This window comes from Streptomyces sp. NPDC001544 (assembly GCF_042894285.1).
Classification (GTDB): domain Bacteria; phylum Actinomycetota; class Actinomycetes; order Streptomycetales; family Streptomycetaceae; genus Streptomyces.
Window position 1 is genome coordinate 402,061 of the sequence record NZ_JBIAVN010000001.1, and the last position, 114,112, is coordinate 516,172.

A 114,112-nucleotide genomic window follows, 5' to 3' on the forward strand; every position below is an offset into this window, starting at 1 on the left:
GTGATCTCGTACCGGAAGCCGTCGGGCACCCCCGGCGGCGGATCGCCCTGGCCGGACGCGAGCACGCGCTCGGCCAGGGCCTGCCACTCGTCGGCGTCGGGCCGCCCCGAGGTGTCCACCTCGGCACAGCGCTCGATGCCCGCGAAACCTCCTGTGCGCCTCACCTGAATCCGCATGGGTCCCTGTCTAGTACGGGCCCGCCCGGAATCACAGCGTCCGCACCCCGACCTGTTCCCACGCCTTCTGCACGGCCGTGAGTTCGTCCCCGGCGCCGTACCGCTCGCGCGCGGCCTTGACGGTCAGCGTGGCGAAGTCCGCGAACAGGGCGTCCTGGCGCAGCTCGCCGCCGGTCAGCACGTCGTACCAGATCTGCCCGGCCTTCTCCCAGGCGTGCCCGGCGAGGGCCGTGGCGACCAGGTAGAAGGCGTGGTTGGGGATGCCGGAGTTGATGTGGACGCCACCGTTGTCGCGGCCGGTGCGGACGTAGTCGTCCATGGTCGCGGGCTGCGGGTCCTTACCGAGGACGTCGTCGTCGTACGCCGTGCCCGGGGCCTTCATCGAGCGCAGCGCGGTGCCGGTGACGCGCGGGGCGAGCAGTCCGGCGCCGATCAGCCAGTCCGCCTCGGCGGCGGTCTGTCCGAGGCTGTACTGCTTGATCAGCGAGCCGAAGACGTCGGAGAGCGACTCGTTGAGGGCGCCGGACTGGCCGTAGTACTCCAGGTTCGCCGTGTGCTGGGTGACGCCGTGGGTGAGCTCGTGGCCGATGACGTCGACCGGGATGGTGAAGTCGAGGAAGATCTCGTTGTCCCCGTCGCCGAAGACCATCTGCTCGCCGTTCCAGAAGGCGTTGTCGTAGCCCTCGCCGAAGTGCACGGTGGCGTCCAGCGGCAGCCCGGCGTCGTCGATGGAGTGGCGGCCGTACGCCTTCAGGTACAGCTCGAAGGTGGCGCCGAGGCCCGCGTAGGCGCGGTTCACGGTGGCGTCCTTGCCGGGGTCGGTGCCTTCCCCGCGGACCTTGTGGCCCGGCAGGTCCTGGGTGTGCCGGGCGTCGTAGACGGTGCGGTGCGGCTGGTCGGTGGCGGCCCCGGCGGGCGGGGCGACGGCCGGGGCGCCGATGACCGTGGTCAGCCGGCGGTGGGTGCGCTGGTAGGAGTCGTGCTCCAGGGACCGGCGGGCCGGTCCGGACAGCGCGGGGTCCTCGTGCCGGGCGAGCTTGTCGAGGACGTGCGGCGGCACGATCGTGCAGAAGACGGGCTGGAAGCCCCCGTTGGTCGTCATGCCGGGCACCCTTGCACTGGGTGACGCTCGTGTCACTACTCGCAACCATGATTGGTGAAATACGCGGACATTCGGCGTCGCTCAGCGTCACGGAGTGGTATGGCGCACTTTTTGTCCGGTTCGCCCCGCGGTCCCGCATACTGGAACGGTCCCGCGCGTCCGGCGGGCCTCGGCTAGGCTGCACAGCATCATGCGTTTCGGGCTGCTTCTCCTTAGCTGCCGCGGCGAGGGCCTGTAGCAAAGGCCGACTCCCTCCCCGCGGAGCTTGGTGTTGCGTCGTCGGCCGTCCTTCCGGACACCGGACACACCGGACTTCTCGAGGAGCCCACGCAATCATGGCGAACCGCCAGCAGCCCACCTCCATGCCCGTCCACAAGTACGGCCGGTACGAGCAGGTGGACATCCCCGACCGCACCTGGCCCGACCGGCGCATCACCGTCGCCCCCCGCTGGCTCTCCACCGACCTGCGCGACGGCAACCAGGCCCTGATCGACCCGATGTCGCCCGAGCGCAAGCGCCGGATGTTCGACCAACTGGTCAAGATGGGCTACAAGGAGATCGAGGTCGGCTTCCCGGCCTCCGGCCAGACCGACTTCGACTTCGTACGCTCGATCATCGAGGAAGAGGGCGCGATCCCCGAGGACGTGACGATCTCCGTCCTGACCCAGGCCCGTGAGGACCTGATCGAGCGGACCGTGGAGTCCCTCAAGGGCGCCCGCCGCGCCACCGTCCACCTGTACAACGCCACCGCCCCGGTCTTCCGCCGGGTCGTCTTCCGCGGCTCCAAGGACGACATCAAGCAGATCGCCGTCGACGGCACCCGCCTGGTGATGGAGTACGCCGAGAAACTGCTGGGCCCCGAGACCGAGTTCGGCTACCAGTACAGCCCGGAGATCTTCACCGACACCGAGCTGGACTTCGCCCTGGAGGTCTGCGAGGCGGTCATGGACGTCTACCAGCCGGGCCCGGGCCGCGAGATCATCCTCAACCTGCCCGCCACCGTGGAGCGTTCGACCCCGTCCACGCACGCCGACCGCTTCGAGTGGATGGGCCGCCACCTGTCCCGCCGCGAGTACGTCTGCCTGTCGGTCCACCCGCACAACGACCGCGGCACCGCCGTCGCCGCCGCCGAGCTGGCCCTGATGGCCGGCGCCGACCGCGTCGAGGGCTGCCTGTTCGGGCAGGGCGAGCGCACCGGCAACGTCGACCTGGTCACCCTGGGCATGAACCTGTTCTCGCAGGGCGTCGACCCGCAGATCGACTTCTCCGACATCGACGAGATCCGTCGTACGTGGGAGTACTGCAACCAGATGGAGGTCCACCCGCGCCACCCGTACGTGGGCGACCTGGTCTACACGTCCTTCTCCGGCTCCCACCAGGACGCCATCAAGAAGGGCTTCGACGCGATGGAGGCCGACGCGGCCGCCAAGGGCGTCACCGTCGACGACATCGAGTGGGCGGTCCCGTACCTGCCGATCGACCCCAAGGACGTCGGCCGTTCCTACGAGGCCGTCATCCGCGTCAACTCGCAGTCCGGCAAGGGCGGTATCTCCTACGTCCTGAAGAACGACCACAAGCTGGACCTGCCGCGCCGGATGCAGATCGAGTTCTCGAAGATCATCCAGGCGAAGACGGACGCCGAGGGCGGCGAGATCACCCCGAAGGACATCTGGGCGGTCTTCCAGGACGAGTACCTGCCGAACCCGGAGAACCCCTGGGGCCGTATCCAGGTCCGCACCGGCCAGTCGACCACCGACACCGACGGTGTGGACACCCTGACCGTCGAGGCCACGGTCGACGGCGAGGACACCGTCCTCACCGGCTCCGGAAACGGTCCGATCTCGGCCTTCTTCGACGCCCTGCAGTCCGTCGGCGTCGACGTACGCCTGCTGGACTACCAGGAGCACACGATGAGCGAGGGTGCCTCCGCACAGGCCGCCTCCTACATCGAATGCGCGATCGACGACAAGGTCCTGTGGGGAATCGGCATCGACGCGAACACGACTCGTGCGTCCCTCAAGGCGGTCGTGTCCGCGGTGAACCGCGCGGCCCGCTGACCCGCTCCGACCAGCGCTTTCGCGGCCCCGATCGCCTTTCTCGGCGGTCGGGGCCCGTCGTATATCGGCCATCTGTTCGTGGAGGTCACGGAAAGGTCTCGTACGGGGTACTGACTCCGCCTCTCCGATGTGGCTAACATCACGCCAGCGCGGCGATGTTGCCGCGTCGTCAAGGAGGTGCGACGGTGCTGCCAGTACGGGGACGAGACGGCCGTGACAGCGGGCTTGCGCGCATCCTGGGCACCCGCGTGGCGTGGACACCCGTCGGTGACGGGGAGTTCTTCTGCCCGGGCTGCGGAGGCGACCGCAACTACGAGCGCCTCACCGGCCGCCGCCGCTTCACCCTTCTCGGCGTGCCCGTGCTGCCCCGCGGGGCCACCGGACCGGTCGTGGAGTGCGCGTCCTGCCGCCGCCACTTCGGCACCGACGTCCTCGACCACCCCACCACCTCGCGTTTCTCCGCCATGCTGCGCGACGCCGTGCACACGGTGGCCCTCGCCGTCCTCGCGGCGGGCGGTACCTGCGCCCGTACGTCCCTGGAGACCGCGGCGAGCGCGGTACGCGCCGCCGGTCTGCAGGACTGCACCGAGGAGCAGCTCGCCGCACTCGTCGAGGCGCTCCACCTGGACACCGGCCGGGTGTTCGAGCAGCCGGGCGGCGCGAGCCTGGCCATAGAGCTGCACGAGTCCCTCGACCCGCTCGCCCCCCACCTCGCCCCGGCCGGCCGTGAGGCGATCCTCCTGCAGGCCGCCCGGATCGCCCTCGCCGACGGCCCCTACACCCCGGCGGAGCAGGACGCCCTGCTCACCGTGGGCGCCGCCCTCACCATCGGCGCCGACGACGTGACCCGGCTGCTGGCGGCGGCGCGGACGCCGTCCTGAGTCACGGAATCAGTCATATTCGCGGGGAACGCACTTTCGGTATTCCCTGCCGCTTCGCGGGCTGTGGATTCGGGTATACCGAGATGCGAAGCCACCGGTCTGGCGGAAGGGGGAGGGGAACGTTTGCGTCCGCTCAGATCCTGGCAAGATCGAATTCCGGGGTCGTTGCGTCATTCGATCAACTCTGCTGATCTTGGGGCGTCGAGACCATGAAAAGGGCGTAACTTCGGCCATGCAGCCCTGCTAGCCTCGGTCCCTCGATCGCGCAGTGGGAGGTGCATCATGACATGGGCCGAAGCGGTGGGAACTCTTCCTTGTTTCCTGCATTACGACGAGTTGGCCGAACTGGGAATGGGTGAGCGGGAGAACGACCTGTCCCAGCTCCTGGATTTTCTCGGCCGCATGGATGAACTGAAACACGTGCAGCGACAGAATCCGGTGTCCAACGGATCACGCCGTGAGAACACGGCCGAGCATTCCTGGCACGTCGCACTCGCCTGCCTGCTTTTCACCCGCTATGCGGCCGAACCGATCGATCCGATGCGGTGCGTGGGGCTCGCCGTTCTGCACGACGTGGTCGAAGTGGTCGCCGGAGACACCTTCGTCTACGGTCCCGCGGCCGCCGGTCGCCGCCGACGGGAGGAACGGGCGATCGGCGTCCTTCTCGGCTCACTGCCGGCGCACGAGCGGGAGGCCCTGGAGAGCGGCTGGCGCGAATACGAGTTCACCCAGACGGCCGAGGGCAAGTACGTCATGGCCCTGGACGTCCTGCTGCCGGTCTTCATGAACCTCATGGCCGGGGAGAAGTCGTCGTGGCGCCGGCACGGTGTCGCGGCCGCCGCCGTACGGCAACGGGTGAGGAGCGTCGAGCCCACCATTCCGGCACTGGCCAAGGTCGCGTACGAGGCCATCGACAAGGGGATCGAGCAGGGGCTGCTCACCGCGAGCTGACGGGGGAGTGAGGGGGAGATGCTGAGTGCGCTGCTGCCCACCGGCACGGCGATTCTGGGGCTGGCGGCGGGGCTGCTCGCCCCCATGGTCAGCAGTACGCTCGACGGCCGCAAACGGCGGGCCGACAACCAGCGCGTGCAGTGCGACGAGATACTCACCCTCTTCCAGGGGGTCGACGTGGTCCGTGCCCTGACCGAACCGAGCAGTGTCGTCAGACGCTCTCTGATGCTGCGCGCGGTCCGCATCCAGGACGACCGGGCCAGACAGGCGTGTCACGACCTCGTCGAGTACGCGGTCGGCCAGAACGTCAGGGACGACGAACTGCTGGACCGCTGGAGCACGATGATCCACGAAGTCGCCCGGGTGTACCGCTCCATATCGTGAGAACAATTCCGTGAACGCATCAGCGGCCTGAGAAAAGGCCCATCGGGGGATGGTGGTGACGGATGCCATCAGGGAGAGAGGCCGACCAGGCACTGGCGGCCAGGGGACTGCCCCGCACCGGCGGCGGTGCGAACCATTCAGGAGCGGGAGTCGCGCCCAACGCGGGGGCGGTGAGCATGACCGCGGCCTCGCTGCAGAGTGAGCTCGGTCAGGCGTTGCGCGAGGCCTCCGAAGTCACCGTGTGCGGTGTGGCGTCACGGGAATTCATCACCGCCATACAGGGCGTGGTGTCCTCCCAGGGCGCTCCCTCCGAATTGCCGTGGGACGTGTTCCGCTATGTGACACCGGCGCCCGCCCTTATTCTCGCCAACCGCTGGAACGTACGCCTCGGGCCGGTGGTCCAGCAATGGCAGTCGGCCGTCACCGCGCTGCGCAACTCGGTCCAGCAGTGGCAGAAGACACCGAACGAATCGGGAGCCCGTGACACCGGATTCCACTTGCTCTCGATGGACCTGCTGTATCTGCAGATGTCGCTGCTGGTGAAACAGCGGGAAACGGGCCGCCAACGGGTCTGGGCAGCCGTCGGACCCCCCTCCGCTTCGGGCGTCGAGGAATACGCGTCGTACGAGGAGGGAATGCCGGAGTTCGCGCAGATAGCGGCGAACATCCGCGAATGGGCCGACGGTGCCAGCGACTTCCTGACCCGGCAGGTCGACTGCACGCCGGTCGAACCCGATGTCGCCGAGGTGGGCAACGGTCTTCTGGCGGCGGGCACCCCGCCGACCGACCACAAGCTGTGGCAGCTCCCCATCCGGTCCCTGGAGCCCTACGGGTCGACGGCGCGGCACCATCGCACATGCCTTCCGGTGACCATCTGCGTGGTGCGGTCGAGGTCGGCGACCGGTCCGGTCGTGCTGCTGAAGCGGCGCAGCCATATGACCGCGAACGACGACTTCGGCAAGCTTTCGCTGCTGAGCGCCCGCGTCCTGGAGGAGGACGTCGCCGTGGCGCTGGGCGTCCTGCCCTATCTGGACCGGGAGTCGGCGCAGGCGATCGACGCCATGTGGATCGAGGCGAACGCCCCCAGCGCGGGGCTGACCCTGTCCCGGGAGGCGTTCATCCACGCCGGACAACGCGAGCTCTTCTACTCGACCGGTCTCGACATACCCGAGAACCGGTTCCGGCTGCGCGGCTTCCAGGTGATGGAACGCGAGAACACCGACGAGCAGCTGTTCTTCTGCATCTTCGAAGTCGTCCTGTACCGCCGCGACCCGGACGAACTCGGTCTCGCGATCCAATGGAACCTCGGGGACTCGCGCGTTCTGTCGCAGGTGGGCGAGTCCGCTCTCTACTCGGGCATGTACGACAGCGAGCTGAACAGGCTCCTGCTGCGTGGCCGGGAGTGGCTGAACGCCCATGTCTTCAACGAGCCCGTTCCGGTGGTGTCTGATGGATCATGAAGCAGTGGCCGCCTTCGTCTTCCTGTGCGAAGACCCCAAGCCCCAGGTGCTGGCGGCCATCCGCAGGCCGGAGTCCAACGACCGGCATCCGGGCGTGGTCAGCGTGCCGACGATCCGGATACCGCGCGAACTGGCCCTGCAGCTCGCATGCGTCGACCCGATGGGCATCCCCGAACTCGCCGGCGGCGCGGGCAGCGGGCTGCGGCGCGCGTTCGGGGTCTCCAGGGCGACGACGACCGTCGAGGGACTGCTGGTGGAGACCGTCCTGTCCAAGAAGTTACGCATGGGCGACGCCCTCGAAGCCGGACTGGTCACGGGGGAGTGCTACGTGGACGGCGTGCTCCGCGGCGACGTCGAGGACCCGACGGGACGCGACGGCAGCATCGAACCCACCTTGATGGTCGGACTGGTCGCGCGGGTCCTCTCCGGCGCGGACGCGTTCCCGGCCGGCACCGCCAGCTACTCGGCGCTCTCCTGGGTGGACCCGTACGAGTTCGTGATGGCCTGGCGCACCAGGGACGGGCAGCGGCTCTTCCCGGACGCCAGCCCACTGGAGGTGTGCATCCGAGGGCTGTGCGTCCAGGCCGCGGTACGTGTGCTGGACCGGCAGGACGCCGATGTGGCACACGGGCTGTCCGCGTAGCCCGACACCGGCGGCGCACGAGAGCATGGAACGGACACTTCCGACGAATCGCCAGGGAACGACATGACCACCCTGAGCCGTGCCCTGCTCGCCATGGCCGCAGCCCTCACCCCCCTCACCGCCACCGCCACCGCGCACGCCAGCGCCGGATGCGTGTCCTCCGTGCCGTACGTCTCGGGGCAGGGCTACTACGACACCTACCGTGTCCCCGCCACGGTCGCCACCGGCACCGGCACCCTCCTGGCCTTCGCCGAAGGACGGCACGACAGCGCGGACGACACCGGCGACATCGATGTCGTACTGCGCCGGTCCACCGACGGCGGCTGCACCTGGGGCCCGCCCCGGGTGGTCGCCGCCGGGCACGGGGACACCCGGGGCAACCCGGCACCGGTGGTGGACCCGCGCACCGGTGACGTCGTCCTGCTGACCTCGGGAAACAGCGGCGCCGTGAGCGAGGCGGAGATCATGCGCGGCGAGGTCGACGCCGAGCAGGGCCGCCGGGTGTTCGTGCAGCGCAGCCGGGACGACGGCCGGCACTTCACCCCTCCGCGGGACATCACCGCCCAGGTCAAGCCCCGGAACTGGCGCTGGTACGCCACGGGGCCCGGCCACGCGGTGGCGCTGACCCACGGCCGGTACAGGGGGCGGCTGGTCGTACCCGCCGACCACTCGGCGGCCCCGCCCGCCGGTTCCCCCGACACCGGGCAGGAGGCGAAGTACTACGGCGGACACGCGCTCTACAGCGACGACGGGGGGCGCAACTGGCGGCTGGGCTTCGTCGACGACACCTACGACGGCGTCACCAACTCCAACGAGTCCACCGCGGCCCAGCTCCCCGACGGCCGCCTGTACTTCAGCGCCCGCGACCAGAACGGCACCAGCCCCGGCAACCGCCTCGACAGCCACTCCAGCGACGGCGGGCACACCCTCGACCGGCCCTACGCCGTCCAGCCCACCCTCACCGACGTGCCGGTGGTCGAGGGCAGCGTCCTCCAACTCCCCGGCCGACGGGCCCCGTTGCTGTTCTCGGCCCCGTCCGTGCCCACCGCCCGCCGCGCCATGGCGATCTGGCGCAGCACGGACGGCGGAGCGACCTTCACCAAGGCGCTGACACTGTCCGAGCGACCGGCCGCCTACTCCGACCTGGTGCAGGTCGACCGCCACACCGTGGGCATCCTGTACGAGACCGGTACGACGGGGCCGTACGACATGATCGAGTTCCGCCGACTGAACCTCTCCCGGAAGGCCTAGAGCAGACCCGCCGCCGCCAGGAACTTCCCCACCCGCTCGACCTCCTCCGCCGACAAGGGGATCTGCGGCTCCGCGGTCAGCGGGCAGTCGATCACACCCCGCAGGTGCAGCGCCGCCTTGAAGGCGCCGATGGCCGAGGAGTTCCGGCCCATCCGTGCCGGGTCCCCGACGCCCACCATCCGGAACAGGGCGCACAGCCGCTCCTGTTCGGCACGGGCGGCGTCCCGGTCGCCCGCCCGGTACAGCCGGTCGAGGCGCACGTAGCCCTCCGGGTCGACGTTGGCGAGGCCGGGCACGGCACCGTCGGCCCCCAGGGCCAGGGCGGCGTCGACGACGACCTCGGAACCGGTGAGCACGCTGAAGCCGCCGAGGTCCGGACGGCCGCGGACACCGGTGACGACCTCCCGGAAACCGCCCAGGTCCCCGCTGGAGTCCTTCAGACCGGCCAGCACCCCGTCGGCGGCCAGCTCCAGGACGAGTTCGGGGGACAGCTTGGTGTGCACGGACACCGGGATGTCGTAGGCGAGCACCGGGACCGGGCAGACGGCGGCGACCCGGCGGTAGTGGCGGGCGATCTCCGCCGGGTGGGTGCGGGTGTAGAAGGGGGCGGTGACGACGACCGCCCGGGCGCCCGCCGTGGTGACCTCGCGGATGTTGTCCAGCACCCGGGGTGTGGTCATGTCGATCGCCCCGGCCAGCACCGGCAGCTGACCGCCCACATGGCCCACGACCGCCTCCACCACCAGCCGGCGCTGCAGGTCCGTGAGATACGCGGCCTCGGAGGTCGAGCCCAGCAGGAACAGCCCGTGCACCCCGCCCGTCACCAGGTGGTCGACCAGCCTGAGGAGCGAGGGGACGTCCACCTCGCCGTCCGGTGTCAGGGGTGTGCAGACGGGCGGTACGACACCGGACAGCGGGGCGGGCAAGGTCATGAAGGCTCCCTACGAGGTCGCGGGCCGGGTGGCCCTCCCCACAGGATGGCGGCAGTGGTGGCGGTGCCCGGGCTCCGACGCGGCCGAGAGGCCCGGCGGGACATCAGGGGCGGCGGCCGCGGAAACGGACGCTGCCGCCCTCCGGGTGCACGTCCACCGACACGTCCGCGAAGCCGGCTCGCTCCAGCCGGGCCGGGAGCCCCGCCGGATCCAGGGGGTTCATCGTGTCCCCGATGTGGATCACCCGGAAGCGCAACCCCGGCAGACTGTCACTGCCGGCGAAGGTGCCGCCGGGACGCAGCACCCTGAAGGCCTCGGCGAAGATACGGTCCTGGTGCTCGGCGGCGGGCACGTGGTGAAGCATCGTGAAGCAGACCACGGAGTCGAAGCCGGCGTCGGGCAGGGGCAGGTCACCGCCGTCGCCCTGCAGGACGCGGGCCCGTTCGCCCCAGGTGCGCCGCAGCAACCCCACCGTGTCGGCGTCGATCTCCACGGCGGTGAGCCGCGGCACCTCCTCGACGAGGACGCGGAGGTTGGCGCCGTACCCCGGCCCTATCTCCAGGACGTCGTCACCCAGGTCCACGTCCTCCAGCGCCCAGGGCAGCAGGCGGTCCCTGGTCTTCCGCGCCCACGAGTCGGAGCTGCAGATCCTGCGGTGTGCTCGGTTCATCGGCATGACCCAGACGCTAGGCGCGCCCCTCCGCCGTCCACCACGGGCTAGGCTGCCGTGCCATGTCGCGAAACGGCCGGTTGCGCCCGTACGACGCGGCGGCGCACGGTACGGCCATCCTGGTCGGCCACTTCGTGATGCCCCGGGGCACCGCCTACCTCGAACACCGGCACCAGGTGCACCAGCTCGCCTGCCCGACCCGGGGCCTGGTACGGGTGCGGACCGAGTGCGGAGTCTGGCTGCTGCCGCCGTCCCGGGCGCTGTGGATCCCCGCGCAGGTCCCGCACACCACCGAGTCGGCAGGCGACGCGGTGATGCGCAGCGCCTACGTCGACCCGGCCGGCTGCCCGGGCATCGCCTGGCGGGAACCGACGGTGGTGAGCGCCACCCCGCTGCTGCGCGCCCTGGTCGACCACCTGACCCGCGCGGACCTGACGGCGGACGCACGCTCCCGCGCGGAGCAGGTGCTCCTCGACGAACTGCGCCCCCTGCCGGTGACCAGCCTCCACGTCCCCCGGCCCCGCGACCCCCGCGCCCGTACGGTCGCCGACGCCCTGACGCGCGATCCCGCCGACCCGCGCCCGCTGGCCGCCTGGGGCACCGAGGCCGGCGCCGGCGCCCGGACCCTGGCCCGGCTGTTCACCGCCGAGACGGGCCTGACGTTCGGCCAGTGGCGGGAACGGTCGCGCATGCAGTCCGCCATGCCCCACCTCGCCGCCGGACTCCCCGTGGAGGCGGTGGCCCGCAGGGTGGGCTACGCCTCCGCCAGCTCCTTCACGGCGGCGTTCCGACGGGTGGTGGGGATCACCCCGCGGGCCTACTTCCCGGGACCCGACACCGCACCGCCGCGGTAGGCGAGAATGGACCCCATGAGTCTGTTCCGCGACGACGGCATCGTGCTGCGCACCCAGAAGCTCGGTGAGGCGGACCGGATCATCACGCTGCTCACCCGAGGGCACGGGCGGGTGCGGGCGGTGGCCCGGGGCGTGCGGCGGACGAAGTCGAAGTTCGGGGCCCGGCTCGAGCCCTTCTCGCACGTGGACGTGCAGTTCTTCGCGCGCGGGAGCGAGCTGGTCGGGCGCGGGCTGCCGCTGTGCACGCAGAGCGAGACCATCGCCCCCTACGGCGGCGGCATCGTCACGGACTACGCCCGCTACACCGCGGGGACCGCCATGCTGGAGACCGCCGAGCGGTTCACCGACCACGAGGGCGAGCCGGCGGTGCAGCAGTACCTGCTCCTCGTCGGCGGGCTGCGCACCCTCGCCCGCGGCGAGCACGCACCCCACCTCGTCCTCGACGCCTTCCTGCTGCGCTCCCTCGCCGTCAACGGATACGCCCCCAGCTTCAGCGACTGCGCGAAGTGCGGACTGCCCGGCCCGAACCGGTTCTTCTCCGTGGCGTCCGGCGGTTCCCTGTGCGTGGACTGCCGGGTGCCCGGCAGCGTCGTACCGTCGCCGGCGACCCTGGAACTGCTCGGCGCGCTGCTTACGGGAGACTGGGAGACCGCGGACGCGTGCGAGCCGCGGTACGTCCGGGAGGGCAGCGGACTGGTGTCCGCCTACCTGCACTGGCATCTGGAGCGCGGACTGCGCTCGCTCAGGTACGTAGAGAAGTAGAACCGGCACAACCCGACCGGAAACATCGAGGGAGACGAGAAGCACATGGTCGTACGCGGGATCCTGGGGCGCCAGCGCCGCGAGTACAGCAACCCGGAGCCGCACCCGTCCGGAGCCGTCGCGCCCAAGCTCCCCGGGGAGCTCGTCCCGAACCACGTGGCGATCGTCATGGACGGGAACGGCCGCTGGGCCAAGGAGCGCGGGCTGCCGAGGACGGAGGGGCACAAGGTCGGCGCCGAGCGCGTGCTGGACGTCCTCCAGGGCGCGATCGAGGTCGGCGTCGGCAGCATCTCCCTGTACGCCTTCTCCACCGAGAACTGGAAGCGCTCGCCCGACGAGGTCCGCTTCCTGATGAACTTCAACCGCGACTTCATCCGCAAGACCCGCGACCAGCTCGACGCACTGGGCATCCGGGTGCGCTGGGTGGGCCGGATGCCCAGGCTGTGGAAGTCGGTCGCCAAGGAACTCCAGGTCGCACAGGAGCAGACCAAGGGCAACGACCGGCTCACGCTGTACTTCTGCATGAACTACGGCGGCCGGGCCGAACTCGCCGACGCCGCGAAGGCCCTGGCCGAGGACGTGCGGGCGGGACGCCTCGACCCGGACAAGGTCACCGAGAAGACCGTCCAGAAGTACCTCTACTACCCGGACATGCCGGACGTGGACCTCTTCCTGCGGCCCAGCGGTGAGCAGCGCACCTCCAACTACCTGCTCTGGCAGAGCGCTTACGCCGAGATGGTCTTCCAGGACGTCCTGTGGCCGGACTTCGACCGCCGCGACCTGTGGCGCGCCTGCCTCGAGTTCGCCTCCCGCGACCGCCGCTTCGGCGGCGCCGTGCCCAACGAGCAACTCCTCGCGATGGAACGGGACATGCGGGGCCGCCCGGCCACCTCGTAGCACCAGGGCCCCGGAACACCCCGTGCGTGTGTGCGATTTAAGATCATGAGCGACTGCTCGATCGCAACGGGGGTTGGTTCCACTGTTCACTTTCGTGATTCCAGCACACGACGAAGAGGCCACGGTCGCCACCATGGTCGCCCAGGCCCTGGCGGCCGCGCGGCCCGGCGACCGGGTGCTGGTCGTCGACAGCGGGTCGACCGACGACACGGCCCGGCGGGCACGCGAGGCCGGTGCGGAGGTGCTCAGCGGACCGCTCGGCAAGGGCGCGGCCATGCAACTGGCCGTGTCGCGGGTGGACAGCGAGTGGACGTGCTTCCTCGACTCCGATGTCGTCACCTCGGAACGCAACATCCCCGCGCTGCTGCGCGAGACCGCGGCCGACGGCACGGCGGACCAGGTGGTCGGCGACTTCGAGTACGACCACCCGGGCACCATCCTGGCGTCCACCTTCACCATCTACGAGCCGCTGACCTCCCGGTTCTTCCCGGAGGTCGGCGACCACGGGGCGCACGCGCTCAGTGGCTTCCGTGCCGTGCGCACCCGTTACCTGCGCGGTGTCGAACTGCCGCCGGACTTCGGGGTGGAGACGTTCCTCAACATCTCCGTCGCCCTCGCCGGCGGGCGGGTGAACGTCTGTCACCTCGGTGTCATCGGCAGCCGCTACCGCTTCCACGGGGGCTCCATGGCGAGCGAGATAGGCACGAGGATCCTGGACCTGGCCGAGGCCCACGGGCGCCTGGACCCGGCCGACCGGCCGGAGTGGGATCAGTGGCTGAGGGAGGGGGTGGCCGCCATAGCGCCGAACACGGCGGACCAGGGCCGCTCCGCCGTCCTGGCCCGGCTGTTCAGCACCGTTCGCAGGCCGATGCCCAGCAGGTTCTGAGGAAGTCGTCGTTCGCGGCCGCGACGGCCGGGGGCCGGAGTCCGGCGGGGGTGGGCCCGGCCGCTCGGATCATCTCCCGGCGCACTCCGCGCAGGTGCCGAAGATCTCCACCGTGTGGTCCACGTCGACGTAGCCGTGTTCCGCCGCGATGGCGTCCGCCCACTTCTCCACGGCGGGGCCCTCGACCTCGACGGCCTTGCCGCAGACGCGGCAGACGAGGTGGTGGTGGTGTTCGCCGCTGGAGCAGCGGCGGTAGACGGACTCGCCGTCGGAGGTCCGCAGGACGTCGACCTCGCCGGCGTCGGCGAGGGACTGCAGGGTGCGGTACACGGTGGTCAGGCCGACCGAGTCGCCCTTGTGCTTGAGCATGTCGTGGAGTTCCTGCGCGCTGCGGAACTCGTCGACCTCGTCGAGGGCTGCCGCCACGGCGGCGCGCTGCCGGGTGGCGCGGCCCTTCACGGGCGGTCCAGCGGTCGTCACCGGTTCCTCCTCTGTCGGCACGCTGATCCGGCCATTGTGCCAGCCGGGGCTGTGCGCGGTCAGACGCCGATCTCGTCGGTGGCCCCCCGGGTGGCCGGAATCGAGCATTCCGCGGGGTCCGCGGCGGGTTGACCGGCGGTGGCCGCCCGGGCGCGGCGCCGGGCCAGCGGGGCGGCCAGCGCGGTCAGCGCGACGAACGCGGCGATGGTCAGCAGGACGATCGTCGCGCCGGGCGGGACGTCGTGGTAGTACGAGGTGACCGTCCCGCCGATGGTCACGGTCACGCCGATGGCGACGGCGATCGCGAAGGTGGCCGCGAAGCTCCGGGTGAGCTGCTGCGCGGCGGCGACCGGGACGACCATCAGCGCGGAGACCAGGATCAGCCCGACCACCCGCATGGCGACGGTGACCGTGACCGCCGCGGTGACCGCGGTGAGCAGGTTCAGGGCGCGGACGGGGAGTCCCGTGACCCGGGCGAACTCCTCGTCCTGGCTGACCGCGAAGAGCTGGCGGCGCAGTGCCAGGGTCACCAGGGCCACGAATCCGGCGAGCAGCGAGATGGCGGTCACGTCCGACGGGGAGACCGTGGACAGGGAGCCGAAGAGGTAGGAGTTCAGGTTGGCGTTGGAGCCGGTGGGGGCGAGGTTGACGAACATGACGCCGCCGGCCATGCCGCCGTAGAAGAGCATGGCGAGCGCGATGTCGCCGCGGGTCTTCCCGTACCAGCGGATCAGCTCCATCAGGACCGAGCCGAGCGCGGAGACGGCGGTCGCCATCCACACCGGTGAGGTGTTCAGCAGGAAGCCGAGGCCGACGCCGGTCATCGCCACGTGCCCGATGCCGTCGCCCATGAGGGGCTGGCGGCGCTGGACGAGGTAGATGCCGATGGCGGGGGCGGTGACGCCGACGAGGACGGCGGCGAGGAGCGCGCGCTGCATGAAGGCGTAGTCGAGGAGTTCCATCAGCCGAGCAGTCCCGTACGAATCGATGCGGTGTCCGCGGGTGCGTGCGGATCGAGGCAGTGGTGCGAAGCACCTCCACCAAGGGCGGTGGTGGGTGACGGGTGGGCGTGGTCGTGGCCGGGCTGGGGGTCCCCCCGCTCGGGCGAAGCCGAGAGTGGGGGAGTGCTGGCCGCGGCGCGCGGCGGCGGGCCGTCGTGGGTGACGCAGCCGTCGCGCAGGACGACCGCCCGGTCGATCAGGGGCTCGAGGGGTCCCAGTTCGTGCAGGACGAGCAGGACGGTCCTACCGGCCTCGACCTGCTGTCGCAGGGTCCGGGCGAGCACCTCCTGGCTGGCCAGGTCCACGCCGGCCATCGGCTCGTCCATGATCAGCAGCTCGGGTTCGGCGACCAGGGCGCGGGCGATCAGTACCCGCTGGTGCTGGCCGCCGGAGAGGGCGGTGACGTTGTCCCCGGCCCGGTCCGCCATGCCGACCAGGTCCAGGGCCCGGCGTACGGCCTCGCGGTCGGCCTTGCGGAAGGGGCCGAAGCGGGTGCGGGCGAGCCGGCCCGAGGAGACGATCTCGGTGACGGTGGCCGGGACGCCGCCCGCCGCCGTGGTGCGCTGCGGTACGTAGCCCACGCGCGCCCAGTCCCTGAAGGCCGGGCGCGGGGTGCCGAACAGCTCGATCTCACCGGCGGTGACCGGCACCTGGCCGATGATCGTGCGGATGGCGGTCGACTTGCCGGAGCCGTTGGCGCCGAGCAGCGCGACGACCTCCCCGCGGTGCACGGTGAGGTCGATGTCGCGCAGCACGGGGCGTGAGCCCAGCTCGGCGCGTACGTCGCGCAGGCGTATGACGGGGTCGGTCATGGCGTCGTCCTCCGTGTCCGTCACTTGGTTCCCAGGGCCTTCTGCAGGGCCTTGAGGTTGGCTTCCTGGACCGAGAAGTAGTCGGTGCCGCGGGACTTGTCGGTGATGCCCTCGATCGGGTCGAGGACGTCCGTCCTCAGTCCGGCGTCGGCGGCGACGGTCTTCGCGGTCTTGTCGCTGACCAGCGTTTCGTAGAACACGGTGGTGACCCCGTCCGCCTTGGCCATCTTCTCCAGGCTCCTGACGCGGGCGGCGCTGGGCTCGGAGTCGGGGTCGAGGCCGTTGATGGCCTCCTCGGTGAGGCCGTAGCGCTCGGCGAGGTAGCCGAAGGCGGCGTGGGTGGTGATGAAGACCTTGGTCCTGGTGTTCGCCAGGCCCTTCTTGAACTGTTCGTCGAGGGCGTCGAGCTTTCCGACCAGGGCCGCGGTGTTCTTCCTGTAGTCGGCGGCGTGGCCGGGGTCGGCCTTCTCGAAGGCCTTGCCGACTCCCTGGGCGACCTGGGCGTAGCGCACGGGGTCGAGCCAGATGTGGGGGTCGAGGCCGGCGAGTTCCTCGTTCTCGGAGGTGTCGTGCTCGGCCGCGTGGCCGCCGACCTCGTTGCCGTGCTTCTCCAGCGTGGTGAAGGAGGCGGCGTCGATCTTCGTCTTCACCTCGGACTGGGCGACCGCCTTGTCGACGGAGGGCTGGAGGTTCTTGAGGTAGAGGACCGCGTCGGACTCCTGGAGCCGCACGGTCTCCCGGGCGCTGATCTCCAGGTCGTGCGGCTCCTGGCCGGGCCGGGTGAGACTGGTGACGTGGACGTGGCTCCCGCCGATCCGCTCGGCGAGGAAGGCCATCGGGTAGAACGACGCGACGACGTCGAACTTGTCCGTGTTGCCCGCGGCGCTCGCGCCGGAGCAGGCGGAGAGGGTGGAGAGGGTGGAGAGGGCGGTGAGAGTGAGTGCGGTGACCGCGGGCACCGCCGAGTTCCGTATGAGGCGCCGTCTTACGTTCATGACAGTCATTTTCAACTACAATGGAAACCATTGTCAACAACGGGTTGAGGGGCCGTTGAGGGGCCACCGATTTGGTTGAGGGGGAGCCCCCGCCGGTACCCTGAAGCATTCGCTGGAAGCAACTCGCTTCGTCGCCCGTCGTCGTAATGAAGAGAGCACCGTGGCCGCCGACAAGATCGACACCATCGTCAACCTGAGCAAGCGCCGTGGCTTCGTATTCCCCTGTAGTGAGATCTACGGCGGACAGCGTGCCGCCTGGGACTACGGACCGCTGGGTGTCGAGCTCAAGGAGAACATCAAGCGCCACTGGTGGCGCTACATGGTGACGTCGCGCGAGGACGTGGTCGGTATCGACTCGTCCGTCATCCTGGCCCCCGAGGTCTGGGTCGCCTCCGGTCACGTCGCCACCTTTACGGACCCGCTGACCGAGTGCGTCTCGTGCCACAAGCGGTTCCGTGCCGACCACCTGGAAGAGGCGTACGAGGAGAAGAAGGGCCACGCCCCGGCCAACGGCCTGGCCGACATCAACTGCCCGAACTGCGGCAACAAGGGCCAGTTCACCGAGCCCAAGCAGTTCTCCGGCCTTCTCTCCACCCACCTCGGCCCGACCCAGGACTCCGGCTCCGTCGCCTACCTGCGCCCCGAGACCGCCCAGGGCATCTTCACCAACTTCGCCCAGGTGCAGACCACCTCGCGCCGCAAGCCGCCGTTCGGCATCGCGCAGATGGGCAAGTCCTTCCGCAACGAGATCACGCCCGGCAACTTCATCTTCCGCACCCGCGAGTTCGAGCAGATGGAGATGGAGTTCTTCGTCAAGCCGGGCGAGGACGAGAAGTGGCAGGAGTACTGGATGGAGCAGCGCTGGAACTGGTACACCGGCCTGGGCCTGCGCGAGGAGAACATGCGGTGGTACGAGCACCCGAAGGAGAAGCTCTCCCACTACTCCAAGCGCACCGCTGACATCGAGTACCGCTTCCAGTTCGGCGGCAGCGAGTGGGGCGAGCTCGAGGGCGTCGCCAACCGCACCGACTACGACCTCGGCGCCCACGCCAAGGCCTCCGGCCAGGACCTCTCCTACTTCGACCAGGAGGCCCAGGAGCGCTGGACGCCGTACGTCATCGAGCCCGCGGCCGGTGTCGGCCGCACCATGCTGGCCTTCCTCCTCGACGCCTACGTCGAGGACGAGGCGCCCAACGCCAAGGGCAAGATGGAGAAGCGCACGGTCCTGCGCCTGGACCACCGCCTGGCCCCGGTGAAGGTCGCGGTGCTGCCGCTGTCCCGCAACGCGGAGCTGTCGCCCAAGGCGAAGGGGCTCGCCCAGGCGCTGCGCCAGCACTGGAACATCGAGTTCGACGACGCCGGCGCCATCGGCCGCCGCTACCGCCGCCAGGACGAGATCGGCACCCCGTACTGCGTCACCGTCGACTTCGACACCCTCGAGGACAACGCGGTGACCGTCCGTGAGCGCGACTCGATGAAGCAGGAGCGCGTGTCGCTGGACCAGATCGAGGGCTACCTCGCGAGCCGTCTGATCGGCTGCTGACCTCCGTCGGCCTCATCCGGTGCCGGGTCCCCGTGCGGGGGCCCGGCACCGGTGCGTTCACGGCCCGGCACGCTTCCGGGCACCGCGGTCACCGGATCGCCAGGTTCTCCCGGTAGCCCCGCACGTTGCGGCGGGTCTCGGTCACACTGTCACCGCCGAACTTCTCGGCCACCGCGTCCGCCAGCACCAGGGCGACCATCGCCTCGGCGACGATCCCCGCCGCCGGGACCGCGCACACATCGGAACGCTGGTGATGCGCCTGCGCCGCCTCGCCGGTGGACACGTCCACGGTCCTCAGCGCCCGCGGCACCGTCGCGATCGGCTTCATCGCCGCCCGCACCCGCAACGGCTCACCCGTGGACAGACCGCCCTCCGTACCGCCCGAACGGCCCGTGGCCCGCCGGATGCCCTCGCCGGTGGCGACGATCTCGTCGTGTGCCTTCGAACCCGGCACCCGCGCCAGCTCGAACCCGTCGCCGACCTCGACGCCCTTGATCGCCTGGATGCCCATCAGCGCCGCGGCCAGTCGGGCGTCCAGCCGCCGGTCCCAGTGCACATGCGAGCCCAGCCCCACCGGGACCCCGTACGCCAGCACCTCCACCACACCACCCAGGGTGTCGCCGTCCCGGTGCGCCTGGTCGATCTCCGCGACCATCGCCTTCGACGCGTCCGCGTCCAGACACCGCACCGGATCCGCGTCCAGCCTCTCCGCGTCCGCCGGAACCGGGTACACCCCGTACGGCGCCTTCGCCGACGCCAGCTCCACCACATGCGAGACGATCTCGATCCCGGCCGTCACCTTCAGATACGACCGCGCCACCGCGCCCAGCGCCACCCGCGCCGCCGTCTCCCGCGCCGACGCCCGCTCCAGCACCGGACGCGCCTCGGCGAAGCCGTACTTCTGCATCCCCGCCAGATCCGCGTGCCCCGGACGCGGCCGGGTCAGCGCGGCGTTCCGCGCCAGCCCCGCCAGCACGTCCGGGTCGACGGGGTCGGCGGCCATCACCTGCTCCCACTTCGGCCACTCGGTGTTGCCGACCAGGACCGCCACCGGAGAGCCCAGGGTCAGCCCGTGCCGCACCCCGCCCAGGAACGTGACCTCGTCCCGCTCGAACTTCATCCGCGCACCGCGCCCATGACCGAGGCGCCGCCGCGCCAGGTGGTCCGCCACCAGTTCCGTGGTGACCGGAACGCCGGCCGGAAGGCCCTCCAGCGTCGCGACGAGTGCGGGACCGTGGGACTCCCCGGCGGTCAGCCAGCGCAGCCTGCTCAACGCTCCTCCTCGATGCTCGTGGGCTCGGTGTGGCACCCGGCCGACAGGTTCGCCGCGGTGCGGAGCGGACGGCAACGACCCGCGCGCCACTGTGTCACTTCGGCACGGAACCTGACACAGAGGTCCCCCGGACCATGGCCGCCCGTCAGGGCCCCGCCTAGCCTCCACAGGCCCCGGCACCTCTCGGAAGGAGTCGACCGTGCGGCCCCACGACCCCCGCGTCCACGACCCCCGCGTCCACGACCCCCGCGTCCACGACCCCCGCGTCCATGACCGTCAAGACGTCGCCGAACCCGCGCCGAGCACACGGAGCGACCTGCTCGCGCACGTTCCGCGCGCCACCCCCGAGGTGATGGAGAGCATCGCCGTCGCCCTGCTCTCCCTCACCGCGCCCGGTGTGTGCCTGCGCGCGGAAGCCGGCGGAGGCGGCCCTTCCGCGGAGCGGCCGCCGACCGCGACGTGACACAGTCTGGCTGCTTGAATCGGCCAAATCCCCCCTTGTGCCCCTTTGATGGGCGACAACCGGCCACGCACAACCAGGCGCGGCCAGGTGCGCATCCAGGGGGAAACCATGCAAACACGTCGTTCTTTTCTCGTGTCCGGCCTGATGTCCGGGGCCGTCGTCAGCGGTGGTCTCGGCCTCGCGGGGCTCGCGGCCCCCGCCCTGTGGCCGGCCGCCGCGGACGCGGCCGAGCGGGGCCGGACCGCCGTCGCCGACCTCGACCCGGGCAGCATTCCGAAGTTCGCGACCGCCATGCCGCTGCCGCGCGTCCTCGCGCCGCACGCGGTCTCCGGGACGACCAGTTACTACCGCGTGACCATGAAGGAGACCGCCGCGGCGATCCTGCCGGGGCTGCCGGACACCACCGTCCGCACCTACCAGGGGCAGTTCCCGGGGCCGGTCATCAAGGCGCGGTCCGGCCGGCGGGTCGTGGTCGAGCAGACCAACTCCCTGGGACTGCCCGTCTCGGTGCACCTGCACGGGGCGCACGTCCCGCCGTCCAGTGACGGCGGCCCGATGGACCTGATCCAGCCCGGCGCCTCGAAGACGTACACGTACCCGAACCAGCAGCCCCACGCCAACCTGTGGTTCCACGACCACGCCCACCACCAGGAGTCCGAGCACGTCTACCGCGGACTGTCCGGCTTCTACCTGCTCACCGACGAGACCGAGGAACGGCTTCCGCTGCCCGCGGGCGAGTTCGACGTACCGATCGCGCTGCGGGAGGCGCGCTTCGACACGGCGGGCCAGTTGGTGTACGCCATGGACGACTGGCCGAACCGCAACGTCATCCTCGTCAACGGCAGGCCCTGGCCCTACTTCGAGGTGGCGGCACGCAGATACCGGCTGCGGCTGTTCAACCAGAGCAACGGGCGCTTCTTCGACCTGAAGCTGTCCGACGGCTCGGAGTTCACCGTCGTCGGCGGCGACGGGGGACTGCTGGCCCGGCCCGCCCGGGCGACCGTGGTGCGGCTGTCGCCGGGCGAGCGGGCCGACATCGTCGTCGACTTCTCGCGGTATCCGGTCGGCGGCAAGGTGGTCCTGGAGAACGCGCTCGGGCCCGGGCCGGTGGAGCACGTCGGCCAGGTCATGCGCTTCGACATCACCCGGACGGCGCCCGACGACAGCAGCGTGCCCGACACCCTGCGCACCCTGCCGGAGCCCCGCGCCGCGACCGTGAACCGCCGCTTCGAGTTGAGCATGGACGAGGACGGCCGGCCGGACCCGCGAGGCTACATCAACGGCAGGACGTACGACCCCGAGCGCATCGACACCGAGATCGCGTACGGCACCACCGAGATATGGACGGTCACCAACACCAACCGGCTCGCCCCGCACAACTTCCACACGCATCTGGTGATGTTCCGCGTGCTGGAACGCAACGGCACACCCGTCACCGACGGTTTCGAGTCGGGGCTGAAGGACACCGTCAGCGTTCTGGCCGGGGAAACGGTGAAACTCCAGGCGACCTTCACCGGATATCGCGGTACGTACGTCTACCACTGCCATCTCTTCGACCATTCGGCGATGGGAATGATGGGCACGTTCCGGGTGGCCTGACACCTGACGAAGTCGCCGCGCATCTGACGAAGTCCTCCGACCGCGATTGTCGGCCGCCGCCGCCTTACGGAAAGGTCGTCGGCGGTCACCGGACCACCGGACACGCTGAAAGGAAAGGGACGCTCGACATGACGAACGTCGCCGTCATCTACTACTCCTCCACCGGCCATGTGCACACCCTCGCCACGACCGCCGCGGAGGCCGCGCTGAAGGCCGATGCCGAGGTCCGGCTGCGCAAGGTGGCCGAGCTGGCGCCGCAGGCCGCCATCGACTCCAACCCGGCCTGGGCCGCGCACCACGCGGAGACCAAGGACAACCCGGTCGCCGCCGTGGACGACCTGGAGTGGGCCGACGTCATCCTGTTCGGCACGCCGACCCGTTTCGGTCTGCCGACCGCGCAGCTCAAGCAGTTCATCGACACCGCGGGCGGCCTGTGGGCGCAGGGCAAGCTGGCGAACAAGGTGGTCTCCTCGTTCACGTCCACCTCGCAGACGCACGGCGGTCAGGAGAGCACGCTGCTGGCGCTGAACAACACCTTCTACCACTGGGGCGCGATCATCGTCCCGCCCGGCTACACGGACCCGATCCAGTTCCACGAGAAGAACGGCAACCCGTACGGCACCGGCCACGTGTCGTACGACGGCGCGACCGCCGACGAGCCCACCCTCGCGGCGATCGAGCACCAGACCCGCCGTGCCGTCGAGATCGCCGCCGCCCTCAAGCGCGGCTTCGCGGCGGCGTGAGGACGTCATGCGCACCCGAGTGCTGCGACGGCGCGCCGTCCTGCTCGGCCTGCTGGCGGCCGCGTCCGTCCCGGGAGCTCCGGTGACGGCCGTGGCCGCGCCGGCGCCCGGCCGGACGAAGACCGGCGTCGCGGGGGACGGCCGGGTCGTCTGGGACGACTTCCGTGACGGCTTCTCGTACGCCGGGGACGGCGCCAAGTGGAGCCTCACGCCGACCGGGGGCGCCCTGCCGTACGGCGACGGCAGGGCCACCACCTCGGCGGACGGGCTGCGGGTCGTGCCGACCGGGGTCAACCCGCGCACCGGTGAGCCCGCGTTCGCCTACACCACCGGAAAGGAGAGCGACGGCGGCGCCGGAGCGGCCGACCACCTGAAGTTCTTCGCGCTGGCCCAGCACACCTCCGCGGCCGGCTTCCTCGGCTTCGACGCCGAACCGGGCAAGGTGCTCACCATCGACGTGACCCTCTCCGCCCGGACCTTCGGCACCGAACAGCACCCGTTCGGGGACGCCGTCGCCGACCCGCGCACCGACCTCAGGCTGGCCGCCGGCGCGATGAACACGGTCGACCCGGAGACGATGATGGTCTTCGACTTCTTCGTCACCAACGGCTGGGTGTACGCCTTCTACGAGCGGCTGCCCACCCCGGGCGTCGACTACGCGGCCTTCTCCTGCGCCCTGCCGGTCGTCCGCCGGTCCTCCCCGGACCAGGTGCACCGCCTGGCGGTGTCCTACGACCGGTCCGCGGGCACGGTGGTGTGGACGGCGGACGGCCGGGAGGTCCTGCGCGTGGACCGGATCGGCCATCTGCCGAAGGACCGGACGCACCTGCTCCTGGACCTCGGCGGCCGCGAGGAGCTGATCGAGCCGCGGCAGCTCGCGGGCGGCTTCGGGATGTTCACGCTCCTCGACGCCGAGATGCCCGGCCGGGAGGGCGGCCTGGTCCGCCTCACCGACCAGGCGCACTACTACGACCCCGACAGCGGCACACCGGTCGAACAGCACTTCGCCGACCCGGCGAGCCTCGCGCACAACCGCCTCTGGGGTCAGGGCGCCCGCCTCGACGTGCACGAGGTCGGCGTCACCTCCAGGGCCCGCTAGACACGCACAGCAGCGGCTCCGGCCGGACGTTCGCCCCCCGCCGTCCGGTCGGAGCCGCTTTCCTGCGTTTTCCGGGCGTTCTCCGCTCCCGGTGGGCCGACGCGGCAATTGACGAAGTGAATCCCTCTCCATTGCCCCCCGGCAGGGCGGTCCGGGACAGTGGCCGAGTCCCCTGGAACCGGATATGAACGGGAAAAGGAAAGGGATTCTTAAATGCCGAAGGAAGGGCCGAAGGAAGGGCCGGGTAAAGGGCCGGGGAAAGGTTCGAGGAAAGGGCCGAGGACAGCGATCGCCGGCGGCGGCATAGGCGGCCTGGCGACCGCGCTCAGCCTGGCCCGGCACGGACACGACGTGGTGGTGCTGGAACGCCGCGACTGCTTCACCGAACTCGGCGCGGGCATCCAGCTCGGCCCGAACGCCTTCCACGCGCTGGACGTGCTCGGCGTCGGCGACGTGGTGCGCGAACGCGCGGTGCACATCGACGAGCTGCGCTTCATGGACGGCACGACCGGCGAGAAGGTCGTCTCGATGCCGCTCACCGGCGCCTACCGCGCCCGCTTCGACAACCCGTACGCCGTGGTCCACCGCATCGACCTGTACGAGCCGCTGCTGGCGGCCTGTCGCGCCGAGCCGTCGGTGCAGCTGCGTAACGACTGCTCCGTGGCGGCCTACGAACAGGACGCCGGCGGGGTGACCGTCCGGCTCACCAGCGGTGAACTGATCCACGCCGACGCGCTGATCGGCGCCGACGGCATCAACTCCACCGTCCGCAGACAACTCGTCGGTGACGGCCCTCCGCAGGTCTCCGGGCACACCATCTACCGCTCGGTGATCCCCATGGAGCAGGTCCCCGAGGAGCTGCGGTGGAACACCGTGACGCTGTGGGCCGGGCCGAAGTGGCACTTCGTGCACTACCCGATCGGCGGCGGGGAGTTCTTCAACCTGGCCGCCACCCGCGACGACGCCGCCACCGAGGCGGTGCTGGGCGTGCCGGTGAGGCGCGACCGCGTCCTCGCCGAGTTCCCGTCCCTCGGCACCACCGCCCGGCGGCTGCTGGAGCTCGGCCGGGACTGGAAGTCGTGGGTGCTGTGCGACCGCGACCCGGTGGACCGCTGGACCGACGGCAGGGTCGTCCTGGTCGGTGACGCCGCGCACCCCATGCTCCAGTACGCCGCCCAGGGCGCCTGCCAGGCCCTCGAGGACGCCGTGGTGCTCGGTGAGCTGGCCGGCACCGAACCGGCCGACTTCGCGCAGCGCTTCGAGAAGTTCAACGCCGAGCGCCGCGAACGCACCGCCGCCACCCAGCTGCTCGCCCGCGAGATGGGCCGGCAGCTCTACCACCCGGCCGGCGAGGCGGCGAAGGCCCGTAACGCGATGCTGCGCGCCTTGTCGGAGGACGACCTGTACGGGAAGGTCCAGTGGCTGCACGGCGGCCGGGCCGGTACCGCAAGCGCCCCCGGCGCGGTCCCCGTCGTCCGCGCCACCGCCTGACCGTCCGGTCCACACGATCCACCGCACGTCCCACGAGAGGGGAGCTGCGCACGCATGCGTCACGACAACCTGTACATCGCGGGTGTGGGGGCCTGGTACCCCAAGCCCGTGCCGGTCGACGAGGCCATCGAGGCCGGCTGGTACGACGACGCCACCCAGCGGCGCACCGGCCAGCTCGCCGTCAGCGTCGCCGGTGACGACGACACCCAGCCGGAGATGGCCGTACGCGCCGGGAACCTGGCGGTACGGCAGTCAGGGCTGGACACCGGCGCTTTCGGGCTGCTGCTGCACGCCACCGGCGCGTTCTGCGGTCTGGACGGCTGGAACGTCGCCTCGTACCTCCAGCAGCACGTCCTCGGCGGCCACGGCCTGTCCTTCGAGGTGAAGCAGCAGTCCAACGGCGCCATGGCCGCCATCGAGCTCGCCGCGGCCTTCCTCGCCGCCGGCACCGACCGCACGGCCGCCCTGATCACCGCCTCCGACCGTTTCACGATGCCGGTGTGGAACCGCTGGCGCACCTACCCGGGCCTGGTGTTCGGCGACGGCGCGAGCGCGGCGGTGCTCTCCCGCACCGGCGGCTTCGCCCGGGTCGTGTCCGTGGTCACCGAGAGCCGCCCCGAGCTGGAGCGCGCCCAGCGCGCCGGGCTGCCGTTCATGGCGTACGCCGACACCGGCGACCCGGAGGCCTACCCGATCAACCTGATCAAGCGGATGCAGACCTTCGCCGACGAGGAGCACGACGGGCGGATCACCGAGGTCTTCAAGGTGATGAACCAGGCCCTGATCCGCTCGGTCGAGGGTGCCGCACAGGAGGCCGGGATCACGGCCGCCGACGCCGACCACCTGGTCTTCCCGAACTTCGGCCGGACGATGCTGCGCCAGGAGGTGCTCATGCCGCTCGGACTGGGCGCGGACAGGACCGTGTTCGAGTGGGCCCGGGAGACCGGTCACGTCGGGGCCACCGACCAGTTCGGCGGCCTGGAGCACCTGGTGCGCTCGGGCCGGCTGGAGCCGGGCCACCGGGTACTGCTGTGCGGGATCGGGCTCGGCTTCAACTGGACCACCGCGATCCTGGAGATCACCGAGCGGCCGGTCCCGGTGGCGGACTGAACCGGGCGGACCGAATCCGCGAAGGCGAAAGGGGCCCGGACGCCGAGAGCGTCCGGGCCCCTTTCGCGCTGGGACCGCGGGTCAGGCCGCCATCGCGTCCAGCTCCGCCAGGTCCTGTTCCGTCAGGCGCAGCCCGGCGGCCGCGATGTTCTCCTCCAGGTGCCTCACCGACGAGGTGCCCGGGATGCACACCAGGTTGGGGGAGCGGCCCAGCAGCCAGGCCAGGGCCACCTGGTAGGGGGTGGCGCCGTGCCGTTCGGCGACCACGTCGACGGGCTTCGCTGCGAGTGGCACGTTCAGCGGCACCTTCGCGTCCTTGCCGGGCGTCTTCTCGGCGTGCAGCAGGGTGTACGTGCCGAGGGGGAAGAAGGACATGTACGCGATGCCGGCCTCCGCGCAGGCCCGCAGGGTGGCCTCGTCGTCACGCCGGACGACGTTGTACTCGTTCTGCACGCACACCACGGGCGCGATGGAGCGGGCCTCGGCGAGCTGGGCCGGGGTGACGTTGCTGACGCCCAGGTGCCGGATCAGGCCCTCCTCGCGCAGTTCGGCGAGGGCGCCGAAGGGTTCGGCGAGGGAGCCGTCGGGGCCGATGCCACCGCCCTCGGCGACGATGCGCAGATTGACCACGTCGAGGCGGTCCAGGCCCAGGTGGCGCAGGTTCGCGTGCACGGCCTCGCGCAGCTCGCGCGGGGACAGCGCGGCCGGCCACTCCTTGTCCGGGGTGCGCCGCGCACCGACCTTGGTGACGATCACCAGGTCGTCGTCGTAGGGGTGCAGCGCCTCGCGGATGAGCTCGTTCACGACGTGGGGGCCGTAGTAGTCGCTGGTGTCGATGTGGTTGACCCCGAGTTCCCGGGCGCGCCGCAGCACGGCGAGGGCGGCCGAGCGGTCCCTGGGCGGGCCGTAGACGCCCGGGCCGGCCAGCTGCATGGCGCCGTATCCCATGCGGTGGATGGTGAGGTCGCCGCCGAGGGTGACCGATCCGGCGGCGTCGGCGCGAACGAGGGCGTGCGTGGTCATCGAAGGAACTCTCCTTGTGAGATCGGATGGAACAGGGACGGAAACGTCAGGCCGGACGTGTACGTCAGGCGGTCCGGCGCGGTGCGCGGCCCAGGCAGAACCAGACGAGGGCGGCCGCGAGGGCGGTGACGAGGGTGTCGACACCGAGGGCGAGGCGGACGCCGGACAGGACGGCCTCGTCGTAGGGGTGCGAGGCGGTCAGGGCGTGGATGCGGCCGCTGGCGACCGCGCTCATCACGGGGGTGCCCATCGCCAGGGCCACCTGCTGGGTCATGGTGGTGAGGCCGGTGGCGAGGCCCTGCTCGTCGTCCGGCAGGTTGGAGGTGCCCGTGACCATGTACGCCACCACGCCCATGACGTGACCGAACGCACCCGCGGTCAGCACGGCGAGGACCGGCACGACCCCGCCCTGGGCGCCGGTGGACACGAACACGCCGAGTGGGCCGACGAGCTGGACGACGAGCCCGGCCACCAGGGTGCGACGGCCGCCGTACCGGCCGATGATCCGGGGAGCCAGGGCGCCGCCGAGGAAGGCCGAGACGCCGAGCACCGAGAAGGCGAGGCCGGTGGCGAGCGGCGAGTAGCCGAGGACCTCCTGCAGGTACAGGGTGACCAGGAAGATCACGGCGGTCTGCAGGGTGATGAGGGCGAAACCGCCGAGGTTGCCCCAGCGGACGGTGGGCGTGCGCAGGATGCGCACCGAGGCGAGCGGGGCGTCGGCGCGCAGCTCGACACGCCAGAACGCGCCCAGCAGGACGGCACCGGTGGCGACGCAGCCGAGCACCAGCGGGCTGCCCCAGCCCAGGTCGGGACTGCGTGAGACGCCGTAGACCAGGGCGAGCAGCCCGAGGCTCACGGTGGCCGCGCCGGGCACGTCCATCCGGGAGCGCTCGGCCGCCCGGCTCTCCTTCAGCAGCACCGGGGACAGTACGACGATGGCGAGACCGACCGGCACGTTGACCAGGAACGACCAGCGCCAGCTCAGCAGCCCGGTGAGCAGCCCGCCGGCCACCGCGCCGACGGTGAAGCCGAGCGAGATCATGGTGCCGTTCACACCGAGCGCCCTGGCCCGCAGCGGGCCCTCGGGGAACGACGTGGTCATGAGCGCGAGCGCCGCCGGTGTGGCCATGGCCGTGGCGATGCCCTGGGCGACGCGGGCGGCGATCAGGACGGCCGGACTCTGCGCGGCGGCTCCCAGCACGGACGACGCCACGAGCAGCGCCACACCGGTGACGAACACCAGGCGCCGCCCGTACAGATCGGCGATCCGCCCGAACAGCAGCGTGAAACCGGCGGAGGTGAGCGCGAACGCGGTGGTGATCCAGTGCAGGTCTCCGACGGCGAAGCCGAGGCCCGAACCGATCACCGGGATCGCGACGTTGAGCAGCGGCAGGTCCGCGGCGAGCAGGAAGGTGGAGCTGAGCAGCAGTACCAGAACGGCCCGCTGACGGCTCGTCATGCGGAGTGCCGCCGGGGAACGCGCGGGGCCGCCGGCGCCCTTCTCGCGCACCTCCGGTTTCCCGCGCTCCTCCGGGGAGACGGGAGCGGAACGCGGCCGGCGCGCCGAATCGTCCAGCACGGACATGATGAACACCCTTTCGTGCGAGTGTGCGTCATGCTCCGTGAGCAGGCAAAGGGGAGTCGATCGCGGGCGGTCGACTTCGTCAGGTGGGGGGCGCGCGTCTGACGAAGTCCGCGGCGCCTGACAAAGTCCTCCCGGCGATCTTCGGACGCGGAGACGGCCGTGCACAGAATCGGGCCGAATCACCCGTCCCGCACGCGCCGGAGGATGCTGCATGACCGCGCAGGCCGAACCCCAGCCCCTGTACTCGCCCGACCCGGCCGTCGTGACCGTCTGGTCGGACATCGGCTGCCCCTGGGCGACCCTGGCCCTGCACACGCTGCACGCCGCCGCCCGCGCTCGGGGCCGGCGGATCCTCGTCGACCACCGGGTCTTCCCGCTGGAGCTGTTCAACGCGCAGTCCACGCCCAAGCCGATCATCGACGCCGAGACGGTGGCGATCGGCGCCAAGGTGCCCGAGCTGGGCTGGCGGCTGTGGCCCGGGCCCGACTGGAGCTACCCGGTGACCACGCTGCCCGCCCTGGAGGCGGTGCAGGCGGCGAAGGCGCCCGAGGTGGGCGGCTTGCCGGCGAGCGACGAACTGGACAGCGCGCTGCGGCACGCCTTCTACGCGCAGGGCCGGTGCATCAGCGTCCCTTCCGAGATCCTCGCCGTCGCCGCCGACTGCCCGCTGGTGGACGAGGCGGCGCTCGCCGACGCCCTGGAGCGGGGCACGGCCCGGGCCGCCGTCCACCGTGACTTCGCCGTCGCGCGCGGCCCGCGGGTGCAGGGCAGTCCGCACCTGTTCACCGCCGGCGGTACGGACGTGCACAACCCGGGGGCCGACTTCACCTGGACGGGTGACCCGAACGCGGGCGGATTCCCGCACTTCCGCTCCTACACGCCCGACTGGGCCGGTGACCTGCTCGACAAGCTGCCCGAACCGACGGCCGTTTGATCCGCTCGATCCGCGTTTCCCATCCCTGGAAGGGAGCCCGCAGTTGTCCGCCGCAGACCCCATTCTCGAACTGCCGTACGGCGTTTCCCCGGATCCGGACGCGTTCCTCCAAGCCGCCGTCCGCTGGCACTTCTCCGAGGAGACCGGTTCCCGGTTCTGGCTGGAACGCGCCGATCGGCTGGAGTTCGACCCCCTCACCGACATCCGCACCTTCGACGACCTGAAACTGTTCCCGAACGTCGCGAACGAACTGCGTGACGTGCGCGCCGAGGACCTGATCCCGCACGGCTACGGACCTCGACCCCCCCAGGTCGTCGGCGTCTTCGACAGCGGCGGCACCACCGGGGCGCCCAAGCGCGTCGTCATGCTGCAGGAGTGGCTGGACCTGCTGCTTGCGCACAGCAACGCCCAGCTCGACGCGCACGGCGTGCCGCGCGACGTCAACTGGCTGCTGGCGATCCCGTCCGGGCCGCACATGGTCGGCGCGTCCTTCCAGCAACTGGTGTCCGGACGCGGCGGGTTCTCCTTCTGCGTCGACGTCGACCCGCGCTGGGTGAAGAAGATCATCGCCCGTGGCGACCGGACCGAGGCCGACCTGTACACCGAGCACCTGGTCGACCAGCTCCAGCACCCGCTGCGTTCCCAGGACATCGGCGTCCTCATGCTCACCCCGCCGGTCCTGGAGCGGCTGTGCCGCCGCGACGAACTCGTCGACCTGGTGCGCAAGAAGGTGAAGGCCATCATGTGGGTCGGCACACAGCTCGACCCGGACACCCGGCACCTGTACCGGACGGAGCTGTTCCCCGACGCCGTCCTGTGCAGCGGCTTCGGCAACACGATGACCCTCGGCCACGTCAGCGAGCGGCCCGGCCTGACCGACGACGAGCCGTGCGTCTACGACCCCTTCTCGCCGTACATGACGTACAACGTCATCGACCTGGAGGCGCGCCGACCCGTCGAGTACGGCGAGCGCGGGCGGGTCGTCATGCACTACGTCGGCAAGAGCCTGTTCCTGCCCAACAACGTCGAACGCGACACCGCCCTGCGTATCCGCCCGCTGCCCGGCCAGGTCGGCGACTCGGTGGCGGACATCGCACCCGTGCGCGAGTTCGACGACGAGAAGGTCATCGAGGGGGTGTACTGATGACCGCGCCCCATCCGGAGGAACTCGTCCTGGACGCGCTGGGCCCCTCCGGCCCCTACCGCACCCGCCGCCGTGAGACCGTCACCGACACCACGGGGGAGCCCGTCGCCGAACTCTGCCTCGTACCCGGCCTGTTCGTGACCCGGACGCTGGCCGCACTGCGCGCGGCGGCGCCCCCGTCGCGCGAGGAGCGCCTCGCCGCTCTCACCCGCGCCGCCCGCGTCTTCCGCGAGGACACCGTGCACGGCCTGTCGTACGACGAGTACGAGCGGACCGTGGCCCGGGTCTCCGGCATCCCGCTGCCCGCCGTACGGTCCGCCGCCGACGAGATCGCGGACTCGGCGCGGCGCCCCCTGGCCGGCTCCTACGGCGCGCTGCCCGGCGGCGCGGTGTTCGACTGGGGGGACCCGCGCACCCGCACCGGGGCCGCGGTGTGGACCCGGCGCGGCGAGGTCCTCGCGGTGGGCGCGGCCGGCAACCACCCGGCGCCGCACGCCCTGTGGCTGGAGGCGCTGGCCCTCGGCTACCGGGTGGCCGTACGGCCCTCGCGCCGGGAGCCCTTCACCCCCCACCGCCTGGTCGCGGCGCTGCGCGCGGCCGGCTTCGGCGACGACCACGTGGCGCTGCTGCCCACCGACCACGCGGGCGCCGACGAAGTGCTGCGCGGCGCCGACCTGTCCCTCGTGTACGGCGGCGACGACATCGTGCACAAGTACGCCGCCGACCCCACCGTGCTCGTCCAGGGACCGGGCCGGACCAAGGTGCTGATCACCGAGGGCGCCGACTGGCGGGCGCACCTGGACACCCTCGTCGACTCGATCGCCCACCACGGCGGCGTCAAGTGCGTCAACGCCACCGCGGTCCTGGTCGAGGGCGATCCCGCCCCGGTGGCCCGCGCCGTCGCCGAACGGCTCGCCGCGCTGCCGAGCCTGCCCGCCGACGACGAGAAGGCCGTCCTGCCGGTGCAGCCGGTGGAGCGGGCCCGCGCCCTGGAGCGGCACCTGCTGGAGCGCGCCCGGGGCACCACGGCCCACCTCGGCGGCGACGGCGTCGTGGAGGAACTCTCCGTCGGCGGCGCGGTGCTGCGCCCGGCCGTGTTCGAGGTGCCGCACCTGGCAGGCGGCTGGCACACCACCGAACTGCCCTTCCCCTGCGTGTGGGTGGCGCCCTGGAGCCGCTCGGACGGCACGGCGCCGCTGCGCGAGTCGCTCGTCGTGGGCGTGCTCGCCGGCGACTCGCGGCGGGACCTGGAGCTGATGGACGCACTGGTCGCCGAACCCACGATCGCCAACGTCCACGTGGGCGATCACCCCACCCACTGGATGGACCGCGGAGTGCCGCACGACGGCTACCTCGGCGAGTTCCTGATGCGGACGAAGACCGTCATACGCGGCTGCGTGAAGGGCTACACATCGCCATGACCATCCCACAACGGCCGGAGGCCGATCCGGCGCGCCGGGCCGCCGTCCTCACCGGACTCGGCACGTTCCTGCCACCGCGCGCCGTGAGCAACGAGGAACTGTCCGAGCACCTCGACACCAGCGACGAGTGGATCCGCACCCGCACCGGCATCCGCCGGCGGTACTGGGCCGACCCCGGCACCGCCACCGGCGACCTCGCCGTGGAGGCGGGCGCCCGCGCGCTGAAGTCGGCGGGTGTGACCGGTGCCGACGCCGTCGTCCTGGCCACGACCACACCGGACCACCCCTGTCCGGCGACCGCGCCCTGGGTCGCCGCCCGGCTGGAGCTCGGTCCGGTGGCGGCCTATGACGTCGCCGCGGTGTGCGCCGGGTTCGTCTACGCCCTCGCGAGCGCCACCGGGCTCATCCTGTCCGGTGTCGCCGAGCGGGTCCTCGTCATCGGCGCCGAGACGTACTCCGGCATCCTCGACCCCACCGACCGCAACACCGCGGTGATCTTCGGGGACGGGGCCGGAGCGGTCGTCCTGGAAGCCGGCCGGGCCGACGCCCCGGGCGCGTTGCTCGGCTTCGACCTCGGCAGCGACGGTTCGCAAGCCGACCTGATCGCCGTCCCGGGCGGGGGCTCCCGGCAGCGTTCCGGGGGCAACCCGCCCGACCCGGCGACGAGTTGGTTCACCATGCAGGGCAAGAAGGTCTTCGCCCGTGCCGTGGCCGCCATGGGCGGCTCCTCGGCCGCCGTGCTGGAGCGCGTCGGCTGGCCCCGTGAATCCGTCGACCGTCTCGTCGGCCACCAGGCCAACGTGCGCATCCTGCACGCCGTCGCCGACCGGCTCGGCATCGACCGCGAGCGGGCCGTCGTCAACCTCGACCGCGTCGGCAACACCTCCGCGGCGTCCATCCCGCTGGCCCTCGCCGACGCGGTCGCCGACGGCGGCCTCCGGACGGGCGAGCGCGTCCTGCTCACCGCCTTCGGCGGCGGACTGGCCTGGGGCTCCGCGGCCCTGGTCTGGCCCGATGTCCAACCCTGCTGACCCTTGCCCACGGAAAGGCTGAAACCCATGACCGTCCTTGCCCACAGCGCGATCGCCGAGCACATCACCGAGATCATGGCCGAGAAGTTCCGGGTCCCCGCGAGCACCGTCGACGTCACGGCCGAGTTCGCCACGATGGAACTCGACTCGCTCGACCTCGTGGAGCTCGCCGTGATCCTCTCCGACAAGTACGGAGTGGCCCTCGAGGACACCGAGATAGAGGAGGCCGGAACCATCGAGAACACCGTCGCACTGCTGCGGGACAAGGGAGTCCCGCTGAACTGACGACTCGACGAAGGCCGGGGCCCGGGGCGCGGACGGCGCGCTCCGGGCCCCTCGTCGTACGCCGCGAGCGGCCCGGGCCCGGCAGGGCACCGGCATGGCTGTGCCCCGGCCCGCGGGCCGGGGCACAGCCATGCCGGTGAGGCTCAGACGGTCGCCTTGCGGTCCATGACCAGGTCGTGGCCCACGATGTACGACGCCTCGTCCGAGGCCAGCCAGACCACCGTGTCGGCGATCTGCTCGACGCTCGCCCCGCGGCCCAGCGGGCAGGGGCTGATGGCGTTGATGCGGATGCCGCGGTCGGCGTACTCGCGGGCCGCGGTCTGGGTGAGCGCGCTGACCGCCGCCTTGGACGCGGCGTACGCGCCGAGCCCCGGCAGCATTCCCTGGACGCCGATATTGCTCGCGGTGTTGATGATGACGCCGTGTCCCGCTTTCTCCATGTACGCGATTTCATGCTTCATGGCCAGCCAGACACCGGTGAGATTGGCCGTCAGTGTTTCCGCCCAGACCTTTTCGCAGATTTCCGCGACGGGCTGGTTCGGACCGAGTTCGGTGACGTTGTTGAAGGCCACGTCCACCGTGCCGTGCCGGCGTACCACCTCGGTCACGATGTATTCCGCGCCCCTCTCGCCCGTGCCCGACGGGTCTGCCACGACGAGGCTCGCCCTGCCGCCCCGGCTCTCGATCAACTCACAGGTGCCGTCCAGGGTTTCCAGGTGTCGTCCGGCCACCACCACGGTGGCGCCCGCCTCGGCGAAGGCGACGGACGCGGCCCGTCCGATTCCCTCTCCGCCTCCCGTGACGAGGACGATCTGGCCGGCGAAACGTGCCGACATCGGAGTTCTCCTGATTCTTCGGGTGCGATTTCGGGGACTTCCGCGAGGCCGAGGCGCTCTGCGCGCCCCCGCCGTCCGTCACGAGCCTCGCGTTTTCCGGCCGTACCGGCAATGAACCACGGTATTTCCTGTCAGGTCGCCACCCGCAGATGACGAAGTTCCCGTACGCCGATTGCCGCCCACGGAAAGCGCGGCCGACACTGCCCTTCCGGCAGGCACCGCAGCGGACCGAAGGGAATCGATGTGCTGACGATCTCGTGGACCCGGGTCATCGACGGCGTGGACGAGGAGACGGGCCGCGTCCCCACCCGTGCGGGCCTGTGGCAGGCGATGCTCGACAAGGCGGAGAACCCCGTCCGGTACGTGCCCGCCATCACCGCCTCCCGGATCGTGGAGCGGTACGCCGACGGGTTCCTGCGCGAGTCCGAGCGCGGCGAACGCTTCCTCGTCCAGCGGGTGACACCCGACGAGGAGGCCGGCGTCGTCACGTTCCGCAACCTGGACGACACGGACCTCTCACTGATCCGCAACGAGATCGGCACGGACGACCAGGGCCGGCTCACCCTCACGCTGAGCATCACCCTGGACGAGGGCCCGACGGCCGCGGCCCTGTCGCAGAGCGCCTATCTGCGCGACCTGGACTCCGACTTCTGCGGCACGCTGGCGGCGATGACGGCGGTGCTGCGCCGCACGGCCCTGCACGGCGTCCCGGCCCCGCACTGACGACCGCCGCCCGGCAGACCGGCGCGGGGCCGGTCTGCCGGGCGGCGCGGATCCGCCTGGCGGCATCAGGAGGGGGCGCGCTCCAGGGCGAGGCCGTGCCCGGACAGCGCCGCCAGGTCGTGCACGCCCTCGACGGTCGCCTCGACGTCGAACAGCGTGCGCTGCGCCGGCGGCCCGCCGATCAGCTCGGCGGCCCGCGCGGGCAGCGGCCGGGCGGCGGCCTCGGCCGACTCCCACAGCAGCACGGCGCCCCACCGGTTGCCGACCGGGTCCGAGATCCACACCTTCAGCCGCAGCCCCGGTACCCGCGCGAACCGGTCGACGGCCTCCTCCCGCAGGAAGTCCCGCAGCGACGCGATGGTCCGCCCCGTACCGTCGAGCTCCCACCACACGACGGACGCCTTCATGCCGCCGCGCGCCGGCGCCTCGCCCTGCCCACTCATACGAACTGTTCCTCCAGCAGCCCGGTCAGCGCCTCCGCGATGATGCGGACGCCGTCCTCGGTGAGCACCGACTCGGCGTGGAACTGCATCGAGCGGAAGCCCGGCCCGCGCAGCGCGTGCACCTCACCGGTGGCCCGGTCCCGGCTGACCTCGATCATGCCGAGGCCGGGGTGCTCGACCTTGTCGTCCTCGCTGTGCGCGGCGAACGTGTTGTAGAAGCCGACGCGTTCCCGGTGCCCGAACAGGTCGATCTCGCGCTGCACACCCTGGCTGGGGTGCGCACGGCGGACGAGCGGGAAACCGAGCCGGGTGCTGAGCACCTGGTGGCTCAGGCACACCGCGAGGAACGGCTGCCGGCGTGTCAGCAGCGCGTCCACCGCCGACCGCAGATGCGCGATCTTCGGATGGCCGCCGTCGCGCGGGTCCCCCGGTCCCGGACCCATGACGACCAGCTCGGCGCCCTCCGCGGAGTACGGCTCGTCGTAGCGGCGTACGCTCACCTCCGCCCCCATCGCGCGCAGCAGATGGGCGATCATCTCGGTGAAGGTGTCCTCGGCGTCGACCACCAGCACACGGCGCCCCGCCAGCGCCGACACCCGCCGCTCCCTGGCCTCGTCCGCGCTCAGCCAGAACCCGGCGAGCCTGTCGTTGCGCCCGCGCAGCGCGGCCCGCACCTGCGGGTGGTCACCCAGCCGGCGCGGCTCCGGATCGCCCATCACCGTCAGCAGACCGGACGCCTTGGCGCGGGTCTCGGCGACCTCCGACAGCGGGTCGGAGTGGCGCACCAGGGTCGCGCCGACGCCCAGCGACATCCGTCCCCGCGCGTCGATGTCGGCGGTGCGGATCAGGATCGCCGAGTCCAGGGTGCGCCCGCCCTGCTCGTCCCGGCCGATCAGGGCGACGACCCCGCTGTAGTAGCCGCGGCCCCGGGGCTCGTACCGTTTGATCACCTTGCTCGCGCTCTGAAGGGGGGAGCCCGTCACGGTCGGCGCGAACAGGGTCTCGTGCAGCACCTCCCGCGGGTCGCGGGTGGTGCGGCCCTCGATGAAGTACTCGGTGTGCGCGAGCCGCGCCATCTCCTTCAGGTACGGGCCGACGACGGTGCCGCCGGTCTCGCACACCCGGGCCATCATCTTCAGTTCCTCGTCGACGACCATGTACAGCTCGTCGGCCTCCTTGCGGTCGGCGAGGAACTCCATGACGCCGGGCAGGGTGGGACCCGAGTCGGGGTAGCGGTAGGTGCCGCTGATGGGGTTCATCACGGCCCGCCCGCCGGACACGCTGACGTGCCGCTCGGGCGAGGCGCCGACGAGCGTGCGCTCCCCGGTGTGCACGACGAACGTCCAGTACGCGCCCGACTCGCGCTCCAGCAGCCGCCGGAACAGCCGCAGGGCCGCGCCCACCGAGTAGTCGCTGATGTCGGCCGTGAAGGAGCGCTTGATGACGAAGTTGGCGCCCTCGCCGGTGCCGATCTCCTGCTGGATGACACGGCGCACGATGTCGGCGTAGGCGTCGTCGTCCACGTCGAAACCACCGCCCGCCTCCAGCCGGACGGGCGTGTCCGGTATGCGCCGCATCACCTCGGCGACGTCCATCGTGGCCTGGGCCTCGACGGTCATCGCGAGCAGCGGCGTCCCGTCGTCGAACGCCGCGAAGCCGCGCTCGGCGATCTGCCGGTAGGGGATCAGGACCAGGACGTCCTGGCGCGGACCGCCGGCCGGCCCGGCGCCGGGGCCGCTGAGCGGCACGTCGGCCAGGGTGGCGGCCTCGCCCACCTCGCCGAGCAGCACGTCCAACCGGTCGGGGCCGGTGGTGTCGGGCCGATGGACCAGCGCGAACGGGCCGGGCCGCGCGCCGAGAACCTGTGCGAGAAGGTCGGGGGACGTCACGACTCACCTCCGGCGTACGACAGTTCACGCTCCACGGGCAGCGGCAGCGCGGCCAGCAGGTCGTCGGTGACGGCCAGGGACGCGCAGCGGGCGGCGGCGTACTCGAGGGTCATACGGTGGTGACGCCGGCTGAAGTCGGCGACGGCGTCGGCCACCAGGAACGGCTGGATGTCGTGGCTGAACGCGTCCAGGGCCGTCATCAGCACCCCGACGTGCGCGTACACACCGCAGATGACCAACTGGTCGCGGCCGCTGTCCCGCATGCGCCGCAGCAGTTCGGAGCGGTGGAAGGCGCTGTAGCGCCACTTGGTGAACACCCAGTCCCCGTCGGCCGGCCGCACCGGGCCGACGACCTGGCGGTGCTCGGGGCTCGGCGTCATGCCCGGACCCCAGAAGTCCTTCAGCAGTCCGCGCTGCTCGTCGGTCATGCCGCCCGGCTGCGCGGTGTAGGCGACGGGGATGCCGAGGGCGGCACAGCGGTCGCGCAGCCGGGCGGCGTTGCGCACCAGCTGCTCGACGGGCTGCTGCCGTGCGGGGAACGGGGCGAGGAAGTACTTCTGCAGATCGTGCATGAGCAGCACCGCGCGCTCCGGGTCGAGCGTCCAGCGGGCCGTGTTCGCGGGCAGTTCGTCGGCGGTGGGCAGCGGATAGGGGCGGATGGAAGGAATACCTGGCACGGTCGTGCTCCTTGGGTCCGGGACCGGGGGGCGGTGGAAGCGGCTCAGACGCCGAGGGCCGCCCCGCCGTCCACCGTCAGGTCGTGCATGGTGATGTGGGACGCCTTGTCGGACAGCAGGAACGCCACCGCGTTCGCGACGTCCGTGGGACGGGCCAGCTTCCCCAGCGGAATGCCGACCCGGTACGCCTCCGGGACCCCGTCGATGGAGGCCCGCGCACTGCCCTGGTCGCTCCACATGGCCGAGAGCATCGGGGTGTCGGTGGAGCCGGGGGCGACGATGTTGGCGCGGATGCCGAACTTCGCCACCTCCAGGCCGAGGCACTTGGTGAACATGGTCGCGGCGGCCTTGGACGCGGCGTACGCCGACATCTCGGTCCGCGCGGTGCCCGCCGAGTTGGAGGCGATGGTGACGATGGCACCACGCCGTCGGGGCACCATCCGGTTGACCACCGCGCGCGACACGAAGAAGACACCGGTGGTGTTGACGGCGAAGGTGACGCTCCACTCCTCGTCGGTCAGGGCCCGCGCCTCGGCGAGCCGGAGCACGCCGGCCGCGTTGACGAGGTAGTCGATCGGCCCGAGCCTCTCCTCGACATCGGTGACCAGCGCCTCGACCAGCGCGCTGGAGGTGACGTCACCGAGGAAGGCCTGGACGACCTGGTCCCGCTCGGCGGCTTCCTTGACGAGGACGTCGAGCCGGTCGGGGTCGCGGTCGACGGCGGCCACCTTGACGCCCTGCGCCGCGAGCGCCTCCACCACCGCCGTCCCTATGCCCCCGGCCGCACCGGTGACCAGAGCGGTCTTTTCCTGCATGACGGTTGGCTCCTTTTTCGGCCGTGATCGCGGCCGGTCGTTCAGACACGCCAGACGGACGCGACGTCGAATGCCTGACGCGGATTCAGCCGGGGATCGCAGAAACTGGTGTACTTTTCACCGATCTCACCGGCGCAGGAGGCGTCGGTGACGCATTCGTGGACCTCGTCGGGGGTGGTTTCCAAATGGAGTCCGCCGGCCACTCCGCCCGCTGCGGGAACCGCGTCCTGGAATTCCTCCACCTCCCGCACGACGGATTCCACATAACGCGTCTTGAATCCGTGTGCCGTGGTCACCGTGTTGCCGTGCATCGGGTCGCACAGCCAGATCACCGGATGTCCGGCCACGCGCACCGCGCGCACCAGGGCGGGCAGCCGCTCGGCGGCCTTCCCCGCGCCCATGCGCGAGATGAGCGTCAGGCGCCCCGGCTCCCGCTGCGGGTCCAGGCGCGCGCACAGCTCGAGGAGTTCCCCGGGTGTCATCGTCGGCCCGACCTTGACCGCGACCGGGTTGGAGAGCGCGGCCAGGAACGCGACGTGCGCGCCGTCGAGGCGCCGGGTGCGCTCGCCGACCCACGGCCAGTGCGTCGAGGTGAGCAGCAACGAGCCGTCCGGCTCGGAGCGCAGCATGGCCGACTCGTAGTCCAGCAGAAGCGCCTCGTGGCTGGTCCACACGGGCGCCTCGACGCTCGGGGGGCTGCTGTCGCCGACCCAGCCGAGCAGCTCGACCACGTCGGCGGCCGCCTGATAGCCGGTCAGCAGCCGTTTGGGGTCGGGCCGGCGCAGCTCCGGATCGGGCTCCGGGGCGTTCACCATGTGCCCCCGGTACACCGGCAGTTCGACTCCGCCGACGATCTCGTAGGGGCTGGAGCGCGGCTTGCCGAACTGCCCGGCGAGCCGGCCCACACGGATCACGGGGCGGTGCGAGCGGGCCTTCATCAGGCCGGCGAGGACGTCGAGGAGTGCGGTCTTGCGCGCCACGTGGCCGGGCGTCGCCTCGGCCGGATCCTCCGCGCAGTCGCCCGTCTGCACCACCTGCAGTTCACCCGCGGCGGCGCGGGCGAGCAGCGCGCGCAGCGCCGCCACGTCCGCACCGCGCACCAGGGCGGGAGAATCGCGCAATTCCTCGTGGACCTGGAGCAGAACACTCCGGTCGGGCCAGTCCGGTTGTTGGTCTGCGGGCAGTGATTTCCATAGTGCGACTTGCTGCACGTGGCACCTCCAGTGCTCTCACGGTCGCCCGGCATGACTGCGCCGTCGAGTGTGTGAAGTTCCGCCGTGGGATCTCCATCGAAGAAAGGCCACTTCGTCAGGTCGCACATTTTCAGTCAGGTACTGCCGAGGAAATGCGCGAGCAGGTGACGGAGTCGCCGGAGAGGAAAAGAGCCAGGCAATACGGAGTGCGCCGCCACGGCCGTCGCCGACACGCCCGAGGCCGACTTGACAATCTTGCCGGCGGACGCGTGCCGGGTGCTTCGGGGCGTCCTACGCTTGGAACTTATGATCAGCCGAACAGCCAGTGCCATGCTGCACCAGTTGGCAGCCGAAGGGGTCGCGCCGTGGCTGTCGGCCGACGGGGCCGACGGGGGCGCAGACTCCGCCGACTCCGTCGTCGACGTACTGAGCCATCTGGCCCGCCGGCGGCTCGTCGCCGGCGCGGTCCTCGCCGAGGTCCCGTCCGCCACGCTGCACCGGGTCTGCGACGCGCTGCTCCCCGTCTACCTGGACACCGACGGCCGCGACGGGCACGTGTCCGTGACCGCCTGCCGGGGGAGAGGAACCGGTGCCGAGAACCTCGTCGCCGCGGCCCGGGATCTGTACGAGGGGGTCGGCCGCACCAACCTGCTGGTACGTCTGCCCACCGACCCGGCCGGGCTCATGGCGCTGCGCGACTGCCTCGCCCTCGGGATCGGGGTGCACGCCGGCCCCGTGTACTCGGTGGAGCGGTACGGGGAGGTCCTGGACGCCTTCTTCGCGGGCATGGAACGGGCGCTGGCGTCCGGGCTGCCGCTGCAGGAGATCACCTCGGTGGTCTCGGTCCCGGTCGGCCCGCTGGACGCGGCGGTGAACGCACGGCTGGACGCCGTCCGCAACGCCCGGGCGGACACGGCCCGGGACACCGCGGCGGTGGCGACGGCCCGATGTCTGTACGGGATGCGCGAGGACCGCCTCAGCAGCGACTGGTGGCGGGTCATCCGCACGGGCGGCGCCCAGCTCCCGCTGCTGCTCTGGACGGACTCGACACCGGGACAGGTCGCCCCGCTGGTCGGGGCGAACACGGCGCACGTCTTCACGGTCGCCCGGCTGGAAGAGGCCGCCGCCCACGCCCAGTTGGCGGGCGAGGCCCTGATGGGCACGGCCCCCGAGGGAGCCCAGGCCCTGAAGGAGCTGGTGTCGTGGGGCGTGGACATGGACGAGACGACACGCCGACTCGAGGAAGCCACCACCGAGTGCGTGCCGCCGGTACGCACCGAGAGCTGACGGGAGCGGGCCGGTCAGGGGCACGGGACGGGCACGGCGGTGCCGAACGGGCACCGCCGCCGCGGGTCGGAACCCGCGGCGGCGGTTGCCGGTCCTGAGCCCGTAAGGCGTTCGAGGGCGAGGCCGAGGTGGATCAGGCCGACCCGCCCACGCGTTCCCGTCCGGGGAACTCCGCCCCGGTCAACGCGATCAGCGGGCCCGCCTTCACGGCCGTCTCCTCGAACTCCGCCACCGGGTCCGACAGGGCGATGACGGCGCCGCCGACGCCGTAGCGCACGCGGTCCTGTGTGACGACGGCCGTGCGGATGACGATGCTCCAGTCCGCCGCCCCGGTCAGCGACAGATAACCGATGGCCCCGGAGTACACCCCCCGCGCCCCGCCCTCCAGCCGGTCGATGATCCGCATCGTCCGCACCTTGGGCGCCCCGGTCATCGACCCGCCGGGAAACGCCGCCCGGACGCAGTCCACCGCCCCGAGCCCGTCCCGCAGCCGCGCCCGCACCGTGCTCACCAGTTGGTGCACGGTCGCGTACGTCTCCACCCGGAAGATGTCGTCGGCCTCGACCGACCCGGGCACCGCGCACCGCCCCAGGTCGTTGCGGACCAGGTCCACGATCATCAGGTTCTCCGCGCGGTCCTTCTCCTCGGCGCTCAGATCGGCCACCAGTGCCGCGTCCTCGGCCGCCGTCGCGCCCCGCGGCCGGGTGCCCTTGATCGGCTCGGACTCGATCACTCCGTCCGCCCCGACCCGCAGGAACCGCTCGGGCGAGGTGCTCAGCACCTGCGTCCCGCCGAACTGCAGCAGCGCCGCGAAGGGCGCCGGGTGCCCGCGACGCAGCCTGAGGTAGCTCTGCCAGGGGTCGTAACTCCCCTTCACCTCGGCCATGTTGGTGAGGCACACCTCGTACGTCTCCCCGGCGGCGATCTCCTCCTGGCAGGCCGCGACGAGGTCCAGGTACGCCGCCCGGTCGTGCCGCAGCGTGATCAGACCCTCGCCGTCGCCGTCGCCGTCGCCGTCACCGCCGTCCGCCGTACCGCCCGCACGTGCCGGCCCGGCCGGCTCCGGCGGCCGGCCCGCCGCCTCCTCCTCGAGCTTCGCCCGCGCCGCGGCCAGCCAGGCCCGCGCGCCTTCCTCGCTGCCCGCGACACCGTCCTCCGCGAGAGCCAGGAGATACGTCGTCCCGGTGACGTGGTCGAGGACCAGGGCCCGGTCCGCGAACACCGTCACGGCGTCCGGATCCGGCGACCGGTGCACCGCCTCACCGCCGCACTCCGCCTTGAGCTCGTAGCCGAGGTAGCCGACCCACCCGAGCGCGAACGCGAACGGCAGCGCGGGCACCTCGGTCCGCATCCCGCGCAGATCCCGGTCGAGCCAGTCCAGGAAGGGCCCGGCGGACATCTCGGTGCCCGCCGCCGAACGCACGGTCACCGTCCCGCTGGACACGTCCGCGGTCGCCACCCGCGCCAGCGGCCCCGAGGCGTCCCCCATCACGGAGAACCGCCCCCGCCGCTCGTCCGGCCGGCTGCTGTCCAGCCAGAACGCGTGGTCACCGTCCTTGAACAGCACGGCGTACGCGGACTCGTCGTGCCAGCGCGTCGGCATCCGCTCCACCAGCACCCGCAGCCGGCGCACCCGGGGGACCGCGGCCGCCGGTGCCGTGCCCGCGGACCGGTGTGCCCGGCGTGCGCGGCGACGCTGGTAGGGGCGGCTCAACTCGGCGAAGTTCCGCAGCAGTCGCGTCCCGTCACGGGTGCAGATGGACTCGGGGTGGAACTGGATCCCCCACATCGGCCGCGTCCGGTGCCGCAGCCCCATCAGCACGCCGTCCGGCGCCCACGCGGTCGCCTCCAGGCACGGCGGCAGCGCGCTCACCGCGAGCGAGTGGTAGCGCACCACCTCCATCGGGGAGGGCACCCCGGTGAACAGGCCGGTACCGGAGTGCAGCACCGCCGACGTCCGCCCGTGCCGGGGCTCCGGCGCCCGGTGCACGGACGCACCGTGGAGCAGCCCGATCGCCTGGTGCCCGAGGCACACCCCGAGCAGCGGCAGCCGGGACTGCCGCACCAGCTCGGCGGAGATCCCCAGGTCGGCGGCGCGGTGCGGGGTGCCGGGGCCGGGCGAGATCACCACGTTGTCGAAGCCGGCGAGCAGCCCGGCCCGCCACGTCGGGTCGTCGTTCCTGAGGACCTCCGGCTCCCGGCCGTTGACCTCGGTCAGCTGGTGGAAGAGGTTGTACGTGAACGAGTCGTAGTTGTCGATGAGCAGCGTACGCACGTTGGTTCCTCAGGCCCTTCGTCGCTGGTCGTGGAGGTCTTCGAGGTTCTTCGCGGAACTGCTCAGCGGGACTGCGGCACGATCTCGTACAGCAGGTGCTCGACGATGTCGTCGCCGTACTCCGTCTCGCGGACCCGGCGGGCCGCCAGCAGCCGGAGTTCGCGTTCGCACTCGTCCGCCATGCGGTGCAGCGCGGCCACGTCCCCGCGGTCGCTGAAGTGCAGCAGCGCGGAGCCGGTCGCGGTGGTCCGCAGCGGGGCCTGCTCCAGGTAGCGGCGGTGGGTGCGGTAGCCGGGGTCGACGTAGGCCTGTTCGTGCGGTGTCTCGACGGTGAAGTCCTCGGGTGCGAGCACGTAGTTGGAGCTCCAGAAGACCACGTCGAAGCGCTCGTCGGGCGACAGGTCGGCGAACAGGTCGCTGTGCACCGCGCGCATCCGGCCGGTGACCCCGTGCCGCTCGGCGTTGACGGCCGCGTTCGCCACGGCCATCAGGTTCACGTCCGAGGCCACCACCCGCTCGTGACCGGCGAGTGCGGCCAGCGTCGCCACCACCCCGGTGCCGCACCCCACTTCGAGGAACGAGCCGCGCCGCGGTCCGTGCGGCCGGGCGAGGTCCAGGAACTCGATGGCGACCCGGGTGGACGGCGAGTACACCGGTGCGAACACCTCGGGGAACAGGTCCCACTCCCGGTCGCACAGGGTGAACACGCGGGGCCGGTCCGCACGCGTCCGCGAGATGCGGCTGCGGCCGATGGACCGCTCGTAACTGCTGACGGCGGAAGTGTCCGGAGTCGTGACATTCGGTAACAGCTGCGCCTGCGACATTCCATCTCCCCCAGAGTCTGCCGGGGCCGCGCCGTGCGGCCCGCGGTGCCACGACCGCGGCACCTGTTGTCAGACTCGCCGGTGGGGAGCACAGGTCGAAAGGTGCTCAGGCGACACCATCGGTCCCGGGCGGTGGTGCCCGAGTCACCGCCCGTACGGTTTCACCTGCGCGTTGCACCAGGGTTCTGGTTGACCCGGCCGTCGCGCTCAACTTACATTTTGCGAGCGATGTGTTTCGGCCTAGGGGGGAACGAACACGGTGCAGGAAATCCGGACGTCAGACGCATCGAATGCAGGTGCATTCACAATGCTCGAACTGCTCGTCCGGGAAGCCCCCTCCGGCGAGTTCGACAACGTCGTGGCGCAGGCCCGCGCGCAGGGCGCCGGTCCCGAGCGGCTGGCAGAGCTGGAGCAGGCCCGTGACCTCTCCCTGCGGATCCGGGGCCTCTTCGAGCGCCGCCGGCAGCGCGAGGCCGGGCTGATCGCGCTCGTCGACACCGTCCGTGACCTGACCCTGCCGTACTCGCTCGACACCCTGCTGAAGGTGATCGTCCGCCGCACCCGGCTGCTGTTCGGCGTCGACATGTCGTGGGTCGCGTTGTACGAGCCGCAGGAGGACGCGTCGCTGGTGCGGGCCGCGGACGGTCACGCATCCGCCATCACCGTGGGCTTCAGAGTGCCCCTGACGGGCGGGCTCGGGCTGCGGGCGATGAAGGAGACGGGCCCCTTCTCGACGGCCGACTACCTTGCGGATGAAACGTTCACGCATTCCAGAGAGGTCGACGAGGTCGTCCGTGCCGAGGGGCTGCGCGCGATGATGGCGGTCCCGCTCCAGCAGGACGACCAGGTCTTCGGCATCCTGTACGCCTCCGGGCGCTCCGTGCGCCACTTCTCGCCCGACGAGATCTCCCTGATGCTCTCCCTGGCCGACCTCGTGGCCGTCGCCATCGAGAAGGCCCGGCTGCTCGACGGGACCCGCCGTGAGATCGCCGAACTGGCCGAGGGCACCACGCGCGAGCGGGACTCCTCGCTGCTCGCGCAGAAGCTGCGCAGCACCCACAGCCGACTGATCGACCTGGTGCTCGCAGGCGGTGACCTGCAGGTTCTCGCCACGGAGGCAGCCCGGTTACTCGACGGCCCGCTGAGCGTACGCGACCCGGCGGACCGTGAACTCGTGGTGGTGGGCGACTTCCCGGAGACGTCCGCCGCCGACGACCTCGTCGGCGCCTCGCTCGACGCGCACGCCGAACGGCGCCCGGTGCGCTCGCCCGGCGGGCTGTGGGTGGCCCCCGCGATCGCCGGCGAGGAGATGCTCGGCACCCTCTTCCTGAAGCCGCCCGAACAGGCCGAGGAGCACCATGTGCAACTCCTCGGCGTGGTCGCCCAGTGCGTCGCCGTCCTTTTGCTGATGCAACGCAGTGCGGCCGTCGTCGAGGGCCAGGCCCGCGACGAACTGCTGCGGGACCTGATCGGCGGTACGCCGTCGGAGCTGGAGCACGTCGCCGAGCGGGCCCGGCGGCTGGGCCTCGACCTGGACGAGCCCCATGTCGTGGTGGCCGCCCGCCCCGAGGGCGGCATCCAGGGCCGTGCCCTGGTGTGGGCGTCGGCCTACGCGCACCGGCGGGGCGGGCTCAAGAGCGCGGTCGGGGACTGCCTGGTGTTCCTGCTGCCGGGCGGCGACCCCCAGGCCGCGGCGGCAGCGCTTTCCAGGGAACTGACGGCGGTGCTCGACCGGCAGGTGACGGTGGGCACCTCCGGCCCGGCCCAGACCCCCTCCGCCGTGGCCCGGACCTACCAGGAGGCCAAGCGCTGCCTGGACGCCGTGGTGGCCCTCGGCGGCATAGGCAGCACCGCCTCACCGCAGGAACTCGGTTTCCTCGGGCTCCTGTTGTCCGAGAATCCCAACACAAGCGGTTTCATCGGCAACACCATTGGCCCGGTTCTCGACTACGACAATCTGCAGCGCACGGAATTGGCGCGCACTCTGGAGGAGTATTTCGCCGCGGGCGGCAGCCCCACCTACGCCGCGGAGCGACTCCATGTGCATCCCAATACGGTCTCCCGCCGACTGGAACGCATCACGGAACTCCTCGGGGACAAGTGGCAGGAACCGGCGCAGGCGCTGGAGGTGCAGCTCGCCCTGCAGCTCTACCGCACCCGGAGGGTGCTCCAGAGGAACCAGCAGCGCCGGCAGACCGACCGGGCGAGGGGCTGACGTCAGGCGGAGCGCAGCCGGCCGTCCACCGGGGCGAGCCCACCGTCGGTCGGGGCCGCCGTCAGCGCACGTACGGCGTGGGCGGCGGACGCCAGAGTGGTGTGCCGGTGCCAGCCGTTGAAGGACCGGCCCTCGAAGTCGACGAGCCCGACCGGGACGGAGATCCGCTCGAAGTCGGCCTCGGCGCGCAGCGCCAGCTTCGTGAGCCGCAGCAGCGCGCCCACGGGCCCGGCGGTGAGGTTCGTGACCCAGTGCCGCCGGGGCCAGCCGTGCGGATCGTCCCACTCGCCGATCAGCAGCAGCGGCTCCGACGAGGGCGCCAGCCGGACCTGCACGGTCGCCGCCAGGCTGGTCCGGTCGCGGCCGAGGTGCGGGTCGAACCACGTGACCGGCCGGCGCAGGGACCGCACCATCTTCAGCAACTGCTGTGCGGAGACCTCTCGGTCGGTGTCGCCGGGGAGCCGGGACCGGTCGTCGATCACCAGCCTGGTGGCCCCGCTGACCGCCGTCAGCATCGGCAGGCGCTCGGCGGCGAACAGCCGGGCGAGCGCCCTCGCGTCGCAGTCCGGAAGGTCGACGACGACGGGCCGGGGAGTGCCCAGAGCCCACTCGCGCACCTCCATGGCGGTGGCCGCGACACTCTCCGCGTCGGCGCCCTCGGGCTGCTCGCCCCAGGGGCGGCGCAGCCCGAGGGCGGCACCGGCACGCCGACGCTCCTCGTGGCACATCAGCCGCCAGTGCACGGGCGCGCTCATCTCCTCGTTCGCGGCCCAGACGCCCAGCGCCTCCTGGCTGTTGACCACCTGTCCGAGGCTGGGCACGAACCGCCGGGCCACACCCACCGAGTGCCGCCCGGCCTTCGGGATGACCAGCGGCCGCACGACCCAGGCCCGGGGCCGCAGCACCCGCTCCAGGTAACGGCACAGGGCGGCCCGTACCGGTGTCCAGTCCCAGGTGGACGAGGACACGAAGTGATGCAGGCTCTGCTCGGCCGAACCACCCCCGACATGGGCGGCGATGTTGCGCACCGTCTTGCGTCCGTCGGCGGTCAGCAGCCCGTACAGGTACTGCGCCCCCTTGCCCCGCTGGTCGGCACGCGGCAGCGGTGCGAACAGCTCGGCACACAACTCCTCGACGGTGGTGTCCGGCACCTCGTGCTCGAGGTGTCGCACGGCGTTCATGGTTGTCATCTCTCCCAGCACCCCCAAACTCGGCACCCCCGCTATCCGGATCGGAGGGGGTGCCTTCACGGTGCTGCGCGAGAGGCCTGCGACAACAGGTGAGCCGGCCACACACCTGCGCACCGGGGCGCTGGTCCGGCCACCGCGGGTGCGCGGACGGGCCCCGTGAGCAGGCCTGCGCGGGGCGCCGGTACCGCCGCGGGGACTTCACCGGCCGCGGACGGGTCTCATCCCACCCGGCGCGGCAGCCGCAGGCTGAGCAGGCCCGTCAGGACCACTCCGGCCAGCTGCACCAGCAGGGTCGCCACCAGGGCGTCGCGCATGCCGTGGCCGGGGACGAGGGACAGGAACAGGGTGCCCAGGGTGGCCACGCCGAGCGCGAGGGCGGACTGCTGGGTGGTGACCATCACGCCGCCGCCGACCCCGGCCCGGGCGGACGGCACCTCGGACAGCACGATCCGCATGACGACGGGCAGTTGCAGCGCCTGACCCGCGCCGGCGACCGCCGCCCCGGGGAGGAGTTCGACCAGGCCCAGGTCCGGCCAGTCCCGCCAGGCGGCCAGCACGATCAGCACCAGGCCGACCCCCTGGACCAGCGAGCCGAACGTGACGACACGGGCGCCGTGGCGGGCGACCAGACGCGGCCCGGCGAGCGAGACGAAGAGGAACGCCACCGCCATCGGGGCGAGCGCGAGCCCCGCCGGGACCGGGCCGAGGCCCGCGCCGCGCTGCAGAGCGACCGCGATGACGAACATGAACCCGCTGAAACCGATGGAGAACGGCACCATCAGCACCAGCCCGCGGCGCAGCGACCGCAGCGCGAACAGGCTCGGCGGCACCAGCGGCGTACGGCCCTGCCGGTCCGCCCGGCGTTCCACCGCGTAGAACGCCGACGCGACACCGGGGAACGCCGCCAGCGACAGCCACGTCCACAGCGGCCAGCCCGCCGCCCTGCCCTCGGTGAGCGGCACGAGCAGCGTGAGCAGGGACAGCGCGAGCAGGACGGTGCCGACGCCGTCGACCGGCTCGGGCCGCGCCGAGCGGGTCTCCGGGACGGCGCGGGCGGCCAGCACCAGGCCGACGACCACGACGGGCACGTTCACCAGGAACACCGAGCGCCAGCCGCTGCCTGCAATGTCGGCGGCGACCAGGACGCCGCCGAGGATCTGGCCGGCCACCATGGACAGGCCGGCGGTCGCGCCGTACAGGCTCATGGCACGGGCCCGCCGGGGGCCCTCGGTGGCCGCCTGGATGGTGGCGAGCACCTGCGGCAGCATCGCGGCCGCCGACGCGCCCTGCGCGACCCGCGCCGCGACCAGGCTCCAGGCGTCCGGCGACAGCCCGCAGGCCAGCGAGGTCAGGCCGAAGGCGGCCATGCCGCCCAGGAAGAGCCGGCGGCGGCCGAAGAGGTCGCCGAGCCGTCCGCCGAGGACGAGCAGGACGGCGTACGCCACCCCGTACCCGGCGACGACCAGCTCCAGGACGGCCTCGCCCGCGTGCAGGTCCGTACCGATGGTGGGCAGGGCGACGTTCACGATGAAGAAGTCGACGAGGGGCAGGGACGCGCCCAGCAGGACGGTGAGCAGTCCGAGCGGGCCGAGCGCGGGTGGCGCCGCCGGTGCGCGGACGGTGGGCGTGGTGACGGTTTCGGTCATGGTGCGAGCCTGCGCCCGCGCCCAGACTGGTACCAGAGTCTTCTCATCCTGGTACCAGCACTACCTGGCAACAGGATCCGGAACACGGCAGGCTGGTGACATGACGACCACGGCCCAGGAAACCACGACCCGGCCGGACCCAGGTCCGGAGACAGGCCCGGGCACAGGTCCGGACAGGGGTGCGGACATCCGCCGCCACGAGCTGGCCGCCTTCCTGCGCAGCCGCCGCGAGCGGATCACCCCCGAGCAGGTGGGGCTGCCCCGCGGGCTGCGCCGCCGCACCCCCGGACTGCGCCGCGAGGAGGTGGCCCAGCTCTCCGCGGTCGGCGTCACCTGGTACACCTGGCTCGAACAGGCGCGGGACATCCAGGTCTCCGTGCAGGTCCTCGACGCCCTGGCCCGCACCCTCATGCTGGACGGCAGCGAACGCGCCCACCTCTTCCAGCTGGCCGGCGCCGCCGATCCCACGCCCGCCTCGAACTGCTCGGGCGTCACCCCCGCCCAGCTGGAGCTGCTGCGCCGGCTGGAGCCCGTCCCGGCCTGCATCCAGAACAGCCGGTACGACATCCTCGCCTACAACCGCACCTACGCCCGTCTGATGGGCGACCTGGACGCCGTCCCGCCCGAGGACCGCAACTGCATGCTGCTCGTCTACACCAACGAGGAGTGGCGGGCCGCGATGGTCCACCTGGAGGAGACCAGGCGCCTGATGGCAGCCAAACTGCGCGCCTCCATGGCCGGCCACCTCGGGGAGCCCGCCTGGAAGATGCTGCTCAAGCGGCTGGAGGCCGCCTCGCCGGAGTTCCGCGAGCACTGGGACCGGTACGAGGTCGTCGCCGCCCGCAGCAAGACCAAGCAGTTCCTCAACCCGTACGTCGGCCTGCTCACCCTGGACCACACGGACCTGTGGCTGAGCCCGGAGCTCGGGGCGCGGATGGTCACCTACGTCCCCACGAACGAGGAGAGCAGGGAGCGCGTGGAGAAGCTGTACGCGTTCGCCCTCGAACAGCGGGCTTAGGCCCTGTCGTTTGGATCATCCCGGCGTCGCGGGGTCTGGCACGCACATCTGCGGCGTTGTCGTCGGTTGCCAACTCCCCCACTCTCGACTTCGCTCGAGCGGGGGGACCCCCATCGCGTTGTCGCCCTCCTCCGCCTTGCAGCTGCACGCACCAGACCCCGCTCGGGCCGCTCAGAAGGCGCCGTTATCTCCAGCCGGCCTGATCCAAACGACAGGGCCTAGCCGACGCCGGCCGCCTCCCGGACCTCGTTGGACTGAAGCCGCTCGGCGGTGCGTTCGGCCGTGCCGCGGGCCCAGCGGCCGCTGGTGAGCGCGCCGAGGGCGAGGATCGCGAGCCCGCACGCCGTGAGGATCCACCACCCCGGCCGGGCCGCCGACACGAACGCGGTCCGGTACGGGGACGAGCCGACCCCGGACGCCAGCACCGCGCCGACCACGGCGACCCCCAGCGTCTGCCCGAGCTGCCTGCTGGTGGAGGCGACGGCCGCGGCGACCCCGGCCTGCGCACGGGGCATCCCCGACACGGCCGTGTTGGTGATCGGCGCGTTCACGAAGCCGAACCCGATGCCGAACAGCACGTACCCGAGGACCAGTGTGACGTTCGACGTCTCCGCCTCGAACGCGGCGAACAGCACCCCGCTGACGGTGATGGCGAACCCGGCGACCAGCAGTGGCACTCGTGGCCCCCGGTTGCCGACCAGCCGTCCGGACAGCGGCGCGCACAGGAACGTCGGGACGGCCATCGGCAGCATCCACAGGCCGGCGTGCAGGGCGTCGAGGCCGCGCACGTTCTGCAGGTACAGGGTGGACAGGAACAGGAAGCCGCCCAGTGCCGCGAACGCGCTGATGGCGATCACCGTGGCCCCGCTGAACGGAGCCGACCGGAAGAACCGCAGGTCGATGAGGGGTTCGGCGCGGCGGGGTTCGTACCACAGCAGTCCGAGCAGGGCGACGAGGGCGATCAGCGCGAAGGGCAGCACCGCGGCGGTGCCCGAGTCCGGCGCCTCGATGATGGCGTACGTCAGCGAGCCGAACAGGGCGATCACCAGCAGCTGGCCGACCGGGTCGGGGCGGCGTGCCTTCGGGGCGCGGGACTCGGGGACGAAGCGCAGGGTGAGCAGGAGCGCGGCGAGGCCGACCGGGAGGTTGACCCAGAAGATCGAGCGCCAGCCGACCGACTCCACCAGCAGGCCGCCGACCAGCGGGCCGGCGGCCATGGATATGCCGACGACCGCACCCCACACGCCGATCGCGCGGGCGCGCTCGCGGGGGTCGGTGAAGGTGTTGGTGATGATCGACATGGCGACCGGGTTGAGCATGGAGCCGCCGACCGCCTGGATCATGCGGAAGGCGACCAGCGCGTCGAGGCTGGGCGCGAGGGAGCACAGCAGCGAGCCGGCCACGAACACGGTCAGGCCGGTCATGAAGACCTTCTTGCGGCCGACCCGGTCGGCGGTGGAGCCCGCGAGCATCAGCAGCGAGGCCAGCACCAGCGTGTAGGCGTCGATCGTCCACTGCAGGCCGGAGGTCGTGGCGTGCAGATCGCGCTGCATGGAGGGCAGGGCGACGTTCAGGGCGGTGACGTCGAGGCTGACGATCAGCAGGCTCATACAGCAGATCGCGAGCACGAGCAGACGTCGGCGGTGGCTGAGCTCGGGCATGCGTTCCATCGTACGCCGGTTTCGATAGTGCGTCTAACTAATTATTACTCCGAGGTCGGGCCCCGATGGGTGACAATGGGGCAATGTCCACGCCCACGCCGCCCCTGCCGATCGGCCCGCACACCGTCCAGCCGCCCGTCGTGCTCGCCCCCATGGCGGGCATCACCAACGCGCCCTTCCGCACCCTTTGCCGGGAGTTCAGCGAGGGCAAGGGGCTGTTCGTCAGCGAGATGATCACCACCCGGGCGCTGGTCGAACGCAACGAGAAGACCATGCAGCTGATCCACTTCGACGCGACCGAGAAGCCGCGCTCGATCCAGCTGTACGGCGTCGACCCGGCGACCGTCGGCAAGGCCGTCCGCATGATCGCGGAGGAGGACCTCGCCGACCACATCGACCTCAACTTCGGCTGCCCGGTCCCCAAGGTGACCCGCAAGGGCGGCGGCTCCGCCCTCCCGTTCAAGCGGAACCTGCTCCGCGCGATCCTGCGCGAGGCGGTGTCCGGCGCCGGCGACCTGCCGGTCACGATGAAGATGCGCAAGGGCATCGACGACGACCACATCACCTACCTCGACGCCGGACGCATCGCCGTGGAGGAGGGCGTCACGGCCATCGCCCTGCACGGCCGCACCGCCGCCCAGCACTACGGCGGCACCGCCGACTGGGACGCCATCGCCCGTCTGAAGGAGCACGTCCCGGAGATCCCGGTGCTCGGCAACGGCGACATCTGGTCGGCCGAGGACGCGCTGCGGATGGTCCGGGAGACCGGCTGCGACGGCGTGGTCGTGGGCCGCGGCTGCCTGGGGCGGCCGTGGCTGTTCGCCGACCTGGTGGCCGCCTTCGAGGGGCGTGAGCAGGACATCGCGCGGCCGTCCCTCCGCGAGGTCGCCGACGTCATGGTCCGCCACGCCACCCTGCTCGGCGAGTGGATCGGCGACGAGTCCAAGGGCGTGGTCGACTTCCGCAAGCACGTCGCCTGGTACCTGAAGGGCTTCGCGGTCGGCTCGGAGATGCGCAGGCGCCTCGCGATCACGTCGTCCCTGGAGGAGCTGCGGGCGGGTCTCGACGAACTGGACCTCGACCAGCCCTGGCCCACCGGCGCCGAGGGCCCCCGTGGCCGCACGTCCGGCAACAACCGGGTGGTCCTGCCGGACGGCTGGCTGAAGGACCCGTACGACTGCGCGGGCGTGAGCGAGGACGCGGAACTGGACACCTCCGGCGGCTGAGGCGGGCCCGCCGGTCCCCGCGGCACCTCGTCCCGCGGAGAAACGAAGCGCGCTCGCTTCGACGTCGAAGCGAGCGCGCGGCCGTGTCCTGAACGACGCGCCGGTCAGCGCGTCTTCGGGTGCGGGGTCGAGCCGTAGGCGGTCAGGAACCTGTCGCGGAAGGAGCTCATCTTCCACACCGGGGCGTCGTGGGCGGGGCGCAGGCCGTCCGTCCAGTTCCAGCCGGAGATCTTGTCCAGCAGCTTCGGGTCCTTGGCGACGATGGCGACCGGCACGTCACGGCTGGCGTGGTTGCCGCTGACCCGGGCGATGGGCTGGTGGTCGCCCAGGAAGACCAGCACCGTGTTCTTGTTGCCGTAGCGCTCCAGCCACTGGGTGAGGGCGGTCACCGAGTACTGGATGGACTTGCCGTACTCCTCGCGGGACTTCGTGGTGTCGGCGATGACGTCCTCCGGCTTGTTGCCCGCCGCCTCGATGCCCTTGAAGACCGAGCCGTCGCCGAGCTGGTCCCAGCCGACCATCTTCGGGATCGGCGCCCAGGGCTGGTGGCTGGAGGTCAGGATCAGCAGCGACATCCGCGACTTGCCGTCGGCCGGCTGCTTGCTGTGCACCCGCTCCTGGTACTGCTGAAGCGCGTACTGGTCGGGCATCGTCGACCAGCTGAACTTCGGGCCCCTGTAGCCGAGCTGGAAGGCGTTGTAGACCTTGTCGAGGCCGTACCACTTCTGCTCCGGCCAGCCCTTCTGCACGCCCGGCATCACACCGACCGTGTCGAACGCGCCGGTCTTCTTGAAGGCGTCGGTGAGGCTCAGGTGGTCGCTGGCCATGACCGTGCGGTATCGCTGCTGGTTGCTGATCCACAGACCCGACATGGTGGTGGAGTGGCCGAGCCAGCTGCTGCCGCCGTACGTCGCCGAGGTCAGCCAGCCGCTCTTGGCGTGGAAGCCCGCCTTGGCCAGGGCCTTGGTCCGGGCGTCCAGCGTGCTGTCCACGCCGGGCGCCATGATCGGGTCCTCGATGGCGCTGCGCCCGTAGCTCTCGATGAACGTGAAGATCATGTCCTTGCCGCGCAGGTCGGGCACCAACTGGTCGGCCGGCGTGTTGCCGAACGCGTCGACCTTGGCGACCTTCTCGAACTCCGCCTCGTCGTGCAGGGTGTTCATGACCTGGTGCGCCTGGAGCTTCAGGGCGGAGGCGGTGCGGTCCGAGGCGAGCGGCACACCGCCGAACTGGATGCCGAGGGAGGAGCAGGTGATCCAGGCGACGCCGGCGATCAGCGTGCCCCGAGTGGCCGAGCCGGTGTTCCGGGCGAGCAGGTTGCTCAGCCGGACCGTGGACAGGGCCAGCAGCAGGAACAGCAGCAGCACCAGGACGACGACGCCGACGGTGGCGGCCATCGTGACCGTCTTCCCGAGGGAGTCGTTCAGGTACGACTCCGCGTCACCGAGCAGGCTCCAGTCGAGGATGGGGTTGAAGCCCCGGCCGAGGTACTGGTTGAAGCCCATGTCGAGGAAGTTCAGCAGGGTCATCGCGCCGAGGGCGACCCCGGAGACGGCCGCCAGCACGATCCGGGGCCGGCGCGGCAGCGCCAGCATCACGGCGGCCCCGATGATCGCCTCCGCGGGTATCCGGGCGAACTTCATCGGCTTGAGCCCCACCACGGTGTTCGGCAGCAGCAGCGCGGCCACCACCAGCGCGGCGGCCAGCACGGTGACGGTCACCGACAGCACGGTGGCGGCGCCGGGATGCGCCGCCCGCCACGCCTCCCGCCGCCGGCGCAACCGGGCCCGACCGCTCCAGCCGGGCCAGGTGCGCCGCGCCGGCCGGGGAGGCGACGCGATCTCCTGCGCGCGGCCGTCCCCGAGGGCCGGATCGGTGCCTTCGGGCGCGGCTTCCTGCCCGGACTCGGGCTCGCCGGCTTCGGGGCCGCCTTCACGGGGCTCGGCTTCGGGGCGCTCGGCTTCAGGGGCGTCCGCGGTCGGGGTTTCCGGGGTGGCGGCCGCGTTCCCCGATGCCTTCTCCGGCGCGGACCCATGGCCGTCGGCCGGGGGAGCGGACGGGTGCCCCACCCCCTGCGTCGGCTCCGGATCAGCTTCCTCCTGCGCGGGCGTGGACTCGGCGGCTTCGTGGGTCTCGGCTTCGGGGGCGTCCGCGGGCGGGGTTTCCGGGGTGGCGGCAGCGTCTGCCGTCGCCTTCGCGGGCGCGGGCTTCCGGTCGTCGGCCGAGGAGACGGGCGGGTGCCCGGCGTCCGGGCCGGTGCCGGCTTCCGTTTCCGGGGTGGGCGCCTCGGCGGTGGCGCCCTGCCCGGCTGGAGCCTCGTCGGCGCTGGTGCCCCGTGCCTGGGCCGGGATACGGGGCGCGGACCCGGCCTCGGACTCGGCCCCGGGTCCCTCGGATTCCGGACGGACGGCGGCGCCGTCCGTTTCCGGTGACTGGCTGGTGCTCGTGTGCTGAGGCAACCCGGAGGTCCTTCCGTGCGGGGCCCGTGGACGGCGATGGCGGGCCACGCGGGGAGGCAGGGGCCCGCCGCCATTCCGTACGGTTCGTCCCCGGCGCCTGTTCAGGGCCCTTTGCAAACACCCGGCAAACGGCTCGTCAATCCTCAGCAGGACAGGGCCTAGGCGCCCCCGACCGCCGTGAGCAGCGCCAACGGGGCCGCCGCGGAGCGGGACTCGCGGATGCAGGCGTGCGGGTAGGGTACCGGCTCGGCGTGGGTGCCGCGGCTGTACCCGGCGAGCACCTCCGGCAGCCGGTGGCCCGTCGCCGTCGCCGCGTCGACCAGGGCGTGGGCGACCGTGCGGGCCTCGTCGTGCAGGCCGTAGCGGGCCAGGCCGAGCGCGAGCAGCGCGTTGTCGTGCGGCCAGACCGAACCGCGGTGGTACGACAGCGGGTGGTACGCCGGCTGCCCGGCCGCCAGTGTGCGTACGCCCCAGCCCGAGAAGAAGTCCGGCTCCAGGAGCCTGCGGCCGACCGCCTCCCCGTACTCCTTGTCCAGCAGCCCCGACCACAGCAGGTGCCCCGCGTCCGAGGCCAGCGCGTCGACCTGGCGGCCCTCCCCGTCCAGCGCGAGCGCCGGGAACGACCGCTCCGCCATCCAGAAGTCCCGCTGGAAGCGGTCGCGCAGGTCGGCGGCGGTCTGTTCCAGCAGGGCGGAGTAGGTCTCGTCGTCCCACACCGTGCGCGCCAGCCACGCCGTGCGCCGCAGCGCGTCGTACGCGTAGCCCTGGGCCCCCGCCGCCGTCACCGGCCCGTGCGGACGGGTGCCGTCGGCCGAGCAGATGGCACCGGGGGAGTCCTTCCAGTTCTGGTTGGCCAGACCGCCCCGGTCGGCGCGGTAGACCAGATAGCCGCGCGAGGTCAGCCCGCCGTGGTCGAGCATCCAGCCGACCGCAGCGCGCGCGTGCGGCTCCAGCCGCCGGGCGAGGGCCGTGTCCCCGGTCTGTTCGACGTACGCGCCGAGCAGCACGAGGAACAGCGGGGTGGCGTCGACCGAGCCGTAGTACCGCCCGTACGGCACCTGCCCGAAGTACGCCAGCTCCCCGTGCCGCACCTCGTGCACGATCTTGCCGGGCTGGGCGACCGAGTCCACGGCGGTCCCCGTCGCCTGCGTGGCGGCGAGCGCGACCAGCGTGTCGGCGGCCGGCCGGGGCCGGTAGGGAAGGGTGAACAGCGAGGTCAGCAGGGCGTCGCGGCCCAGCAGCGTGAGGAACCAGGGCGCGCCGGCCGCCGGTACGCGCAGCTCCTCCCCGTCCGGCCCGGTCGCCGGCACCTGGAGCGAGGCCAGGTCGGTCAGGCCCCGGGCGCAGGCCGCCGCCAGCTCCGGCCAGCCGGTCGGGAAGGCCACCCCCTCGAGGAACTCGCCCTCCAGCGCGAGGAGCCGTTCGTTCAGTGCGGCGGGGGAGCGCGGCACCCTGAGGGCCCGCTTGTCGCCGTGCGGCCGGGCGATCACACGCAGCACCAACTCGGCCGTGCCGTGCGGTTCCAGAGCGAGGCTCCAGACCAGCCGACGGGCCCCCGTGCCGGTCTCCTCCACGCCGTCGGGCGCGGGATCGGCCGTGATGGTCGTACGAGAGCGCCAATCACCGCGCCGGTAGCCGAACTCCAGCCCGTCGTCCAGGACCTCGCGGGAACGCACGGCACCGGTCTTGGCGTAGGTGCGGTGGTCGGAGCGCAGCTCGAACTGGTCGGTGAAGTCGGCGTCGGCGGTGATCGCCAGGCGGACCGTGGTGGGCACCGGGCGGTTGCTGGTCACCCGCAGCAGTTCCACGAACGAGCCGTCCCCGACGGCCTGTTCACGGAACACAGTGTGTGCGGGCGGCTCCTGCCGGCCGCCGCGCGGCACCAGCACGCAGCGCGCGCCGTCCCCGTCCGCGACCGGCGTGAGCACCTCGGGCACCGCGCCGTCGACGGTGAGCTGCCAGCGGCTGAGGTGCCGGGCGTCGCGGACGAACAACCCGTCCGGTAAGCCGCCGCCCCGGACGCCGCTGATGTCGCCCCGGTCGCCCACGGCGGCGAACGTCGCGCCGTGCACGAGCAGATGATGCCGGTCGGTCATCCCCGGTCCCCTCCCTTGTCACCCCTGATCGAAGCCTCCGTGCCGAAGCCGTCCCGGCCGGAGGCGTTCCTGCCGAAGCCGTCCGTGCCGAAGCCGTTCCTGTCCGAGCCACTCCTGGCGAACGGGCCGACCCCCTCGGGGGACACGACGGCCCCGGGGGAGTCGTGCAGCAGATCGAGCGTGAGCGCGGCCGTCCAGCTGAAGCCGAGCGCGCCGCAGGCCTCGCCGGTGTACGGGTCGACGTACTCGGCGAAACCGGTCGCCCCGGCGGTCCGCACCAGCGCCTCCCGCAGGGCGTCGGCCCGCTCCCGCTCGCCGTGCGCCCGCAGACCCCGCTCCACCAGCCAGCCGGTGTTGAACCAGGCCGGCCCCCGCCAGTAGCGGTGCGGGTCGAAGGACTCTCCGAGCAGGTCGTAGCTGGGCACCAGCCGCGTGGCCCCGCCCAGGCCGAAGTGCGGTCCGGTGAGCGTGCCGACCAGCGCGGTGGCCACCTCGCCGGGCAGGCCGGGCAGCAGGAGCGGGACCAGCCCGGAGACGCCGCGCTCGGGGACCAGTCCGCCGCCCCGCAGATCCCGGCAGAAGAACATCCCCCGCGCCGGATCCCACAGCCGCTCCACCAGCGCCGCCGTGAGGCGCTCCGCGCGCGCCTGCCGGGCCGTGGCGGTCGCGCCCAGTTCGCCGGCGATCCGGGCCAGCGCGTGCTCGGAGGCGATGAGCAGGGCGTTGAAGGCCGGGTCCTCGACGGCGAACTCCCCCGCGCCGTCCCTTTCGCCCCCGCCCAGCCCATCCCGGTACCCCCGGTCGCGGTACTCCGTCGCCAGCCGCACGTACCGCCCGTAGTCCAGGTCCGTCGGCCGGTCCTCGGGCGAGCCGTGGGCGAGGTCGGCGCGGCGGAAGGTGCGGGTCGGTGCGGGGGTGACCCGGGAGAGCGGCGCGTCCCAGCACGGGCTGTTGTCCATGCCCTGCTCCCAGGGGTGGACCACGGACACCAGCCCGCCGCCGCCCAGATCCCGCCGGTGCAGCAGGTAGCGGTGCCAGGCGGCCAGCCGCGGGTACACCCGGGGCAGGAAGCCCCGCGCGCGCGAGAGCCCCGGGTCGGCGCGGTGCACCAGCCAGGCCGCCAGCGCGTGCACCGGTGGCTGCACGATCCCCGAGGTCTGTACGGTGCGCGGGGCGCCCGCAGCGCGCCCCGCGGTCGAGGAGCGCCAGAAGTCGGGGCTCGGAAAGTACGCGTCGAACGGTACGGAGGGGTTGAAGACGATGTGCGGGACGCGCCCGTCGCCCCACTGCGCGGACAGCAGCGTCTCCAGTTCGGCTTGCGCCCGTAACGGCGAGATATGGCGCAGGCCGATCGCGATGAACGCGGAGTCCCAGGACCACTGGTGCGGATACAGGCTGCGCGAGGGCACCGTCGACGTGCCCGTCCAGTTGCGCTCCAGCACGCGCGCGGCGCCGGCGGCGGGATCCGGCGGCGCTCCGCCCGGTCCCGCCGTCGACGGAAGACCGTATGCGATCGCACCCTCGGTGCGGTCGTTGGCGAGCTGGGCAGTGCGATCCACTCGGGGCTCCCCGAAAGACGTCCGGCCGACCGGTTCGGCCGTGGCTACCGTAGAGTTACGTCTATTTAACACGCAAAACTCACTATGTAATGCAGGCTTGAGAAGCACAAGGGGGTGCGCATGAGCGGTCGGAGTCAGGCGAGCGCCGGCGATCTGCTCGCACTGGTGCGTACCGGGCGTGCCACCACGCGCGGTGCCCTCCAGCAGGTCACCGGTCTGTCCCGGGCGACCGTCGGCCAGCGCCTGGACCGCCTGTTCCGGGCCGGCTGGCTGCGTGAGGGCGCCGGGGGCCCGGTCGACTCCCCGCTGGGCGGCCGCCCTTCGATCACCCTGGAGTTCGACGACGCGCACGCCGTCGTCCTCGCCGCCGACCTCGACACCCGGCACGCGCGCGCGGCCGTCCTCACGCTGACCGGCGAGATACTCGCCGAGCACTCCGGCGCGCTGGCCGTCGAGGGCGGCCCGGACGCGGTGCTCGGCGAGCTGGGCCGGTGGTTCGCCGAGCTGCTGGAGAAGGCCGGGCACCGGGCGGAGGAGGTGTGCGGCATCGGGCTCGCGGTCCCCGGGCCGGTCGACAGCGAGACCGGCCGGGTCGTCCAGCCGCCGATCATGCCCGGCTGGGACGGCTACGACATAAGAGGCCGCCTGGCCCGCGCCCTCACCGAGCACACGGGCGTCCCGCCCGTTCCCGTGCTGGTCGACAACGACGCCAACCTCATGGCGTACGGGGAGCAGCGCGCCGGCCACCCGGACTGCTCGGCGTTCATACTGGTCAAGGTGTCGACGGGCATCGGCGCGGGCGTGGTGGTCGGCGGCTCCATCTACCGGGGCGTCGACGGCGGGGCCGGGGACATCGGGCACATCCGGGTACCGGAGGGCGCGGGGGCGCTGTGCCGGTGCGGGTCGTACGGCTGTCTGGCCGCCGTCGCCAGCGGTGGTGCGGTGGCCCGACGGCTCGCCGAGACGGGCGTGCCGGCCGCCAGCGGCTCGGACGTGCGGGACCTGCTGGCGGCCGGGCATCCGGAGGCGGCGGCGCTCGCCCGGGAGGCCGGCCGCCGGGTCGGGGACGTCCTGGCGACCGTGGTGACCCTGCTCAACCCGGGTGTGCTGATGATCGCCGGGGACCTCGCGGGCACGCCCTTCCTCACCGGTGTGCGGGAGCTGCTCTACCAGCGGGCGCTGCCGCGCTCCACCGCCCACCTGGACGTCGTCACCTCACGGCTCGGGGAGCGGGCCGGGCTGGTGGGGGCCGGAGCGCTGGTCGTGGAACACCTGTACGCGCCGGAGCGGGTGGAGGAGCGGCTGCTGGCGCTGGGCGTGTGACACCCACGCTCCCCACCCTGCTCCTTGTCTGCGCCCGCGCATCCGGTCGTCGCTTTGTCCGCGTTTGTCGTTCGGACACCCGTCCGCATGGTGAAATCCGCTCCGCTGTGGCAGCGTGATTCTCGCCACCCTTGATAAGGGTTGCGCTCAGATGAGCGGATCTTGCACGGCTGCACTTCCTCAAGGGGTGGCACTCGGTGCCATCTCTTGATCGTTCATCGATCGAAATCAGACGTGGCACGACCTGCTCATCTGAGCAGAAAACCGCACCTCTGGCCACTTGCGCGTTCAAGAAGTGAAAACACGGGCCCGTCACCACTTGCCAAGCTTTGACTTTCGATCCGCTGGCGGACGACTGGTTACGGGCGCATGACACGCAAGTGGACGTACCCAGGCACCTTCGATCTGGGTATGTTCCTCGCCGTCAGGGCAGCCACCGCGGCCTCAAGGAGTCGAGACCCGTGTCGGAAAACAAAGAACCCCGCGTAGCGAAGTTCGTCTACGACTTCACCGAGGGCAACAAGGACCTCAAGGACCTGCTCGGTGGCAAGGGTGCGAACCTCGCCGAGATGACCAACCTGGGGCTTCCCGTCCCGCCCGGCTTCACCATCACCACCGAGGCCTGCAAGGTCTACCTCGACAGTGGTGAGGAGCCGGCGGACCTGCGTGACGAGGTGAGTGCGCACCTCGACGCCCTCGAGCAGAAGATGGGCAAGAAGCTCGGCCAGGCCGACGACCCCCTCCTCGTCTCCGTCCGCTCCGGCGCCAAGTTCTCCATGCCCGGAATGATGGACACCGTCCTGAACATCGGCCTGTCCGACAAGTCGGTGCAGGGCCTGGCCAAGCAGGCCGGCGACGAGCGCTTCGCCTGGGACTCCTACCGCCGCCTCATCCAGATGTTCGGCAAGACCGTCCTCGGCGTCGACGGCGACCTCTTCGAGGAGGCCCTCGACAAGGCCAAAGCCGCCAAGAAGGTCACGGTCGACACCGAGCTGGAGGCCGCGGACCTGAAGAAGCTGGTCACCACCTTCAAGAAGATCGTCAAGAAGGAGGCCGGCCGGGACTTCCCGCAGGACCCGCGCGAGCAGATGGACCTCGCCATCAAGGCGGTCTTCGACTCCTGGAACGGCGACCGCGCCAAGCTCTACCGCCGCCAGGAGCGCATCCCGCACGACCTCGGCACGGCCGTCAACGTCTGCTCCATGGTCTTCGGCAACCTGGGCCCCGACTCCGGCACCGGCGTCGCCTTCACCCGCGACCCGGCCTCCGGCCACCAGGGCGTGTACGGCGACTACCTGCAGAACGCGCAGGGCGAGGACGTGGTCGCGGGCATCCGCAACACCGTCCCGCTGGCCGAGCTGGAGCAGATCGACAAGAAGTCGTACGACCAGCTCATGCAGATCATGGAGACCCTGGAGAACCACTACAAGGATCTCTGCGACATCGAGTTCACCATCGAGCGCGGCCAGCTGTGGATGCTGCAGACCCGCGTCGGCAAGCGCACCGCCGGTGCCGCCTTCCGCATCGCCACCCAGCTGGTGGACCAGGGCCTGATCGACGAGACCGAGGCGCTGCAGCGGGTCAACGGCGCCCAGCTCGCCCAGCTGATGTTCCCCCGCTTCGACGAGCACGCCAAGGCCGAGCAGGTCGGCCGGGGCATCGCCGCCTCGCCGGGCGCGGCCGTCGGCAAGGCGGTCTTCGACTCCTACACCGCCGTCAAGTGGTCCCGCTCCGGGGAGAAGGTCATCCTGGTCCGCCGCGAGACCAACCCCGACGACCTCGACGGCATGATCGCGGCCGAGGGCATCCTCACCTCCCGCGGCGGCAAGACCTCCCACGCGGCCGTCGTCGCGCGCGGCATGGGCAAGACCTGTGTCTGCGGCGCCGAGGACCTGGAGGTCGACACCAAGCGGCGCCGGATGACGGTACCGGGCGGGCACGTCGTCGAGGAGGGCGACGTGATCTCCATCGACGGCTCCAGCGGCAAGGTCTACCTGGGCGAGGTCCCGGTGGTGCCCTCCCCGGTCGTGGAGTACTTCGAGGGCCGGATGCACGCGGGCGCCCACGACGCCGACGAACTCGTCGAGGCCGTGCACCGGATCATGGCCTTCGCCGACCGCAAGCGCCGGCTGCGGGTGCGGGCCAACGCGGACAACGCCGAGGACGCGCTGCGCGCCCGTCGCTTCGGAGCGCAGGGCATCGGGCTGTGCCGCACCGAGCACATGTTCCTCGGCGACCGCCGGGAGCTGGTCGAGCGCCTCATCCTGGCCGACACGCAGGAGGAGCGCGAGGAGAGCCTGAAGGCGCTGCTCCCGATGCAGAAGCAGGACTTCGTGGAGCTGTTCTCCGCGATGGACGGCCTCCCGGTGACGATCCGCCTCCTGGACCCGCCGCTGCACGAGTTCCTCCCCGACATCACGGAGCTCTCGGTCCGCGTGGCCCTCGCCGAGTCCCGGCAGGAGCCGCACGAGAACGAGCTGCGCCTGCTCCAGGCCGTCCACCGGCTGCACGAGCAGAACCCGATGCTGGGCTTGCGCGGTGTCCGGCTCGGCCTGGTCATCCCCGGCCTGTTCACGATGCAGGTCCGCGCGATCGCCGAGGCCGCGGCCGAGCGCATGAACGCCAAGGGCGACCCGCGCGCGGAGATCATGATCCCGCTCGTCGGCACCGTCCAGGAGCTGGAGATCGTCCGCGAGGAGGCCGACCGGGTCGTCGCCGAGGTCGAGGCCGCCACGGGCACCCGGCTGAAGCTCGCGATCGGCACGATGATCGAGCTGCCGCGTGCCGCGCTGACCGCCGGCCAGATCGCCGAGGCGGCGGAGTTCTTCTCCTTCGGCACCAACGACCTCACCCAGACGGTGTGGGGCTTCAGCCGGGACGACGTCGAGGCCTCGTTCTTCACGGCGTACCTGGAGAAGGGCATCTTCGGGGTGTCGCCGTTCGAGACGATCGACAAGGACGGCGTCGGCTCCCTGGTCAAGGCCGCGGCGAAGGCGGGCCGCGAGACCCGTCCCGACCTGAAGCTCGGCGTCTGCGGTGAGCACGGCGGCGACCCCGAGTCGGTCCACTTCTTCCACGAGGCCGGGCTCGACTACGTCTCCTGCTCCCCGTTCCGCATCCCGGTCGCCCGCCTGGAGGCGGGCCGCGCGGCCACCCAGTCGGCGGGCAGCGACCACCGCTGACCCACCGGGAAGGCCCCGGAGCCGCCGCTTGTCACCCGACCCTCACCGATCGGCGGCGGCTCCGGCGCACCAGAAGGGAGGGGCGGCACCCTGTGCGGGGGTGCCGTCCCTCCTGCCGTCGGTCCTCAGGGGACTCCCGCCACCGGCCGGGGGCGGTCAGGCCGGGGGCGGTGGCGGGAACAGCAGGATGACGGTGACGTGCGGTCCGTCGTCGGGGTGGTCCTCGGTCCTGAAGTGGATCAGCCTGGCCATGGCGAGCTGGTGCAGGGCCATGCGTACGGCCTCGGGCTGGACTCCGAGGGCGCGGGCGGCGGGGTCGACCGGAAAGCGGACCGTGCGGGCGAGGTGGACCTGGCGCGGATCGGCCGCGAGGTCCACCAGGAGCCCGGCCATCACCGCCCCGTGGGTGACCTGTCGGGCTCGAAGCACCCAGCCGAGTATCCAGCTCTCGGTCGAAGGGGCGTTCACGTCCACATCCACCTCGCTCCTGCCGGGCCCCGCCCCCAGCTTGCGCGACACCGCCGCCGGCCACGACGCGGTGAGGCCGAACGGTGGTGGGTCCAGCCGGTGTGCCGGATGTTCCCGGTCGACGCGCGCCCTCAACGGCTGCTCCCATGCGAAGCCGCGGCATCCGGTGCGGGCTGTGAGGGGCGGCAGATCCCGGTCCCCTGTTCATGGGGTCGGTCCGGTGCCGCCCCTCCTTTCCGCTCAGAAGGTGCCGTCGGTGTTGACCGGCCCCACCTGGAAGACGCCGGAACAGGTCTTCCAGCCGGCCGGAACGAGGACCGCCTTGGTGGAGGCCGGCGGATAGACCCTGAGGTAGCTGCCGGTACGCAGGCACGGACCGCCGACGGGACCGTTGGTGGTGCGGACGACCGCCGACGCGGAGTGGGCGGGGGCGAGGGCGACCGTGGAGTAGGACGAGCCGCTGTGGGTGGCGGCCGGCCCGATCTGCCGGTGCGCGGAGTCGAGGACGCTGACGCCCGGGTAGCCGCGCAGGGCGCAGCCGGTGGTGCTGGTGTTGGTGAACCGGACCGGCCAGTAGAGCGAGCCCGCCGCGCCCTCCTTGCGGCCCATGGAGAGGTACAGGTCATTCACGGTGCAGGTACGCGTGCCGCTCGACGCCTGCTGCGCCTGAGCCGCCGTCGTCACGCCCCAGGTGACCCCCGCCGCCGCGAGGACGGTGGTCACAGAGACGGCGATGCCGCGCCGGGTGAGGTGGGAAGAGTGCAGAGCCATGGCGCATCCGCCTCCATCTGGGCGAATGGGTGGATTGGGTCGCAATGTTGGACGCGGCTGCGGCGGAAATGGTTGTACGGGGCGCACGCCGGCCGGCGCGTGACGTACGGGGACGCGCCGGCCGACTCACGGGGCAGGGACGGCGCTCCTCACCGGTTGCCGGACCGGGCGAGAACCGTGCGCGCGTTGCGGACCAGCCGCGTGTCGTGTGCCTTCTGCGCCTCCAGCCGCTGCTTGTGGGAGGCGATCTCCTTCCTCTGGTAGGCGACCTCCGCCCCGTGCCAGACGTCCACGAGACGACTGCTCTTCTTGCACCCTACGTACCGGACGATCGCGGCCCCGCCACAGCGAGCACGACTTCCAGAACACTCTCGACGTGAACGACGGCGATTCCATCCCGCCGAAGGCCCACGCCGAGTCGACCATGTGGTGGTCGGTGCTCGATTCCGTGGTGAAGGACGATTCCACGCGCTTCACGAGCTTCAAGATCACCACAAGGCTGGAGTACCGCACGGACAAGGCGGCGGCGGACAACGTCGTCACATCGAAGACGTGCGACTGGACCAAGATCGTCAATGACAACCTCGAGTGGCACACCGACGCCCCGGCCAATACCTGCGCCACATCGAACCAGACGTACCTGAAGGAGCTGTACTGGTCGGCGGACTGCACAGTCGTCTACGACATCACGGGTGACGGCAAGGGAGCGATCACGAAGAAGCTGAACGGCTCTCCGCTGGGCCACGGCTGATCCGGCTCCGTCGCCCACGCGAGTGCGCGCCACACCGAGCTCCGCTCGGGGTGTGGTCATGGACCTCATGATCCCCGGAGGACATCCTTGGGGTCAGAGGTTTCCGGCACTCACGGTAAGGACCCGATCATGCCCGCCTGGACCGTCGACCGTATCCCCGACCAGACCGGCCGCACCGCTGTCGTCACCGGCGCCAACAGCGGCCTCGGGTACGTCACCGCGCGGGAGCTCGCGCGCCGGGGGGCCCGGGTGGTGCTCGCCTGCCGGAGCGAGGCGCGGGGGAACGCGGCGGCCGACCGGATCGTGGCCGAAGTGCCCAAGGCGCGGGCCGAGTTCATGCGGCTCGACCTCGCAGACCTGGCGTCCGTACGGGAGTTCGCGGAACGGCTGCCGTACGAGCGGGTCGACCTGCTCGTCAACAACGCCGGAGTGATAGGGCTCCCGTACGGGACCACGGCCGACGGCTTCGAGACCCAGTTCGGCGTCAATCATCTGGGGCACTTCGCCCTCACCGGTCTGCTGCTGCCCACGCTGCTCGCCACGCCCGGCGCCCGGATCGTGACCGTGTCCAGCGTGATGCACACCCTGGCCAACATCGATCCCTCCGACCTGAACAGCGCGCGCCGCTACCGGCGCTGGGTCGCCTATGCCCGGTCCAAGACCGCCAACCTGCTCTTCACCCACGAGCTGGCCCGGCGGCTGGCGGCCTACGGGGCGGACGTGGTGGCAGCCGCGGCCCATCCCGGCTACGCCGCCACCAACCTCCAGACCGCCGGCCTCCGGGCCGAGGGGCGCCGGGCCGTCGAGCGGCTGGTGGAGCTCGGCAACCGGGTCGTCGCCCAGACGGCCGACGCGGGGGCCCTGCCGGCGCTGTACGCGGCGACCGCCCCCGACGTACGGCCCGACGCCTTCGTCGGCCCGTCCTTCGCGATGTGGAGGGGCGCGCCGGCCCTGTCATGGCGAGCGCCGTGGACGCTCAACGACGCGATGGGGGAGCGGCTCTGGACGGAGTCCGAACGGCTGACGGGCGTCACGTACGACGCGCTGAAGCAGCGACGCTCCTTTTCCTGACCGATCGGTCCAGTACCGGTGTCAGTCGAGCAGGGCCAGCGCCTGCTCCGCCGCGTCCCGCACCCGGGCCGGGTCCGCCGACGCCTTGCCGACCACCCGCAGGCCCTGCATCAGCACCAGCAGCATCCGGGAGAGGGTGAGCGGATCGCGGTCGGCGGCCAGTTCTCCCTGTGCCTGGGCGCGTACCAGTGCCGAGCGCAGCAGGGTCTCCATCTGGTCCCAGCCGAGCTCCACGCGGCGGGCCGCCGCCGGGTCGTGCGGGGCCAGTTCGGCCGCCGTGTTGGTGACGAAGCAGCCGCGCAGCCGTCGCTCCTCGGCGGCCGCCTCCGCCGCGAAACGCCGTACGACGCTCCGCACGGCGGGCAGTGCCGGGCCCGGCTGCGACAGTTCCCGCAGCAGTGGTCCGTCACAGCCCTGCTGATAGCGCTCCAGCGCCTTCAGATACAGCTCGTGCTTGTTGCCGAAGGTCGCGTAGATACTGGCCCGTCCGATGCCCAGGTGCTCCACCAGGTCAGACATCGACGTCGCCTCGTACCCCCGCCGCCAGAACATCTCCAGGGCCGACTGCAGCGCGGCGTCCGGGTCGAACTCCTTGGTCCTCGCCATGCAGCGCACCCTAAGGTTTCCGGAACGACCGGTCAATCAGCGCCGGCCCGCCCGCCGTGACCGCCGCGATCAGGCGTTCCTGGCGGGAGCCGTCCCGGCCGCCGCGCGCGGGCGGCGCGCGCCGGCCAGGACGTGAGGGTCAGTTGGCGCGCACCTCGTACGCGGCGACCGTCACCGACTCGTCGTCCAGGCACTGCCCGGTGACCAGGTCGAACCGCTGCTTCAGCAGGGGCGAGGCGACGAACGGCCGGCCCCGGTCGGTGCCGGTCAGGCCGCGGGAGAGGACGGCCGCGCCGACGAACGGGTCGCGGTTGTCGATGCCGTACAACTGGCCGTTACGGTCGCGGAACAGGGCGACCTGGCGGCCGTCCGGCAGCAGCGCGGCCACCCCGCGGCCGGGGGTCAGGGTGTTGAGGTCGCAGACCGTGAACCACTCGTCGGTCTCGGAGTCCAGCTGGAGCTGGACCTTCAGGTCGGTGGTCTCGGGTGCCAGGGTCATCGCTGGGCGCTTCCTTCCAGAATGTCTTCGGTGGGGCGCATGCCGATGGAGAGCAGCGGCAGGTCCGGCTTGATCTGGTCGCGTTCGGGGACGAAGCCGACGACCGGGTCGGGGGTGTCCGGGGCGTTCACGAAGGACACGAACCGGGCCAGCTTCTCGGGGTCGTTGATGGTCTCGGCCCACTCGTCGCGGTAGTTGCCGACGTGCGCGGCCATCAGCGACTCCAGCTCGGCGCAGATGCCGAGCGAGTCGTGCACCACGACGTCCCGTACGTGGTCCAGGCCGCCGGGGAGCCGCTCCAGCCAGGTCGAGGTGCGCTCCAGACGGTCGGCGGTTCGGATGTAGAACATCAGGAACCGGTCGATCAGACGGACCAGTTCGGCGTCGGACAGGTCCTGGGCCAGCAGGTCCGCGTGGCGCGGGGTCGCACCGCCGTTGCCGCCGACGTACAGGTTCCAGCCGTTCGAGGTGGCGATGACGCCGAAGTCCTTCGACTGGGCCTCCGCGCACTCGCGGGCGCACCCCGACACGGCGGACTTCAGCTTGTGCGGGGAACGCAGCCCCCGGTAGCGCAGCTCCAGGTCGATCGCCATCCGGACCGAGTCCTGCACGCCGTAGCGGCACCAGGTCTGCCCCACGCAGGACTTCACCGTGCGCAGCGACTTGCCGTAGGCGTGCCCGGACTCGAAGCCGGCGTCGACCAGCCGGGCCCAGATCAGCGGGAGCTGCTCGACGCGGGCGCCGAACATGTCGATCCGCTGACCGCCGGTGATCTTCGTGTAGAGGCCGAAGTCCCGCGCGATCTCACCGATCACGATCAGCTTCTCCGGGGCGATCTCACCGCCGGGGATGCGCGGCACGACCGAGTACGAGCCGTTCTTCTGCAGGTTGGCGAGGAAGTGGTCGTTGCTGTCCTGCAGGGCCGCCTGCTCGCCGTCCAGGACGTAGCCGCTCGCGCCGATCGCCGGGGCGAGGGAGGCGATGATCGAGGCCACCGCCGGCTTGCAGACCTCGCAGCCGTCACCGCCCCGGGCGCCGTCACGGCCGTACCGGTCGAGCAGGTCCTGGTACGAGGTGACGCGCAGGGCGAGGACGATCTCGTACAGCTCCTCGCGGGTCTGGGAGAAGCAGCCGCACAGGCCCTTGTCGACCTCGACGCCGTTCGCCTCCAGTTCGGCGGTGACGAGCTGGCCCAGCACCTTCACGCAACTGCCGCAGCCCGTACCCGCCTTGGTGCACTTCTTCACCTCCGGCACCGTGGTGCACCGGTGCTCGGTGACCGCGCCGCGGATCGTGCCCTTGCTGACGTTGTGGCAGGAGCAGATGACCGCCTCGTCCGGGAGGGCGGACGGGCCGAGCTGGGCGCCTCCACCGGACCCCGCGGGCAGCACCAGGGACTCCGGCGCGATCGGCGGCACCGAACCGGTCAGCGCGCGCAACGTGCCGTACGCGTCCGCGTCACCGACCAGGATGCCGCCGAGCAGCGTGCCGTCCCGGCCGATGACCAGCTTCTTGTACAGGCCGGCCCGGGAGTCGGAGTAGACGACGTCCAGGCAGTCCTCGGCGGTGCCGTGCGCGTCACCGAAGGAGGCCACGTCCACACCGAGCAGCTTCAGCTTGGTGGACAGGTCGGCGCCGGTGAACCTCAACTGCTCGGTGTCGTCCTCGGCGATGGTCGCGGCGGCCGTCTCGGCCTGCTCGTAACCCGGCGCCACCAGGCCGTACACCCGGCCGTCGGAGGCCAGCGCGCACTCGCCGATCGCGAACACGTGCGGGTCGCCGACCGTGCGGCACTGCTCGTCCACCGTGATGCCGCCACGCTCGCCGACCGCCAGTCCGCAGTCGCGGGCGAGCTGGTCGCGCGGGCGGACTCCGGCGCTGAACACCACCAGGTCGGTGGCGAGTTCGGAACCGTCGGACAGCTTCATACCGGTGACCGCACCGGAGCCGTCGACGACGATCTCCTGCGTGCCCACCCCGGTGTGCACGGTCAGGCCCATGTCCTCGATGGTGCGCAGCAGCGCGGCGCCACCGCCGTCGTCGACCTGCACGGGCATCAGACGCGGCGCGAACTCCACGATGTGGGAGGTGAGTCCGAGACCCTTCAGCGCACCGGCCGCCTCAAGACCGAGCAGACCACCACCGACCACGGCGCCCACCCGGGCCCTCTTCTTCGCGTACGCCTCGATCGCGAGCAGGTCCTCGATCGTGCGGTAGACGAAACAGCCCTCGGCGTCCTTGTTCGGGACCGGCGGCACGAACGGGTAGGAGCCGGTGGCGAGGACGAGGGTGTCGTACGCGAAGACCTGACCGGACCTGGCCGTGACCTTCATCGCCGCCCGGTCGATGGTCTCCGCGGGGTCGCCCACGTACAGCTCGATGCCGTGGTCGTTGATGAACTCCATGTCCGTCATGGACAGTTCCTCGGGCGTCCGGCCCGAGAAGTACGAGGTGAGCTGCACGCGGTCGTACGCCGGACGCGGCTCCTCGCAGAGCACGACCACGCGGTGCGTGGCGGTCAGGCCGCGCTCGGCGAGCGCTTCGAGGAAGCGCTGGCCGACCATGCCGTGGCCGACGAGCACGATCGTGGGGTTCGCCCCCGGGGCGGCGGTCATCAGGAGCCTCCATCGTTGGTGAGCAGGTGGAGCAGGGGGCCGCCGTCCATGGGGAGCGGCTCTGCTCCCTCCCAGGCGCGGGCGAGTGCGCCGACGGTGCCGAGTTCGCCGACCAGGACCCCGCCGACCAGGCGGTCGTCGCGGACGACGACCTTGCGGTAGGTGCCCCGGGTCGCGTCGGCGAGCTGTACGACGTCGTCGCCGGGGAGCGGCTCGGGCTCCCCGAAGGCGGCGAGGTCGAAGGGGGAGTTTGGGCCGGTCAGGGTCAGCCGGGTCAGGGAACGGGTGCCGGTGTAGCGGGTGCCGGCGCGCCCGGCGAGCAACTCGGCCAGCGCATCGGCCTGTTCCAGGGCGGGCGTGGCGAGGCCGTACACCGTGCCGTCGTGCTGGGCACAGTCGCCGACCGCGTGGATGTGCGGGTCGGAGGTGCGCAGTTGGTCGTCGACCAGGATGCCCTTGTGGACGGCGAGTCCGGCGTCCTCGGCGAGACCGGTACGCGGGTGCACCCCGCAGGCCAGGACCACGAGGTCGGCCCCGAGGGCGTAGCCGTCGGCCATCTCCACCGAGCGGACCGCGCCGGCGACCGAGCGCACGTCCCGCACCCGGCACTCGGTGTGCACCTCGACACCCAGGTCCTCCAGATGGCGCCGGACGAGCTTCGAGGCGGCCGGGTCGAGCTGACGTTCCATCAGCCGCGCGCCCTGCTGGGCGAGGACGACCTGCGCGCCGCGCACCGCCAGCGCCCGCGCCGCGGACACCCCGAGCAGTCCACCGCCGACGACGACCGCCCGCACACCCGGCCGGACCGCCTTGGACAGGCCCAGGCAGTCGTCCATGGTGCGGAACGCGTGCACGCCCTCGGGGGGCTCGTGGCCCGGGGTGAACAGGCCGCGCAGCGGTGGGAGTACGGGGTTGGAGCCGGTGGCCAGGACCAGCGTGTCGTAGGCGATCGCCGAACCGTCCGCGCACCGCACCCGACGAGCGGCGCGGTCGATGCCGACGACCCGGGCGCGCACCATGCCGTCGGGCGCCGGGAGCGCGATCACCTCGGGGGCGTAACGGCCGGCCAGCACCTCGGCGAGCAGCACCCGGTTGTACGGGCGGTGCTCCTCCTCGCCGACCAGCAGCGCGGGCGTGCCGAGCTCACCGAGCCGCCGGGCGAGCCGTACGCCCGCGAGGCCGGCGCCGATCACCACCACACGCGTATTCGAGGTCATGTGGTCGAGCGTGCGGTGTGGACGTTACCCGGCCGCATCGCATCTGTTTCCCGTGAGGAACGCTGCCCTCAGCGAGGACGGGGAGGGGGTGTGAGGGCCTTGACCGAGGACCGGAAAGGGGCTGTGAGGTGGTGCTCAGGGTGGGGCTGGCCGAACCCCCGGGTTCCGTGCAGGCACCATCGTGCACCACGGACGCGGGCGGCAGCCTGGAAGGGACCGGATCACCGCAGCCCACCGTCAGGGGGACCCACATGGACAGCACCTCGACCGCCATCAGGCGGGACACCGCCGCCGTACTGGTCTGGCGCATCACCCGCGAGCCCTTCACCACCGGCACCTGGCGCCGGGCCGGCTACGCGCTGCTCGCCCTGCCGGTCGGTGTGGCGTGCGTTCCGCTGTCGCTGCTGGGAGCCCCGACGGGACGGTGGCAGCGGGCGCTGGTGCGGCGCTTCCTGGGCACAGACCTGCCGCCGTCCACCCGGACCGGCGGGCTGCCGCACGCGCTGGCCGCGACCCCGCTCAACCTCCTCGCCGCGTTCGTCACGGTGTACGGCTGGTCGCTGGTCCCCATGAACCTCGGCTGGCCGCTGCGCGCCGGGTCGGACTACTCCGACGCCTGGGGCGGACCGACCTTCGCCGGGGCGTGGGCGTTCCACGCGGTCGTCGGGGGCGTCGGGTTCGGGCTGCTGATGCCCTGGCTGGGGCGGGGCCTGGCGGCTCTCCAGATCCGCGTCGCCAAGTCGCTCCTCGCCTAGGCAAGGTCACTCCTCCCCTAGGTTGGCCCCATGCCCGAGCCGATGACCGAGCGCCTCCGCTCCCGCGCCGTCGCCACCTTCGGCCCGCGCGCCCTGGCCGCGCTGCTGTACGGAATCCTCTCCTTCCCACTCGCGCTCGTCGGGTGCTGGCTGACCCTGGTCGGACTGCTTTTCGGCGGGCTGCTGTCGGTGACGACGCTCGGACTGTGGCTGGTGGCGGGAACGGTGCGCGGGGCTCTGGCACTGGGGACGCTGCAGCGGACGCTGGCCCGGTGGCTGCTGGCGGTGGAGATCGAGGCACCGGCGCTGCCCGCGGGGGCGGGGGCGCTGGCGTGGCGGCGGGCCGTACTGCGGGACCGGGCGGGGTGGCGGGCCGTCGGCTGTGCCGTGGTGGCTCCCTGCACAGCGGTTCTGGCGTACGTCGCCGCCGCCATCGGATACGTCTACGGCACCCTGTTCACCCTGCACCCGCTGGTCGCCCGCTGGAACCAGCGCGCCGTTCACGAGCCCGACGGCACCGTACGCCATGTGTCCCTGGAGTTCTTCGGCCACCAGCTCGACACCTGGCCGCGCTGGTTGATCCCGTTCACAGCGGGACTGCTGTTGCTGGCCGTGGCCCCGCACCTCCTGCGGCACGCCCTCGGGCCCCACCGCGCCGTGCTGACCGCGCTGCTGGGGCCCGACGCCGCCGACCGCCGTATCCGCACCCTGGAGGAGACCCGCGCACACGCCGTCGAGGACGCCGCCGCCACCCTGCGCCGTGTCGAACGCGACCTGCACGACGGCACGCAGGCTCGCCTGGTCGGCCTCGCCATGCACCTCACCGTGATCCGTGAACTGATCACCGCCGGCGCCGCCCCCGACCGAATCCTCGCCGTCGTCGACACCGCACAGGGCAACGCCACCCAGGCCATCGCCGACCTCCGCCACCTGGTCAAGGGCATCCACCCGCCCGTACTCGACCAGGGCCTGCCCGCTGCCCTCGCCACCCTCGCCGCCGACAGCGCCCTGCCCGTCACCCTCACCACCGCCGTCGACGACCGGCCCAGCCCCGCTCTCGAGTCCATCGCCTACTTCTGCGCCGCCGAACTCCTCGCCAACGCCGCCAAGCACAGCGGGGCGAGCGGTGTCACGGTCGACGTCACCGCCCGCGGCGGACTGCTCCGCCTGCGGGTCATCGACGACGGCCGCGGTGGCGCCGTGATCGGCGCGGGTTCCGGCCTCACCGGCCTGCTGGCCCGCGTCCGCACCGTCGACGGTGCACTGACCAGTGACAGCCCGCCCGGAGGGCCTACGGTGGTCACCGTCGAACTGCCCGTGTGACGGCGACACCGCCTCGCCGGGCCCGGCCCGGAGGAGGGGCATGCGCGTCGTCATCGCCGAGGACTCGGCCCTGTTGCGCGACGGCCTCGTACAACTGCTCGGGCTGCGCCAGGTGGAGGTCGCCGCGGCCGTCGGGGACGCCGAGGCGCTGCTGGCGGCCGTCGCCGAGCACGCCCCCGACGTCGCCGTCATCGACATCCGGCTGCCGCCCACCCAGTCCGACGAGGGCGTTAGGGCCGCCCTCCGGCTGCGCGCCGAGCACCCGGGCACCGGCATCCTGCTCTTCTCCCAGTACGTGGAGACGACGTACGCGGCCCGGCTGCTCGGCGATCCGGCGGGGTTCGGCTACCTGCTCAAGGAACGAGTCGTCGACATCGACGAGTTCGTCGGCGCGCTGGAACGGGTCGCGGGCGGTGGCACCGCGCTCGATCCCGAGGTGGTCGCGCAGTTCTTCGGCGCGAGCCGCCGGACCACCGCCCTCGACACGCTCACGCGCCGCGAACGCGAGGTGCTCGCCCTGATGGCCGAGGGCCGCACCAACCAGGCCATCGCCGCCGCCTTCACCGTCTCCGACCGCGCCGTGGAGAAGCACATCGCCAACATCTTCGCCAAACTCGACCTGCCCCCCTCGGAGACCGGACACCGGCGGGTGCTGGCGGTGCTGCGTCATCTGGAGAGCGCACGGGGCCCGGGCCCACGCCCCGGCCCTGACGGCTCACCGAGGCTCTGACCGATCCGCATCACGTTCCGACGGTCCGCATCGCGTCCTGCCCGATCCGCATCGCGTCCCGACGGCTGCCCGTCACGCCTGACGGCTTCCCGTCAGATGGGCGAACACGACCACGTTCCCCTGATACCCGGTGAGCTTGGAGTAGCCCCCGCCGCAGGTGATCACCCGCAGCTCCGGGCGCTTCGCCGGGCCGTACACCTTCTTGTCGGGGAAGTCGTGCGCCGAGTACACCTCCACCGCGTCCACGGTGAACACCGCGACGCTCCCGTCCTGCCGGTCGACCTCGATCACGGCGCCGCGCCTGAGACCGCCGAGGTCGTAGAAGACGGCGGGGCCCTCGGTGTTGTCGACGTGCCCGGCGACGATCGCGGTGCCCCGCTCACCCGGGGTGATGCCCGCCTCGTACCAGCCGGCGAGGTTCTTGTTCCCCGCGGGCGGTACGTCCAGGCTGCCGGAGCTCGTCAGCCCCAGCCCCATCAGCGGGGCGTTCACCCGGATCGCGGGGATGCGGATCCGGGTGGGCGGCGAGGGCGCCAGCGCGGGTGACCCGAGCCGCTCCTCGGCCGGCTCGGGACGGCCCTCGGCGGCGGACGGCTGCGGCGGGGCGTGCGTCGCGGAGCCGGTGCCCAGCAGCCACACTCCGGAACCCAGGGCGACCACGGTGACGGCGGCTATGGCGGTGTCGCCGATCCTGCGCATGCGACCCCTTCCCGGAGCCGGGCCCCTTCCCGGAGCCGGGCCCCTTTATGAAGAACCCGTTCCCCTCCGGGCCGCGAGGGGCATCGGACCCGGAGGGGACGGGAGTTGCGGTACCGACCGACGGACAGCGGAGGGTGTCCGTCAGATCCCGTCGCCTCTCGCCCGGCGATGCAGGAGCCAGGTACCGCCCGCGGCGGCGACGGCCAGAGCCGCCACACCCGCCGTGGTATGCACGGGGTCGGGCCCGAGTGCGCCACCGACCCCCGTCTTCACACTTCCGCGCGGCTCCACCTGCTCGCGCGCCGCCGCCCCCGCCGTCGTCAGCGTCACCACCAGGTCGCCCGTCACCCGCTTGTCGCCCTCCGCGCACCGAGCGACGATCTCGTACGTCCCCGGCTGCGCGCTCGGCGGCACCCGGAACTCCCCGGATGCCTCGCCCTGCTGCGTCCCGGGCGCCAGCGTGAACGTCCCGGCGCCCACCGCCGTGGCGTCCCCGGCCGCCGTACCCCTGCCCGGGCAGGCCGCCGTCTTCACCGTGACCGTGTCGCCGGGCACCACGCCGGCCGGGGACACCTGCAGGCCGCCGCCGTCCGCGCGCGCGGGCGCGGTGGCCAGACCGGCGGCGGTGACGGCGAGCGCGGTACCGGTCAGCAGACGGGCGGTGCGACGCATGGTGCTCCTCGAGCTCGTCCGACTCGTTGACGTGCTCTTCCGAGGTAAGTGGCACATCGCCGTGCGCGCTTGTCGAACGGGATGCCGGGGATGGGATGAACGGGTGTCCCCACCCGGCCCCTCAGACGGTGTTCCGCCAGGTCAAGCCCCGGCGAGCGGCCCGACGGAAGAACACCCGAACGGCCGGGCGGGCCGGGTGAACGTCCTTCCTCGGCCAGGGGCGGGGCCGTGCCGGAGTGCGGGGGGCGTCGACTCCACCGAAGGTGATCAACAAGACGGCGCAGGCGTGACTCCAGCAGTTCGAACCGCCCCAGCCCTGAGGTCTTGCTGCGCCCCGGTCACCGAGGTTGGGGCCCAGCTGAGCCGACACCTTGCTGGCCGCAGGCAGCTGTACCGGAATCGGCTTCCTGACGTTCAGTAACACGGCGGCCCCGCATGACGGCGCGGCCGCCACAACAAGACCTCAGGGGGACCATGACCAACGTCCTTCGTGGTCGAGATCGACTCCGCGCCGAACGCGGCCTCCGCCCAGAAGCTTGTCTTCGCCCGCGACGCCGGCGCCTTCCCGTTGTGGGTCCGCTTCGGCAAGGGCGGCGTCGCGACCATCGACGGCGTGGTAGTCCTCGACATCCGTGATGCCGTGTGGGGCGTGTGCAAGGCGGGCGCCTGACGGCGCCCGTGCTACGGAGGGCCGTCGATCCCGGAGTAGGTGCTGTCGGCCGGTAGCCCATTCGGACACCGGTCCTACAAGGAGTGTCCGCTGCTCAGCGGGAGTGGTTCGCCAGGGACAGCAGAAGGTGCGCTGTCTCGGGGCGCAGATGGTCGGAGTGGGCGCCGGCGGGACCGTTGCCGTGCACGAACACCTCGCTTGCGTCGACGCTCACGAAGCGATGGTCGAGGTCGGTGAGGGGGTAGGGCTGCCGGGGCGGCAGCATCTGTATGGCGGAGACGGGCGAGGGTGCTGTACCGATGCCTGCGTAGCCGATGCCGGCCCGCTTCTCCGCCCGGAGGTGCCAGAAGCCGGTCGCGCGGTCGTGTTGGGAGTAGGTGGCGACGACCGGCCCGCGCAGTGGTGCCTGGGCCAGCGCGGTGAAGCGGGACGCGAAGGCGTCTCGAGGGGCTGCCATCTGCAGCAGCAACATGGAGTCGACGGTGAAGGGTCGCCCGTGGGGCTCGGGCGTATTCCACCCCAGGGTGAGCGGCTCTTGGCCGGCTGCCCACTGCACGGCTTCGCAGAGCAGCCGGCAGCCGAAGGAGTGGCCGATCAGGTGCAGGTACTGGCCGTGACGGTTGGCGAGGACGGGCGGTGCGGCGGGGTCGGTGCGGCGGGCGTCCAGGTATCCGAGGAGACGGCCGATGACGTGTGAGGCGTGGCCCTTGGTACTCATGGTGTGGGCACGGTCTCGGATGCTGCGGTAACCGCCGAGGGACGGGCGGGAACGGGAGGGCCAGCGGATCAGGACGGTCCAGGGCCGCCAGGGTTTGAGGTTCGGGTAGGGGCCGTGGTCGTACTCATCCGTGATCAGGGTGAGGAGCCGGTGGACCGTGGCGAGCGCGGACTCGGGCTTCGTCTGCCAGCCGTGGGCGTAGACCAGAAGGTCTGTGGCCCAGTCCGGTGGAGTGAGCGATGCGGCGAAATGGTCGTCGAGGCGGTGCTCCGGGACGGGACGCGGGCCGGTGCGGGTTTCCCGCAGGAGCCAGCCGGTGGGATCCAGATCGAGGACGGCCGGCGTCACAGCGCACGCTCCATGCGGCTGTCCATGCCGCAGTGCAGCGTGTAGGCGAGTGCGAGCGGGTTGCGGTGGGTGTCCGCGAAATGGCGTACCAGGGCATGCGCGATGGCCCCTGCGGTGTCCTGGCCGCTCAGGTACCGCGTCACGTACTGCAGTGCGTACTCGGCCGCGAAGAGCTGCGGCATTTCGATCTGCGGCCCTAGCACTCCGGCGGCGCCCGCCTGGATGAGAGCGCCGCCCAGGTGGGCCAGTTCGGCGGTACCCGGCATTCCGCCGTAGCAGGCGTTGAGCAGGACGAGTGGGTGCCGGTGCAGCACGGTGTCCACGTGCGCGGCGCAACGGGCCAGTACGGTCTGTGCGTCGATGTCGTGTCCGTCGCTCAACTGCACCACGAGGAAGGGTGAGTCGGTGGCTTCGGCCCGGAAATGGCCGTGACACCAGAAGTACATGAACTGCTCGTCCAGCTTTCCCCTCGCGATGTCGTCGACCAGTTCCTGACGGCTGCGGCGCTCATGGAACGTCGTGTCCTTGGCTAGGAGGGCCGCCACCTGTGCCGCTTTGGTCCTGCCCGCTACGTCGAGTTCCGTGTCGTGGTTCAGGCTCACGCAGGGTTGACCCGGCAGCGGTGCGGGCGCCCGGGAATCCGGGAGCTCCGGGTAGTAGCCGCCGGTCTGCTCGATCTGGTGGCGATGGCCGAGGAAGCGCCCGAAGAGGCCGTCGAGTCCGGTATGACGAGGCGTGCTCCAGGGCAGACAGAGCAGGGACCAGGGCAGGTACAGCACATCGGAGTCGAAGCGGATGCGCAGGTTCTCGCGGAATAGCACCTCGGTCAGTACCTGACGCACCCGTGAGACAGAGCGGTCCCTGCCTCCGAGGAGTACGTCGAACAGTAAATGGGCGCCTTGAGCGGCCAGTTCGTCGAGTACCGAGTGCAGTTCGGCCTCGGGTTCGCCGCTGAGGTCTACCTGGATGGCGTACGGGAATTCGGGGCGACCGGCAACAGGTGGCTCCTGTCGGGTCCGCGGCCGGGCGTCGACGAACTCCGTCTTCCAGCGCCGTCGCAGGCGGCTGCCCAGACTGCGTACCGTCGCCTGTTTCACGCTCAGCACCGCGCAGGGGTCGCCGTGCGGTGAGGTTGGTACAGCAGGGCCATACAGGCGAACGAAGATCCCCTCCACGCCGTACTGGTTCAGCGCGACGACGAGGTCGGGGTGGTGTGTGGTTGGGGCGGGGGAGCGGGTGTAGTCATGGCTGGGGTTCTGCAGGACGTCGGTGTCGAGGTCGCGGGCCATGCGGTCACTCCCCTTCTGCACGCAGGGCAAAGGGGGCTGCGCTGGACGGGAGTTCCCCTGGTGTAGTGACGCGGACCGTTGTCTCGACCTGCTGGAGAACGGTCCCGGTGTGCCGGTCCTGGACGGCGACGCGAATCCGGTGTGTACCGGCCTGGTCGGGAATGAAGAGCACCTCGGCAGCGCCGCCGTCCCCCGAGGGGAAAGGCCGTAAAGAGACGTTGACCGGTTTGATCTCCGCCGGGGTGAGAGGGGTGGCGAAGGCGGTGAGCTCGGGACGGTCGGCACCCGGCTGCGCCCACGGGTGCTGCGGACCTGGCTGAAGTCGCAACTGGATACGTGCGGGGGCCCCCGAGACCAGGTGGTCGTCCACCAAGGTCAGAAACAGATGGCAGCCGGCGGGAGAAAGGTGCGCGGGGAAAGCTCGAGGGGTGGCCAGGCGCTCGGGCCCTGTCGCAGCCCACAGCTCGTTGAACTGGTTGATGCGGTCCGCGACGTGCTCGGGCTTCGCACGCAGCCGCGTACTGTCCGGGTTGGACTGCAGGTCTGGTGCGGTCTCGTAGCAGATTTCCCCGTCGAAGACGATGAAGTCGTTGATCATGGGGTTCGAGGCCATCAGCGACCGCACGGCGATCCGGGCGTCTATGCCACGCTTGCGGTGGTGCTCGCAGAGTTCTCTGAGAGTGTCAGTTACTTCGTGTGGTTCGTTCACCACGAACAGGCGCCGGATCTCCACGCCGCGCTGCTTCACGGCCTTCTCCTGCGCGGCTAGATACCGCAATGCGGGCCCGCTGTGCCAGAAGTCCCGGTCCACGGAGGTACTCGTGGCGTCGAGGGTCATCTTGACGCACTCGGTGAGGCTAAGCAGCCAGTCGTGGTTCTCACCCGGGCAGTCTGCGCTACCGCTTTCGAGGTCTTTCATCAGTGCGGAGAGGCGGGCCAGCTCCTTCTCAGCGAAGACTTGCACCATGCCGCCGCTCTGTTCACGGACTTTCGTGTAGCCACGGACCAACTGGGTCACGTCGTCCGAGCGGAGCACCGAACCGTCCACATGGCTGAACAGCTCCGTCGCTGCGAGAAGATCGGCGGAGCGCCGCTCAGCCTCCTCGAAACGCTGCGCGAAGTCCAAGAGGTACTGCACGATCAGCGTCGATCCACCGATGAGAACGGACAGAATCAGCTGCCAGGCCTGGTCCGGCTTCTGGTTCAGCACATTCGTCAGGAGGAACGCAGTTCCCCCCGCTACGACCGTGATCAGCATCTTGGCAAACACGTTGCGCTCGTCCCCGCGCCGTGATGCGCTCCGGACCGCTACCCGTCTCGCAGACTTATGACTGTCACTCATCAAGCCCCCCTCACCGAGGCGACGCAGCCACCGCCACCCCCATGACTTCCCCACACAAGCCGGTTCGGCACCATCCCGAGCCGCCAGGCCTGCCAGCCCGCCAGTCGTTCAGGTAGACGAGGACCTGTCTAGTCCGATCTCAGACAAAGGGTGGGTAGTTGAGGCACCCTGCCAAAGCCATCGCAGGCTGTGTCGGCATGCTGCCACACTCGGGGCCCGTGAGCGACAGCTTCGACGACGACATCGCCAGGAGTCTCGACGGCTCCGTCGGCACCCATATGGTGGCCGTCAGCTACGACGTGATGGACGCGGCGACGGCGGTACTTGCGGAGCACCTTCCGACCGAGACGTTGCACGCCATGAAGCTGGCCTGAGGGGAGCACCATCCACGAATGATCCGAGCTTCACGACTACCTGGCTGCCGTCCTCGCTCACAGGGATCGTCTCTAACAGGGCGTCATCCACAGGCCTTGCTTGTTGCTCTCCAGGCCTGCGTCTCTGCTTGAAGACGCGACGTCCTATTCGGCGTCGTCCACGACCTGTTCGGACAGGTGCTGAGCTCTGTGGCATCGGGTAGCCGGTGTTCCGGCACCACGTCGAGCCGTTGATGCACCTCCTCGCGTGCGGTCGGCGAGCAGTGCCCGGGGTACGGTCACGGCGTACTCGGCCCTCGGATAGCTGCTCTCGACCTTCTTTCCGACCAGCACCACCGCCGCCAGGAGCGCGACGATCAGGAGGAAGATCCCACCGATCATCGCGGCCATGAGGCCGACTCGGCTCTTCTCCGGCGGGGGTGGTGGGGGCCAGGCGCCCCAGGGCTGAGGAGGCGTCTGATACGGCTGTGGCGTCGAAGGCATGGACGCGCCAGAACGGTACTGGTCCGCAGCGGCCAAGGCCGAGAAATCCGCCACCTCGCGTACGGGAGACCGGCGCCCCACCAGGGGCGCCGGCCTCACCGCCTCAGTTCACGTTGACCGCGCTCCAAGCCGCCGCCACCGCGTTGTACTCCGTGCTGCCCGCGCCGTAGAGGTCCTTCGCCGCGTTCAGGGTCGCCGTGCGGGCGCCCGCGTAGTTCGTCGAGGACGTCATGTAGACGGTCAGGGCCCGGTACCAGATCTTGCCGAGCTTGTCGCGGCCGATGCCGGTGACCGCCTTGCCGTTGTACGTGGGGGAGTCGTAGCTGACGCCGTTGATGGTCTTCGCGCCGCTGCCCTCAGCGAGGAGGTACGCGAAGTGGTTGGCGACGCCCGAGGAGTAGTGGACGTCCAGGTTGCCGACCGACGAGGACCAGTAGTCGGCCGAACTGCCGTCCTTGGACGGCTTGTCCATGAAACGGAGGGCAGCCTTGCCGAAGCCGGGGCGGACGATGCGCTCGCCGATCAGGTAGTCGCCCTTGTCGGTGGGGTTGTTGGCGTACCACTCCACCATCGTGCCGAGGATGTCGGAGGTGGCCTCGTTCAGGCCGCCGGACTCGCCCGAGTAGGTCAGGGCGGCCGTCTTGGAGGTGACGCCGTGCGTCATCTCGTGGCCGGCGACGTCCAGGGCCACCAGCGGGCCGAAGGTCGTACCGTCACCGTCGCCGTACGTCATGCAGAAGCAACTGTCGTCCCAGAAGGCGTTGTTGTAGGCGTTGCCGTAGTGGACGCGGTTGTACGAGCCCTTGCCGTCGCCCGCGATGCCGTTGCGGCCCTGGACGTTCTTGTAGTAGTCCCAGGTCTCGTTGGTGCCGTACTGGGCGTCCACCGCCGCCGAGGAGCGGTCGCTCGCAGTCCCCGTGCCCCAGTGGTTGTCGGTGTCGGTGAAGAGCGTGGCGGGGGCGCGGCTGAAGCAGATGCCGAAGATGCACAGGTCGGTCTTGTTCTCGGCGTCGCCGGTGTAGGTGTTGCCCCGGGTGGGATCCTTCAACTGGTACGAGGACCCGGACTGCGTCGACTCCAGCGGCACCGTCCCGCTGTACAGCGACTGCCCGTCGCCGGTCGCCGTCTCGATGCTGTCCCAGGCGTCGATCTGCGCGCCGGTGAGGGCGTTGGTCAGCACGGTGCGGGCGACCGGGTTGCCGAGGGAGTCCTTGGCGACGGCGTTGGTGCGCCAGGCGAGCTGCGGCTTGCCGTGCAGGGCGTCGACCACCAGCTCGGGCTTGGCCTTCAACTGCCGCAGAGCATCACCCAGGTTGGCGGCGCGCAGGGCGTTCGCCGCGAGGTCGGCGGCCTTGGGGGCGGAGATCTTCGGGGTGATCGAGGGCAGGGATATCGCGCTTCGCGTGGCGCGGTCGGCGCTGCGGTACGTGCCGTTCGGGGTCAGGTGGACGACGAAGTCGCCGCCGAGGACCGGAAGGTGGCGGTAGGTGCGGTCGTAGCGGACGTGCTGGGTGCCGTCCTTGTCGACGATCACGTCCCGGACGCTGGTGTCCTGGGTGGAGGTGAGGCCCAGGCCGGTGGCGTGGGCCAGGAGTGCCGACGCCGCGTTCTCGATCGCGGTGGCCCTGGTCGGTCTGCCGTCGGCGTGCGCGGCGGGGGAGAGTGCTGCGGCCAGCAGCGTGGCGGTCGTGGCGGCGATGCCGGCCGTCGCGAGACGGGATCCTCGGTTGTGCCGTGTCCGACTCATCGGTCTCCTAGGGGAGGCGCCCTGAAGGCGTGGGGGTGGCGCGCTGATGTCCCTGAGATTTAAGGGCCCCGGACATGTCATGTCCATAGCGCCTACAAGGAGATGTGTGCGGACTCGGAGAGGATGCAGAATCGTTTCTGTGACCGTGCCGACCTTGCCGTTCTTCGTCTACGCAACCCTCCGCCCCGGCGAACCCAACCACGACGTCTTCCTGGGCGGACGCACCCGCTCCGCGGAGCCGGCCCGGCTGCCGAGTGCGGTGTTGTACGCGGGACCCGGCTACCCGTACGCCGTGGAGGAGCCGGGCGCCACGGTGCGCGGGGAACTGGTGACCGCGCTGCCCGAGGGGTACGCGGAGTTGGTCGCCGCGCTGGACCGGCTGGAGGAGTACGCGCCCGGGAATGGCCGGAACCTGTACGAGCGGGTCGAGCGGCGGGTCGTCCGCGAGACCGACGGCACTTCGGTGCGCGCGTGGGTGTACATCGCCGCGCCCCCCGTCGCGGCGCGGCTGCGCGAGCGGGGGACGCGGATCGAGGGCGGGGACTGGCGCGCAAGGGGCCGGTTCGGCTGAGGACCACTCACATCCCTACGCCCGCACCGCCTCCACCCGTACCGCGCACGCCTTGAACTCCGGCATCCGCGACGTCGGGTCGAGCGCCGGGTTGGTGAGGGTGTTGGCGCGGCCCTCGCCCGGCCAGTGGAAGGGCATGAACACGGTGTCGGGACGGATACCGGTGGTGATGCGGGCCGGAGCCACCGCACGGCCCCGCCGCGACACCACGGCCACCGGGTCGCCCTCGGCCGCGCCGAGCCGCGCCGCCAGCCGCGGGTGCAGCTCCACGAACGGGCCGGGGGCCGCGGTGTTCAGCTCCGGCACGCGCCGGGTCTGGGCGCCCGACTGGTACTGGGACACCACCCGGCCGGTCGTCAGCAGCAACGGGTACTCCTCGTCCGGCTCCTCGGCCAGCCCCCGGTGCGCGACCGCGGCGAACCGGGCGCGGCCGTCCTCGGTGGGGAACCGGTCGAGGAAGAGGCGCGGCGTGCCGGGGTGCACGGCGGGCTCGCCCGAGCCCCCGGCGGTCTCCCCGGCGTCCGCAGGACCGGCGTCCACCGGGCCGACTCCCGCTGCCCCCTCCGCCTCCGGGCAAGGCCAGAACACCCCGTTCTCCTCCGCCAGCCGGCGGTAGGTGATCCCCGAGTAGTCCGCGAGCCCGCCCGCGCTCGCCCGGCGCAGCTCCCCGAAGACCTCCTCGGGGTCGGTGGGGAAGCCCTTCTCCACACCCAGCCGGGCGGCGAGCCCGTGCAGCACCTCCAGGTCGCTGCGGACCCCGTCGGGCGGGGAGACCGCCTGCCGCCGCAGCAGTACCCGGCCCTCCAGATTCGTGGTCGTACCGGTCTCCTCGGCCCACTGGGTGACCGGCAGCACGACGTCCGCGAGCGCCGCGGTCTCCGACAGGACGACGTCCGCCACCGCGAGGAAGTCCAGCGACCGCAGCCGCTCCTCCACGTGCGCGGCGTGCGGCGCGGACACCACCGGGTTGGAACCCATCAGCAGCAGTGCCCTGATGTCCGTCCCCAGCGCGTCCAGCAGCTCGTAGGCGCTGCGGCCCGGGCCCGGCAGGCTGTCGGGGGCCACGCCCCACACCTCGGCCACGTGCCGTCGGGCGGCGGGGTCGGTCAGCTTGCGGTAGCCCGGCAACTGGTCCGCCTTCTGGCCGTGTTCGCGCCCGCCCTGTCCGTTGCCCTGTCCGGTCAGACAGCCGTACCCGGACAGCGGGCGGCCCACGCGGCCGGTGGCCAGGCACAGGTTGATCCACGCGCCCACCGTGTCGGTGCCCTTTGACTGCTGCTCGGGCCCGCGCGCGGTCAGCACCATCGAGGCCTCGGGCTCACAGAACAGCCTTACCGCCTCGCGGAGTTCGGGGACGGACACCCCCGTGATCCGTTCCACGTGCTCCGGCCAGTGCGCCATCGCGGACGCCCGGGCCTCCTCCCAGCCGGTCGTGCGCTCCCGGATGTACTCCTCGTCCGTGCGGCCCTCGGCGACCACCAGGTGCAGCAGTCCCAGGGCCAGCGCGAGGTCGGTGCCGGGGCGCGGCGCGAGGTGCAGGTCGGCCTGCTCGGCGGTCCTCGTGCGGCGCGGGTCGACGACGATCAGCGTGCCGCCGCCCGCGCGCAGTTCGCTGAAGAAGCGCAGCGACGGCGGCATGGTCTCCGCGAGGTTGGAGCCGACCAGGATCACGCACCCTGTCTTCGGGATGTCCTCCAGCGGGAACGGCAGCCCGCGGTCCAGACCGAACGCCTTCGTGCCGGCCGCGGCGGCCGACGACATGCAGAAGCGGCCGTTGTAGTCGATCTGCGAGGTGCCCAGCACGACCCGCGCGAACTTGCCGAGCGCGTACGCCTTCTCGTTCGTCAGGCCGCCCCCGCCGAACACCCCGCAGGCGTCGGGACCGTACGCGGTGCGCGCCGCGGACAGGCCCGCGGTGATCCGGTCCAGCGCCTCCTCCCAGGAGGCCGGCACCAGCTCACCGCCGGACCGCACCAACGGCGAGGTCAGCCGCACCGCGGAGGACAGCAGCACCGGCGCCGTCCGTCCCTTGCCGCACAGCGCACCCCGGTTGACCGGGAAGTCCGGGCGTTCCAGCACCTCGACGCCCCCTGACGGCGTGGGCGACACGTTCATCCCGCACTGCAGGGCGCAGTACGGGCAGTGGGTGGGCGTCGAGGTGGTCTCCATACCGCCCAGCGTGCTGCGCACGTGTTACGTGCCGTGACGGCTCCCTGTTACACGGCCGGGACGGTGACCTCCCCACGGCCACCCGGCCACGGTGAGGCCGTCACCGTCCGGCGGCCAGCGCCCGCGCCACCCCTTTCTCCTCCGGCCCCAGGAACCGGGGGTCCGGCTTGAACACCGCGTCCAGGGCCGCCTTGCCCGCGGCGAACACCTCGCGGGTGCCGCCGTAGTACCAGGTGGCGTCGTGCTTGGCGTCGACGCCGACGCCGTAGGAGTCGATGCCAGCCGCCTCGCAGAGGGCGACGGCGCGCCGGATGTGGAAGCCCTGGCTGATCAGGACGGCCCGGTGGACGCCGAAGATCTTCCTGGCGCGCACGCAGGAGTCCCAGGTGTCGAAGCCGGCGTAGTCGCCGACCACACGGGAGCCGGGCACACCGCGCTTGGTCAGGTACGCGCGCATGGCGTCGGGTTCGTCGTAGTCCTTCCGGCTGTTGTCGCCGGTGACGAGCACGACCTTCACCCGCCCCGCGCGGTACAGCCGCACCGCCGCGTCCAGCCGGTGCGCGAGGTACGGCGACGGCTCGCCGTCCCACAGCCCCGCCCCGAACACCACGGCGACATCGGTGCGCGGCACGTCCGCCGTGGTGCGCAGCCGGTCGGCCGTCGACACGAACAGCCAGGTCGCCGGAAGCAGCGCCAGCACACATCCGGCCATCAGGGCCTGCACCAGCCGCCGCCGCCCGGCACGGGTGCGCGGCAGGCGCGGTCGACGCAGTTTCACGGGGTCCCCCTTCTCCGTTTCCGACCAGGAGGACGCGGCGCAGGGTGATCCGGTTCGCCTCACACCGCGCGGACCACCACGGTGAAGCGCCGGAAAACACCCGTGACGGCCGTGCAACGAGGGCGCAACGTCCTGCCGTCAGGATCCTTCCATGACGGCCTCGAACCCTTCCCGCGACGAGTCCCGCCTGGTCACCCTGGACGGCAGGCGCCGCCCAGGCCCGCCCGCCCTCGTCCTCGTGGGGCACGGAAGCCGTGACCCGCGCGCGCTGGAGACCGTCCGCGCCCTCATGGAGCGGGTACGGGAGCTGCGTCCCGGACTGTCCGTGCGCCTCGGCCACATCGAGCTGAACGAGCCCCTGCTCACCGACACCCTCGCCGCCCTCGGCGACGCGCCGGCCGTGCTCGTACCGCTGCTGCTCAGCCGCGGCTACCACGTCAAGCGGGACATCCCGGAGATGGCCGCCGCGGCCACCGCCCGCACCCGCCTGGCCGCACCGCTCGGCCCGCACCCGCTCCTCGCGCAGACCCTGTACGACCGCCTGGTGGAGGCCGGCTGGCCCACGGACTCCGACGAGGCCACCCGCCGGACCAGCGGCGTCGTCCTCGCCGCCGCCGGTTCCCGCGACCCGGACTCCGCCGCCGACACCCGCCGCACGGCCCGGCTGCTCGCCGACCGCCTCGGCGTCCCGGTGGTCCCCGCGTACGCCTCCGCCGCGACGCCGACGGTCGAGACGGCCGTACGCGCCCTCGCCGCACGGGGCCGCCACCGCGTCGCGCTCGCCTCCTGCTTCACGGCCCCCGGCCGCTTCGCCACCCAGTGCGCCGAGGCCGCCCCCTGGATCGCCTCGGCCCCGCTGGGCGCCCACGAGGCGATGGCCCACCTGGTCCTGCACCGGTACACCGAAGCACTGGAAACCTCGGTGACCACGGCTGCCTGAGGGGCGCGGGGCTGTACCGATGTGCGGCTCCGCCGCGTGGGCGCGACAAGCCACAACGCACCCGCATCCGCCAAAAAAGCACAACCCGGCAGACGAGTAGGCGCCCGCAACCCCGGATTGTCACAGTGGCCCCGTACTGTCGAACCATGGAAGGCACCGCAGGCAAAGGCACCGTACCCGGCTACGACCCGACGTCAGTCGACCGCTGGGCCCCCGAGCCCGACAAACGCCCCGGCCGCACCGCCTTCCAGCGAGACCGCGCCCGCATCCTGCACAGCGCGGCACTCCGCCGCCTCGCCGGCAAGACCCAGGTGGTCACCCCGGGTGAGCCCAACCAGGCCGCCTGGGACGCCAGTCCCCGCACCCGGCTGACCCACTCGCTGGAGTGCGCCCAGGTCGGCCGGGAACTCGGCGCCGCCCTCGGCTGCGACCCCGACCTCGTCGAAGCCGCCTGTCTCTCCCACGACCTCGGCCACCCTCCCTTCGGCCACAACGGCGAACAGGCGCTCAACGAGTTCGCCGACGACTGCGGCGGTTTCGAGGGCAACGCCCAGTCCCTCAGGCTCCTCACCCGCATCGAGCCCAAGCGCTTCACCGCCGAGGGCTCCGTCGGCCTCAACCTCACCCGCGCCGCCCTGGACGCCGCCACCAAGTACCCCTGGCCGCGCGGCGCCCACCCCACCGACCCGGCGTCCGTCAAGTTCGGGGTGTACGAGGACGACCGGCCGGTCTTCGACTGGGTACGCAAGGACGCCCCCGGCACGCGCACCTGCTTCGAGGCCCAGGTCATGGACTGGGCGGACGACGTGGCGTACTCGGTGCACGACGTCGAGGACGGACTGCACGCCGGTCACATCGACCCGGCCTGTCTGCACGCCGGACCGGAACGGCGGACGGTCTTCGCGGTCGCCATCGGCCGGTACGTCCCCGTCGGCACCGACCCCGCCGAACTCGACGAGGCCCTCGACCGGCTCCTGGACCAGGAGTGGTGGCCGCACGGATACGACGGCACGGCGGTCGCCCAGGCCCGGCTGAAGGACGCCACCAGCCAGCTCATCGGCCGGTTCTGCCTGGCCGCCGAGACCGCCACCCGGGACGCATGGGGGTACCACCCAGGCCGTTCAGGCACTGGGGGAGGCGGTGGCCGCCTCACCCGGTACGAAGCGGAACTCGTCGTACCGCGCGCCACCCGCATGGAGTGCGCGGTCCTCAAGGCGGTCGCCGACCAGTACGTGATGCGGCGCGCCGAACAGGAGCGGCTCCGCGCCGACCAGCGGATCGTCGTCGCCGAACTCGCCGAGGCGCTCACCGCCCGCGCCCCCTACGGCCTGGACCCGCAGTTCCGCTCGCTGTTCGACGCGGCGGACGACGACCATGCCCGCAAGCGGGTGATCGTCGACCAGATCGCGTCGCTCACCGACGCCTCCGCCCGCTCGTTGCACGCGAGACTGAAGGGGCAGGGGTGAAAGAAATGTGACCCTCCGTGGCCTGATCGGGTCACTCCCCCTTCCCGCATCACGCACAGTGCGGGACGCTCCCCTGTGGCGGCATCTTTACGAGGAGGCATCAAGTGGTCGACGCGGACCAGACGTTCGTCATCGTCGGAGGAGGGCTGGCCGGCGCCAAGGCGGCCGAAACGCTCCGGGCGGAGGGCTTCACCGGCCGGGTGATACTGATCTGCGACGAACGCGACCACCCGTACGAACGCCCGCCGCTGTCCAAGGGCTACCTGCTGGGCAGAGAGGAACGCGACAGCGTCTTCGTGCACGAACCCGCCTGGTACGCGCAGAACGACATCGAGCTGCACCTCGGCCAGACCGTGGACCGGATCGACCGGGTCGCGAAAACCGTCCGCTTCGGCGACGACGGCACCCTCGTGCACTACGACAAGCTGCTTCTCGCCACCGGCGCGGAGCCCCGCCGCCTCGACATCCCCGGCACCGACCTCGCGGGCGTCCACCATCTGCGCCGTCTCGCCCACGCCGAGCGGCTCAAGGGCGTGCTGACCGCGCTCGGCCGGGACAACGGGCACATCGTGATCGCGGGCGCCGGCTGGATCGGCCTGGAGGTGGCGGCGGCCGCCCGCCAGTACGGCGCCGAGGTCACCGTCATCGAGCACAACCCGACCCCGCTGCACAACGTCCTCGGCCCCGAGCTCGGCAACGTCTTCGCCGAGCTGCACCGCGAGCACGGGGTCCGCTTCCACTTCGGGGCCCGGCTCACCGAGATCGTCGGCCAGGACGGCATGGTGCTGGCCGCCCGTACCGACGACGGCGAGGAGCACCCGGCGCACGACGTCCTCGCGGCCATCGGCGCGGCTCCCCGTACGGGCCTGGCGGAGGCGGCGGGCCTGGAGCTGGCCGACCGGGCGCACGGCGGCGGTGTCCTGGTGGACGAACGGCTGCGCACCTGTGACCCCGACATCTTCGCGGCCGGTGACGTCGCGTCCTTCCCGCTGGCCCTCTTCGGCACCGGTCTCCGGGTGGAGCACTGGGCCAACGCCCTGAACGGCGGTCCGGCCGCCGCCCGGTCGATGCTCGGCCAGGACGTCACCTACGAGCGCGTGCCCTACTTCTTCACCGACCAGTACGACCTGGGCATGGAGTACAGCGGCTGGGCGCCGCCGGGGACGTACGACCAGGTGGTCATCCGGGGCGACGCCGGCAAGCGGGAGTTCATCGCGTTCTGGGTGAGGCAGGGCCGGGTGCTCGCCGGGATGAACGTGAACGTGTGGGATGTCACAGAGCCGGTCCAGAACCTGATCCGCTCCGCGGCGCCGGTGGACACGGAGGCGCTGGCCGACCCGCACGTACCTCTCGACAGCCTCGTCCCCTGACTCCTCCTGGAGCCGGAACCGTCACCCCGCCCCCGTAGAATTCACGCGTGGCAGGACGGATCAACGACGAGGACGTGAAAGCGGTACGGGACGCGGTCCCGATCGACTCCGTCGTGTCCGAGTACCTCCAGCTGCGGAGCGCGGGGGGCGGCAACCTCAAGGGCCTGTGCCCTTTCCACGACGAGAAGTCGCCGTCCTTCCAGGTCAGCCCCAGCAAGGGACTCTTCCACTGCTTCGGCTGCCAGGAGGGCGGCGACACCATCACGTTCGTGATGAAGGTCGACCACCTGTCCTTCTCGGAGGCGGTGGAGCGGCTCGCCGCCCAGGCCGGCATCACCCTGCGCTACGAGGAGGGCGGGTACAACCCGTCCCACCAGCGCGGCGAGCGGATCCGCCTGGTCGAGGCCCACAAGATCGCCGCCCAGTGGTACGCGGAACAGCTCGCCACCAGCCCCGAGGCCGAGACCGGCCGTGTCTTCCTGGCTGAGCGCGGCTTCGACCAGGCCGCCGCCGTCCACTTCGGCGTGGGCTACAGCCCCCAGGGCTGGGACCACCTCACCCGCTATCTGCGCGGCAAGGGCTTCACCGACAAGGAGCTGCTCCTCTCCGGCCTCTCCCAGGAGGGCCGCCGCGGCCCCATCGACCGCTTCCGGGGCCGCCTGATGTGGCCCATCCGGGACATCGGCGGCGAGGTGGTCGGCTTCGGCGCCCGCAAGCTGTACGAGGCGGACAACGGGCCCAAGTACCTGAACACGCCCGACACGGCGATCTACAGGAAGTCACAGGTGCTGTACGGCATCGACCTGGCGAAGAAGGAGATCGCCAAGACCTCCCGCGCCGTGGTCGTCGAGGGCTACACCGACGTCATGGCCTGCCATCTGGCCGGGGTGCGGACGGCGATCGCCACCTGCGGCACGGCCTTCGGCGGCGACCACATCAAGATCCTGCGGCGCCTGCTGATGGACAACGGCTCCGCCCGGGTGATCTTCACCTTCGACGGTGACGCGGCCGGGCAGAAGGCGGCCCTGCGTGCCTTCGAGGACGACCAGAAGTTCGCCGCCGAGACGTACATCGCGATCGCGCCGGACGGCATGGACCCCTGCGACCTGCGCCTGGCCAAGGGCGACGAGGCGGTCGCGGACCTGGTCGAACCGCGTACCCCGCTCTTCGAGTTCGCGCTGCGCCAGATCGTGAGCCGCTACGACCTGAACACCCCGGCGGGACGGGCCGCCGCCCTGGACGAGGCCGCCCCGATCGTCGCCCGCATCAAGAACAGCGGCGCCCAGCACGAGGTCGCCGTGGAGCTCGCCGGGATGCTCGGCATCCTCGACACCCAGTTCGTGGTCAAGCGGGTAGCCCAGCTGGCCCGTTGGGCCCGCGACCGGGGCGGCAGGGGCCCCGCACCGGCACGCGGCCCCCAGCAGCAGTACGAGGCGGCGGCCCCCCGCCCAACGACTGCGGGCCCCGCGCTGAACCTCCGCAACCCGGTGTACGCCACGGAGCGCGAGCTGCTGAAACTCGCCCTCCAGCGCCCGGAGCTGGTCTCCCCGGCCTTCGACGCGTACGGGATCGACGAGTTCACCGCCGCGCCCTACGCGGCTGTACGCCAGGCCATCGCCGAGGCGGGCGGCGCCGAGTACGGCACGCAGGATCCCCAGGAGTACCTGGTCCGCGTCCGCGAGGCGGCCCCCGACGACACGGTCCGCGCGATGGTCACCGAGCTGGCCGTGGAAGCGATCATGCGCCGCACGGTCGACGAGGCCTACGCCGGCGAGCAACTGGTCTGGGTCCGCCGCCGCGCCGTGGACCGCCGCATCCAGGACATCCAGAGCACCCTCGCCCGCCTGAGCACAGGCGGCGACCCGGCCCACCTCGCGGCCGTGCAGAACGAGTTGTGGGTACTGCAGCAGTACGGACAGGCACTGCGCGTACAGGGGGCGGCGGCGCTGTGAGGGGCGACTAGTCCTCGTCCTGCGGTTGCTCGGACGGCGTGATACCCAAGTGCTGCATGATCGCCACTTGGCCCGTGACCAGAGCACCGAGCAGCTTGCCGTGCTCCTCCAGGGTCTTGGTGTGCGCCTCCAGCGCCTTGCTGTGCTCCAGCTGAGTCTGCCGCAGCGCCTGCATCAACTGGACGTCCGCGCGCCGCTGCTCTTGAAGCGCTGCAACGTCCCGGTCGGAGTTGACCGCAAGGTGCCGCGTGGCGGCCTGCTGCTCCGCCATGTCGTGCACCTGGGCTTCCAATGCCTCCAGGCGCTGCCGCAGCTCCTCGATCTCACCCATGCTTCCATCCTGCCCTGGCTCAGCGGGTGTCAGTGTCCCCGGCCATCAGTCCGATGGTCAAACGACCTGAGTAACCGCCCCGTCACGCCGCGATTGCAAAAAGTCACCGCAAGCCCCTCGTGGCGGCGATGTGTCTTCCCCCACACTGGGGTGCGGTGCCTGAGTCCTCGGAGCGCGGCCGATCCGTCCCCCCACGGGTCGCGACCCCCGCGGTTCCGCTCAGCAGCGATCACCTGGAGGTCGCCCCCCGTGCAGACCCAGACCCTCACACAGACCGACAGCACCATGACGGACGAGCCGGACGCCGAGAGCGGGGTCTTCGCGGTCGTCCCGTCGCAGAGTCGTGCCGCGCGTCACCCGGAGACGGAGCCGGAGGACGCGGCCGAGCCGGCGGAGCCGCCCGTCGAGGCACTCACCGCCGAAGACGTCGAAGCCGCTGATCCGGTCGAAGCCGCCGATCCGGTCGAAGCCACCGAGCCCGCCGGAGCCCCGGCGGCGGCCGCCCGCGCCGACACCTCCGGCCCCTCCTCGGACCTGTTCCGCCAGTACCTGCGCGAAATCGGCCGGATCCCGCTGCTCACCGCGGCCGAGGAGGTCGAGCTGGCCCGCCGGGTGGAGGCCGGGCTGTTCGCGGAGGAGAAGCTGAGCAGCACCCCCGACCTGGACAGCCGGCTCGCCGGCGACCTGGACCGGCTGGTCGTGATGGGCCGGATGGCCAAGCGCCGGCTCATCGAGGCCAACCTGCGGCTCGTCGTGTCCGTCGCCAAGCGGTACGTCGGACGCGGACTGACCATGCTCGACCTGGTCCAGGAGGGCAACCTCGGACTGATCCGGGCCGTGGAGAAGTTCGACTACGCCCGCGGCTACAAGTTCTCCACGTACGCCACCTGGTGGATCCGCCAGGCCATGTCCCGCGCCCTCGCGGACCAGGCCCGCACCATCCGCGTCCCCGTGCACGTCGTCGAGCTCATCAACCGGGTCGTCAGGGTGCAGCGACGAATGCTCCAGGAACGCGGGTACGAGCCGACCTGCGAAGAAGTCGCCGCCCACCTCGACCTGCCGCCCGAGCGGGTCGGCGAGGTGCTCCGGCTCGCCCAGGAGCCGGTCTCCCTGCATGCCCCGGTGGGCGAGGAGGACGACGTGGCGCTCGGTGACCTGATCGAGGACGGCGACGCCGCCAGCCCGGTCGAGTCGGCCGCGTTCCTGCTGCTCAAGGAGCACCTGGAGGCCGTCCTGTCGACGCTCGGCGAGCGCGAGCGCAAGGTCGTACAGCTGCGCTACGGTCTCGCCGACGGCCGCCCCCGCACCCTGGAGGAGATCGGGCGCATCTTCGGGGTGACGCGGGAACGGATCCGGCAGATCGAGTCCAAGACCCTGAACAAGCTGCGGGACCACGCCTTCGCCGACCAGTTGCGGGGCTACCTCGACTGAAGCGGGGGCCGCCCGTGCAGGCGGCCCCCGCAGTGCTCAGTCGACCTCGGCCACCGCCTGCGCGAACTGCGCCTTGTACAGCCGCGCGTAGGCACCGTCCGCGGCGAGCAGCTCCGTGTGCGCGCCCTGTTCGACGATCGAGCCGTTCTCCATCACGAGGATCGTGTCCGCGTCCCGGATGGTCGACAGCCGGTGCGCGATCACGAAGGACGTCCTGCCGTGCGCCAGCTTGGCCATGGCCTTCTGGATCAGCACCTCGGTACGGGTGTCGACGGAGCTCGTCGCCTCGTCGAGCACCAGGATCACCGGGTCGGACAGGAACGCCCGCGCGATGGTGATGAGCTGCTTCTCACCGGCGCTGACCCCGCTGCCCTCGTCGTCGATCACGGTGTCGTAGCCGTCGGGGAGGGTGCGGACGAACCGGTCCGCGTGGGCCGCCCGCGCCGCCTCCTCGATCTCCCCGCGGGTGACCTCCCGCGCCGCGCCGTACGCGATGTTCTCCGCGATGGTGCCGCCGAACAGCCAGGTGTCCTGCAGCACCATGCCGATCCCGGCCCGCAGGTCGTCCCGGGACATCTTCCGGATGTCCACACCGTCGAGGGTGATGCGCCCGCCGGTGACGTCGTAGAACCGCATGAGCAGGTTGACCAGGGTGGTCTTGCCCGCTCCGGTCGGGCCGACGATCGCGACGGTCTGCCCGGGCTCCACCTTCAGGGACAGCTCCTCGATCAGCGGCTTCTCGGGGTCGTACCGGAACGACACGTTCTCCAGCGCCACCCGCCCGCGCAGCTCCGCGGGCTTCTCGGCCGCCACCGGATCCGGCTCCTGCTCCTCCGCGTCCAGGAGTTCGAAGATCCGCTCGGCCGAGGCGACGCCCGACTGCACCAGGTTGGCCATCGAGGCGACCTGGGTCAGCGGCATCGAGAACTGCCGGGAGTACTGGATGAAGGCCTGCACGTCGCCGATGGACAGCGCGCCGGACGCGACCCGCAGCCCGCCGACGACCGCCACCAGCACATAGTTCAGGTTCGACACGAACATCATCAGCGGCTGCATGACCCCGCTGTTGAACTGCGCCTTGAACGAGGCCTCGTACAGCGCCTCGTTCTGCTCGGCGAACTGCTGTGCCGACTCGTCCTGCCGCCCGAACACCTTCACCAGGGTGTGCCCGGTGTACATCTCCTCGATGTGCGCGTTCAGCTTGCCGGTGGTGCGCCACTGCTGCACGAAGTGCGGCTGCGAGCGCTTGCCGACCCGGGTGGCGACGACGAACGACAGCGGCACCGTGACCAGCGCGACGAGCGCGAGCAGCCAGGACACCCAGAACATCATCACCAGTACGCCGATGATGGTCAGCAGCGAGTTGATGAGCTGGCCCATCGACTGCTGGAGCGTCTGGCCGATGTTGTCGATGTCGTTGGTGGCGCGGGAGAGCACCTCGCCGCGCTGGCGCTTGTCGAAGTACGACAGCGGCAGCCGGGACAGCTTCGTCTGCACGTCCTCGCGCATCCGGTACATCGTGCGGTTCACGGCCCGGTTCACCAGCCGGGTCGCCACCGCCATCAGCAGACCGGCGGCGAGGAACGTACCGAGCGCGAGCAGCAGGACGTTGCCGACGGCGTCGAAGTCGATGCCCTTGCCCGGGGTGAAGTCGGTGCCCTTCAGCATGTCCGCGACGGAGCCCTGCCCCCGCGCGCGCATGGAGTCGAGCACCTGCTCCTTGGTGGCCCCGGCCGGCATCTGCCGTCCGATGATGCCCGCGAAGACCAGGTCGGTGGCCCTGCCGAGGATCTTGGGGCCGACCACGCTGAGCCCGACGCTGACGACGACGCACAGCAGCAGCGCGTAGATGGTGAGCCGTTCGGGCCGGAACCGGGCGACGAGCCGCTTGCCCGATCCCTTGAAGTCCATCGAGCGCTGGTCGGGTCCGCCCCCGGCCATCATGCGTCCCATGGGCCCTGCCATCAGGCGGCCTCCGCTTCCGTCAGCTGGGAGAGCACGATCTCCCGGTAGGTGTCGTTGTCCGCCATGAGCTCGTGGTGCCGGCCCGTGCCGACCACCCGGCCCTCGTCCAGGACCACGATCCGGTCGGCGTCCCGGATGGTCGCCACACGCTGGGCGACGATCACCACGGTCGCCTCGGCGGTCTCGCGGGAGAGCGCCTTGCGCAGGGCCGCGTCGGTGGCGTAGTCGAGCGCGGAGAAGGAGTCGTCGAAGAGGTAGATCTCCGGGCGCTGCACGAGGGTGCGGGCGATGGCGAGGCGCTGGCGCTGACCGCCGGAGACGTTCGTACCGCCCTGCGCGATGGGCGCGTTCAGCCCGCCCTCCAGCTTCGACACGAAGTCCTTGGCCTGCGCGACCTCCAGCGCGTGCCACAGTTCCTCGTCGGTGGCGTCCGGGTTGCCGTAGCGCAGGTTGGTGGCCACCGTGCCGGCGAAGAGGTACGGCTTCTGCGGGACCAGGCCCACCGTCCTCGCCAGCAGCTTCGGATCGAGTTCCTGGACGCTCACACCGTCCACGAGCACCTCGCCCTCGGTGGCGTCGAACAGCCGCGGGACCAGCCCGAGCAGCGTCGACTTGCCGCTGCCGGTGGAGCCGATCACGGCGGTGACCTCACCCGGGCGGGCCACCAGCTCGACCGCCTTCAGCACCGGCTCCTCGGCACCCGGATAGCGGAAGCCCGCCCCACGGATCTCCAGGTGCCCGTGCCGGCGCAGCTCCACGACGGGCGCCGACGGCGGCACCAGGCTGGAGTCGGTGTCCAGGACCTCCTGGATGCGCTCGGCGCACACCTCCGCGCGCGGCACCATCATGAACATGAAGGTGGCCATCATCACGGACATGACGATCTGCATCAGATAGGCGAGGAACGCGGTCAGGTCGCCGATCGCCATGTGGCCGCTGTCGATGCGGTGCGCGCCGAACCACACGACCGCGATCGACGACACGTTGACGACCGTCATCACGATCGGGAACATCAGGGCGAGCATCCGGCCGGTGGCGAGCTGCATCTCGGTGAGGTCGCCGTTCGCCTTCCGGAAGCGGCCTTCCTCGTACTCGTCCCGGACGAAGGCGCGGATCACCCGGTTGCCGGTGATCTGCTCGCGCAGCACCCGGTTCACCGTGTCCAGCCGCACCTGCATGGACCGGAACAGCGGGCGCAGCCGCCGCACGATCAGCGTGACGCTGACGCCGAGCACCGGGACGACCGCCACCAGCACCCCGGACAGCGGAACGTCCAGCCCGAGCGCGAGCACGATACCGCCGACACACATGATGGGCGCCGACACCATCAGGGTGAACGTCATCAGGGCCAGCATCTGGACCTGCTGTACGTCGTTCGTCGTACGGGTGATGAGGGAGGGGGCGCCGAAGTGGCCCACCTCACGGGCGGAGAACGACTGCACACGGTCGAAGACGGCGGCCCGTACGTCCCGGCCGAGCGCCGCCGCGGTCCGGGCACCGTAGTACACGGCCCCCATGTTGCACACGACCTGCGCCAGCGAGATGCCGATCATCAGGGCGCCGAAGGAGAGGATGTAACCGGTGTCACCCTTCACGACACCCTTGTCGATGATGTCGGCGTTCAGGGTGGGCAGGTAGAGGGTGGCGCAGGTCTGCAGGAACTGCAGCAGCACCAGTACGGCTATGGGTTTCTTGTAAGGCCTGAGACAGGCCCGAAGAAGTCGTATGAGCACGCTAGGTCTCTCGGAGTCGGCGAAGGGGGCGTTCGGTTGCCCTTGGCCCCTATCGTCGAACACTCCACCCGCGTTACCTCAACCGATTAAGCCATCAGCGGGGTCCTGGCGGCCTTACAGATCTGTCTGTTTTTCGGGTAGTTACGGGTGATTACGGACGAAACGCCCCGGGATGGGTCTGCTCCCGCACCGACACGAACTGCTGCCGCACGGCCTGTCCCACCGCCAGTTCCTCACCGGGATCCAGCACCTGCGCCGCCGCGCCCTGCCAAGCCGGCGGAGTGCGCGGGTCGAGGGTGCCCTGCGAGACGCCGAGCGCCCAGGCGGCCTGCCGGGCGGCGCCGATCGCCGCGTAGTCGGCGGGCTGCGGTACGACGACCTGCGCGCCGAACAGGGAGGGCGCGGCGGCCTGCACGGCGGGCAGGTCGGCGGCCGACCCGAGCAGGAAGACCCGCCGTACGTCCACGCCCCGGCCGCGCAGCACGTCCAGCGCGTCCGCCAGCCCGCACAGCATGCCCTCGAACGCGGCCCGCGCCAGGTGCTCGGGCTTCATCGACTCCCGCCGCAGCCCGGCCAGCGTGCCGGCGGTGTGGGGGAGGCTGGGGGTCCGCTCGCCCTCCAGATAGGGCAGGAGCACCAGCCCGTGGGATCCCGGTGTCGACTTCATCGCCAGGTCGGACAGGCTCTCCAGGTCGGGCAGGCCGAGGAGTTCCGCGGTGCCGCGCAGGGTCCGCACCGCGTTCAGTGTGGTGACGACCGGCAGGTGCATACCGGTGGCGTCGGCGAGCGCGGTGATCATCCCGCTCTGGTCGACGAGCGCCTCGGGGTGCACGGCCATCACCGACCCGGAGGCCCCGAGGGAGACCACGGCGTCCCCGAGGCCCAGGCCCAGCCCGAAGGCGGCGGCCATCGTCTCGCCTGTCCCGGCCGAGATCAGCAGCCCCTCCGGGGTCGTACCGGCCGCGGAGGACGGGCCGATCACCTCCGGCAGCATCGCCTGGTGGCCGAGCGCCAGCTCGACCAGGTCGGGACGGTAGCCGCCGGTGGCCGCGGACCAGTACCCGGTGCCGGAGGCCCCGCCCCGGTCGGTGGTCCTTCTCACAGGCCGCCCGAGCAGCTGCCACACCAGCCAGTCGTGCGCCTGGAGCAGTACGGCGGTCCGCCGGGCGTTCTCCGGCTCGGTCTTGGCGAGCCAGCGGAGCTTGGTCACGGGCTGCGCGGCCTGCGGAACGCATCCCACCGCCTGCGCCCACGCCTCGCGCCCGCCGAGCGCGTCGATCAGGTCGGCCGCCGCGACCTGCGCCCGCTTGTCACCGCCGACCAGCGCCGGGCGCACGGTGGCCCCCTGTGCGTCCAGGGGGACCAGCGCGTTCTGCTGGGCGGAGACGCCGATGGCCTGCACGCCCTCGAGCAGCCCACCGCCAGCGGCCTCGCCCAGGGACAGCAGCCAGGCCTGCGGGTCGACGTCACTCGGCCGGGGGCCGCCTTCCGGCGCGTCCACCGGGTGCGGCGCGTAGCCCTGCCTCAGCACGGCCCCCGTGTCCGTGTCACAGACGACGATGCGAGTGAAATCGGGCGAGCTGTCCAACCCGGCGACTATCCCCATGCCTCAAATTCTGCCGTAGCGCGGCGCTTGCTTTGGCCGTGGGCGCGATCTCGCCGGGGGCGAGGCGGTTGTGCGGCGGATTCGGGCTCGTTGTGGCCTGTCGCGCCCCTTGGGTGGGCAGCCGTGCCCGGCGTCGCAAGGTGCTGCCAGGGCCTGTCCGGCGGATCAGGTCGCAGAGCACGGGCGGTGCGTCATCGGCGCTGGTGAGCGGGGCGAATGGGGGTGCCCCCGCGCGAGCTCATTCGAGCGTGGGGGAGCGTCCGGCTGCAAGGCGGAGGAGGGCGTGCCGAGCCCCGCGTCTGCGGCATGATCCGCCGGACAGGCCCTAGGTGTCGCTGGTGCCCCAGTCGTCCTCTCCGCCGCCGTGGCCGTTGTGGTGGCGGAGGGAGCGGACGCGGTGGGCGACCGACTCCGGGACGCGGTCGCCGACCTTGTCACTGACCGTGTGCAGGGCCTTGCCCGCGAACTGCCGTCCCTGCTGAGCGGCGGTCTCCGCGGTGTTGCGGACGGCGGGGTTCTGGGCGATCTGCCTGGCGGACTTCTTCAACGTCTCGTAGCGCTCGCGTCCGGCCCTCGTGCCCAGGACGTAACCCAGGGCGAGGCCGGCGACGAACGTCAGCCGGTAGCGCATGACGACCACCCTTCCGATGCGTAGCTTCTCGTGCGGCTTCGGCGCCGGGAGTACCGATTGGCGGAGCACCCCCCTGCTTGCGCTAATGTATGTGTCGCAGCGAGCGGGCGCCCCCTGGCGAATACCCAGGGAGGTACGTTCGATGCAACGAGGCATTCCTCCGTAGCTCAATTGGCAGAGCAGCCGGCTGTTAACCGGCAGGTTACTGGTTCGAGTCCAGTCGGGGGAGCTCGGTCCTCCGTAGCTCAATTGGCAGAGCAGCCGGCTGTTAACCGGCAGGTTACTGGTTCGAGTCCAGTCGGGGGAGCATGCTGAACGAGGGCCCCTGTGGGGTCCTTTTTCATGTCCGGGGGAACCGCGGCGCCCGCACCCGAGTCCTCAAGGTCATGAAGGGCCGCGGCAAGCCGACCAGCCGAAGCAGGAGATCGTATGACCGGCTATGCTGCGGCAGACGGCGCGCACACATGTACGCGACACGCCGCTATGGGGCGGTAGCTCAGCCGGTTAGAGCAGCGGACTCATAATCCGTCGGCCGTGGGTTCGAGTCCCACCCGCCCCACCGAAGCAGATCGCCGCAGGAACGTTCTCACCTGCGTCGACCGCGCACCCTCCGCATGGCTGGACCGTGGCAGGGAAGCGCTCCGGCCGTTCGCGGTGGGCCGGCACCTGACAAGCGACCCACGCGGATCCAGCGGACTCGCCCCTGACACACTGTCGCCCTCGGCACATAGGCAAGGCGACGGGACAGGTGGGGCGGGGTGCGCTCGCGGGACACGCAGGAGAAGCCCGACGTCGCCGTCGTCATGGCGGCGCGGGCCGGGGACCGGCAGGCCTCGGAACAGCTGGTACGGGACTGTCTGCCGTTGGTCTACAACATCGTCGGGCGCGCGCTGGACGGGCACAGCGATGTCGACGACGTGGTCCAGGAGACGATGATCCGGGTCCTGAACGGGTTGCCCGGCCTGGAGCAACCGGATCGGTTCCGGGCCTGGCTCGTCGCCATCACCGTGCGGCAGATCCGTGACCGGTGGCGCAGAGGGAGCACCTGGCTCACCGCGGAACCCCTGGAAGCAAGCGCCCAGGAAGCAGACCCTCAGGCCGATTTCTCCGATCTGGCGATCCTTCGGCTCGCGCTGTCGGGCCAGCGGCGTGAAGCGGTGGAGGCGACCCGCTGGCTGGAGGAGGAGGAACGCGAGGTACTCGCGCTGTGGTGGATGGAGTGCGCCGGTGAAGTGACCCGCGGCGAGCTCGCGGCGGCCTGCCACCTCACACCGCAGCATGCCGCGGTCCGCGTCCAGCGGGTCAAGGAGCGCCTGGAGACGGCGCGCACCGTCGTACGAGCAGTGACGGCCTCGCCGCGCTGCCCGGACCTGACCCCCGTACTCGCCTCGTGGGACGGGCGGCCGTCGGCACTGTGGCGCAAGCGGCTGGCACGCCATGTCCGCGACTGTCCGCAGTGCCTGTCGAACTCGTCCGACCTGGTACCGGCGGAGGGCCTGCTGGCCGGCCTCGCGCTGGTGCCGGTGCCGGTCGGCCTGGCCGGTCTGGTGCTGGCCAGGGCGCTGGGGGCGGGCCCGCCTGGGGCGACCGTCGGCGCGGGCACGCGTACGGCGAGCGGTGCGAGCCGTACGGCGCGGACGATCGGCAGGCTGGCCGCCAAGCCCGCGGCGGTGGCAGCCGCCGGCGCCGTCACGCTCGCGGCTGCCGGAGTGGCCTGGTACACCGCCACGGGATCGCACCAGCCGGCCGCGCGGCCCGCCCAAGCGGCCCCGCTGTCGCCCGCCCCGTCCGTGCCGCCGTCCCCGAGAACGCTCGCCTCATCGACACCGACACCCACACCGACGCCGACCCCGACGCTTGCGCCGTCGCCCGCACCGACGCCGACAGCGGCCCCGGCGGCGACGGCTGAGGCGCGGTTCTCCGGGCGGCACGCCCTGCGGTCGGTCGACGACCCCGGCGACTACGTGAGCCAGTCCGGCCGGCTCGGCATCCTGGCCCCGGTCGGCGCCACCAGCTCCGCCGCCGCCCGGCAGGCGGCCACCTTCATCTTCGTCCCCGGCCTGGCGGACCCCCGCTGCTACTCGCTGAGGGACGCCACGGGCAGGTATCTGCGGCACTACGCCTTCCGTATCCGGCTGGACACCGACGAGCGGTCCGCCATCTTCCAGAAGGACGCCACCTTCTGCCCCCGTCCGGGTTCCACGTCCGGTTCGGTCTCCCTGGAGTCGTACAACTACCCCGGCCGCTACCTCCGCCACCGGGACAACCTCCAGCTGTGGCTCGACCCTTCCGAGAACACGGCCGCCTACCGGGCCGGCCGTTCCTTCCTTCTCACGGCGCCCTGGAGCTGACACCGAACGAGGTGCTCGCCGGTGACGGCACTCACGCGGTACCGCTCAGGCCCCCTGCGGAAGTTGGACGGCGGCGTAGGCCAGGAGCCCCGCGATGTCCCCGCGACGCCGGCCATCCGATCGGCCTCGTCACCCAGTGAGCGCGAGCGCCGTTAGGCTGATGCGCTTGAACGGCTTTTCGAAAGCGAGCACTTGGGAAAGGTGACCCGCGATGTCGCTGAGTCCCGGCGATCCGGAGTCCATGGGCGGCTACACGCTGGTCGACCGGCTCGGCAGTGGCGGTATGGGTGTCGTCTATCTGGGCTGCTCGGAATCGGGGCGGCGGGTCGCGGTCAAGGTCGTGCACGCGCCGTACGCGCAGGACGAGGAGTTCCGGACCCGCTTCCGGCAGGAGGTCGCGGCGGCCCGGCGGGTGAGCGGGGCGTTCACCGCCCCGGTGGTGGACGCCGATCCCGACGCCCGGCAGCCGTGGATGGCGACGCTGTACATCCCGGGCCGCACGCTGTCGGACGTCGTGGCCGAGGAGGGACCGCTGCGGGGGGACGAACTGCGCGTGCTCGCGCTGGGGCTGGTCGAGGCGCTGAAGGACATCCACCGGGTGGGTGTGGTGCACCGGGATCTGAAGCCGAGCAACGTGCTGATGGCCGAGGACGGGCCGCGCGTCATCGACTTCGGCATCTCGTACGCCGTCGACAACGAGGCCCTCACGGTGACCGGCCGGCTGATCGGTACCCCGCCCTTCATGTCTCCCGAGCAGTTCGCCGCGCCGCGCGAGGTCACCGGGGCCTCGGACGTCTTCTCGCTGGGGTCGCTGCTGGTCTACGCGGCCACCGGCAACCGCCCGTTCGACGGAGCCAGCCCGTACCTGACGGGCTACCAGGTGATGTACGAGGCGCCGGATCTGAGCGGAGTCGACGAGCCGCTCCGCAGCATCGCCGAACGCTGCCTGGACAAGGACCCGGCCGCCCGGCCAGAGCTCGACGAACTGCGCCGTATGCTGCGGGAGTTGCCGAAGTCCGCGGTGCCGGTCGCGGCGGTTCCTCCGATGGCGGCGGATGTGCCCGACACCCTGGAAGCCGGCCCTGAGGGTTTCCGTGAGCGCCCGGCCGCGCCAGGTCCGGCCGCCGACGGCGGGAAGGCGGAAGCGGACGACACCCGGACCGGTCACGGACGCCGTCGGCTGCGCGTCCTCGTCGGCCTCGCGGCGGCCCTGGCGGTCACCGGCGTGAGCGTCGCAGCGGTGGGCATCGGGGCGCTCCGGGACGGCGCCTCCTCCGCGTCGTCCGCCGCGCCCGCGTCGGCCGCCAAGGTGACGCTGCCGCCGAAGCATGTGCGATGGGACTACCAGATCGGCGGCGCCTACGCTCCGTCGGCCGGTGTGCGGGTGGTCAGCCGCGACCATGGGAGCGAGCCGGCGCCGGGTGTCTACAGCATCTGCAACATCAACGCGTTCCAGGTGCAGCAGGACGAGAGGCACGACTGGGACACCGACCTGCTGCTGCGCGATGCCGAGGGACATGTCGTCTACGACAAGGACTGGGGCGAGGCGGTCCTGGACATCCGCACGGCGGCCAAGCGGCGGCGCATCGCCGCCAAGCTGGACACCTGGATCGACGCGTGCGCGGCCACGGGGTACAAGGCGGTCGAGCCCGACAACTACGACGTCTTCACCCGCTTCCCGAAATACCTCAAGGCCGCCCAGGCCGAGGCCCTGATGACGCTGCTGGCGGCGCACGCCCACGCGAAGGGCCTGGCCGTCGCCCAGAAGAACGCCGCGGAACTCCTGGCCGACCACAAGTCCGTGGGCCTGGACTTCGCCGTGGCGGAGGAATGCGCCGAGTGGGACGAGTGCGGAGAGTTCGCCGAGGCCTTCGACGGCAATGTGCTCGTGGTCGAGTACACGGCGAAGGGCATGGCGCGGGCGTGCTCCGGCTGGGGCGGCACTTTGAGCATCGTCCGCCGCGACGAGCAGGTCGTGCCCGAGGGCGCGACCGGCTACGTCCATCGCACCTGCTGACGCCCGCGGAGGCACCGCTCCGGGCGGCGCCCCCGCTCACGTTCCGGAGGACGCCGGCATGCCCGGGTTGCCGTAGTACGCGTCGGGGCCGTGTTTGCGGGTGTAGTGGCGGTTGAGGAGATGCGGGGGCGGCGGGGCGGCGGGGGACAGGGCCAGGGTGTGCAGCGCGATGTCGGCGACCGCTTCGCAGATGATGGCGTGCTCCAGGGACTTGCGGGCGCTCGCGCCCCAGGTGAAGGGGCCGTGGTTGGCGACGAGGGCGCCGGGGACCTCGACGGCCTTCCGGTCGTCTTCCCCCAGCATGTCCACGATGACGCGGCCGGTGTTGTACTCGTAGTCCTTCTCGCACTGCTCGGCGGTGAGGTCGGGGGTGCAGGGTATGGGGCCGTTGAAGGTGTCGGCGTGGGTGGTGCCGAGGACGGGGATGTCCCGGCGGGCCTGGGCGAAGGCCACGGCGTGGGTGGAGTGGGTGTGGGTGACGCCGCCGATGGAGGGGAAGGCCAGATACAGGCAGCGGTGGGTCTCGGTGTCGGTGGAGGGGCGCAACGGGCCGTCGACGACGGCGCCGTCGGCCAGGCGGACGGTGACCAGGTGGTCGATGGCGAGGCGTTCGTAGGGGACGCCGGAGGGCTTGATGACGAACACCCCGGCCTCCCGGTCGACGCCGCTGACATTGCCCCAGGTCAGGGTCGCCAGGCCGACCTGGGGGATGGCGAGGTTCGCGTCCAGCACCTCTTGCCGCAGGCCGGCCCGGACCGGTGCGCTCATGGCGGTCACGTCGGGGGTCTCCATCTCGTCAGAGGGGCTGGGCGAGCCGGTGGTAGGCGGCGTTCCAGCGGATTTCCTTGGCGAGCTGCTCGACGGAGGTGTGCTCGTCGATCGTGAGCAGTTCGACGTCGGTCATGGCGGCGAAGTCGGTGAGGGTCTCGACGCCGACCGCGGAGCTGAGGACGGTGTGGTGGGGAGCACCGGCCAGCAGCCAGCTCTCCGCCGACTCCGCGAGGGAGGGACGCGGTTCCCACACGGCCCGGGCCACGGGCAGGTGGGGCAGCGGCTGGCTGGGGGGTACGACGTCGACGGCGTTGGCGGTCAGCCGGAACCGCTCGCCCAGGTCGGCCAGGCCGACGACCAGGGCGGGGCCGGGGGCCGCGTCGAAGACGAGGCGGACGGGGTCCTCGCGGTCGCCGATGGACAGGGCGTGCACTTCGCAGCTGGGGCGGGAGGCGGCCACGGAGGGGCAGACCTCCAGCATGTGGGCGCCGAGGATGCGGGGGGTGCCGGGACCGAGGTGGTAGGTGTAGTCCTCCATGAACGTGGAGCCGCCGGGGGCCCCTTGGCCCATGACCTTGATCGTGCGCAGCAGGGCCGACGTCTTCCAGTCGCCTTCGCCGCCGAAGCCGTAGCCGTCGGCCATCAGGCGCTGCACGGCGATGCCGGGGAGCTGGCGCAGGCCGCCGAGGTCCTCGAAGTTGGTGGTGAAGGCGGTGAAGCCGCCGTCGTCGAGGAAGGTGCGCAGGCCGATCTCCAGGCGGGCGGCGTAGAGCAGGGCGTCGTGCCGGATGCCGTCCGGCCGCAGGGCGGGCACCACGTCGTACGACTCGCAGTACTCGGCGGCGAGTTCGGCGGCCTCCTTGTCCTCGACGGCGTCGACGACCGCGACCAGGTCGTTGACCGCGTAGGTGTTGACCGAGAAGCCGAACCGCATCTGCGCCTCGACCTTGTCGCCCTCGGTGACGGCGACGTCGCGCATGTTGTCGCCGAAGCGGGCCAGGCGCAGGGTGCGCGCGGCGTGCCGGCCGGCGGCGGCCCTGGACCAGGTGGCGACGCGCCGTACGACACGCGGGTCGGTGGCGTGTCCGGCGACGATCTTGCGGTGGACGCCGATGCGGGACTCGATGTGGGCGAACTCGCGGTCGCCGTGGGCGGCCTGGTTGAGGTTCATGAAGTCCATGTCGATGCTCGACCAGGGCAGCGACAGGTTGTACTGGGTGTGCAGGTGCAGCACCGGCCGGTCCAGCGCGCTCAGGCCGGCGATCCACATCTTGGCCGGGGAGAAGGTGTGCATCCATACGACCACACCGACACAGGTGTCGGAGACGCTCGCCTCCCGGCACAGGCGGTGGATGGAGTCGGCGTCGGTGAGGACCGGCTTCCACACGATCGGCAGCGGGATGTCGGGGGCGGCGTCCAGACGCTCGGCGATCTGCCGGGACTGGAAGGCGACCTGGCGCAGGGTGTCCTCGCCGTACAGGCCCTGGCTGCCGGTGAGAAACCAGATCTCCTGGCCGCGGTAGGGGGGTTCGGGGGTCGTCATGACAGGGGTCCTTTCACATCACGTCACGAGGAGGGGGCGGCTCAGGCCTCTGCGCGCAGCCGGCGCAGCCGGTGCATGACCTCGTTGGTGCCGCGGCCGAAGTAGTCGTGCAGCAGCCGGTACTCGGCGTACAGCCGGTCGTAGGCGGCGGCACGTGCGGGGTCCGGCCGGTACACGCCCCGATCGGCCTTGCCCATGGACCGGGCGGCGCTCTGGATGTCGGCGTACGCCCCGGCCGCCACCGCGGCGTGCATCGCCGCCCCCAGCGCCGGGCCCTGGGTGGAGCCGATGACGCCGAGCGGGCGGCGGGTGACGTCGGCGTAGATCTGCATCAGCAGGGTGTTCTTGGTCAGCCCGCCCGCGATGATCAGTTCGCCCACCGGCACCCCGGCCGCCTCGAAGGCGTCGATGATGGTGCGGGTGCCGAAGGCGGTGGCCTCCAGCAGCGCCCGGTAGACGTCCTCGGGACGGGTGGACAGCGTCAGCCCCACCACCACCCCACTGAGATCGTGGTCGACCAGTACGGACCGGTTGCCGCTGTGCCAGTCCAACGCGATCAGACCGTGCTCGCCCACCCGCTGCCCGGCCGCGAGCGCCGTCAGATGCTCGTGCGGGTCGCGGCCGAGCGCGGCGGCCTGTTCGGCGTACTCGGCGGGCATCCCGGAGCGGATGAACCAGGCGAAGATGTCCCCGACGCCGCTCTGCCCGGCCTCGTAGCCCCACAGTCCGGGCAGGATGCCGCCGTCGACGACACCGCACATGCCGGACACCGTGCCGTGCTGGTCGGAGCTCATCACATGGCAGGTGGAGGTGCCCATGATGGCGACCATCCGGCCGGGCTCCACGGCCGCTGCCGCCGGGGCCGTGACATGCGCGTCGACGTTGCCGACGCACACCGTGACGCCCTCCGGCAACCCTGTCCAGGCCGCCGCCTCGGCGGTCAGCCGCCCGGCCGCGTCCCCGAGCCGGCCGATCGGGTGGTCCAGCTTGTCGACGACGAAGGAGGCGAAGTCCGGGTTCAGCGCCGCGAGGTAGTCGAAGGACGGGTAACCGCCCTCCTGGTACTGCCCCTTGTAGCCGGCGGTGCAGGCGTTGCGTACGTACGTCCCGCACAGCCGCCACACGATCCAGTCGGCCGCCTCCACCCACCGCTCGGTGCGCCGGTAGATCTCCGGGTCCTCCTCCAGCACCTGCAGCGCCTTGGCGAACTCCCACTCCGAGGAGATCTTCCCGCCGTACCGCTCCAGCCACGGCTCCTTCCGCTCGGCGGCCAGCGCGTTGATCCGGTCGGCCTGCCCCTGGGCGGCGTGGTGGCGCCACAGCTTGACGTAGGCGTGCGGGCGGGCCGCGTACTCGGGCAGCTCGCACAGGGGGGTGCCGTCGGCGAGCACCGGCAGCACCGTGCAGGCGGTGAAGTCCGTCCCGATGCCGATCACCTGCTCCGGGCGCACGCCGGCGCGGGTCAGGGCCTCGGGCACGGCGGTGCGCAGGACGTCGATGTAGTCCGAGGGCACCTGCAGGGCCCAGTCCGGCGGCAGCCGCGTGCCGTCCGGCAGTGCCCCGTCCAGGACCGCGTGCCGGTACGCGTGCTCGGCCGTTCCCAGCTCCGCACCGTCGCGCACCCGGACGACCACGGCCCGCCCGGACAGCGTTCCGAAGTCGACTCCCACGACGCAGGGTTCCAGGTCCCCGGCTGCCTTCTGCTCGGAGTTCACAAGCGGTCTCCTTCACCGAATGGGTTCGATATGTCGATCATTGTCCGGTTTTCAGTCGGTGGTGACGCACCTGCGTCATCGGGCACAGGTGTTCCCGGGGCACTGGTGTTCCGGTGGCGCTAACCCCGGCTTCTGCCGAAGTAGCGGGCGCGCACGCGGTCCAGCAGGATGGCGACACCCAGTACCGCTCCCTGGACGACCTGCTGGTCGTAGGGGCTGACCTTGAGCGCGAGCAGGCCGTTGGTGATGAACTCCAGCAGGATCGCGCCGGCCGCGATGCCGGCGATGCGGCCCTCGCCGCCGGAGAGCGACATGCCGCCGACCACCGCGGCGGCGATCGCCGTCAGCTCCCAGCCCGCGCCGACCGAGGGGTCGGCCACGTTCATCCGGCCGATCACCAGGATGCCGACCACACCGGCCAGCGCCGCGCCGGCGACATAGGCGGAGGTGATCCGGCGGGCGGTCGGGATTCCGGCCAGCCGGGCGGCCTCCCTGTTGCCGCCGACCGCGTAGATCTGACGGCCCACGTAGGTGCGCTCCAGCACGAACCAGGCGACGGCGGCCGCCGCCACGAAGAACAGCGCCGGGACCGGTACCTCGCCGATGTAGTACTGGCTCAGGTTGCTGAACAGGGGATCGAGGTCGTTGATCGGCGAGCCGCTGGTGACCGCGAGCGCCGTGCCCTGTGCGACCGTGTAGGTGACCAGAGTGATCACGAAGGGCGGCACGTTCAGCCGGGTGACCATGGTGCCGTGCCAGAGCCCCACCGCGGCGCAGATCACCAGCGTGACCACGATGGCCACCGGTGCCGGCAGGCCCTCGTTGACGTTCAGCCAGGCGGCCAGGATGCCGGCCAGACCGGCCAGCGCGCCCACCGACAGGTCGATGCCACCGGTCAGGATGACCAGGGACTCGCCGATCGCCAGGATGCCGACCTGTGACAGGTCGCGGCCCATCACCTGCAGGTTGCCCACCGCGGTGTACGTCTCCGCGTTCGCGGCGATCCCGGCGAACACCAAAACGCAGGCGATGATCACACCTGCCTCGGGGGAGGCGGCGAGCTTGCGGAGGAGGTTCGACACGGCCGGGCGGGCAGGCGGTGCGATCTCGTCGGGGACGAGCGTGCTCTGCGCGCTCATGCGGGGGCTCCGTTCGCGAGGGGGGACTGGCCCGGCATCTCCTGGCCGGGCTCTTCCTGGTGCAGGGGGGACGTTCCGGCAGCGGCCGTCATGATCCGTTCCTTGGTGGCGTCGGCCCGGTCGAGGACCGCGACCACCCGCCCGTGGTTCATCACCGCGATGCGGTGGCAGATCCACAGCAGTTCCTCCAGTTCGGAGGAGGCGACCACCAGCGCCATGCCCTGCTCGGCCGCCCGGTCGATCAGCTTGTAGATCTCCGCCTTCGCGCCCACGTCCACGCCGCGGGTCGGCTCGTCCAGCAGCAGCAGGCGCGGTCCGGCGGCGAAGGCACGGCCGAAGATGGCGCGCTGCTGGTTGCCGCCGGACAGCGAACCGATCGGCTGCTCGACCGACTGCATCCGCACGTTGACGTTCTCGGTGATCTTCCGCGCCTCGGCGCGTTCCCGGCGCGGGCCGAGCAGACCCCGGGTGCTGATCCGCCTGAGCACCGAGACGACGACGTTGGACCGGATCGACGCGAACAGCACCAGCGACTGCTCCTTGCGGTCCTCCGGGATCAGCGCGATACCGGCCGCCACACCGTCGCCCGCGCCCCGCGGCCGGTAGGGCTCACCGCCGAGCAGCATCCGGCCGCCCGTCGAGGGCTGCGCGCCCGCGATCGTGTGGACGAGGCGGCTGCGGCCCGAACCCATCAGCCCGGCCACGCCCAGGATCTCGCCCTCGCGCACCTCCAGATCGACGGGGCCGAGACCGTCCGCGGTCAGGTCCTGCACCTGCAGCAGGATCGGGCTCATCGCCGGCGGCGCCTTCGGCTCGCCCTGGGCGACCTCGCCGCCGACCATCTCCCGGATCAGCCGCTCCTCGGAGGCCTCCGCCGGCTCCAGGTCGGCGACCAGCCTGCCGTTGCGCAGCACCAGGACCCGGTCGCTGATCTCCCGCACCTCGTCGAGCCGGTGCCCGATGAAGAGCACGGTGCCGCCGCGCTCGGCCAGTTGCCGGGCCAGCCCCAGCACCATCTCGGCCTCGACCGGCCCCAGCGAGGAGGTCGGCTCGTCCAGGATCAGCAGCTTGGGCTCACGGCCCCAGGCCTTGGCGATCTCGATCATCTGCCGGGTCGGCACCGGAAGGGTGCGCACCTCCCGGCCCACCCGGATCCGTGCGGGGGACAGCCCGATCTCCGCCAGCATCGCCTCGGCCTCGGCCCGCTGGGCACCGCGGTCCACCAGGAACCGCCGCCTCGACTGCCGCGGCCGGCGGCCCAGCAGCAGATTCTCCGCCACCGAGAGCTGGCCGACCAGGGGGAACTCCTGGGAGACCATGGCGACACCGAGTTGTCCCGCCGCCTCGGTGGACCCCGCGACGAGGGGCTCACCGTCGATGAGGATCTCGCCGCCGTCCCGGTGCACCGATCCGGCGAGCGTGCCCATCAGCGTGGACTTCCCGGCCCCGTTCTCGCCGACCACGCCGACCACCTGCCCGGCGTAGAGGTCGAGCTCCGGCAGATCGAGGACGCGCACCGGCCCGTAGGACTTGTGTACTCCCCGCAGCCGCGCGGTGATCGCGCGGCCCGGGGCGCTCGTCGTGGCCGTCATGCTCAGCTGATCCCGAGCTTGGACTCGAGGGACTGGTAGGCGCCCAGGTCGGACTTGGTGACCAGACCCACGCCGGAGCTCAGGGTCGAGCCGTCCTTCTCGAGGTAGGGCTTGACGAGTGCCATCGTCTTCGCCTTGCCCAGCACCTTCTCCGCGGCCAGGATGTACGCCCCGGTGTAGCCCTGCTGGTACGGCATCTGCACCACGGTGCCGGAGATGACGCCGGACTTGATGAACTTCAGGGTCTGCGCGTCGGAGTCGTCCGACACGATGTGCACCGACGAGGTCTTGCCGGCCGAGGTCACCGCCTGGGCCAGCGCCGGACCGTCGTAGGAGTAGACGCCGTACAGGCCGTTGACGTCCGGGTTGTTGGCCAGGATGGTCTCGGCGTCGGAGGTCGCGGTGCTCGCCTGGAGGTTGTCGTTGACCTTCTGCGCGACCGTGATCTTCGTGCCCTTGAGCGCCGCCTCGAAGCCCGCGATGCGCTGGGTGGCGTTCGACGCGGTGAGCGAGCCGACCAGGATGGCCACCTTGCCCTTGCCGCCGAGCACCTGCTTCATCGCGGTGCCCGCCTGGTAGCCCGCGGTGTAGTTCGGGGTGCCCAGGTACAGCGAGGCGGCGTCGGTTCCCGGCAGCGGCGAGTCGATCGCGAGGACGCTGATGCCCTTCTGGACGTCGGTGTGGATGGTGCCCGCGGCCGAGGTCGGGTCGATCGCCGAGATCGAGTACCCGGTGACGCCCTGCGAGCGCAGGGTCTCCAGCTCCGAGTTCTGCTCCGTCAGCTTGCCGTTGGGCGGCGCGAAGTACGTGCACTTGCTCTTCGGAATGCCGAGGTCGGAGCAGCCCTTGAGGAACCCGACCTGGCCGGCCTTCCAGTAGTCGGCGGCCACGTTCACCACCATCGCGATGTCGACCTTGGACAGGTCCTTGCCGGCCAGCGCGGACTTCAGCGCCTTGTCGAGCTTGGCGAGGTTCGCCTGGTTGAAGGTGACGGAACCGGACAGCGCGACGGGGGCCGCGGCGGCGACCGAACCGGCGCCCGCCGAGCTGGAGGGGGAGGAGCCGGACGCGTTCTTGGAGCAGCCGGCGGCGGTGAGCGAGATGAGCAGCGCGGTCGCGACGGCCACGGAGCGGGATCCTCTGGTACCGATCATTGTGATCAGCGTCCTTCTACTGTCGGGGTACGGGCGAGCCCACGGTCGGGTACGGATGTGGGCACAACGGGTGGCTGGATCGTGGTCCCGTCCGCAGGCCGGGCACGGCGGTGCCACGAAGTCGGGCGGGACGGATGACGGGTGGTTCACTCGCGGGCCGTGGCGGACGAGTGGTGGGCCTGCGGCGACGGCATGGGTGAACCGGCACGGGGCGGGGCGGCATACGCCGGACGGGAGCCGGTCGCAGCGGTCGCGGGACAAGGCGGCGGTGGCCGAACCGCCCGCATTCGAGGAGGAGTTGGGGGCTCAAGGCCGGGACCGCGGCCGGGGCGGAGTTGCCGCCGGCCGGTGAGTGCCACGGCGGGTCACCTGCCGCCGGCACCTCGCTTCGCCGGTTTCGCGGCCCCAGGGGGCAGGGCGGGGCGGTCAGCCGGCACGGGGTGGTGTCACCGGCGGCGGCCTCCGGTCACCGCGTAGGCGGAAGACCTGGGACGGGGGCCGGCAGCCGGATCGTCGACGATCACGCTAACTTCATGCGGCCCATTTCGGTGTTCCTTTCCTGTGGGCAGGCCGGTGGTGGGTCACGGAGCCGGCGGACGAGGCGCCGACGGCGTTGCGACCCGGGAGGTCGCTCGGTTCCGGGGGCGGGCCGCCGAGGCTCGCACCACCAAACTGGGCTCGATGATGACGTGGGGCGTCTCGGCGGACGCCGGAAGTGCCGCGTCGGGACCGCCGATGATCTCGATCAGCGCGCGCAGGGCACGCCGGCCGAGTTCGTCGAAGTCCTGACGCACGGTGGTCAGGGGCGGACCGAAGAACTCGGCCTCCGGGATGTCGTCGAAACCGATGACACTGATGTCCTCCGGCACCCGGTGCCCGGCCTGCTGCAGGGCCCGCAGCAGACCCAGGGCCATGTGGTCGTTGGCGCAGAACACCGCGGTGACGTCGGGGTCGGCCGCGATTCGCCGGCCCTGCTCGAACCCGGTGCGGGCCGTCCAGTCGCCGCCGGCCAGCGGCGCCGGCACCGGAGCGCCCCGCTTTTCCAGGGCGCTCCGCCATCCGGCCGCGCGCTCCTGGGCGTCGAGCCAGGAACGCGGTCCCATCAGATGGTGCACCGTGCGATGGCCGAGGTCGAGCAGGTAGGAGGTGACCAGCTCGGCACCCCTCTCGTTGTCCACGGCGACCGAGGCCAACGTGGTGTGGGTACCGCAGCCGACCGCGACCAGGGCCACGTCGGACGGCGCGTTCGCAAGCGCGGAGACCG

General features: G+C 71.5%; 97 protein-coding genes, 3 tRNA genes and 1 pseudogene (2 of these 101 running past the window's edge). 48 read left to right on the plus strand and 53 right to left on the minus strand.

Features of this window, described 5'->3' with window-relative positions:
• Both ACFY0F_RS01770 and ACFY0F_RS01775 read right to left on the minus strand, forming a co-directional pair.
• Positions 1 to 176 carry the 5' portion of a protealysin inhibitor emfourin gene (locus ACFY0F_RS01770; RefSeq protein ID WP_388787324.1) on the minus strand. It extends 91 nt beyond the left edge of the window, so the window shows 176 of its 267 coding nt (coding positions 1-176); it begins with the start codon at positions 174 to 176; the stop codon falls past the left edge of the window.
• A gap of 31 nt (positions 177 to 207) precedes the next feature.
• Positions 208 to 1,278: a M4 family metallopeptidase gene (locus tag ACFY0F_RS01775; RefSeq protein WP_388787327.1), complete on the minus strand. Its 1,071-nt coding sequence runs from the start codon at positions 1,276 to 1,278 to the stop codon at positions 208 to 210.
• 335 nt (positions 1,279 to 1,613) lie between these two features.
• Here ACFY0F_RS01775 and leuA point away from each other — a divergent pair, with 335 nt between their 5' ends.
• The 7 genes from leuA to ACFY0F_RS01810 all read left to right on the plus strand — a co-directional run bounded on the left by leuA (position 1,614) and on the right by ACFY0F_RS01810 (position 8,905).
• A complete protein-coding gene (gene leuA / locus ACFY0F_RS01780; RefSeq protein ID WP_388787330.1) occupies positions 1,614 to 3,335 on the plus strand; it encodes a 2-isopropylmalate synthase in 1,722 nt (573 codons plus the stop codon).
• Positions 3,336 to 3,520: 185 nt separating this feature from the next.
• On the plus strand, positions 3,521 to 4,216 hold the full coding sequence (locus ACFY0F_RS01785; RefSeq protein ID WP_388787332.1) for a TerB family tellurite resistance protein: 696 nt from the start codon (positions 3,521 to 3,523) through the stop codon (positions 4,214 to 4,216).
• A gap of 282 nt (positions 4,217 to 4,498) precedes the next feature.
• Positions 4,499 to 5,167, plus strand: a complete 669-nt coding sequence (locus ACFY0F_RS01790) for an HD family hydrolase (RefSeq protein WP_388787334.1) — start codon at positions 4,499 to 4,501, stop codon at positions 5,165 to 5,167.
• A gap of 18 nt (positions 5,168 to 5,185) precedes the next feature.
• Complete coding sequence (locus tag ACFY0F_RS01795) at positions 5,186 to 5,551, plus strand: hypothetical protein (protein ID WP_388787337.1); 366 nt, start codon at positions 5,186 to 5,188, stop codon at positions 5,549 to 5,551.
• A gap of 62 nt (positions 5,552 to 5,613) precedes the next feature.
• A complete protein-coding gene (locus ACFY0F_RS01800) occupies positions 5,614 to 7,011 on the plus strand; it encodes a hypothetical protein (RefSeq protein WP_388787340.1) in 1,398 nt (465 codons plus the stop codon).
• Positions 7,001 to 7,654: a hypothetical protein gene (locus ACFY0F_RS01805; RefSeq protein WP_388787343.1), complete on the plus strand. Its 654-nt coding sequence runs from the start codon at positions 7,001 to 7,003 to the stop codon at positions 7,652 to 7,654. The genes ACFY0F_RS01800 and ACFY0F_RS01805 overlap by 11 nt, the downstream gene beginning before the upstream one ends.
• A 63-nt stretch (positions 7,655 to 7,717) precedes the next feature.
• Complete coding sequence (locus ACFY0F_RS01810; protein ID WP_388787345.1) at positions 7,718 to 8,905, plus strand: exo-alpha-sialidase; 1,188 nt, start codon at positions 7,718 to 7,720, stop codon at positions 8,903 to 8,905.
• Here ACFY0F_RS01810 and ACFY0F_RS01815 read toward each other — a convergent pair.
• Positions 8,902 to 9,837 (minus strand): dihydrodipicolinate synthase family protein, encoded by a 936-nt coding sequence (locus ACFY0F_RS01815; protein ID WP_388787347.1) that lies wholly within the window; start codon positions 9,835 to 9,837, stop codon positions 8,902 to 8,904. The two genes, ACFY0F_RS01810 and ACFY0F_RS01815, sit on opposite strands and share 4 nt — an antisense overlap.
• Positions 9,838 to 9,940: 103 nt before the next feature.
• Complete coding sequence (locus ACFY0F_RS01820; RefSeq protein WP_388787349.1) at positions 9,941 to 10,513, minus strand: class I SAM-dependent methyltransferase; 573 nt, start codon at positions 10,511 to 10,513, stop codon at positions 9,941 to 9,943.
• A gap of 56 nt (positions 10,514 to 10,569) precedes the next feature.
• On the opposite strand from ACFY0F_RS01820, the gene ACFY0F_RS01825 reads away from it, so the two are divergent.
• From ACFY0F_RS01825 to ACFY0F_RS01840, 4 genes are all read left to right on the plus strand, one after another.
• The gene (locus ACFY0F_RS01825) at positions 10,570 to 11,361 is read left to right on the plus strand and encodes a helix-turn-helix domain-containing protein (RefSeq protein WP_388787352.1); all 792 of its coding nucleotides are present in this window, start codon (positions 10,570 to 10,572) and stop codon (positions 11,359 to 11,361) included.
• Positions 11,362 to 11,376: 15 nt separating this feature from the next.
• On the plus strand, positions 11,377 to 12,123 hold the full coding sequence (recO, locus tag ACFY0F_RS01830) for a DNA repair protein RecO (RefSeq protein WP_388787355.1): 747 nt from the start codon (positions 11,377 to 11,379) through the stop codon (positions 12,121 to 12,123).
• Between the two features lie 45 nt (positions 12,124 to 12,168).
• A complete protein-coding gene (locus ACFY0F_RS01835) occupies positions 12,169 to 13,020 on the plus strand; it encodes an isoprenyl transferase (protein ID WP_388787358.1) in 852 nt (283 codons plus the stop codon).
• Between the two features lie 94 nt (positions 13,021 to 13,114).
• A complete protein-coding gene (locus ACFY0F_RS01840) occupies positions 13,115 to 13,906 on the plus strand; it encodes a glycosyltransferase family 2 protein (RefSeq protein ID WP_388787361.1) in 792 nt (263 codons plus the stop codon).
• Between the two features lie 69 nt (positions 13,907 to 13,975).
• Here ACFY0F_RS01840 and ACFY0F_RS01845 read toward each other — a convergent pair whose 3' ends face one another.
• From ACFY0F_RS01845 to ACFY0F_RS01860, 4 genes are read right to left on the minus strand one after another with little or no spacing between them, the layout of a single operon-like run.
• The gene (locus ACFY0F_RS01845) at positions 13,976 to 14,386 is read right to left on the minus strand and encodes a Fur family transcriptional regulator (protein ID WP_388787363.1); all 411 of its coding nucleotides are present in this window, start codon (positions 14,384 to 14,386) and stop codon (positions 13,976 to 13,978) included.
• Positions 14,387 to 14,445: 59 nt separating this feature from the next.
• Positions 14,446 to 15,348 carry a metal ABC transporter permease gene (locus tag ACFY0F_RS01850; RefSeq protein WP_388787367.1) on the minus strand — a complete coding sequence of 301 codons (903 nt, stop codon included), beginning with the start codon at positions 15,346 to 15,348 and terminating at the stop codon, positions 14,446 to 14,448.
• The gene (locus ACFY0F_RS01855) at positions 15,348 to 16,199 is read right to left on the minus strand and encodes a metal ABC transporter ATP-binding protein (RefSeq protein WP_388787370.1); all 852 of its coding nucleotides are present in this window, start codon (positions 16,197 to 16,199) and stop codon (positions 15,348 to 15,350) included. Before ACFY0F_RS01855 ends, ACFY0F_RS01850 begins: the two co-directional genes overlap by 1 nt.
• Positions 16,200 to 16,219: 20 nt before the next feature.
• A complete protein-coding gene (locus tag ACFY0F_RS01860; RefSeq protein WP_388787373.1) occupies positions 16,220 to 17,194 on the minus strand; it encodes a metal ABC transporter substrate-binding protein in 975 nt (324 codons plus the stop codon).
• A gap of 160 nt (positions 17,195 to 17,354) precedes the next feature.
• On the opposite strand from ACFY0F_RS01860, the gene ACFY0F_RS01865 reads away from it, so the two are divergent.
• A complete protein-coding gene (locus tag ACFY0F_RS01865; protein WP_388787376.1) occupies positions 17,355 to 18,737 on the plus strand; it encodes a glycine--tRNA ligase in 1,383 nt (460 codons plus the stop codon).
• 88 nt (positions 18,738 to 18,825) lie between these two features.
• On the opposite strand, the gene aroC is transcribed toward ACFY0F_RS01865, so the two are convergent.
• Positions 18,826 to 20,010 (minus strand): chorismate synthase, encoded by a 1,185-nt coding sequence (gene aroC / locus ACFY0F_RS01870; RefSeq protein ID WP_388787379.1) that lies wholly within the window; start codon positions 20,008 to 20,010, stop codon positions 18,826 to 18,828.
• 199 nt (positions 20,011 to 20,209) lie between these two features.
• Here aroC and ACFY0F_RS01875 point away from each other — a divergent pair, with 199 nt between their 5' ends.
• The 6 genes from ACFY0F_RS01875 (at position 20,210) to ACFY0F_RS01900 (ending at position 26,515) form a co-directional block, all read left to right on the plus strand.
• Positions 20,210 to 20,473 (plus strand): hypothetical protein, encoded by a 264-nt coding sequence (locus tag ACFY0F_RS01875; protein ID WP_388787382.1) that lies wholly within the window; start codon positions 20,210 to 20,212, stop codon positions 20,471 to 20,473.
• 108 nt (positions 20,474 to 20,581) lie between these two features.
• Entirely contained in the window at positions 20,582 to 22,072 is a 1,491-nt protein-coding gene (locus ACFY0F_RS01880) for a multicopper oxidase family protein (protein ID WP_388787385.1), read from the plus strand.
• A gap of 128 nt (positions 22,073 to 22,200) precedes the next feature.
• A complete protein-coding gene (gene wrbA, locus ACFY0F_RS01885) occupies positions 22,201 to 22,815 on the plus strand; it encodes an NAD(P)H:quinone oxidoreductase (protein WP_388787387.1) in 615 nt (204 codons plus the stop codon).
• 7 nt (positions 22,816 to 22,822) lie between these two features.
• Entirely contained in the window at positions 22,823 to 23,914 is a 1,092-nt protein-coding gene (locus ACFY0F_RS01890) for a DUF6081 family protein (RefSeq protein ID WP_388787390.1), read from the plus strand.
• A 213-nt stretch (positions 23,915 to 24,127) separates the two neighbouring features.
• Positions 24,128 to 25,405: a 3-hydroxybenzoate 6-monooxygenase gene (locus ACFY0F_RS01895; RefSeq protein ID WP_388787393.1), complete on the plus strand. Its 1,278-nt coding sequence runs from the start codon at positions 24,128 to 24,130 to the stop codon at positions 25,403 to 25,405.
• 54 nt (positions 25,406 to 25,459) lie between these two features.
• Positions 25,460 to 26,515 (plus strand): ketoacyl-ACP synthase III family protein, encoded by a 1,056-nt coding sequence (locus tag ACFY0F_RS01900; RefSeq protein WP_388787396.1) that lies wholly within the window; start codon positions 25,460 to 25,462, stop codon positions 26,513 to 26,515.
• 81 nt (positions 26,516 to 26,596) lie between these two features.
• On the opposite strand, the gene ACFY0F_RS01905 is transcribed toward ACFY0F_RS01900, so the two are convergent.
• Together ACFY0F_RS01905 and ACFY0F_RS01910 are read right to left on the minus strand one after the other, a co-directional pair.
• Positions 26,597 to 27,538, minus strand: coding sequence for an oxidoreductase (locus ACFY0F_RS01905; protein ID WP_388787398.1), 942 nt, complete (start codon positions 27,536 to 27,538; stop codon positions 26,597 to 26,599).
• Positions 27,539 to 27,602: 64 nt separating this feature from the next.
• Positions 27,603 to 29,123 (minus strand): MFS transporter, encoded by a 1,521-nt coding sequence (locus ACFY0F_RS01910; protein ID WP_388787401.1) that lies wholly within the window; start codon positions 29,121 to 29,123, stop codon positions 27,603 to 27,605.
• 211 nt (positions 29,124 to 29,334) lie between these two features.
• On the opposite strand from ACFY0F_RS01910, the gene ACFY0F_RS01915 reads away from it, so the two are divergent.
• Genes ACFY0F_RS01915 through ACFY0F_RS01935 form a run of 5 tightly spaced genes read left to right on the plus strand, consistent with a single transcriptional unit; the run spans position 29,335 to position 33,938 of the window.
• A complete protein-coding gene (locus tag ACFY0F_RS01915) occupies positions 29,335 to 30,057 on the plus strand; it encodes a DsbA family protein (protein WP_388787404.1) in 723 nt (240 codons plus the stop codon).
• A 43-nt stretch (positions 30,058 to 30,100) separates the two neighbouring features.
• Positions 30,101 to 31,201: a phenazine antibiotic biosynthesis protein gene (locus tag ACFY0F_RS01920; RefSeq protein ID WP_388787407.1), complete on the plus strand. Its 1,101-nt coding sequence runs from the start codon at positions 30,101 to 30,103 to the stop codon at positions 31,199 to 31,201.
• Positions 31,201 to 32,622: an aldehyde dehydrogenase family protein gene (locus ACFY0F_RS01925; protein WP_388787409.1), complete on the plus strand. Its 1,422-nt coding sequence runs from the start codon at positions 31,201 to 31,203 to the stop codon at positions 32,620 to 32,622. The genes ACFY0F_RS01920 and ACFY0F_RS01925 overlap by 1 nt, the downstream gene beginning before the upstream one ends.
• Positions 32,619 to 33,653: a beta-ketoacyl-ACP synthase III gene (locus tag ACFY0F_RS01930; protein WP_388787411.1), complete on the plus strand. Its 1,035-nt coding sequence runs from the start codon at positions 32,619 to 32,621 to the stop codon at positions 33,651 to 33,653. Before ACFY0F_RS01925 ends, ACFY0F_RS01930 begins: the two co-directional genes overlap by 4 nt.
• A gap of 27 nt (positions 33,654 to 33,680) precedes the next feature.
• Positions 33,681 to 33,938, plus strand: coding sequence for an acyl carrier protein (locus ACFY0F_RS01935; protein ID WP_388787414.1), 258 nt, complete (start codon positions 33,681 to 33,683; stop codon positions 33,936 to 33,938).
• Positions 33,939 to 34,081: 143 nt separating this feature from the next.
• On the opposite strand, the gene ACFY0F_RS01940 is transcribed toward ACFY0F_RS01935, so the two are convergent.
• Entirely contained in the window at positions 34,082 to 34,774 is a 693-nt protein-coding gene (locus ACFY0F_RS01940) for an SDR family NAD(P)-dependent oxidoreductase (protein WP_388787417.1), read from the minus strand.
• Positions 34,775 to 35,017: 243 nt separating this feature from the next.
• On the opposite strand from ACFY0F_RS01940, the gene ACFY0F_RS01945 reads away from it, so the two are divergent.
• Positions 35,018 to 35,497: an AtaL-like protein gene (locus tag ACFY0F_RS01945; RefSeq protein WP_388787420.1), complete on the plus strand. Its 480-nt coding sequence runs from the start codon at positions 35,018 to 35,020 to the stop codon at positions 35,495 to 35,497.
• Positions 35,498 to 35,562: 65 nt separating this feature from the next.
• Here ACFY0F_RS01945 and ACFY0F_RS01950 read toward each other — a convergent pair whose 3' ends face one another.
• The 5 genes from ACFY0F_RS01950 to ACFY0F_RS01970 are packed head-to-tail and all read right to left on the minus strand — an operon-like array spanning position 35,563 to position 40,532.
• Positions 35,563 to 35,904 carry a hypothetical protein gene (locus ACFY0F_RS01950; RefSeq protein WP_388789140.1) on the minus strand — a complete coding sequence of 114 codons (342 nt, stop codon included), beginning with the start codon at positions 35,902 to 35,904 and terminating at the stop codon, positions 35,563 to 35,565.
• Positions 35,905 to 35,936: 32 nt separating this feature from the next.
• Entirely contained in the window at positions 35,937 to 37,829 is a 1,893-nt protein-coding gene (locus tag ACFY0F_RS01955; RefSeq protein ID WP_388787423.1) for an anthranilate synthase family protein, read from the minus strand.
• Positions 37,826 to 38,506, minus strand: coding sequence for an isochorismatase family protein (locus ACFY0F_RS01960; protein WP_388787426.1), 681 nt, complete (start codon positions 38,504 to 38,506; stop codon positions 37,826 to 37,828). The genes ACFY0F_RS01955 and ACFY0F_RS01960 overlap by 4 nt, the downstream gene beginning before the upstream one ends.
• A gap of 44 nt (positions 38,507 to 38,550) precedes the next feature.
• Complete coding sequence (locus ACFY0F_RS01965) at positions 38,551 to 39,321, minus strand: 2,3-dihydro-2,3-dihydroxybenzoate dehydrogenase (protein WP_388787428.1); 771 nt, start codon at positions 39,319 to 39,321, stop codon at positions 38,551 to 38,553.
• A gap of 41 nt (positions 39,322 to 39,362) precedes the next feature.
• On the minus strand, positions 39,363 to 40,532 hold the full coding sequence (locus ACFY0F_RS01970) for a 3-deoxy-7-phosphoheptulonate synthase (RefSeq protein ID WP_388787431.1): 1,170 nt from the start codon (positions 40,530 to 40,532) through the stop codon (positions 39,363 to 39,365).
• 288 nt (positions 40,533 to 40,820) lie between these two features.
• Between ACFY0F_RS01970 and ACFY0F_RS01975 the strand changes: the two genes are divergently transcribed.
• Positions 40,821 to 41,801 (plus strand): transaldolase family protein, encoded by a 981-nt coding sequence (locus ACFY0F_RS01975; protein ID WP_388787434.1) that lies wholly within the window; start codon positions 40,821 to 40,823, stop codon positions 41,799 to 41,801.
• A gap of 133 nt (positions 41,802 to 41,934) precedes the next feature.
• Here ACFY0F_RS01975 and pabB read toward each other — a convergent pair whose 3' ends face one another.
• Both pabB and ACFY0F_RS01985 read right to left on the minus strand, forming a co-directional pair.
• Positions 41,935 to 44,076 carry an aminodeoxychorismate synthase component I gene (gene pabB, locus ACFY0F_RS01980; protein ID WP_388787436.1) on the minus strand — a complete coding sequence of 714 codons (2,142 nt, stop codon included), beginning with the start codon at positions 44,074 to 44,076 and terminating at the stop codon, positions 41,935 to 41,937.
• Positions 44,077 to 44,138: 62 nt separating this feature from the next.
• Entirely contained in the window at positions 44,139 to 44,900 is a 762-nt protein-coding gene (locus ACFY0F_RS01985; protein WP_388787439.1) for a methyltransferase domain-containing protein, read from the minus strand.
• A gap of 307 nt (positions 44,901 to 45,207) precedes the next feature.
• Between ACFY0F_RS01985 and ACFY0F_RS01990 the strand changes: the two genes are divergently transcribed.
• Positions 45,208 to 47,115, plus strand: coding sequence for a helix-turn-helix domain-containing protein (locus ACFY0F_RS01990; protein WP_388787442.1), 1,908 nt, complete (start codon positions 45,208 to 45,210; stop codon positions 47,113 to 47,115).
• 2 nt (positions 47,116 to 47,117) lie between these two features.
• Here the strand turns inward: ACFY0F_RS01990 and ACFY0F_RS01995 are convergent, their stop codons facing one another.
• Together ACFY0F_RS01995 and ACFY0F_RS02000 are read right to left on the minus strand one after the other, a co-directional pair.
• Complete coding sequence (locus ACFY0F_RS01995) at positions 47,118 to 48,296, minus strand: IS701 family transposase (RefSeq protein WP_388787445.1); 1,179 nt, start codon at positions 48,294 to 48,296, stop codon at positions 47,118 to 47,120.
• Positions 48,297 to 48,523: 227 nt separating this feature from the next.
• A complete protein-coding gene (locus ACFY0F_RS02000) occupies positions 48,524 to 49,951 on the minus strand; it encodes an MFS transporter (protein WP_388787447.1) in 1,428 nt (475 codons plus the stop codon).
• A gap of 100 nt (positions 49,952 to 50,051) precedes the next feature.
• On the opposite strand from ACFY0F_RS02000, the gene ACFY0F_RS02005 reads away from it, so the two are divergent.
• Entirely contained in the window at positions 50,052 to 50,969 is a 918-nt protein-coding gene (locus tag ACFY0F_RS02005) for a helix-turn-helix transcriptional regulator (protein WP_388787449.1), read from the plus strand.
• A 218-nt stretch (positions 50,970 to 51,187) separates the two neighbouring features.
• Here the strand turns inward: ACFY0F_RS02005 and ACFY0F_RS02010 are convergent, their stop codons facing one another.
• A complete protein-coding gene (locus tag ACFY0F_RS02010) occupies positions 51,188 to 52,630 on the minus strand; it encodes an MFS transporter (protein ID WP_388787453.1) in 1,443 nt (480 codons plus the stop codon).
• A gap of 83 nt (positions 52,631 to 52,713) precedes the next feature.
• Here ACFY0F_RS02010 and dusB point away from each other — a divergent pair, with 83 nt between their 5' ends.
• Positions 52,714 to 53,856, plus strand: coding sequence for a tRNA dihydrouridine synthase DusB (dusB, locus tag ACFY0F_RS02015; RefSeq protein ID WP_388787456.1), 1,143 nt, complete (start codon positions 52,714 to 52,716; stop codon positions 53,854 to 53,856).
• Between the two features lie 104 nt (positions 53,857 to 53,960).
• Here dusB and ACFY0F_RS02020 read toward each other — a convergent pair whose 3' ends face one another.
• The 3 genes from ACFY0F_RS02020 to ACFY0F_RS02030 form a co-directional block, all read right to left on the minus strand.
• Positions 53,961 to 55,577 carry a CDP-alcohol phosphatidyltransferase gene (locus ACFY0F_RS02020; RefSeq protein ID WP_388789142.1) on the minus strand — a complete coding sequence of 539 codons (1,617 nt, stop codon included), beginning with the start codon at positions 55,575 to 55,577 and terminating at the stop codon, positions 53,961 to 53,963.
• An 896-nt stretch (positions 55,578 to 56,473) separates the two neighbouring features.
• Positions 56,474 to 58,411 (minus strand): glycogen debranching N-terminal domain-containing protein, encoded by a 1,938-nt coding sequence (locus ACFY0F_RS02025; RefSeq protein ID WP_388787459.1) that lies wholly within the window; start codon positions 58,409 to 58,411, stop codon positions 56,474 to 56,476.
• Complete coding sequence (locus tag ACFY0F_RS02030) at positions 58,408 to 59,970, minus strand: hypothetical protein (RefSeq protein ID WP_388787462.1); 1,563 nt, start codon at positions 59,968 to 59,970, stop codon at positions 58,408 to 58,410. The genes ACFY0F_RS02025 and ACFY0F_RS02030 overlap by 4 nt, the downstream gene beginning before the upstream one ends.
• A 120-nt stretch (positions 59,971 to 60,090) precedes the next feature.
• Between ACFY0F_RS02030 and ACFY0F_RS02035 the strand changes: the two genes are divergently transcribed.
• A complete protein-coding gene (locus ACFY0F_RS02035; protein WP_388787465.1) occupies positions 60,091 to 61,293 on the plus strand; it encodes an ROK family protein in 1,203 nt (400 codons plus the stop codon).
• A 461-nt stretch (positions 61,294 to 61,754) separates the two neighbouring features.
• A complete protein-coding gene (gene ppdK / locus ACFY0F_RS02040; RefSeq protein ID WP_388787468.1) occupies positions 61,755 to 64,475 on the plus strand; it encodes a pyruvate, phosphate dikinase in 2,721 nt (906 codons plus the stop codon).
• 156 nt (positions 64,476 to 64,631) lie between these two features.
• Here the strand turns inward: ppdK and ACFY0F_RS02045 are convergent, their stop codons facing one another.
• From ACFY0F_RS02045 to ACFY0F_RS02055, 3 genes are all read right to left on the minus strand, one after another.
• A complete protein-coding gene (locus ACFY0F_RS02045) occupies positions 64,632 to 64,943 on the minus strand; it encodes a hypothetical protein (RefSeq protein WP_388787470.1) in 312 nt (103 codons plus the stop codon).
• A 240-nt stretch (positions 64,944 to 65,183) separates the two neighbouring features.
• Positions 65,184 to 65,714 carry a DUF4232 domain-containing protein gene (locus ACFY0F_RS02050; RefSeq protein WP_388787473.1) on the minus strand — a complete coding sequence of 177 codons (531 nt, stop codon included), beginning with the start codon at positions 65,712 to 65,714 and terminating at the stop codon, positions 65,184 to 65,186.
• Positions 65,715 to 65,863: 149 nt separating this feature from the next.
• A complete protein-coding gene (locus ACFY0F_RS02055; protein WP_388787476.1) occupies positions 65,864 to 66,007 on the minus strand; it encodes a hypothetical protein in 144 nt (47 codons plus the stop codon).
• Between the two features lie 83 nt (positions 66,008 to 66,090).
• Between ACFY0F_RS02055 and ACFY0F_RS02060 the strand changes: the two genes are divergently transcribed.
• Positions 66,091 to 66,465, plus strand: a complete 375-nt coding sequence (locus ACFY0F_RS02060; protein ID WP_388787478.1) for a hypothetical protein — start codon at positions 66,091 to 66,093, stop codon at positions 66,463 to 66,465.
• 129 nt (positions 66,466 to 66,594) lie between these two features.
• A complete protein-coding gene (locus ACFY0F_RS02065) occupies positions 66,595 to 67,536 on the plus strand; it encodes an oxidoreductase (RefSeq protein WP_388787481.1) in 942 nt (313 codons plus the stop codon).
• Positions 67,537 to 67,557: 21 nt separating this feature from the next.
• Here the strand turns inward: ACFY0F_RS02065 and ACFY0F_RS02070 are convergent, their stop codons facing one another.
• The 4 genes from ACFY0F_RS02070 to ACFY0F_RS02085 form a co-directional block, all read right to left on the minus strand.
• A complete protein-coding gene (locus ACFY0F_RS02070) occupies positions 67,558 to 68,142 on the minus strand; it encodes a TetR/AcrR family transcriptional regulator (protein WP_388787484.1) in 585 nt (194 codons plus the stop codon).
• 139 nt (positions 68,143 to 68,281) lie between these two features.
• Entirely contained in the window at positions 68,282 to 68,641 is a 360-nt protein-coding gene (nirD, locus tag ACFY0F_RS02075; RefSeq protein WP_388787486.1) for a nitrite reductase small subunit NirD, read from the minus strand.
• The gene (gene nirB / locus ACFY0F_RS02080; protein ID WP_388787489.1) at positions 68,638 to 71,256 is read right to left on the minus strand and encodes a nitrite reductase large subunit NirB; all 2,619 of its coding nucleotides are present in this window, start codon (positions 71,254 to 71,256) and stop codon (positions 68,638 to 68,640) included. Before nirB ends, nirD begins: the two co-directional genes overlap by 4 nt.
• Entirely contained in the window at positions 71,256 to 72,473 is a 1,218-nt protein-coding gene (locus ACFY0F_RS02085; protein ID WP_388787492.1) for an NAD(P)/FAD-dependent oxidoreductase, read from the minus strand. Before ACFY0F_RS02085 ends, nirB begins: the two co-directional genes overlap by 1 nt.
• A gap of 251 nt (positions 72,474 to 72,724) precedes the next feature.
• On the opposite strand from ACFY0F_RS02085, the gene ACFY0F_RS02090 reads away from it, so the two are divergent.
• From ACFY0F_RS02090 to ACFY0F_RS02100, 3 genes are read left to right on the plus strand one after another with little or no spacing between them, the layout of a single operon-like run.
• Positions 72,725 to 73,228: a hypothetical protein gene (locus ACFY0F_RS02090; protein WP_388787495.1), complete on the plus strand. Its 504-nt coding sequence runs from the start codon at positions 72,725 to 72,727 to the stop codon at positions 73,226 to 73,228.
• Between the two features lie 30 nt (positions 73,229 to 73,258).
• Positions 73,259 to 74,551, plus strand: a complete 1,293-nt coding sequence (locus ACFY0F_RS02095; protein ID WP_388787498.1) for a sensor histidine kinase — start codon at positions 73,259 to 73,261, stop codon at positions 74,549 to 74,551.
• A 40-nt stretch (positions 74,552 to 74,591) separates the two neighbouring features.
• Positions 74,592 to 75,281: a LuxR C-terminal-related transcriptional regulator gene (locus tag ACFY0F_RS02100; RefSeq protein ID WP_388787501.1), complete on the plus strand. Its 690-nt coding sequence runs from the start codon at positions 74,592 to 74,594 to the stop codon at positions 75,279 to 75,281.
• Positions 75,282 to 75,353: 72 nt separating this feature from the next.
• Here ACFY0F_RS02100 and ACFY0F_RS02105 read toward each other — a convergent pair whose 3' ends face one another.
• Both ACFY0F_RS02105 and ACFY0F_RS02110 read right to left on the minus strand, forming a co-directional pair.
• Positions 75,354 to 75,980 carry a class F sortase gene (locus tag ACFY0F_RS02105; protein WP_388787504.1) on the minus strand — a complete coding sequence of 209 codons (627 nt, stop codon included), beginning with the start codon at positions 75,978 to 75,980 and terminating at the stop codon, positions 75,354 to 75,356.
• A gap of 141 nt (positions 75,981 to 76,121) precedes the next feature.
• Positions 76,122 to 76,652, minus strand: a complete 531-nt coding sequence (locus ACFY0F_RS02110) for a hypothetical protein (protein WP_388787507.1) — start codon at positions 76,650 to 76,652, stop codon at positions 76,122 to 76,124.
• 490 nt (positions 76,653 to 77,142) lie between these two features.
• Here ACFY0F_RS02110 and ACFY0F_RS02115 point away from each other — a divergent pair, with 490 nt between their 5' ends.
• Positions 77,143 to 77,322, plus strand: coding sequence for a hypothetical protein (locus ACFY0F_RS02115; RefSeq protein WP_388787510.1), 180 nt, complete (start codon positions 77,143 to 77,145; stop codon positions 77,320 to 77,322).
• A gap of 94 nt (positions 77,323 to 77,416) precedes the next feature.
• On the opposite strand, the gene ACFY0F_RS02120 is transcribed toward ACFY0F_RS02115, so the two are convergent.
• The 3 genes from ACFY0F_RS02120 to ACFY0F_RS02130 are packed head-to-tail and all read right to left on the minus strand — an operon-like array spanning position 77,417 to position 80,947.
• Positions 77,417 to 78,388 carry a hypothetical protein gene (locus ACFY0F_RS02120; RefSeq protein ID WP_388787513.1) on the minus strand — a complete coding sequence of 324 codons (972 nt, stop codon included), beginning with the start codon at positions 78,386 to 78,388 and terminating at the stop codon, positions 77,417 to 77,419.
• A complete protein-coding gene (locus tag ACFY0F_RS02125; RefSeq protein WP_388787516.1) occupies positions 78,385 to 79,677 on the minus strand; it encodes a CHAT domain-containing protein in 1,293 nt (430 codons plus the stop codon). Before ACFY0F_RS02125 ends, ACFY0F_RS02120 begins: the two co-directional genes overlap by 4 nt.
• Before the next feature lie 4 nt (positions 79,678 to 79,681).
• Entirely contained in the window at positions 79,682 to 80,947 is a 1,266-nt protein-coding gene (locus ACFY0F_RS02130) for a DUF6879 family protein (RefSeq protein ID WP_388787519.1), read from the minus strand.
• Between the two features lie 290 nt (positions 80,948 to 81,237).
• Between ACFY0F_RS02130 and ACFY0F_RS02135 the strand changes: the two genes are divergently transcribed.
• Entirely contained in the window at positions 81,238 to 81,393 is a 156-nt protein-coding gene (locus ACFY0F_RS02135) for a hypothetical protein (protein WP_388787521.1), read from the plus strand.
• A 144-nt stretch (positions 81,394 to 81,537) separates the two neighbouring features.
• On the opposite strand, the gene ACFY0F_RS02140 is transcribed toward ACFY0F_RS02135, so the two are convergent.
• Positions 81,538 to 81,783 (minus strand): hypothetical protein, encoded by a 246-nt coding sequence (locus ACFY0F_RS02140; protein ID WP_388787524.1) that lies wholly within the window; start codon positions 81,781 to 81,783, stop codon positions 81,538 to 81,540.
• Between the two features lie 196 nt (positions 81,784 to 81,979).
• Complete coding sequence (locus ACFY0F_RS02145) at positions 81,980 to 83,623, minus strand: M4 family metallopeptidase (RefSeq protein WP_388787527.1); 1,644 nt, start codon at positions 83,621 to 83,623, stop codon at positions 81,980 to 81,982.
• 139 nt (positions 83,624 to 83,762) lie between these two features.
• On the opposite strand from ACFY0F_RS02145, the gene ACFY0F_RS02150 reads away from it, so the two are divergent.
• Positions 83,763 to 84,194 carry a gamma-glutamylcyclotransferase family protein gene (locus ACFY0F_RS02150; RefSeq protein ID WP_388787529.1) on the plus strand — a complete coding sequence of 144 codons (432 nt, stop codon included), beginning with the start codon at positions 83,763 to 83,765 and terminating at the stop codon, positions 84,192 to 84,194.
• 15 nt (positions 84,195 to 84,209) lie between these two features.
• On the opposite strand, the gene ACFY0F_RS02155 is transcribed toward ACFY0F_RS02150, so the two are convergent.
• Both ACFY0F_RS02155 and ACFY0F_RS02160 read right to left on the minus strand, forming a co-directional pair.
• Positions 84,210 to 86,363 carry a molybdopterin oxidoreductase family protein gene (locus tag ACFY0F_RS02155; protein ID WP_388787532.1) on the minus strand — a complete coding sequence of 718 codons (2,154 nt, stop codon included), beginning with the start codon at positions 86,361 to 86,363 and terminating at the stop codon, positions 84,210 to 84,212.
• Between the two features lie 100 nt (positions 86,364 to 86,463).
• On the minus strand, positions 86,464 to 87,141 hold the full coding sequence (locus tag ACFY0F_RS02160; RefSeq protein WP_388787535.1) for a vancomycin high temperature exclusion protein: 678 nt from the start codon (positions 87,139 to 87,141) through the stop codon (positions 86,464 to 86,466).
• Positions 87,142 to 87,292: 151 nt separating this feature from the next.
• Between ACFY0F_RS02160 and ACFY0F_RS02165 the strand changes: the two genes are divergently transcribed.
• From ACFY0F_RS02165 to dnaG, 4 genes are all read left to right on the plus strand, one after another.
• Positions 87,293 to 88,081, plus strand: a complete 789-nt coding sequence (locus ACFY0F_RS02165; RefSeq protein WP_388787538.1) for a sirohydrochlorin chelatase — start codon at positions 87,293 to 87,295, stop codon at positions 88,079 to 88,081.
• Positions 88,082 to 88,227: 146 nt separating this feature from the next.
• Entirely contained in the window at positions 88,228 to 89,547 is a 1,320-nt protein-coding gene (locus ACFY0F_RS02170) for a deoxyguanosinetriphosphate triphosphohydrolase (protein ID WP_388787541.1), read from the plus strand.
• Positions 89,548 to 89,651: 104 nt separating this feature from the next.
• Positions 89,652 to 90,917, plus strand: a complete 1,266-nt coding sequence (locus ACFY0F_RS02175) for an NAD(P)/FAD-dependent oxidoreductase (protein ID WP_388787544.1) — start codon at positions 89,652 to 89,654, stop codon at positions 90,915 to 90,917.
• 47 nt (positions 90,918 to 90,964) lie between these two features.
• Positions 90,965 to 92,869, plus strand: coding sequence for a DNA primase (gene dnaG / locus ACFY0F_RS02180; protein ID WP_388787547.1), 1,905 nt, complete (start codon positions 90,965 to 90,967; stop codon positions 92,867 to 92,869).
• A 7-nt stretch (positions 92,870 to 92,876) separates the two neighbouring features.
• Here the strand turns inward: dnaG and ACFY0F_RS02185 are convergent, their stop codons facing one another.
• Positions 92,877 to 93,200, minus strand: coding sequence for a hypothetical protein (locus tag ACFY0F_RS02185; RefSeq protein WP_388787550.1), 324 nt, complete (start codon positions 93,198 to 93,200; stop codon positions 92,877 to 92,879).
• 155 nt (positions 93,201 to 93,355) lie between these two features.
• Between ACFY0F_RS02185 and ACFY0F_RS02190 the strand changes: the two are divergent.
• A pseudogene (locus ACFY0F_RS02190) lies at positions 93,356 to 94,631 on the plus strand (RNA polymerase sigma factor).
• A 36-nt stretch (positions 94,632 to 94,667) separates the two neighbouring features.
• On the opposite strand, the gene ACFY0F_RS02195 reads toward ACFY0F_RS02190, so the two are convergent.
• The 4 genes from ACFY0F_RS02195 to ACFY0F_RS02210 all read right to left on the minus strand — a co-directional run bounded on the left by ACFY0F_RS02195 (position 94,668) and on the right by ACFY0F_RS02210 (position 100,566).
• Positions 94,668 to 96,596, minus strand: a complete 1,929-nt coding sequence (locus ACFY0F_RS02195; RefSeq protein WP_388787553.1) for an ABC transporter ATP-binding protein — start codon at positions 96,594 to 96,596, stop codon at positions 94,668 to 94,670.
• Positions 96,596 to 98,329, minus strand: coding sequence for an ABC transporter ATP-binding protein (locus tag ACFY0F_RS02200; RefSeq protein ID WP_388787556.1), 1,734 nt, complete (start codon positions 98,327 to 98,329; stop codon positions 96,596 to 96,598). The genes ACFY0F_RS02195 and ACFY0F_RS02200 overlap by 1 nt, the downstream gene beginning before the upstream one ends.
• A 151-nt stretch (positions 98,330 to 98,480) precedes the next feature.
• Positions 98,481 to 99,935: an FGGY-family carbohydrate kinase gene (locus ACFY0F_RS02205; RefSeq protein WP_388787559.1), complete on the minus strand. Its 1,455-nt coding sequence runs from the start codon at positions 99,933 to 99,935 to the stop codon at positions 98,481 to 98,483.
• Between the two features lie 325 nt (positions 99,936 to 100,260).
• Entirely contained in the window at positions 100,261 to 100,566 is a 306-nt protein-coding gene (locus ACFY0F_RS02210; RefSeq protein ID WP_388787562.1) for a YtxH domain-containing protein, read from the minus strand.
• A gap of 156 nt (positions 100,567 to 100,722) precedes the next feature.
• Here ACFY0F_RS02210 and ACFY0F_RS02215 point away from each other — a divergent pair.
• The 5 genes from ACFY0F_RS02215 (at position 100,723) to ACFY0F_RS02235 (ending at position 104,934) form a co-directional block, all read left to right on the plus strand.
• Positions 100,723 to 100,795: transfer RNA gene (locus ACFY0F_RS02215), tRNA-Asn, on the plus strand.
• Positions 100,796 to 100,800: 5 nt separating this feature from the next.
• Positions 100,801 to 100,873: transfer RNA gene (locus ACFY0F_RS02220), tRNA-Asn, on the plus strand.
• A gap of 178 nt (positions 100,874 to 101,051) precedes the next feature.
• A tRNA-Ile gene (locus ACFY0F_RS02225) sits at positions 101,052 to 101,125 on the plus strand.
• Positions 101,126 to 101,324: 199 nt separating this feature from the next.
• Positions 101,325 to 102,917, plus strand: coding sequence for a sigma-70 family RNA polymerase sigma factor (locus ACFY0F_RS02230; RefSeq protein WP_388787565.1), 1,593 nt, complete (start codon positions 101,325 to 101,327; stop codon positions 102,915 to 102,917).
• 211 nt (positions 102,918 to 103,128) lie between these two features.
• On the plus strand, positions 103,129 to 104,934 hold the full coding sequence (locus ACFY0F_RS02235) for an endo alpha-1,4 polygalactosaminidase (RefSeq protein ID WP_388787568.1): 1,806 nt from the start codon (positions 103,129 to 103,131) through the stop codon (positions 104,932 to 104,934).
• 36 nt (positions 104,935 to 104,970) lie between these two features.
• Here the strand turns inward: ACFY0F_RS02235 and araD are convergent, their stop codons facing one another.
• The 7 genes from araD to ACFY0F_RS02270 form a co-directional block, all read right to left on the minus strand.
• Positions 104,971 to 105,702 (minus strand): L-ribulose-5-phosphate 4-epimerase AraD, encoded by a 732-nt coding sequence (araD, locus tag ACFY0F_RS02240; protein WP_388789145.1) that lies wholly within the window; start codon positions 105,700 to 105,702, stop codon positions 104,971 to 104,973.
• Between the two features lie 28 nt (positions 105,703 to 105,730).
• On the minus strand, positions 105,731 to 107,248 hold the full coding sequence (araA, locus tag ACFY0F_RS02245; protein ID WP_388787571.1) for an L-arabinose isomerase: 1,518 nt from the start codon (positions 107,246 to 107,248) through the stop codon (positions 105,731 to 105,733).
• Between the two features lie 41 nt (positions 107,249 to 107,289).
• Complete coding sequence (araB, locus tag ACFY0F_RS02250) at positions 107,290 to 108,963, minus strand: ribulokinase (protein ID WP_388787573.1); 1,674 nt, start codon at positions 108,961 to 108,963, stop codon at positions 107,290 to 107,292.
• Between the two features lie 119 nt (positions 108,964 to 109,082).
• Positions 109,083 to 110,102: an ABC transporter permease gene (locus ACFY0F_RS02255; RefSeq protein ID WP_388787576.1), complete on the minus strand. Its 1,020-nt coding sequence runs from the start codon at positions 110,100 to 110,102 to the stop codon at positions 109,083 to 109,085.
• The gene (locus ACFY0F_RS02260; protein ID WP_388787578.1) at positions 110,099 to 111,694 is read right to left on the minus strand and encodes a sugar ABC transporter ATP-binding protein; all 1,596 of its coding nucleotides are present in this window, start codon (positions 111,692 to 111,694) and stop codon (positions 110,099 to 110,101) included. Before ACFY0F_RS02260 ends, ACFY0F_RS02255 begins: the two co-directional genes overlap by 4 nt.
• 2 nt (positions 111,695 to 111,696) lie before the next feature.
• A complete protein-coding gene (locus ACFY0F_RS02265; RefSeq protein ID WP_388787581.1) occupies positions 111,697 to 112,821 on the minus strand; it encodes a substrate-binding domain-containing protein in 1,125 nt (374 codons plus the stop codon).
• A 608-nt stretch (positions 112,822 to 113,429) separates the two neighbouring features.
• On the minus strand, positions 113,430 to 114,112 hold the 3' portion of the coding sequence (locus tag ACFY0F_RS02270) for a substrate-binding domain-containing protein (RefSeq protein WP_388789147.1). Its footprint extends 376 nt past the window's final position; only the last 683 of its 1,059 coding nucleotides appear in the window; its start codon lies beyond the right edge, outside the window — the gene reads right to left on this strand; its stop codon occupies positions 113,430 to 113,432.

Coding starts and splice junctions, on each gene's coding strand:
- ACFY0F_RS02140 (WP_388787524.1), bottom strand. CDS start 81,783: ATGGCCGCGATGATCGGTGGGATCTTCCTCCTGATCGTCGCGCTCCTG.
- ACFY0F_RS01820 (WP_388787349.1), bottom strand. CDS start 10,513: ATGCCGATGAACCGAGCACACCGCAGGATCTGCAGCTCCGACTCGTGG.
- ACFY0F_RS01775 (WP_388787327.1), bottom strand. CDS start 1,278: ATGACGACCAACGGGGGCTTCCAGCCCGTCTTCTGCACGATCGTGCCG.
- ACFY0F_RS01855 (WP_388787370.1), bottom strand. CDS start 16,199: ATGACCGACCCCGTCATACGCCTGCGCGACGTACGCGCCGAGCTGGGC.
- ACFY0F_RS01895 (WP_388787393.1), top strand. CDS start 24,128: ATGCCGAAGGAAGGGCCGAAGGAAGGGCCGGGTAAAGGGCCGGGGAAA.
- nirD (WP_388787486.1), bottom strand. CDS start 68,641: ATGACCCTGGCACCCGAGACCACCGACCTGAAGGTCCAGCTCCAGCTG.
- ACFY0F_RS02010 (WP_388787453.1), bottom strand. CDS start 52,630: ATGCCCGAGCTCAGCCACCGCCGACGTCTGCTCGTGCTCGCGATCTGC.
- ACFY0F_RS02025 (WP_388787459.1), bottom strand. CDS start 58,411: ATGACCGACCGGCATCATCTGCTCGTGCACGGCGCGACGTTCGCCGCC.
- ACFY0F_RS01965 (WP_388787428.1), bottom strand. CDS start 39,321: ATGCAGGAAAAGACCGCTCTGGTCACCGGTGCGGCCGGGGGCATAGGG.
- ACFY0F_RS01990 (WP_388787442.1), top strand. CDS start 45,208: ATGCTCGAACTGCTCGTCCGGGAAGCCCCCTCCGGCGAGTTCGACAAC.
- ACFY0F_RS01890 (WP_388787390.1), top strand. CDS start 22,823: ATGCGCACCCGAGTGCTGCGACGGCGCGCCGTCCTGCTCGGCCTGCTG.
- ACFY0F_RS01815 (WP_388787347.1), bottom strand. CDS start 9,837: ATGACCTTGCCCGCCCCGCTGTCCGGTGTCGTACCGCCCGTCTGCACA.
- ACFY0F_RS02235 (WP_388787568.1), top strand. CDS start 103,129: ATGTCGCTGAGTCCCGGCGATCCGGAGTCCATGGGCGGCTACACGCTG.
- ACFY0F_RS02255 (WP_388787576.1), bottom strand. CDS start 110,102: ATGAGCGCGCAGAGCACGCTCGTCCCCGACGAGATCGCACCGCCTGCC.
- ACFY0F_RS01910 (WP_388787401.1), bottom strand. CDS start 29,123: ATGTCCGTGCTGGACGATTCGGCGCGCCGGCCGCGTTCCGCTCCCGTC.
- ACFY0F_RS02070 (WP_388787484.1), bottom strand. CDS start 68,142: ATGGCGAGGACCAAGGAGTTCGACCCGGACGCCGCGCTGCAGTCGGCC.
- ACFY0F_RS02085 (WP_388787492.1), bottom strand. CDS start 72,473: ATGACCTCGAATACGCGTGTGGTGGTGATCGGCGCCGGCCTCGCGGGC.
- ACFY0F_RS02050 (WP_388787473.1), bottom strand. CDS start 65,714: ATGGCTCTGCACTCTTCCCACCTCACCCGGCGCGGCATCGCCGTCTCT.
- ACFY0F_RS02155 (WP_388787532.1), bottom strand. CDS start 86,363: ATGGAGACCACCTCGACGCCCACCCACTGCCCGTACTGCGCCCTGCAG.
- ACFY0F_RS02100 (WP_388787501.1), top strand. CDS start 74,592: ATGCGCGTCGTCATCGCCGAGGACTCGGCCCTGTTGCGCGACGGCCTC.
- wrbA (WP_388787387.1), top strand. CDS start 22,201: ATGACGAACGTCGCCGTCATCTACTACTCCTCCACCGGCCATGTGCAC.
- ACFY0F_RS02110 (WP_388787507.1), bottom strand. CDS start 76,652: ATGCGTCGCACCGCCCGTCTGCTGACCGGTACCGCGCTCGCCGTCACC.
- ACFY0F_RS01935 (WP_388787414.1), top strand. CDS start 33,681: ATGACCGTCCTTGCCCACAGCGCGATCGCCGAGCACATCACCGAGATC.
- ACFY0F_RS01825 (WP_388787352.1), top strand. CDS start 10,570: ATGTCGCGAAACGGCCGGTTGCGCCCGTACGACGCGGCGGCGCACGGT.
- ACFY0F_RS02005 (WP_388787449.1), top strand. CDS start 50,052: ATGACGACCACGGCCCAGGAAACCACGACCCGGCCGGACCCAGGTCCG.
- ACFY0F_RS02165 (WP_388787538.1), top strand. CDS start 87,293: ATGACGGCCTCGAACCCTTCCCGCGACGAGTCCCGCCTGGTCACCCTG.
- ACFY0F_RS01795 (WP_388787337.1), top strand. CDS start 5,186: ATGCTGAGTGCGCTGCTGCCCACCGGCACGGCGATTCTGGGGCTGGCG.
- ACFY0F_RS01915 (WP_388787404.1), top strand. CDS start 29,335: ATGACCGCGCAGGCCGAACCCCAGCCCCTGTACTCGCCCGACCCGGCC.
- ACFY0F_RS01880 (WP_388787385.1), top strand. CDS start 20,582: ATGCAAACACGTCGTTCTTTTCTCGTGTCCGGCCTGATGTCCGGGGCC.
- ACFY0F_RS02170 (WP_388787541.1), top strand. CDS start 88,228: ATGGAAGGCACCGCAGGCAAAGGCACCGTACCCGGCTACGACCCGACG.
- ACFY0F_RS01940 (WP_388787417.1), bottom strand. CDS start 34,774: ATGTCGGCACGTTTCGCCGGCCAGATCGTCCTCGTCACGGGAGGCGGA.
- ACFY0F_RS01985 (WP_388787439.1), bottom strand. CDS start 44,900: ATGTCGCAGGCGCAGCTGTTACCGAATGTCACGACTCCGGACACTTCC.
- recO (WP_388787355.1), top strand. CDS start 11,377: ATGAGTCTGTTCCGCGACGACGGCATCGTGCTGCGCACCCAGAAGCTC.
- ACFY0F_RS01930 (WP_388787411.1), top strand. CDS start 32,619: ATGACCATCCCACAACGGCCGGAGGCCGATCCGGCGCGCCGGGCCGCC.
- araA (WP_388787571.1), bottom strand. CDS start 107,248: ATGACGACCCCCGAACCCCCCTACCGCGGCCAGGAGATCTGGTTTCTC.
- ACFY0F_RS02205 (WP_388787559.1), bottom strand. CDS start 99,935: ATGGGGATAGTCGCCGGGTTGGACAGCTCGCCCGATTTCACTCGCATC.
- ACFY0F_RS02105 (WP_388787504.1), bottom strand. CDS start 75,980: ATGCGCAGGATCGGCGACACCGCCATAGCCGCCGTCACCGTGGTCGCC.
- ACFY0F_RS01995 (WP_388787445.1), bottom strand. CDS start 48,296: ATGAACGCCGTGCGACACCTCGAGCACGAGGTGCCGGACACCACCGTC.
- ACFY0F_RS02035 (WP_388787465.1), top strand. CDS start 60,091: ATGAGCGGTCGGAGTCAGGCGAGCGCCGGCGATCTGCTCGCACTGGTG.
- dusB (WP_388787456.1), top strand. CDS start 52,714: ATGTCCACGCCCACGCCGCCCCTGCCGATCGGCCCGCACACCGTCCAG.
- ACFY0F_RS02210 (WP_388787562.1), bottom strand. CDS start 100,566: ATGCGCTACCGGCTGACGTTCGTCGCCGGCCTCGCCCTGGGTTACGTC.
- ACFY0F_RS01805 (WP_388787343.1), top strand. CDS start 7,001: ATGGATCATGAAGCAGTGGCCGCCTTCGTCTTCCTGTGCGAAGACCCC.
- ACFY0F_RS02095 (WP_388787498.1), top strand. CDS start 73,259: ATGCCCGAGCCGATGACCGAGCGCCTCCGCTCCCGCGCCGTCGCCACC.
- ACFY0F_RS02090 (WP_388787495.1), top strand. CDS start 72,725: ATGGACAGCACCTCGACCGCCATCAGGCGGGACACCGCCGCCGTACTG.
- ACFY0F_RS02145 (WP_388787527.1), bottom strand. CDS start 83,623: ATGAGTCGGACACGGCACAACCGAGGATCCCGTCTCGCGACGGCCGGC.
- ACFY0F_RS01810 (WP_388787345.1), top strand. CDS start 7,718: ATGACCACCCTGAGCCGTGCCCTGCTCGCCATGGCCGCAGCCCTCACC.
- nirB (WP_388787489.1), bottom strand. CDS start 71,256: ATGACCGCCGCCCCGGGGGCGAACCCCACGATCGTGCTCGTCGGCCAC.
- ACFY0F_RS01975 (WP_388787434.1), top strand. CDS start 40,821: ATGATCAGCCGAACAGCCAGTGCCATGCTGCACCAGTTGGCAGCCGAA.
- ACFY0F_RS02000 (WP_388787447.1), bottom strand. CDS start 49,951: ATGACCGAAACCGTCACCACGCCCACCGTCCGCGCACCGGCGGCGCCA.
- araD (WP_388789145.1), bottom strand. CDS start 105,702: ATGAGCGCACCGGTCCGGGCCGGCCTGCGGCAAGAGGTGCTGGACGCG.
- ACFY0F_RS01850 (WP_388787367.1), bottom strand. CDS start 15,348: ATGGAACTCCTCGACTACGCCTTCATGCAGCGCGCGCTCCTCGCCGCC.
- ACFY0F_RS02260 (WP_388787578.1), bottom strand. CDS start 111,694: ATGACGGCCACGACGAGCGCCCCGGGCCGCGCGATCACCGCGCGGCTG.
- ACFY0F_RS02195 (WP_388787553.1), bottom strand. CDS start 96,596: ATGGCAGGGCCCATGGGACGCATGATGGCCGGGGGCGGACCCGACCAG.
- ACFY0F_RS01860 (WP_388787373.1), bottom strand. CDS start 17,194: ATGAACGTAAGACGGCGCCTCATACGGAACTCGGCGGTGCCCGCGGTC.
- ACFY0F_RS01950 (WP_388789140.1), bottom strand. CDS start 35,904: ATGAAGGCGTCCGTCGTGTGGTGGGAGCTCGACGGTACGGGGCGGACC.
- ACFY0F_RS01900 (WP_388787396.1), top strand. CDS start 25,460: ATGCGTCACGACAACCTGTACATCGCGGGTGTGGGGGCCTGGTACCCC.
- ACFY0F_RS02185 (WP_388787550.1), bottom strand. CDS start 93,200: ATGGGTGAGATCGAGGAGCTGCGGCAGCGCCTGGAGGCATTGGAAGCC.
- ACFY0F_RS01925 (WP_388787409.1), top strand. CDS start 31,201: ATGACCGCGCCCCATCCGGAGGAACTCGTCCTGGACGCGCTGGGCCCC.
- ACFY0F_RS02065 (WP_388787481.1), top strand. CDS start 66,595: ATGCCCGCCTGGACCGTCGACCGTATCCCCGACCAGACCGGCCGCACC.
- ACFY0F_RS01800 (WP_388787340.1), top strand. CDS start 5,614: ATGCCATCAGGGAGAGAGGCCGACCAGGCACTGGCGGCCAGGGGACTG.
- ACFY0F_RS02125 (WP_388787516.1), bottom strand. CDS start 79,677: ATGGCCCGCGACCTCGACACCGACGTCCTGCAGAACCCCAGCCATGAC.
- ACFY0F_RS01790 (WP_388787334.1), top strand. CDS start 4,499: ATGACATGGGCCGAAGCGGTGGGAACTCTTCCTTGTTTCCTGCATTAC.
- ACFY0F_RS01835 (WP_388787358.1), top strand. CDS start 12,169: ATGGTCGTACGCGGGATCCTGGGGCGCCAGCGCCGCGAGTACAGCAAC.
- leuA (WP_388787330.1), top strand. CDS start 1,614: ATGGCGAACCGCCAGCAGCCCACCTCCATGCCCGTCCACAAGTACGGC.
- ACFY0F_RS01905 (WP_388787398.1), bottom strand. CDS start 27,538: ATGACCACGCACGCCCTCGTTCGCGCCGACGCCGCCGGATCGGTCACC.